A 115,343-nucleotide genomic window follows, 5' to 3' on the forward strand; every position below is an offset into this window, starting at 1 on the left:
ACTTCAAGATGAACCTGTTCTCGGACGAGATTTTCATCTTCACGCCAAAAGGTACGTTGATCCAATTACCAAACGGTGCCACTGCACTTGATTTTGCTTTTGAGATCCATACGGATATTGGGGCCACTTGTATCGGCGCGAAGGTCAATCATAAATTGGTGCCTTTAAGCCATGAGCTCCAGAATGGTGATCAGGTGGAGATCATCACCTCCAGCAAACAGACTCCAAAAGAGGATTGGTTGAATTTCGTGGTGACGGCGAAAGCTAAGTCCAAGATCAAATCATCCTTAAAAGAAGAAAAAAGAAGGGTTGCTGAAGATGGTAAGGAGATTTTAGAGCGTAAGTTAAAGACCTTGAAAATCACTTACAATACGGACAACATCAATAAGATTGCGAATTATTTTAAATTCCCAAGCTCGCAGGAATTATTCTACAATGTGGCCAAGGGAAGTATTGATATCAAAAATCTTCGGGAATTTGTTGCCGCTGAACGTTCGGAGGATGCTAACCAGAATCAGTTCCAAACGCATATCAATGGGTTGGTAGAGAAGATCAATAAGAAAGATGATACCATCTTGATTGGAGATGATTTCCAAAAAGTGGATTATACCTTGGCGCCTTGTTGTAACCCAATTCCTGGGGATGATATTTTTGGATTCTTAACAGTGAATGATGGTATAAAAATCCACCGTACAAGCTGTCCGAATGCATCCAAATTAATGGCTAACTATGGATATCGCATCCTAAAAGCCAGATGGGCATCCATGCAAAACAGACCTTCCTTCTTGACCGGTTTAAAAATTGTGGGTATTGATGATGTAGGTTTAGTGAATAAGATAACAACGGTCATTTCACATGATTTTAATGTGAATATCCGTTCCTTATCCATTTCCAGTAACGAAGGGATTTTTGAGGGAGATATCATGGTTTTTGTGAATGATACGCAACAATTGGACAACCTCATCAAAAATTTAAAACAGATATCGGGCATCACAGGAGTTACCCGTTACGAATCAGAGAATTAAAGACTTACAAGCGTCTGACAGAATTAAATAGTGAATACCATACAAAAGTGGTAAATTTGAACCTTTAACGTTAAGGAATCATATGAGACAGGGCGAAAATTACGAAACTGTTAAAAAGATTTTTGAGGCATACCTTGAAAACAAGAACTTAAGAAAAACACCAGAGCGCTACGCTATCCTGGAAGAGATCTACTCACGTTCAGACCATTTTGATGTGGAATCCTTATATATCCACATGAAGAATAAGAAATACCGCGTGAGCCGCGCCACAGTTTACAATACCTTGGAGCTGTTAGTATCCTGCGATTTGGTTACCAAACACCAGTTTGGCCGTAACATGGCCCAATTTGAAAAATCCTATGGCTACAAGCAGCATGACCACGTTATCTGCATTGAATGCAATAAGGTGGTGGAATTTTGTGACCCTAGGATCCATCAGATCCAATCCATGATCGGTGACCTGTTGAATTTTGATATTAAACACCACTCTCTCAACCTTTATGGCATCTGTGCGGATTGTCGCAAGAGTAAAGGAACGAATGAAACGACCTTAAAGGAGGAAGTAATTTCAAATTAATTTAACATAGAAAGATATAATATATACCTTTGTTCGGCAAAAGGCTAGTAAACTCACTTCCTTCTGCCGAACATTTATTTTTTTCGTGTATCAAACAAATATTTAAACAATAAATTCAATAATAACTATGCAAGTTGATGTGCTTTTGGGTTTGCAGTGGGGTGATGAAGGAAAAGGAAAGATCGTAGATGTTTTTTGTCCTAAATACGATTTAATTGCTCGCTTCCAAGGTGGGCCAAATGCAGGACATACCTTAGAATTCGACAACAAAAAATTCGTACTGAACACCATTCCATCCGGAATCTTCAATGAAGGCACACTTAACCTTATAGGTAATGGTGTGGTTATCGACCCAATAATCCTTAAAAGAGAGTTAGACAACTTAAAGGCCGCTGGATTCGATCCTGTTGGAAAAGGAAATTTAGTGTTGGCCCGTAAGGCACACTTGATCCTTCCGACCCATCAATTATTGGATGCTGCTTCTGAATCCAATATGGGAGCAGGTAAAATTGGATCTACCTTAAAAGGTATTGGTCCAACCTATATGGATAAAACAGGAAGAAACGGATTGCGCGTAGGTGATACTACCCTATCTGACTTCCAAGAACGTTATGAAAAACTAAAACAAAAACACCTATCCATGCTTTCTCATTACGGTGAAATCCCTGATTTCTCTGAAAAAGAAAAAGCATTCTTAGATGCTATTGAATTTATAAAGTCTATTCCGCACGTTGACTCAGAACATTTGGTAAACCAATATCTGAAAGATGGTAAACGCGTATTGGCAGAAGGCGCACAAGGAACATTATTGGATGTGGATTTCGGATCTTATCCTTTCGTAACTTCTTCGAATACCACTACCGCTGGTGCATGTACCGGATTAGGTATTGCTCCCAACAAAATTGGTGAAGTGTATGGTATCTTTAAAGCCTATGCAACACGTGTAGGTGGTGGTCCATTTCCAACGGAATTGGATGATGAAACCGGTGAACAATTACGTCAGTTAGGACATGAGTTCGGTGCAACAACAGGCCGTGCTCGTCGTACAGGTTGGATCGATATTCCTGCGTTAAAATATGCGATCATGATCAATGGAGTAACCCAATTAATCATGATGAAAGCGGATGTATTGGATTCTTTTGATACTATTTACGCTTGTACGCATTATAATTACCTAGGAGAAAAGATTGATTATATGCCATACGAGATCATCACCAACAAGCCAGAGCCAATCTATACGGCTATCGAGGGTTGGAAACAAGATCTTACAGGTATCCAAAGCAAAGGAGAAATCCCAACGGCATTGGAAAATTACATTGCTTTTCTTGAAAAGGAACTGAATGTGCCGATCAAATATCTTTCAGTAGGTCCTGACCGTAAGCAAACGATCGAATTATAAGAAACATGGCAACAGCCAGCTTTCATATTGATCCAGCATCTTTCTTACATCAAGCTTTAAACTGGTCAAAAGGCTTTGAAGTAGTTTGTTTATTTCAATCAAACGAATTTCAGAACCAATATTCAGAAATACAAAGCTTGTTAGCGATTGGAGCCAAGGATGAATTGACAGCCAATGTAGGTCGTGCTTTTTCAGAAATAGAAGAATTTAAATCCCGTTATCCGCATCAGTGGATACCGGGATTTCTTTCTTACGATCTGAAAAACGAATTGGAGGATATTTCCACCAATCATCCAAACCCATTACAATTTCCAGACGCCTATTTTTTTATTCCTGAACTGCTGATCAAGTTTTCCAATGATCAGGTTGAAATTGAATGTGAAGGAAGTCCTGAAGCAATTTTCGAAACCATTCAAAGTTTTAAAATTCCGGATAATAGTAATAGTTATACCGGACATCTTCGCGCCAGAATGAGCAAAGAAGCGTATTTCCACGCTTTTGAGCAGATGATTTCCCACATAAAACGCGGAGATATCTACGAAGCAAATCTGTGTCAGGAATTTTATGATGATGCGGCAGCACTTAATAATTTAGAGGATCTGTATGAGCGTCTGAATGAAATTTCACCTACCCCCTTTTCCTGTTTCTTTAAGTGGAAGAATAAATATATCCTAAGCGCATCTCCTGAACGTTTTCTGGCAAAACGAGGTTCGACGGTTATTTCACAACCTATCAAGGGAACTGCAGCGCGCGGTAAAACGGAAGAAGAAGATGAGATCCTTCGGCATAATCTGGCAAACAATCCAAAAGAGATTTCAGAGAATGTCATGATCGTCGATCTGGTAAGAAATGATCTGACAAGAACTGCGATTCCAGGTACGGTAGAAGTTACGGAGAAACTGGGCGTCTACACCTTTAAGCATGTCCATCAGATGATCTCCACCATTTCGTGCCAGGTAGATAGCCGTGTAAAAGCCACCGATCTAATCAAAAACACCTTTCCTGCAGGATCCATGACCGGAGCTCCAAAACTATCGGCCATGAAATTATGCGATCGTTATGAGCATTCGCGCAGAGGAATCTATTCCGGCGCTATCGGTTATTTTGGACCCAATGGGGATTTCGATTTTAATGTAGTCATTCGTACGCTTCTTTATAATGCCGATAATCAATTCCTATCCTTTCATACTGGCAGTGCCATTACCATTGATGCAACTGCTGAACATGAATATGCCGAATGCCTAACCAAAGCCAGTGCCATTCTTCGCGCATTGGACAGTTTCATTAAATAAATTCATCACGTTTTCAACGTTTTGTAATTATTTTAATAATAAAACACCTAAATCATTAACATTTTACTATTTTTGCTTACGATTATAATTGCTGGTCATCATCTATTAGCTGGCACTATGTTTATTAGTTGAAATTTTTAATGGGAAGACATATTTTAAAAAGAGAACAAGCCATTACGTTTGTTAAGGAAACATTTGCAACTGGATTAAAAAAGGTGTTGAACCTTACGCCGGTTTCTTCACCTATTGTGGTATTGGATGGAACTGGTATCAACGATGACCTGAATGGCATTGAAAGACCCGTATCCTTTCCCATCAAATCGTTGGATGACCAACGCGCTGTTGTGGTCCATTCCCTAGCCAAATGGAAAAGGATCCGATTAAAGGAATTGGAGATGGAACCAGGTGAAGGTATTCTTACCGATATGCGTGCGTTAAGACCAGATGAGGATTATTCGCCGATCCATTCTATTTATGTAGATCAATGGGATTGGGAATGTTGCATTACGCCAGATCACCGGAACCTACCCTTCTTAAAGAAAACGGTAGAAGATATTTATTCGGTCATCTATTCCACCGAGCAAGCTGTTTCGGCACAATACCCACATATAGAAGCCGTATTGCCAGAAAACATACATTTCATTTCTTCCGAAGAGCTGTTATTGACCTATCCGGATCTTACACCGAAGGAAAGGGAAAATGCCATTGCAAAAGAATACGGTGCTGTATTTTTATATGGAATCGGGGGCAACCTGTCCAATGGCTATCCGCATGATGGCCGCGCAGCAGATTACGACGATTGGAGCACCGGAAATGAAAGAGGATATAAAGGATTGAACGGCGATATTCTGGTATGGAATCCGGTTTTAGGAACTGCCTTTGAACTTTCATCCATGGGTATTCGGGTGGATAAAAAAGCTCTGATCACCCAATTGGAAATCAGGAACAGTATGGACAGGCAACAGTTAACCTTTCATCAGATGTTATTGAACGACCTCCTTCCTGAATCCATTGGAGGTGGTATCGGCCAATCAAGAATCTGTATGTTCATGCTGAAACTGAAACATATCGGCGAGGTACAGGTGAGTATCTGGGATCCAAAACGAAAAGAATCCCTATTGGAACAAGGCGTAGAACTCTTATAAAACATCCACACTATTATATATTCTATTATTCAATAAAACATGCAAAAATACTGCTAACATTTTTAGTAAATAAAAATATTAGTAGTATTTTTGTTTTATGAGGGAATCACACTTTGCCATAGTCGATATTGAGACAACGGGATCATACGCCGCTGCCAACCAGATTACGGAAATTGCCATATTCATATTCGATGGCAAAAAAATCATCGATGAGTATGTTACTTTGATCAACCCCATGTCCCCCATCCCCTTCCATATCCAGACCCTCACGGGCATTACCGATGAAATGGTTCAGGATGCGCCCACCTTTAAGGATGTCGCTGAAAACATCTACCAAATGCTTCGAGGAAGGATCTTTGTTGCCCATAATGTTCATTTTGACTATTCCTTCATCCTTGCTGGCCTAAAAAATGAAGGCTATGATTGGAAAGCGCAACGCCTTTGCACCGTAAGACTTGCCCGAAAAATATTTCCAGGCTTCCCTTCCTATAGCCTTGGTAAGATCTGCCAATCCTTAAACATACCTTTATCCGATCGCCACAGGGCATTTGGAGATGCAAAAGCAACCGTGGAGCTCTTTCGCCAAATTTATGAAAGGGATGAGGAACAGTACATCGCCAAAGCAGTTTCAGCAAAAGCGAAGGAACAGCGATTGCCAACACATATCCCATCAGAACTTTTCGAAAGCCTTCCATCAAGCACTGGAATCTACATTTTTCGAAATTCAAGTTCCAAGATTATCTACGTTGGCAAGGCCGTAAACATCAAAAAAAGGGTTATTTCCCATTTCAGTGGCAATAATCAAGGCGAACGGCGGCAGAAGTTCATCAATGAAATTGCCGACATTGAATTTCAGGAATCAGGCACGGAATTGATGGCCTTGATGATGGAATGTAACCTGATCAAAAAACATTGGCCGATCTATAACCGGGCCCTCAAAAAATATGAACCTAAATTCGGGCTTTTAAGCTATGAGGACCAGAATGGATACCTACGCTTATCGATCTGTCAAATCCGTAAAGGGGTCTATCCGGTCTATTATTTTAATACCGTCCATGAGTCTACCCAATTTTTGATGAAACTCATTGATACCTATAACTTGGATTATCGTTTATGTTCCTTTTTTGACAATGGAAAACAACCGAAGGAACGGGTGGAACCTGTGCTGAAGGAAAATCTTCCTGATGTGGAATCCTATAATGAACGTATGAACAATGCGCTGAACCATCTGGATCAGTTTAAAAGAAGCTTCTTAATTGTCGATAAAGGCAGGAACAGGGAAGAGAAAAGTTATGTGTATTTTAAAGATAACAAGGTGCACGCTGTTGGTTTTGTGGCCAACGATTTGGAAATAAGCAATATTGAGGATGTCATCGTTCAAGAAAACTTGGTTCACAGCAATTATTATATGAATAATCTTGCCGATAGTTATGCCTTAAGATATCCCAACCTGGTTTTAACTATCTAATACACCAAGCAGTATTTAAAAGAGTTTTAATTGAGGGTTTGGCAGTTGATCACCTTCAGATGTTTGGAAATTGGAAACCGTAACACCCAATAGTCGGATCTTTATTTCCTGCAGGTCAAGATTTTCCAATAACTCCAAGGCTAAATGCTCTATTTCTTGTTGGCTTCCAAAATAATCCAGCATGGTTTTACTACGGGTTATCTGGGTAAAATCTGCAAACTTCACCTTTAAGGTAATCGTTTTCGCCTTCCGCCCTGATTTATCCAATCGATTAAACACTTTCGCAGACAATTTGATCACTTCCGTTCTAAGATCTTCCAGTTCCCTAAGATCCTTTTCAAAAGTATCCTCCGCGCCAATGGATTTCGAAATGCGGTTGGGTTTTACAGGTCTATTATCTTCCCCTCGAACAATATGGAAGAAAAATTTCCCCGACTTCCCAAAATGAAAGATCATTTCCGATTCCGAAAACCTTTTCAAATCCTTTCCCGTAAAAATACCCAGTTGATGCATTTTCTTGGCTGTAACTTTTCCTACGCCAAAGAATTTATCCACCGGTAACTGCTCCAGAAATTTAACAATTTTGGAAGGTCCAATGAAGGTCAATCCATCCGGTTTTTGCAGGTCCGAAGCAATCTTCGCTACAAATTTGTTTACAGAAACACCTGCTGATGCTGTTAGCTGCAGTTCCTCACGAATGGCTTCTTTGATTTCCCTAGCGATATCCAAAGCGGATCCGATCCCTAATTTATCCTCCGTAACATCCAGAAAAGCCTCATCTAACGACAAAGGCTCAATAATATCGGTATACCTTAAAAATATCGTCCTGATATGATTAGAGACCTGTTTATACACATCAAATCGGGGGTAGGTAAAAAGCAGATCCGGGCATAGTTGAAGCGCCATCCGGGAGGACATTGCCGATTTAACACCAAATTTCCGAGCCTCATAACTCGCTGTTGCTACCACCCCACGGCCATCCGGAGAACCGCCAACAGCTAAAGGTTTCCCCCGAAATTCGGGAAAGTCCCGCTGCTCTACCGAAGCGTAGAAAGCATCCATATCGATATGTATGATTTTTCGCATATTTTGGTCAAAAAATACATCCAGGTATTTTTTCGAGGTAATTTAGCTAATAAATATAGTATCTTTGCAGCAATCAAATATTAAAATTGAAAATGAGCAAAGTTAAAGTTGGATTGGTACAAATGTCCTGTGTAAAAGATAAACAGGCAAATTTGGATAAAGCGATTGTAAAAGTTCGTGAAGCTGCTGCAAAAGGCGCCCAAATAGTTTGTTTACAAGAACTTTTTACCTCCCTATATTTCTGTGATGTAGAAGACTATGACAATTTCGATTTAGCGGAATCTATCCCTGGTCCTTCTACAGATGCCCTCTCTGCAGTTGCAAAAGAATTAGGTGTCGTTATTATTGCTTCTTTATTTGAAAAACGTACAGAAGGATTATACCACAATACCACAGCTGTTTTAGATGCTGATGGTTCATACTTGGGCAAGTACCGCAAAATGCATATCCCTGATGATCCTGCCTTTTACGAGAAATTCTATTTCACACCGGGCGATCTAGGCTATAAGGTTTTCCAAACCAAATTTGGTAAAATTGGGGTATTGATCTGTTGGGATCAATGGTATCCAGAAGCTTCTAGAATCACCGCCCTAATGGGTGCTGAAATCCTTTTCTACCCGACGGCTATCGGATGGGCAACTGATCAGGATGAAGAAACCAATGTCGATCAATATAATGCTTGGCAAACCATCCAACGCTCACATGCTGTTGCCAATGGTGTTCCTGTAGTATCTGTCAACCGTGTGGGATTTGAGCAAGATGGTGCCATGAAATTCTGGGGCGGAAGTTTTGTAACCAACCCGCAAGGAAAATTGCTTTACCTAGCTTCCCATGATCAAGAAGAAGTGGAAGTGGTGGAGTTAGATCTTAAACAATCGGATTACTTCCGCAAGCATTGGCCATTCTTACGTGATAGACGTATTGAAACTTACAGTCCAATCACAAAACGCTTTATTGACGAAGATTAATTAGCATAAATCCATTACACAAAATACCTTCATGTTCATTTCCTGGTTGGAATACCCTTCATGAAGGTATTTTTATGTATCCAAACATATGAACACAAATTCCTCCCTTTATTCCATCGAAGAAACTCCCAAAGCATTAGGTTTCCGATTTCCTGCAGAATGGGAAAAACAAGAAGCCCTTTGGTTGTCTTGGCCGCATAAAGAAGAATCTTGGCCAGGTAAAATTGAAACCATCTATGCACCCTACAGCGAATTTATTAAAGTTGTTGCAGAAGATCAGTTGGTAAGAATCAATGTGGCAGATGAAGACATGAAAGCATTTGCCTCCAAACATATTGAGGCTGCCGGAACGAATATGGAAAATGTAAGTTTCCATTTCAATCCGACAAATGATGCCTGGTGCCGTGATCATGGGCCCGCATTCCTAATCAATACCAATACCGGAGAAAAAGCGGTTGTAGATTGGGGATATAATGCCTGGGGAGGTAAATATCCGCCCTTTGATCTGGATGATGTGGTTCCAACAAGAATCGCAAAGGAATTTAATCTAAAACTTTTCACCCCTCCTATTGTTATGGAAGGAGGATCGGTGGAGTTCAATGGTCAAGGGACTGTGCTAACTACAACGGCCTGTCTGTTGAACGAAAACAGAAATCCTCATTTGACCAAGGAACAAATAGAACAGTATTTATTGGATTATTATGGCCAGGACCAAGTTTTATGGTTGGGCGATGGTATCATTGGAGATGATACCGATGGTCATATAGATGATATTACCCGTTTTGTTTCGGAGGACACCGTTCTTACCGTAATCGAGGAAGATCCATCGGATGAGAATTATCCTATTCTTCAGGAAAACTTAGAGACCTTGAAGAATATGAAATTAAAAGATGGTCGTTCTTTAAAAATCGTGGAATTGCCTATGCCGAAACCGGTTATCTATGAAGACCAACAATTACCTGCCTCCTATGCCAATTTTTATATTGCCAATAAGGTAGTAGTTGTTCCTGTATTCAACGATCCAAACGATCAGAAAGCATTGGATATTATTCAATCCTGCTTTCCAGACCGTAAAGTTATCGGTATCAATTCAGTAGATATTATTTGGGGATTGGGAAGTTTCCATTGTTTAAGTCAACAAGAACCCACAATTTAAGCCAGCACCATACTATGAAAATCACAAACATTACACTAACTACCTTGTTCTTCTTCCTTTGCATCGGATTGTTGAATGCGCAGGAAAGAGATGACAGGGCTACTATTTTAAATTTCAAGGGAATCCAGTATAAATCAAAGGATTCCTTGTTCTATACCAACTTCCGATTCCGTATGCAGAACCGTTTAGGTTTCTCCAACGAAATCAATGGTGAAGACGATGGAAAATTCGATGCCCGAATCAGAAGGCTGAGAATGCGTATGGATGGTTATATCTATACCCCAAAGATTTCCTATTCGGTACAATTGGCATTTACCCGAAGTGACCAGGATGTTGATGATACAGGGATTGCCAATATCGTTCGTGATGCGGTCGTTTTCTACAATTTCTCCGATGACTTCTATATTTCATTTGGACAGAACAAATTACCTGGTAACCGTCAAAGGGTAAACTCTTCCGGACAATTACAATTTGCAGACCGTTCTTTGGTGAACAGTAACTTTACGATCGACCGTGACTTTGGAGTTTCCCTAAACTACAGTAAAGAGGTCGGTTCCGTTGCGTTCTCAGCGAAAGGTGCTGTTTCTACTGGTGAAGGAAGACCAGCCAATTCAACAGATGATGGTTTGGCCTATACCGGACGGGTAGAATTTCTTCCTTTAGGTAAATTCACCAATGAAAATGATTACCAAGAGGGTGACCTTGTCCGTGAGGAAACACCGAAAATCTCCTTTGGTGGAGGTTATTCCTACAATGACCGCACCATTCGCGAAGGTGGTCAAACCGGCCGTTATGTACAAAACCCATTTACCTTGAAAACCAGTTTTGCGGATATGATTTTCAAATACATGGGATTTGCTTATCAAGCAGAATACATGCGCAGGGATGTGGATAATCCTTTAAATATAACGGATGAAGATGAACCAGAACCAACCGTTGCCTATAAAGGATGGGGATTGAACCAACAGATCTCCTACCTCATGAATAAAGGTTATGAAATAGCGGGACGTTATACGTATATCGAACCACACCAGGACATTCAGGATTTTGAACGTCAAACTGAAGTTGTGGAATTAGGCTTGACAAAATACATGAAAGCTCACCGTTTAAAATTCCAACTGAACGGTAGTTATACTTTTAAAGATGGCTACTTCAATAATAATAACCAAAAAGGAACTTGGGGAGGAATTTTCCAAGTAGAATTAGGTATCTAATCCTATTTTTCTTCTTTATATAAGCGAGGTGTAAGTGACTTACACCTTGAGCCTAATTTGAAACAAATATGTATATTTAAAGGAGATAAAAATAGCATGACATATTATATTATTGCAGGAGAAACTTCGGGAGATCTACACGGTGCGAATCTGATTAAGGCGCTGAAAAAAGAAGATCCTGAAGCTGAATTCCATATAGTTGGTGGCGATCAGATGCAGCAAGCATCCGGCGTTAAACCATTAATACATACCTCAGAAATGGCTTTTATGGGATTTGTTGAAGTATTAATGAACCTAAGAAGCATTGCTCGCAACCTGAAGAAAGTAAAAGCCGACATACAGCGAGTGAATCCTGACACCCTTATCCTCATCGATTTTCCTGGTTTTAACCTGAAAGTAGCATCCTTTGCGAAAAAAATTGGCCTTAGGGTTTGTTATTATATTTCCCCTAAAATATGGGCCTGGAATCAAAAGAGAGTATACAAGATCAAGCGATTGGTCGATCATATGTTCTGTATTTTACCATTCGAGGTCAATTTTTATAAACAGTTCCACTATAAAGTGGACTATGTGGGCAACCCGCTTTTGGATGCCATTTCTAGCTATGAATTCAATCCTAATTTCAAAGAAGAGAATGGTCTTTCCGATCTGCCAATCATAGCGCTGTTACCGGGTAGCCGAAAGATGGAACTGGAGTATATTCTTCCAGAGATGGTGAAGCTTCATAATTTTTTCCCGGTACACCAATTGGTCATTGCTGGAGCACCGAATTTTGATTATAACTATTACCAAAGTTATTTTGGCGATTACCCGATCAAGGTGGTATTCAATCAGACCTATGACCTATTGAAACATGCATCTGCCGCTGCTGTGACTTCCGGTACGGCCACCTTAGAAACTGCCCTCCTACGCGTTCCGCAGGTTGTGGTCTATAAAGCAAATCCAATCTCTGTTGCTATAGCAAGAAGGTTGGTAAAAGTGCAATTCATTTCCTTGGTCAACCTGATCAACAACTACCTCTCTGTTATCGAATTGATCCAAGAAGATTGTACAGCCATGGATATGGCCAACGAATTAGGGAAATTAATGAATAACCCGGAACATCGGGCAAGCGTGTTGGAAAACTATGATGTATTGATCGAAAAAATGGGTACTCCGGGTGCATCGGAAAAGACGGCAGCCTTAATAAAAGCATACCTGACCGAAGAAAATTAAACTTTTTTACCAATTCCTTGTCTGTATTATATAGGAGATAGAAAAATGAAATATATACTTAGTATAGGTTTGATGATGTGCAGTCTGATAGGCTTTTCTCAAACCACCGAACATATCACGAAATTAGAACTTGGAAAAAAGGAGAAGAAGACCTTTAGCAAGGGCGATTCCACTATGGTCATTAAGATCGATACCTTGATCATGAAAGATAAAGCCAGATTGGATTTCTTTGCAAAAAAAGACGTGAAATTGGAAATTGGGTATGCGGAGATCGGAAACAATGTAGTGATTACGGGAACCGATAGTAAGAATAATGCGACCAATTTTGACATTAGTTCCAATTTTCAACAATTAGGTTCTTTATTTATCATTGCTCGAGGATTTGATGCGTTCAATGGAACAAGAACTTTCCCGAATGGAAATGGTGGAAAAGTAACCCTTGCCTATAACGACAAAGGTATTGTACCACAAACCAAAGAAAAGAACAAGAAAAACTATGTATTTGTAGATGTTCAACCCGGCGGTTTAAGTGTGAATCCAAGCTCCGAGATCAGACAGATCTATTCTAGGATCGCCATGTCGCCAGGAGGATTAAGAGGATTGCCGCAGGGGCAGATCTACTCTGGATCTCCAGGTATGGAAGGAAAAGTAGAAATCAAACCCATGAATTAATGGGCAAAGCATAAGGATAATGGCGTCAATTTTTTGACGCCTTTTTTATTTTATGTAAATTTAGGATATGAAAATATTAGCATTTGCAGGCAGCAATAGTCGGCATTCCATCAATAAAAAACTGGTGACCTCGGTATCAAAATATTATAAAGAATCAGATGATAGCATTGAAATACTAGATCTCAATGATTATGAGATGCCGATCTTTTCCGTAGATCGGGAAAAAGAGGATGGTATTCCGGAGCTCGCCCATGCATTTGCGGCAAAAATCGACGCTGCGGACCTGTTATTGATTTCTCTTTCTGAAAACAACAGCAGTTATAGTGCGGCCTACAAGAACATTATGGATTGGGTATCCCGGATTAAAGGCAGAAAAGTCTTTGGCGATAAGCCTGTATTCCTAATGGGTACCAGTGATGGTGCGCGCGGAGCACGATCTGTATTGGAGGCGGCCGAGAATCGGATGCCTCGCGATGGAGCCAAATTATTGGATATTTTCTCCCTCCCTACCTTTTATGAAAACTTTGAAGAAGGTAAAGGTGTTACAGATTTAGCACTGCGATCAAAATTGGAAGCAATGGTCAGAAAAACCAAAAGAACAATGAAGGATAAGTTAGCTGCTAAAAAAGATTAAACAAACTGAACGATAAACAATTAAACAATACATATCATGGCAAAAAAAGTTTTATTATTAGTAGGCGATTACGTAGAAGATTATGAAGCAATGGTTCCATTTCAGGCAATGGGATCTGTAGGTATAGAAGTTGATGCTATCGCTCCTGATCGCAAGAAAGGAGATGTTGTTCCTACAGCCGTTCATGATTTTACCGGAGATCAGACCTACAAAGAATTGCGAGGGCATAATTTTGCCATCAATAAGGATTTTGATGCTGTAAATCCAGATGATTATGACGGTTTATATATTGCGGGTGGGCGCTCTGCTGAGTATATCCGTTTAAATAAACGTGTGATCGAGATTACGAAAGCATTCTTTGAAAAAGACAAACCCGTAGCAGCCATCTGCCATGGTATTCAAGTATTGACTACCGCGCAGGTATTAAAAGGCAGAACTTTGACAGCTTATGTAGCGGTAGGTCCGGACATTGAACTTGCTGGTGGTACATGGAAGAACATACCGGCAGATCAAGCCGTAGTTGATGGCAATTTAGTGACTTCTCCAGCTTGGCCAGGTCACCAAGAAATTCTGAAAGAATTCTATAAACTCTTAGGTATCACAATTAAATTATAATGGCCAAACAACGAAGTATTAAAAAGATTTGGTTGTTCGCCATCCCTTTGATATTGATTTTAGGATATTTCATCTATGATGCCTATTCCCAACCCAATATCAAAGACTTGCCGGGCGATTTTGAAGAGGTCGCTTTTGTAAGGAATGAAAACAATAAAGGGGGAATCATCCGTATCTACGCCGTTACGGTGGGCGATCCTTTGAACGCACAATACGACCAATGTGCCGATCTATTTCCGGTAAATGATTATGGAAGTATTACGAAGATTTACTTTTTTGATAAAAGCAAACCCTTCCCTACCAGTTTACAATTGGAAGATCCGCACTATGATGCTGAAAAATATGAAGCAATCAATATTCTCAGCAGAAGGGGCGTAAATAAATAATTAATAGATAATTAGCATAGGGCAATCTTTAATAAAGATTGCCCTATTTTTTATATTATAATTTTTATAACTAATTTTTACTTGTTAAATTTTAATAATATAAATTTTTATTTAATTTTGTTTCAACAAACAAACATTATTAACACTATTCTTTATGAATAAACACGCTTTCCAAAAAGCTAAGAATAAATATGTTGCACCCACTATCGGCGTAATCATCCTGCAGAAAGAGCAATATTCGGCCTTGATCCAAACCAGTCATCCGATAATAAAACATCCAAAAGAAAATTCCAATCCTCAAAAAAACAATCTTTAAAAACGCTTTGTAAGGTTATTTGTTTTAAAAAAAAGGCAGGTTATTTATTTAATAATTTGTTAATATTTAAGTAACTTATTCCAAACAAAGCCCTTTCATATTTGGGCTATCATGAGTATAACAGAAATGGCGAGTAAATTTATTCCAAGAGATATCAGTTGGTTAAGTTTTAATGGGCGAGTATTACAAGAAGCTGCGGATCCGGAAGTTCCTTTAGCCTTAAGAATCAAGTTCTTAGGTATCTTCTCCAATAATTTAGATGAATTCTTTCGTGTTAGGGTCGCTGCTTTAAAGCGGGCTGCAGAAATCAACAACAAAATAACCAATAGTTATTATTACGAAAGTCCGAACATCATCCTGGAAAAAATCAACGAGCTTGTTATCAAACAACAAAAGAAATTCGATAAGATCTGGCTCCAGGTGCAGAAGGAAATGGCCAAACAAAAGGTATTCATCAAAACTGCTGAACAGTTATCCCAGGCCCAATTAAAGTTTGTAAGGGAATATTTTGAAGAAGAGGTCGAAAGCAGTATCATTCCCCTTTTGTTGGATGAAACCCGACCATTACCTTACCTGCGGGACAAAAGTCTATTTCTAGGTGTGTCCATGAATAAGGAAGATTGGCAATATGAAACCAAGTTTGCGATTATTGAATTGCCCTCAAGGCAATTAGGAAGATTCGTGATCCTGCCATCCCCTAAAGGCCAGACCCATATTATACTCATTGAAGATGTGGTAAAGGTAAATCTCCCTTATATTTTCTCCTATTTCGGTTTCGATCATTTTGAAGCCAACACGTTCAAAATCACGAAAGATGCGGAATTTGACCTGGACAATGATGTCAATACCACCTTGGTAGAAAAGATAAGCAAAGGAATCAAGAACCGTAGGAAAGGAAAACCGACGAGGTTTGTGTTCGATCAGGATATGGATCAGAAACTATTGGAGTTTTTGATTCGAAAATTGAGTCTCAGCAAAAGAGACAGTATCATCCCTGGCCAGAAGATCCATAATTTCAAACATTTCATGGATTTTCCGAATGTCTTTAAATCGTATGAAAAGCCAATAGAAAGAACCTCCTTTGAGCATCCTGAATTTACAGGAAAGGAAAGGGTTACCGATATCATCCTTAAGAAGGATGTACTTCTCTCCTTCCCATACCATGAATTCCGCCCGATGATCGATCTTCTACGTGAAGCGGCGATGGATCCTGACGTGAAAACAATCAAGATTACCATCTATCGAATGGCATCCAATTCCAAGATTGCGAATGCTTTGGTCAATGCCGCACGAAATGGCAAAGAAGTTACGGTGATGTTGGAATTAAGGGCAAGATTTGATGAGGAACAGAACCTGGAATGGAAAGAACGTTTTGAAATGGAAGGTGTTAAAGTATTGGTGGGACTTCCGAACAAAAAAATCCATGCTAAGTTATGTATTATTAAGAAAAGGGTTCAGAATAAAACGGTACAATATGGATTCGTGAGCACCGGAAACATCAATGAAAAGACGGCAAAGCTTTATGGTGATTATTGCTTAATGACGAGCAATAAAGGCGTCATGGCAGATATCAATAAAATATTCAATACGCTTCAGAAACCGAAGCTTCCATTGGAACAGACGATAAAGAACAACAAGAACCTGATGGTCTGTCCTACGGATATGCGGATCCAATTGATTGACCTTATAGAAAAGGAAATCGTTGAGGCTAAGGCTGGGAGAAAATCACATATCATCATCAAAATCAACTCTTTAAGTGATAAGGAGTGTATTAAAAAACTATACGATGCAGCAACGGCTGGCGTAAAGATCGACCTGATCGTTAGAGGGATTTATTGTGCGGTCAATCAGAAAAAATTTGTAGAGCCAATACACGCGATCAGCATTGTGGATGAGTACTTGGAACATGCTCGTGTATTTTATTTTTACCATGCGGGTAAGGAACTAACCTATATATCTTCAGCAGATCTCATGACCCGAAACCTGGACCATCGAATCGAGGCAGCTGTTAAAATCCACTCCAAGAAATTAAAGCTTGAACTAAAGGATATGTTGGAGATCCAGTTAAAGGATAATGTAAAGGCAAGGAACCTGAACAAGAAACAGGACAATGAATATGTGAGCAATGATAATTTGCCATTCCGCTCGCAGATAGAGATTTACAAATACCTTGTTGAAAAGAAAATGGCCGTAGAAGAAGAAGGTCAAGAATCTTAGGTATTTTTATTTTGCTAATATTTTTAGTATTTTAGTAAAAATATTGGGCAAATGGAAAAATCATTTATCAACGGAAGAGGCGCGCAGGAGAATGTACATAATGTGTTTTTCAAGGAATCGTATGTTCAGGAGCATGTGGAAGGAATTGATGATTGGGAGCAGGATAAACCAAAAACAAACTTTAGCATTGTCCATCCAAAAAGTATAGTCAATAAAGTCGAAAGCCCTGATGTGGGTATGGAATACTCCCTCAATCCATATCAGGGATGCGAACATGGTTGTATCTATTGTTACGCCCGTAATTCCCATCAATATTGGGGCCTTAGTGCAGGTTTGGACTTTGAAACAAAGATCCTGGTTAAAGCCAATGCTCCGAAATTATTCCGCGAATTTTTGCAGAAAAAATCTTGGGATGGTAAAGTTATTTCGCTGTCGGGCAATACCGATTGTTATCAACCACTGGAAAGGAAATTTAAACTGACCAGGTCCATTCTAAAAATTGCACAAGAATTTGGTCAACCTATCAGCATCATCAGTAAAAACAGTTTGGTACTACGAGATGCAGATATCTTATCGGAAATGGCAAAAAAGAATCAATGTGCTGTTTTCATCTCCATCAATTCCCTGACCGAATCCACCCGGCAACTGTTGGAACCTCGAACCGTAACAGCAAAACAGCGTTTAAAAGTATTGGAGAATTTAAGTGCGCAAGGTATTCCTGTAGGCATCATGTGTGCACCCGTAATTCCTGGATTAACAGATCATGAGATTCCGAACATTTTGAAAAGTGCAGCAGATGCAGGAGCTAAATGGGCAGGTTATACTAATGTGAGATTGAACGGAGAAATAGGAAAGATTTTCGAGAATTGGCTTTTCCAAGCTTATCCAGATCGGGCCAATAAGATCTGGCATAGTATTCAAAGTTGCCATCATGGAAAGGTGAATGATAGTGAATTTGGGAACCGAATGAAAGGAACCGGGAAATTAGCGGAAATCATAAAGGACACTTTTAAGATGCATTGTAAAAGAAATAAATTAAATGAAAGTATACTTGAATTAGATTCTTCGAATTTTCGTAATCGCATTGATAATCAGCTTAATCTATTCAATTTTTAAAGGTTTAAACATGAATATTTTAATGTTAAGTAATGTTAAATTAACATTGTAACAGGTATGTTGCACACATAGTGGCACTTTTCTTGGTTAATAGTTTGAGAGTTTTACAAAACACTAATAACTATTTAAACAAAAAATTATTGTACTATGAAAACAACATGGAAATTACTCAGTCTACTATTTGTCGCATTATTAACATTTTCAGCTTGTTCTAAAGATGATGATCCTGCAGATAATGACTTTTTTGTAGATAATTACAAAGGAACTACAAGTTATGTGAACACGAACGGTGATGATGATGTAGAAAGCGGACAAGGAACAGTTTTTGTAACCAAAGTTGGAGATACTTATAACTTCGGTTTTGACAGAAATATTCCTAACATCAATGGAATTAAAATGGAAAAAGGAGATAATAACAGAATTTTCTTCAACTCTGATGCATTAGGTTCTATTACCATCAATCAGGATGATTTAACCATTCTTTACCATACTGATGGTAAAACTTGGACAGCAAACTGTAAAAGAGACTAAAAAAACTGTAATAGAAAATATTCGAAATACAGATTAATTTAAAAAAAGGCTTTCAATAAATTATTGAAAGCCTTTTTTTCTTTTCTACAGTTTGCTTAAAATCAAGGTCGTTTTAAAAAGGTTTGAATTGCTATTGATAAATAACTGCTGATTCTCTGCGTATCTTATCAATAGTCGATCCTTAAAAGCCATCATTTCAAGATTGTTGGCTTGATCTTCCAAATAATGATTGACGCGATTACTTACCTCCACCTGAAGATGTTGGGAAGAACATTGGAATTTGATTTTAACAGGATGCTCCTTCATACTATTATATCCGTTTACCAAAGCATTGATAATTGGCGGAACGGTGATCAAAGGATAAATCTGCAATTGAGGATCATGAATCAGAAACTGTTTTTTGATTTCCTGGGATTCAGCATTTGCTTGATTCCATAAGGATAATATCCCTTCCACAAATCGGACTTCTTTTTCAACCGACCATTTTATGTTCTCCGATATGGAATAAGCCCCAATTTGTAATTCGAAGAGCGCTTTTATTAATGGTTCTTTCTGCTCATTTGCCTTAATTAGCTTTCGAAGATCCGTTAATTCCCTAGCTTTAATAAAAGAAACTTCCGCTTTTAAGGAAAGTATTTGATCTTGAAGTTCACTGATTGTTGTTTTTTTCTTAGACCAGAGCATCGGACTACTTCCCTCCTTCCAAACCGCTGACTCCACCAGAAACAGCCAACTTCATAGCATCTGTGGCCGACATATTTAATTTCTGGACTTTATCTGAACTGACCACCACGATCTGTCCAGCTACGGAATAGGAATATGGGAAATAAACAATCACTTCACCCGGCAATCCAATAGCGGTTAGATCCTTTTGCGTCAAAAAGCCAACCTTTTTAAGCCCCATATCATTCACTACAACGAGAACAGGTTCATTGAACTTCTTGGCATCTCCAACAAAAGCCTCCGTAAAATCTTTAATGGAAGAATAAAGTGTATTGAATAAAGGGATCTTTTTAATGGTCCTGCTCAACCAGGCCTTGATCGGTTCTGTTACCAAGGTGGTAAATATCAACCCCACCAAAGCCAATAAAAGGATAACAGAAAGGATACCTATTCCAGGGATGTATAATGGATGTCCTTTTTCATCTTCCAGGAAATGCTCTGTAATGTTTAAGGCGCCATCAATACTGGCCACTAACCATACGATAAGGAAAATAGCTCCGGCAACAGGGGCTACTACTAATGTCCCCTTGATCAAATAATAAAAAAATCGTTGAAAAACTTTTCTAATCATTTTATTCGTAATAATAAACGCGTTTAACCCTTCCAGAAATATTCACCAATAATTCATAGGGAATAGTTCCGATATCTTTTGATGCCTGCATCAGGTCTGGGAAAACCAATACCTCATCCCCTTCCTTCACTTCGATATCCGTCACATCCAGCATACACATGTCCATGCAGATACTACCCACTGTAGGAACCAACTTTCCATTGATCTGCATCTTCCCAACCGATTGACCAAATCTGCGATTATAGCCATCCGCATAGCCAATCTTTACAGTTGCAATCTTGCTATCGCGGTGTAAGACACCTTTTCGATCATATCCTATCGTTTCTCCGGCCTTAAGTTCCTTCAATTGGGTCACTGTAGTACGCAAGGTACTCACTTGCTCTAAGTTTTCCAATTTCCGGTCCATATCCACCCCATATAAACCAATTCCCAATCGGACCATATCAAAATGTGCCTCAGGCCATCTGACGATCCCCGATGTATTGGCAACATGGCGGATAAAGTTATAGCCTAGCCCATCTTCCAATAGTTTCGCGCTTTGCGAATAGGTATCAATCTGATATTGCGTAAATTCATCCTGTTTTGGATCGCCTGATGCGACTAAATGGGTGAAAAATGATTGAACGACAACCTGATCTTGTGATTTTAACCGATCAATAACTGCTGGAATTTCTTCTGGAAAGAATCCTAGACGATGCATGCCTGTATCCAATTTCAGATGTATCTTATAGGATTTTATTTGTTGATCTTTTAAAAAGGCGATGAAATCATTCAGAAAGGACATGCTATAGACCTCAGGTTCCAAATCATGTTTGATCAATGCGGAAAAGGTATCCGCATCTGGACTGAGCACCATGATGGGCAATGTAATGCCCGCAGAACGCAATTCTACCCCTTCATCTGCAAATGCGACTGTAAGGTAATCTACTTTCGCAAACTGCAATAGATTGGCAACCTCAAAACTTCCACTACCATACGAGAAAGCCTTCACCATGGTCATTAATTTAACCTGTGGCGGTATCAAAGAACGATAGACCATCAGATTATTGGTCAGAGCATTGAGGTTAATATCCAATACCGTTCCATGCGATCTTAATGCCAATCTTTCCACCACTTTTTCAAATTGGAAGATTCGGGCACCTTTGATCAGCACGCTTTCCTTTTCGATGGAAATATTATGGAGATCTTCCAGCAGGCTGGCCGTTGTTGGGTAGAACAATTTTTCAGGAATATGGAGTGCTGTTAGAAAATCATAATCCTTACCTACCCAGATCAGCCTTTTCAAAGACTGGCCGTTCAATATCTCTGACAGCTTTTTTTGGAACTTCTCGTTCTCTTCCAGACCATCCATTTCAGAGAGAATGATGCTCTTTTTTTGGTATTGGTTCTGCTGCTGCAAAAAGTCCAAGGATATTTTTAAGGATGCAAGATCGTTGGAATAGGAATCATCAATAATAGAACTGTTATTGATCCCTTTTTTCAACTGAAGTCGCATCTCGAGGGGTTTCAATCCATAAACCCGCTGCTGGATATTGGCGATATCATATTGTAAATTTAGCATGATAGCCACGCAGGAAACCACATTTTCAATAGATGCTTTGTCTGTAAAGGGGATTTTTAATTGATGGATACTGCCCTTGTATTGAATATCCAACTGTGTTTCCTGCCCTACTTGCTGTTGTTCTAGCAATTGCAAATCATCTTGTTCCAGATACCCCCAGGAGAATAATGGTTTATTTTCTACCATTTCTTTAGGAACATAGGAAGAACCTGCAATCAATAGGTTGCTTTCTTTGAAAAGCTTAAGCTTTTCCGCAAGTTTTTCTTCTTTGGATTTGAAGTGTTGGGCATGTGCGATCCCTAAATTGGTAAATACACCAATATCGGGTTTAATCATTGCTGCTAATGCATCCATCTCACCGGGCTCACTGATTCCTGCCTCAATAATGGCCAAATCATAATGTCCCTGCAGGTTCCAAAGGGAAAGCGCCACACCGATCTGCGAATTATAGCTCTTGGGACTCTGGTAAACCTTTTTATCTATACTCAGCATCTGTGTCAACCAAGCTTTGACTATGGATTTACCATTACTGCCGGTAATCCCAATTATGGGGAAATGGAATTGTTTTCGATGATATGCCGCCAGATCTTGGAGGGCTTTTAAGGTATCATGTACTTTTAGTACATTCACGTCGGTTTTGTCCATTAAAAATGGAACATCCTTACTGATTATAAAGGAACGGATACCTTGATTATAGGCATCGGCAATAAATTCATGACCATCGCGGGTGGCAGATAGAGCAAAAAACAAACTTTCTTCTGGCAGACTGATTTTTCGGCTGTCGTAGACTAATTCACTGATCTGCTGATCAGAATTAGGAATTCTGATAGCCATCCCCCCTACGATTTCATTAACTTTACCTATCGAATACATTATCTATTAAATATGCAACGAATTTCATCATTTTTTCGTTAAGTTCAGCATTTTTTGAAGATTTGCAATATGGATGAAGCGTCAAAAAAGAAGAAGGTATTAACGCCTTTGGCAGCCTTGAAAAAAGCTGAAAGTTATTGCGCCTACCAAGAGCGTGCTCAACAGGAAGTTAGGGATAAGCTGTACGATTGGGGACTGCATATGGAGGATGTGGAACAGACCATCTCCAAGCTTATAGAAAGCAATTTCCTGAATGAGGAACGGTTTGCTAAAGCGTATGTATTGGGTAAATTTAGGATGCAGGGTTGGGGAAAGATCAAGATAGTTCAACAGCTGAAACTTAAACGCATTTCGAAGCCATTGATCCAGATCGCGCTAAGGGAGATTGATCTGGATGATTATGAAGCGAAATTAACTGGGATTATTGAAAAGAAGATTGATAAGCCAATTGCTAAATTATCATACCAGGAGCGTTCCAAATTAGTGCGGTATTTGATGGGAAAAGGTTATGAAACAGATCTGATTTTTAGGATGCTAGGGAATCGGGATGATTTAGATGGATAAATTTGGTTTCTAATGATAAGTTGTATAATCTCTATCATTTTAGATTATTCATACAATTTGATATCTCATAAAAAACGAGGCAGTTAGAGGTTTAAAGGGGTTAAAACGGTATATTTTTTCAGATAAATACCATATTTTTTTTGGAGGGAATGGGAAAATATCTATATTTGCAACACTTCAAGCGAAAGTAGCTCAGTTGGTAGAGCACAACCTTGCCAAGGTTGGGGTCGCGAGTTCGAATCTCGTCTTTCGCTCAGTTGCCTAGGTGGTGGAACTGGTAGACACGCAGGACTTAAAATCCTGTTCCTGTTAAAGGAGTGCGGGTTCGATTCCCGCCCTAGGTACGGAAAAAAAGCTCGTCGGATGACGAGCTTTTTTAGTTTTATAGTATTTAGTAGTTAGTATTGGATCATACCGAAAGTTTGGGGGGTAAAGATTTTTAAGCATATAATTTCATCACTCTGTACAGGAAGAATGTTGTGTCCCTTACGCCACGAAAGACACTCCTAAAAGCTTTGAGTTTTGCATTGAAAGATTCTGCCGAGGCATTGGTGCTTCTGTTATCGAAGTAGTGTAGTATATATTGGTGATGTGCTGCAATGGATCTTGCCACGCTCTCAAAGGAAGCAATGCCCGCATTCTCAACCTGATTGTGCCACAGACCTAGCTTTGTAAAAGCTATCTTTTTGTCCCTGCATTTGTTGAATATGTCACCCAGGGCAATTCCAAGATCATAAGCCTGTTTTAGCTTGGGAAACCGCAGGAACAACAGTTCAGCTCGGTTTTTCTGGCTTTCCGACCATCTGCTTGGATGTTTGAACAGCAGGTGTCTCGACCTGGCCAATAGCTGTTTGAGCGTATCACCATTGGGCAACAATTCGGGTTCATATGGGATCCCTCTCTTTCGCGACTCCATTATCTTCTTGCTTTCTGCATCCAGGACTTCCCAACGATATTTGATACGGAGTTCCTGTACTGCATCATAGGCCAGTTTTTGGACATGGAACCGATCGACCACACGTCTGGCATTCCTGAAACACCTTCGGATAGCCTTGGCCATGTTGGGGGCCATATCCATGGTCACCTCCTTTACCCTGTTCCGTGAGCGCAAGGGTATCCGATCAAGAACAGCCATGATATCCTCAGCCTTAGTGCCCTTAATAGTTGCCAGGATCGTTCCTTTACGCCCCTTTGCCGATTTACTGCTAACAATGGTATATAACTCACCATTGCTGAAGCTGGTCTCATCTATGCTCAGATGTTCCGAGATGTTTTCAGGAAACAATGTCCAGCTCTCGGCATGAGGTTTTTGGTCCCAATCATGGAAATCACTGAGGTGGTTCTTGTACTGATCCTGGAGTTGCTTGCCGTCCATTTGGAAGAATAATCCTACCAATTGGGTGCTTACAGGATGGTTATCCAAATATCTTCTTTAAAAAAAGCCCGAATTCCGTAGTCATTCGAGCACCCTCACGCACAAGGTTCCAATCTCTTGTAATGATCTGTCCGGTATCCAGGACCGTCCAGCGACGACGACGGATATGTAGCGTAACTTTCTGGCCTCGAATGGGAAAGTCCGAGATCTCGGTGGAAGGCATGAAGCCCTTTGACTCCAACCTGTTGTTCTCATAGCCTGTCGGAGCAATATTAAGTTCATCTAAATAAATATGGAGCTGATTGTCGACCTGATCGACTTCTATGATCTGAAAGTATACCAAAAGCCCTTCGGGCATCAACAAGGATAGTAATTTACGTTCGGCTTCTTGCAAGGGATAACTGTTTTAAAGATGCTAAACTAAGAAATTTTTAGTATTCCCCCCCAAGGATTCAGCTTGATCCTTAGTATTGAGTATTTAGACCTATGGCGGCCTGGGCTTGCAACATCTCCGCGTCATTGCGAGGTACGAAGCAATCTTTATCCATGTCATGGTGAGCGAAGTCGAACCATCTGTTCGTAAATAACCATACTTACAGATCCTTCGACTAAGCTCAGGATGACCAAAAAGAAAGATTGCTTCGTTCCTCGCAATGACGATGTGTCTGCTTCCTCGTGCTTACTCGAGATGAGGGAGGAAGCAAGAATAAACAAAAAAAGTCGATGCTTTCACATCGACTTAAAATTATCAAACCATCTAAATATTATATTCAATCCACTTACGGACAGGCAATCTTTTTTTGTCCATATCCCCTGCCGACAACAAATGTAGTATTTGATACCCTTTGAGTAACAACAACAGTATTAGATGAGGTAGTATTCCAAGGAACTTTATTAAACTGTAAACCCGCTTTAAGAATTAATGGAAATAACGGTCCTCCATCTGTTTTACTACCCAACATCGTTACCTCACCAGTTTTACTGATCATAATCCTTATAATTGGAGCTGTATCAGTACCTGTTAATTTCCAAATATCTGGTACAGCAACCCCATTTACCGTTTTCCCATATTCTGAACCATCTAAGAACCTGATATTCTGAGAAATGATACCTTCACCATTTGCTGTGTTATCATAAGTTTGAAATTGAATCTGTGCGGTATCCAAAGCCGAAGTACCAAATATCCTTGTATTGTTCACCCTCATATTAATGGCATTATCCAATAATTTAATATCAAAAGTGAATCCGTAATCAGATGCAGGCGCAGAAAATGATCTTGTCAACAACTCTCCATTTTTATATTCCTTCCCAGTTACTGGATCTATACAACCTGTATAGGTTGAGTTAACCTCGTATCGCCAGTTCAATGCATCATCAGCCATTTTTACCTCTTGCGTACATGTTCTAAAGTTTAAGTTCAAATTATACTTACAACCTGGTGTTATTTTGATATTCTCAATTTTAAAACCTGTTTTAGTTTCATCATTTATCGTGATTAATCCAAAAGTTAAGGTCTTGGCCGAGTTTTGCGGGTTTATCAATAAAGTCGGATAACTTATTATTTCCCTTATTCCTACTGATAAATCTGGAAAAACAACAATCGCATCTGTACTTTGGTTATTTTTATAAGTAAGTGTTCCGTCTACAAAATTAAAGGTTGCACTAGCATCAACTTTACCTATCGTCGTATTTTTTAAATCCTTAATAGTTCCTGTCATTTTCGGATCCATAGTCAACTTAGTGGTAATCATGCTGTATCGATGTTTCATAATAACCCCTAAGTAATTATCTCCCACGTTTAAAGTCCTATCTTTAATTACCTGAACCATCAAATCCTGACTTACATCTAATAACTGTGCATTTGCAAATGTCTGAACACCGTTTTTATAAGTTACATTAGGTAAATTATTTGTTTTACTATTTATGGAATAAATAACAAAGGTATAAGGTACTTTTGAATCTAAAGCGATAAAATTATTAGCTGGATTAGTTCCATAAACATAATCTTTCGTGGCTTTAAAAGTCCCATTGGAATTATAAACAACCACCCGATAATAAACACCTGGAGTTAATTTATTCCTGACTACAGTTGCTGCGCGAAGACCATTATTTGAGCTCTGAACAGTTCCTCCACCAATAGATTTTTGAATTGGTCCGTTATCCTTTTCCATCACAACATCTACTGAGTAATCGTCAAATACCAAAGTAGTATCTTGTACCACTCCCGAAGGTGATGAACCTGCTCTAGAACTCGATTTCTTCTCAAAATCAATTTGGTCTTCTTCATAAGAAATACCATCAATGGAAATATTGACTAAAGAACCATCTTTTACCACTGCAGGATTATCCTCAGATTTACTACATCCAACAACAAAAAGCATTAAGATTAAGGGTAAACTCAAGCTTAATCTCCTAAAATTATTTTTTAAATTTTTCATTTGATTATCGCTTAAGAATTACCAATCTATGTTTCTATTGTCATCTGCTTCCTGTTCCCATTCCTCATAAATTTCTCCATTATTATTATAAGGATACAATCTTGCAGATCCTACAGCAATATCAGCCTCCATGTGTATCTTCACGACGCTGACCGTTGGTGAACTATACTTTTTTTTCATTTTTGGGTAGATTTCTAATTACAGCCGAAAAATTAAGGGATGGGTAAATCCTTTACATACTTAATAAAATCAACGGTAATTAATTTTTAACTCGTTTTATTTTTCTAATAGATGTGTGGTACAATAGTTGGCTGTGTGATTGACGCTACTATACATCACAAATGTAAAAAGGATTTATGGAGCAAGAAAATTTTGCGTATGTGTTTATACGCCTAATTAAGATTATGTAGTGTTAGTTCTACACTAAGACCAAAAATGGAAAGATATGTATGACATATTGCTATTGATAAACCTTTACCCAATCAATTTCCATGGCAACTGGGAGTTGCTTTTGGTCTACTTTCCCCACCCAATTTCCTCCTAATTGCTGATCAATCAAAATGAAAAATGGCTGATCATAAGGCCATTGGGATTTGTCGACACCTGCTTTTCGAGGATAAATGAAGGTGTCCTTACCATTCAATTGGAACACCAACCGATCAGGATACCAACTTAATCCATATACATTGAATTCCCCTGCATCCACAGGAGCAGTACCCCCATGCGGAGGATTTTGTTTTTGTCCTAAGTTTAGTGTATAATGCGAATGCGTAGTTTGATAGATGATCTTATCAAAGTTCAAATGTTCCATGATATCGATCTCTCCGTTCATAGGGTATTTTCCATATTTATCCAGCTCCGCCAACATCCACATGGCTGGCCAGGCCCCTTGTGCGGACCCTAATTTAGCACGGATTTCGATCCGGCCATACTGAAAAGCAAATTTCCCTTTAGACCAAATACCACCAGTAATGAAAGGCCTTGGGTCCTTTAATGTATCAGGATTGTTGATCCCAAGTAAATGTAAATAGCCATTTTCCAAGTGGAAAACCTCATCTTCCTGACTCATATGCCTATTCCAATCCGAACTCCCAGCTGGAATCCTCGACCATTTTGTGGTATCAATCTCTTTGCCTTCAAAATCATCCTCCCAGACCAATTTCCATTTTTTATCCGAGCGATTTTCTTTTTGGAGATAGATATAGGGCTTGTCAATCATTTTCTGATTTACTTTACAGGCAGAAAATAAGCAAAATGCAGTCCCAACGAGGATAAAAAATCTTTTAAGAATCATGGTTTTTAGGTTGATGTTTTCCGAAACTACCTCTTTTTGACCTAATTTCAAAAGCAGTAGGTAGAAAATTATAATGCAGCATGTAGAAATTAATAATGAAGCAGGTAGTAATTAATAAAGCAACAGTTAGAAATTAATCCTGTATCTTTAAATAATCGAAGATTCAAGCACTTTTTCGTACAGATCCAACAAAAAAATGAAAATAAACACCTTTCATCCAGTAGATTTCAAAAGGCTCTTTATCGGAAATCCAACCGATAAATTGTGGTTTCAAATGGATATTGATCATTTTTTCATTCATTCCTTCCATTCGGAAAAGGTAGATCTTAAACTTCCCCTGCCCTTGCACAAAAAAACAGTGCATGATATTATGTTCATTGTGCATGGAAGTTCCGCGAGATTGGCAGGTCTCCATCGCTATGAACTTAAAAAAGCTGATCTACTTTTTGTACCTAGGCTTACCGCTTCCAATACCGAATTTATGACCGCGGATATCGAAGGGTATTATTGTCATTTTTCGGATGAAATGCTCCAAACCCAGCCGTTATTATTGGATTTTTTTAACCAAATGATCCTACCAACCTACCTTCATTTTCCTGAGCCCAATTTCCAAAGAGTAAATAAGCTCTTACAATCACTATGGGAGGTCAGTAGAGAAAAGAAAAATCAAACAGAGCAATCCAGATTACAAGCCTTTTATTTAGCGTGTATATTGGCTGAGATCAGCCTGCTGATCAAGGAAGAAAACCAGCAAAAGCCAAGTAAAGGAAACAAATTATACAAGGACTTTTTGAGTTTAGCGAAGACCAAAATCATGCACGGTTGGACCTTAAAACAATATGCTGATGCATTAAATATAACACCGAACCACCTCAACAAAACCATTAAAATGCTGAGTAACCGCTCAGCCAACGACTTATTGAATGAGCTAAAAATTCAAGAGGCAAAAGTCCTGTTGTTACAAACCCCTTCTACCCTTGCAGAAATAGCCTACTTACTCGGTTTTACGGACCAAGCACATTTCGGAAAATTCTTTAAAAAACACAACAACCATACTCCTAGCCAATACCGTAAAATGATTGATATGTACTAAATAATGCGTCTTAAATAATATATTCTACATCAAATCCAGCATAATTTTGCCGATGTAAAATATTTATTAATAAGCATGAAATCAGTTCATATCCATTTATTGTTATTCGTTGTTCTTTTAGGGATCAACAAAAGTTTTGCTCAAGGACCTCCAGCAGCTCAAGGCGGAGCACCTGTTATGAATCCACCTGTATCGGTAGAAATGATGGCAGGAAGCCGTGGTCTATCCTACCAAATGATCGTCAACAAAAAGTTCCAGAGTGTACCTCGTTTGGGATTCTTTTCCGTAAGTAATTTTCAGACCGATTGGAAATCATCAGCCATGCGTGATTACATGATGCAAGGTAATCTTACCTTAAGTTTGGTTAAAGGACTGGATATTTCATCTGGATTTATCTGGACTCCTTATACCGGAATCCGTCCTTCAGCAGGTATCATGTACACTTTTGCGAATAGAGATTGGTTGATCGTTGCCAATCCTCGGACCGATTTGACCAAAAACGCCAACATGGAAGTTTTGGCCTTGGCCGAATTCAAACCGATGATCAATGAGAAATTAAAATTCTACAGCAGATTGCAGGGCCTATACACGCAGGATACCGGGATTGGCGAGCACGGTAGAAGTTACATCATGGCTAGAGCAGGGATTACGATCAAAGATGTAACCTTTGGTGCTGGTGCTAATTTTGATTTCTATGGTCCACAAAAAATCAAAGACCATAACATTGGTGGATTTGTAAACATCAATTTGTTCTAATCCAGCTCAAATGACAACTATTTATTAAAGGTAAAATAAACATTTATTCTAAGTAAAAACACCCATCTACCTATTCATGTAGGTGTAAAAGGCAATCCTTTCTGGGTTGCCTTTTTCTTTCTAATCTGTAAAAACATACCTTTAAACACTTATAATATCATTATATTTAGCGAAACGAAGAACCATTTTAACATTATCCATGGAAGAAATAAAAGCATTACCCAACCTATCATCCGAAGAAGTACGCGTATTGGGATCCCTGTTAGAGAAATCCAAGACCACTCCAGAATATTATCCAATGACCTTGAATGCCTTGCAGACGGCCTGTAACCAAAAAACTTCCCGCAAACCTGTGGTCAATTATGATGAAAGCACCATCATCAACACCTTGGATAGTTTGCGAAAAAAAGGATTGATTTCAACGGTTGTTGGTGGAGGTAGTCGCGTGACGAAGTATAAACATAACTTGGCTATACAATTCCCCTTATTACCCCAAGAGTTAGCCGCCTTATGCTTACTATTCCTAAGAGGGCCTTTAACAGGAGGTGAAATCAACAGCAATTCGGGGAGATTGTACGAGTTTGAATCCTTAGAGGAAGTACAGGAACTGCTCCAAAAATTAAGCACAGATGAACCTACCTATGTACAGCAGCTATCAAAGAAGCCAGGACAGAAAGAGGCCCGGTTTGTTCATTTGTTTTCGCCATTTGATGAGGAAGCATATGAAGAAAGCTCCGCGTCGGAAACCGAAGCTAATACAGGAAAATATGCCCAATTAGAAGAACGGGTCCAACAATTGGAACAACAATTGGCTACCCTTCAAGCTTCCTTTGATAAGCTTATGGAAGAATTAAGCTAATAAAAACAAATCCATCATTTGCACATGAAAAAAATCAGTCTTTACCTTTTCTTCTGCCTGCTACCCTACCTAAGCTGGTCACAAGAATTTACCGATCTGGCAACAAACATCCAATCAAGTTTTAGAGGTTTGGACAGCTATAAAAACCAAGCTATCTGGGTAAGTGGCAGCAACGGACAAGTTGGAAGATACTTAATTGCCAGTAAAACCTGGCAATGGACTCAGATAAAAGGCTATGAAAAATTCGATTTTCGTGATATTGTGGCTTTCAGTGCCAAAGAAGCGGTCATGGTTAGCGCTGGAAGTCCTGCTGTCATCCTAAGGACAACGGATGCTGGTAAAAATTGGAAGGAAGTTTACCGTAATGATGACCCTGCCATCTTCTTGGATGACATGGAATTCACGGGTAAGCATGGATATATATTGGGAGATCCTATTGGAGGGCAATTCCAATTATTGGAAAGCAAGAATAAAGGCAAGACCTGGAAGGATGTAACGGATGAAATACCATTGATTGCCGAAGAAGGCGAAGCAGCATTCGCGGCAAGTGGTTCATCGATGCAGATGTTGAACGATTGGTTATATATCGGCACAGGCGGGAAAGTTGCCAGTTTGATGAAACGAAACCTCAAACAGAATCGGTTGGATGTACAGGATGCACCGATCTGGTCTGGGGAAAGTGGAACCGGAATATTTTCCATTGCCTTTCTCAACCAACGGGTTGGTGTGGTAGTCGGCGGAAATTATATGGACGATAAGAACAACAGCAATAACATCCTTTTGACCAAAAACGGAGGATTATCCTGGGAAAAACCCATTACACCTGTTTTCGGTTATCGATCTTGCGTGAAATATATTGATGAAAACACGTTAATAGCAACCGGTACTTCCGGGACGGACCTATCCCTTGATGGCGGAATGAACTGGAAGAAGATTTCTGATGCCAGTTTCAATGTCATTGAAGTAAGTAAGGATGGTCAGATTTATTTGGCAGGAAGTAATGGAAACGTCGTGAAAGTAGATCTTATTCCTTGATCAGCTCGATATTGGGATGTTCGGAAATGATTTCTTCAATGATTTCAAAATAGGTTTGGCCATTACCATTTTTTAGATCATCAATTTTCTGTTGGATGGCAGCGGAATCAAAAGATTCGGGATCCTCCAATTTCTTTTTATAGAAATCAAGGGTAAAATCATAGCCAAGGTCTTTTTTGTTCGATTCGAAGTTCTTCCAGATCAAAAGCACTTCTTCCTTTTCCTTGATTGCTCCAAACCCACCATACAGCAGGTCATCAAAAGCATCCAAGCTTTCTGCCAATAGCCAGCTCTCATTCTCCATGAATTTTCTATTGATTTCTGCGTAAAAACTGGTTTTATCGTGGATCAAGGCTCCTTCTATGACAATTTCCTTCTTCATTCCTATCATTTTCCCCAAAAATAAGGATAATATTTAATGATCAGCAGCAATCAGTTTACGGATCAACACGATCTGTCCCAAATGGTAATAGCCATGTTCTATAACGCCTTCTATGTTACGCCAATAGTTTCCAAACCTTTCTTCAAAGAATGTTTCTTCTAATTTACTTTCGTCAAAGCGCTCAATGGTTTGGGCAAATTTCTCCGCATTATCCAAAAATACATGGACTAATATCTGCCATTCTCGGTCCTCAACGATCTCCGGAACATCGAAACTAAACTTATCTTGAATCGTAAATTGCCCATCTTCCAATCCTTCCAAAATTCCCTGCAGGTAATAATTGATGTGATATACGATGGCAGCAATGGTGTTTAAATCAGCAATCTGGGTACTTGCTATTTGCCAATTGATCTGCTGTAATTGATCCTGATAATTTGTATTTGCAATCCAAGTTCCTGAAAGATATACTTCCCGAAACCTGGAAGCCATAAATTCGCATTTTTCCATGATTTCTTTTTTTTATAGGGTCCCTTGCGCTCAATGCCTAACTCCTATCCCTGCTATATTTTGCCTGAGCGATGTATCCGATTTCGACCTTCGCTTCTACACATTTGAATTTAAGGAGCTTATCCAGGCTTCCAAATAAGGAAGTCCCGCCACCAAGCAGGTAAGGAATGGTGGTGATGATCATATCATCAATCAGATCTTCTTTAAGAAATTGTTGGATCACGACCCCTCCATCTATATATAAACGAAGGTATCCTTGATCATGTACAGTTTTCAAAACATCCTGAATCTCCCCTTTAAGCAAATTCACTTTTCCTTGATATGCAGGAGGAATACTTTCCATGCTATTGCTCAAGACAAATACAGGCTTAGGATAAGGCCAATCCCCACCGAATCCACAAACTACCTCAAAGGTGTTTCTACCCATGAGTATGGCGTCGATTTCGGCTATGAAATCCTGGTAGCCCATATCGTGTTGTTCCGGATTTGGGATGGACAATAACCAATCAATCTTATCGTGGCGATCTGCAATATACCCATCCAAGCTGGTCGCAATAAATACCGAATTCCTTTTATCCATAAATGTTGTTATTCTTCTCCGTTAATTGTTGTTCTCCGTGATTGTAGTTCTCCGTTGATTGTAGTTCTTGTCATCCATTGAATGTAATGATTGAACCTCTGAACTGCTTATTTGTTCTCTCCAAAGGTCAACAAATTCATATCAGGGTCTAGGATAGAAAATTCTTTCATCCCCCAGGGTTTTAATGATAAAGGTCCATTTGGATGAATGGGAACACCATTAGCCTTAAATTCTTCGTATAGCTTTTCTATTTCGTTGGTCCGAATATAGATCATCCCATAATTATCTGTTATGGAAAGATCTTGGAATTCAAAAAAATGGACCTCAATATTATCCCTATAAAGCATTAGGTAATCTGGATACTCATCTCCAAACTGTTGGAATTTAAGTTTATCTAGATAGAAAACTTTGGTAATTTTCAGATTTCTTGATGGAAGCTTGGGGTGAACGGTTGATAACATAACTAAATGAATTGAATTACTGGTTTAGAGACCAAATTAATGCTTTCTCCTTGGTGGCACGGAATATGGTTTGATGTTGTTGTTGAGGTTCGTCTGAATATTTCCAATTCAACGTAGCGGGCGAATTGTTCTTCAGGCTATCTGCAAGTTGTTTCGTGTATTGGTTAATATCTTCGGCATCAGAACCTGCAAACCAAAGGACTTTTTTATTTGCTGGTATTTTTTGAAGGTGTTCTCCAGCTGTCCTCACTAAATAGTGGTCGTTCCACCATATGGAAGGATCAAAAGCGATATAATAATCAAATAATTCCGGTTCTAAGAAGAAGGATTCCATCACGAAATAACCGGATAAGGACTCCCCTAATATTCCTTTTATCGGATTGGTTCTATAATGTTTATTGATCTCAGGGATCAGTTCATCCTTGATAAAGGCACGGAACTTTTCAGATCCACCTATTACCGGAGCAACTTTTTTGTCTTCCTCTACATTTGTGATACCGGTAAGATCCCGCCTTCTCTGGGTGTTTTCTATCCCTACCAAAATAAATGCAGGAATCTGTTTGGTTTTGATCAAGGTATCAAACGTATGGGTGATATGCGGAAAATCCTCCATCAATCCCCCATCAGCCATATACATTACTGGAAGTGAATCCGTTATTTCATCATAATTCTCAGGTTTCCAGATATTGATTCTTCTCGATTCGTTCAATATTTTTGATTCGATCCGAAGGGAGTCATGGGAAGGAATCGGATCAGCATTTTGCTTATTAGATTTACAACTCGAAGTCCAAAGTAAGAGGAATAATAAGAGGTAATTCAATGATTTTATCATGTAATTTTCAATTATTTTTAGATTATAAATATAGCTGAAAATTAATTCCCATTACTTAATTGAGAAGTTTTACTTTCGTTTATTTCTTTGGTGGTATTATTTAACCGGATCTCTACACTATTATTTGGAGCTTGTAGCAGTTTGGTTGGTTCTAAAAATTAATGTGATTTCTTTTTTTTAATAGTTTTTAGTGATGATTAAAATGAAAACAGGTTTTTAGAACTATTGTTGTGTTAAATAATTATGAAATTAAACGAGATTATGAGAGTATTATCCATTTTGATTATCTTGTTTGTAACCGAGTTTATAATTGCTTAAAGAATTTGATTAAAGGTGCAGTATGCGGATAAAATTTTATGAGCCGATCAATGAAAGGATAAAACCTTATATAGAGGGTTATTACGTTCGGCAAAAAGATGATATAGAACCAGATCATTATTTGACGTTTCCAAACAATTACAACATCCTAACTTTAATGAAAAATTCAGGATTTTCTAAAAGTGATCAAGAAATCTCTATTTTTAAAAAATCAGATCAGCATAGTTTAAGTGTTACCTATGATTATGTTCAACCGATGCGGATTCGGTATTTAGATCCAGTTGAAGAAATAACCATATACTTTAAACCATTTGGATTGAACCAATTTTTACCAGAGATATCTTCAATATATAATAATAGTGGAATATGTGTCTTTGAAAACGATCATTATTTATATAAAGACCTGTTGAAATTAATGGATGAAATTGAGGACCAGTATTTTATTCCTGAAATAGAAAGCTACCTGGTATCTAAATTAGTCCCTCAAAGTGATTTATTGATTGAACAATTATTGGATTTATTATCTCAAGATTTATCAATTTCTCAGATTGCAGAAGAGGTAGGATTTAGCCGTCAATATATCAGTAGATACTTCAAAAACATGATCGGCAAGACACCTAATTCATTTCGCAAAATTCAACGATTTAGGAATGCCATACAGCCAATAAAAACTACATCAAGTTTAACTGATTTAGGAAATCAGGTTGGTTTCTTTGATCAATCACATTTTATCAAAGATTTCAAAAGCATTACCTCCATAACACCCAAGGATTTCTTCAAAAAAGTATTTTTAGATGAAAAAAATATCTGGTTGCATATTTAGGTTTCCATTTTTACAATTTCCATAATTTCCCATTCATTAGTTTTGTTTCCATATTTAAGAACAAATAAGTAAAAGAATGAGATCGGGTATTTTCAATTTATTAATTATTGTTTCCCTTTTTACAAGTATTAACTGTCAAGCTCAAACTTCGACATTAGACACATTTATTTCTGTTTTAGAAGAAAATTCGATTTATGGAAAGGAAGTGAATTGGAGTAAATTAAAAAAAGAATTAATGCATGCAGAGCAATTTGCTTCCTTGGATTCCACCACGCGGATTATATCATCGATCCAATTTATATATCAAAAATTAAACGATCGCCATGGATCATTCTTTTATAACGGTAAAACGTACAAAGGGCAATTCAACGATCATTTTTCAAAAGCTGATTCTACAATTCTATCCTATGCGCTTGATGAAAAATATGCTATTCGAACCACTATTTTAGCAGATCGGTATGCTTATATCTGTATCCCATCACCAAGCATTCCTACATCGGTTTTTGACAACGAATTGGAAGCTGTAAAAATATTATCCGCCATGGGGAAACAACTTCAGAATATATACCTTGAAGTATTGAACGAAAATATTGAAGGTGTAATCATTGATTTTCGATTAAGCCTCGGGGGGGCTTACCCTATCCTAATTTCGAGTTTGGCTCCAGTCTTGGGTGATGGAATTATTTTTCAGATGCAGGGTTTAGATGCGCTAAATACCTCTACAGTTAAATTGACCAAAGGCAATCTGTATGAGGACGATAGATTGATAGCTCAAACAGATTATAATGGATCGAAGATAGGTTCAAAAGTCGCTATTCTTCTTGGACCTTTGACCAGTAGTGCAGCTGAGCAATCGGCAATAGCTTTTAAAGGGCGCAAAAATGTTAAATATATTGGCGAAAATTCTGCAGGATATCTTTCTATGACAAGTTTATTTAACTTTTCAAATGGTAATTATTTTACCTATTCCAGTAAGTTGTTAAGAGCAAATGATCAAAAAGTTTATAAAACCTTTTTAAAGCCTGACATTGAAGTTATTGGCGGAGATAATTTTGAAGATTTATACGCGGATAAAAAAGTTATCCGAGCTTTAGAATGGTTTAAAAATTCAAAATAAGCGTTATTTATCGATTCCTATTAATTTATTATTTTAATCTATTTTAATTTTCAACTGAATTTTATCTTATGAAATCCATTTTATTGTCTATTTTTTTCATCGCGATTTCTACATTTTCATATGCACAACATCGTGTTTTGGATAGTTTAGCTAAAACACATTATCAAAAATTCATTTACGAAAATGGCAATTTTAAAGGTGATTATTTAGACTCTCTTATCAACAAAATATCGAAACATCAATATGTTTTAATAGGGGAACAACACCACAGTAATGAAATACCTGCGTTTGTTCAATATTTAATAAAAAAGGTTGATTATGATAATTATATAATGGAAGGTAACCAATCAACTACCGACCTATTGAGGGCAACATATAATCATTCTGTCAAAGAATATAAAAACCTATTAAATAGATTCCAAGATCGTTTCGGATTTTATACTTTTTCGCAAGATCGATCAATATTGGAGTATTTTTTCTCCAAGCAAAAAGAGGTTATTGAACTAGACCAAGTATTTGCAAGTAGCGATGCTCCATTACTGGATTTTCTTTATAAGTCCACAAGGAATGAAAAGGCAAAATTAATTTATCGTCAATTATTTGAAAAGGCTGAACAACAATGGAAGGTTTATTCCAAAAATCCTAATGTTCAACCTCCATTTAAAGATGAACATCTTCCATTACTTTGTGCTGCCTCATTTAAGGATGATATTCAATTATTGCAATCTCTTGATTTGTCAGAACAAGAACAACTGATTATTGAGGATCTTGCAAAAAGTAATGACATTTACCGAACTGCTTTTTCTGGAGAAGGGTATAAATCTCATGAAATGAGAATAGGATTAATGAAGAATAACTTATTGGATAATCTCAACAAAATTAAAGGTCATAAAAACTTATTTAAATTTGGAGCAAACCATGTCACTAAACATAAGAGTTTACTTCAGGACACACCAGATGTGGGAAATTTGGTCCTTAATATTGCAGACTCCGATAATGAAAAATCATTACATATTGCTTTAATGGAAAAAAAAGGATCTGTTGCTGGTTTATTTGGAGAAGCAATTGAAACAAATGGGCTCCCCTACCTAAAGGCTTTCACAGATATTGAAACAGCTAAAAATGAGTGGTTGATATTTGATCTTAATGATTTAAATAAGAAGCTTTCCACCAAAGATTTTCAAGCAGATCATTCTTTAAAGAATTTTATGGAGGGTTATGATTATCTTATTATTATTCCTGAGGTAACCCCTCAAATAAAAGGGAATTAATTCTAATTAAGATAAATATAACCCGTAATCTGATTTAAATGATGTGCCAAATGGGAATTATAATCAGCTGCTAAAAAAGCTAAAGTTTGGTCGTTTGCTCTCCTTTGAAAATCTTCATCAGTGAGATTCGTCCAAAGATGTACTAATTGTTTATTTAATGCACTCCATAAATCGATCAGCTGTTGTGTTGGAGCTACTTGGTAATGGTTGTATTTACACCACTTATCTTGATCATAAAATATAATCGGATTAACCTCAAATTGTGCCAAAAGAAAACGTCTATGATTGTTTGATGCACTATCGATAAGATGGCCTAAAATTTCTTTTTTACTCCATTTTTCTGGTGATTCCTTATGGGTGTAGGTTTGCTCATCGATCAATTTCAAATGAGAGGTTGATAAATCAATAATTTGGGATAATTCTTAGATAGTAGTTGGAATCATATAAAATTGTTTTATTAAAAGTAATTTATTATTGTATACTTAACTAGAGAAATTATTTCTCTAATTCATTTACGATCACCTTTGCAATTTCCTTGGAACTGAAAGGGTTTTGACCAGTGATCAGATTACCATCTACCACTACATTGGAAGTCATGGGTATAAAAGCCTTTTCAAACTTCACTCCTCTTTCTTTAATAGCAGCTTCAAGATTAAAAGGAACTTCTTTTTTCCTCCCAGCGATACTTTCTTCAAACCAATCAAATCCTGTTAGGCTCTTTCCAGAAATTAAATATGTACCATTTGATAATTTAACGTTTAATAATCCACCAACGCCGTGGCATATCGCTGCTACCATTTCACCTTTCTCATATTGTTTTCTGATGATAGATTGCAAAACATCATTATCTGGAAAATCATACATGGTTGCATGCCCTCCGGCTAAATAAACACAGTCGAAAAAATCATTTTCTACTTCAGTAAGGCTTTTGGATTGATGGAGTTCTTCCAAAAAACCGGGTGAAGAATAATATTCTTTCGTGATTTTATCCATTACAAAAGGTTTCAGACTTTCCGGATCAATGGGTACTTTTCCACCTTTAGGACTTGCAATAGTAACCTCCCACCCTTTTTGTTTTGCAGCATGATAGATGTGTGTCAGTTCGCTTAACCATAAACCTGTTGCTAATCCGCTTTCATAATGAGTTACATTTGTAACCACCAATAATAAATTCTTCATATTAAGAGTTATATTTAATAAGAAAACTTAATATTTAGAAATATGTTTTGGTTCTTATTCGTCCATTATAGACCATGCCGGTTTAAATATTCATTTCCCAATGGGGAAATCTCATAACCTACAGGTTGACTAATGGTCAATCCTAAATTTTTCAGTTTCCGGATATTAAGCTTGAGCCATTCCTTTTCAAAACCAGTCAATTTTGCTATACCTATGGCGTGTAAATTGGGGTTTTCTTTTATGGCTAAAAGAATCTTGTTAGTCCAAAATCCTTGTTTACTAAGACGATCTAATTTATCCACTTTATTCTTCAGCTCATTGAATTGATCTTCGGATAGTTCTGTTTGTTCCCTTAATTTAATTCTGGGATCTGCTGAATGATAACTGACGGTTATTTTATAAATATTTCCTCTGTTGTTAGGACCAAATGATTTTAATAACTGGAGCGTCTCATGATAACCCGCCATTACAGCATCTTGATCGGTTATATCAATTTCGTTGACAACTTGAATATCGTCGATTTTGATTAAACCTACTGTCGTATGCACAAGGCTTCCAATTTTAACGGAAGCCTTATGCCACTTACGAAATGCCAATGTGATTTCTCCTGATTTAATACTTTTCAGGTGTATCTCCTTAAATAGCATATTAATTTTTTTATAAGATTAAGCTTCTAATGCAAACAAAGCAATCTTATTCCCTTCATTATCCAATACATGTGCAATGAAACCTGATTTTATCTGCTTGGAATCCATCACTATTTTACCATGGTTTTCTTTTACTCTTTCAAGTGTCGGACTTAATTTTTCACCCGCATTAAAATACAAAATAACTGTTTGATTAGGCTCAGCATTTTGATTTTCTACCAATGCGCCAGAAACATTATCTCCATCGAAAGGAAAAGTTAGCGATTTAAATCCATCAAATTCCATGGGGGTTAATGAAATTTCTAATACATTTTCATAAATTTTTTTGGTTCTGTTAAGGTCATTCACAGGCAATTCAAACCAATTAATTACGTTGTTCATCTTTTTTATTTTTAGTGATACAACAAAAATATGGGGATTGATGACCTTAAAATTGGATAAAACCGACAGGCACTAAACTATCCATTCTGGATAATTTTCTACCTGTTCTATGGTCTGATGAAGGTATTGTTTTGGATTCATTCCTGTAAAAGCCTTAAACTCCCTTATAAAATGAGATTGATCAAAATAATCATTTTGATAGGCAACATCTGTTAATGTTTTGAAATTGTTTTTACGGAAAGCTTCTAGACCCGACTGAAAACGAACAATTCTTGAATAGGCCTTAGGAGATAGTCCTACATATTGCTTTATCAATCTTTCTAAAGATCTTTCGGAAATTTTCATTTCAGATTGAATGTCTTTTAACGCTTTGCCTTGCTGCAAAAGAATAGTAGCAAAATCTGCCCTTTTAAGACTTTGTTCTTCCTGTTGGATTCGTTTTAGAAAAAAAAGGGAAATAATTTCAATTTTCTCTGTAATTGAGGAAGCATGTATAATTTGTTCAAGTATGGGTTCTTTCGTAAGACAGTCTAGTGCAATATGCTGATTAGTCAGTTCCAAAGCATCTATTTTAAAAATGGCATTAAGTGCAGTTGGTTGTAGATATGCGCCAAAAATTCTAAAATTTCCTACTGCTTGTTGTTCACCTGGACAGGTTGTTTGCCCATATAGAAACATCTGCGGCAAAAGTTTGTATTCTTTGTTCAGAAATAGATCAGGCTCTTCTTGAACTATTAATCCTGAGAGGCCATCAGGGATTATTTTAAATGTTTTATCGGCAGTACCTTCTAAAACCCAAAAATATCGGATATAGTTCTGCAATGGCTTAATAGGAAGGATTTTTTGATAAAACATTATAATTTTTAGAACTCGTCTTTATTAATTATAAATATAATCCAAATCTCTGAGATGCCAAGTAAATAAATAGGTGGCCAACTCCAACTACCATTTTTTCTCCAGTCACTACATACTTAATTTCAACCTTAACAATGGGTAGTTTCTTCCTTGATCATCCTGATCTGTTCTTTCAAATATTTCAAATCCAAATTTTTGATAAAATTTCAGTGCTTTTACGTTCTGTTCATTTACATCTACTTTATCGGCATTTAATTCATTAACTGCGAAATTCAATAATTTCTGGCCATGCCCTTTTCCAAAATATTCTGGTGCTATAAAGAGCATTTCCACTTTTTTATCTGCTACGCCGATAAAACCAGCTACTTCATTTCCATCTACTAAACAAAAAACCTGTAAATCATTGAAATTAATTGTACGGACGAGCTCCTTAATTTCTTCAAAATCACTTGGAGTTAGGAAATCGTGTGTTGCAAGAACGGATTTCTCCCAAACTGCCAAAACTTGTGGTCGATAGGTATCAGAATATTTAGTTATTTTAAAGCTTTGGGTCTTCATCATGATAATAAATTCTTCGAATGTTGTTTAAAATTAAATAAAATAAACACGATGTCTTAACCCTTCAATAGAGAATTTGAAAAATTAATTTTCGCCAATAATTGGGTCGATGTAAAGTCCTGAAGATGATGCAAGTTATCTTAACGGAAATTATCCATATTCTGGACCTGCATTCTATGCTATGCCTTCAAAATATGTTTGAAATGGGGTTAGAATCGTGCTTAAAGTAGGTTTAAAGCAGGCTTAAAGTATTTAGAAAGTATGCAAAGCATAGATTTTAGTTACTTTTAATATACTTTCAGTATGCTTTTACAGCGAAGCGAACCAAAACAATAGGAGTCTTTAATGCAATCTGTATTTGGAAAGAAAAAGCTCCTTCATCAATATTTGAATTAACAGTTTAATATATTGTTCTAGATTCCATATGTCTCTCAACAACTTTCCATCTAGATTAAAATTTTATTTGGATTCATGCGCCAAGTATTAAGCATAATATTTACACCTTAAACCGATTGGATCAAAATCATCATCGGCAAATTCAAAATTGGAGAGGTTGTTCAATATGAGTTCTTCATCGTGTGTATAGGGATAACGCTGTTGATGGAGAGAAAGCATGATAGAAAGGTTGTATTTCTGTAGTAATTCATGCAAATCCCAGAAATCTATCTTGCGACCTATTCGCTGTACTACATCAATTTTCATGGCAATGATTTCTTAGGTAGTAGCCATTCTGATTATATCTCTACAGACAAACGATGTCCTAATTGAAGACTTAATGCTGTACCGCCAACCAAACGAAAGGATTCAAACACAGAGGACTCCATTAGCGTAATCAATGTATATTTTAAAAGATCATTGATGGTATTATAGTACATCATGATTAGTCAGTTGTTTTATTGAAACTGTATATAGTATATGGATTTCTGATATTGGATTCCTGTAAAGCTTGATTTACTTTTTCAGTACCATAAAAGCGAATAATCTCGTTTTTGTCATTTTCGTTTCCACGCTCAAAAACGCGTTGAATAACAGCTTTGTATTGTCGTTTCCAATCAATCTGTTGAATATCTGTATCCCAAAACAATCCTTTACTCAGGATATGTAGATTAGGAGTCCTTTTGATTTCTTTTTCTTTGATTTTTTTGATATCATAATAGGCTTGCAATATCACTAAAGTACCTTCTTCCAATCCAAGTTCTCTTTCAATCTTCAATGCTAATGCAGTGCTAATTCCTCTTTTACCTTTAGTAATAGCGTTAAATGTTTGGGGATGTTCTTCTAAAGACAAAGCAAAAGGACGTTGTTTGATAGAACGTTTTTTTAATTCTCTATCAAGTACAATCCCTGGATGGATCCCTTGGTACTTCTCAAATTGCCTATTCATAATAGAAATATAAACATTTTTGCTTACATAAAATTGGCATAAGAAAACATTGGAAGATTATTGCTTTGATGGAAAGGCTATAAATAAACAAAGCCCAACTATCGTCGGGCTTTGTTGCTTCAGCGGGCTAACCTAGATTACAATCGAACACTTAATACCCTTTTTGACGTTTTTGGATACTATAGAAAGGAGCTAATTTTCTATTTTCATCATGTTCAATAAATCATTAGACTCTTCAATTATCCATTGATTGAACTCTATTAACTTTTTCATAATATCCGATTGGTTAGCAGTCAATAGATACTCTATATTTCTATCCTTGATGTTCTCCCATTTACTATTATGTTCTGTTTCCACTATATCTTTTGGAGTACCATTTGGTGTAAGAAGTTGAATATTTGGTATTTTTTCTTTTACCAAAGGATAAATGATGAACAAACCATCATAGTCCCAGTCACAGGAATAATAAATAGGTAGTCCTCTTGTGTCAGAAAAATCCAATTTATTTACATTCTTACCTCCAGCATACCATAATTCTATGTTATTAGCCCGAGCCAATGTAGGACGCTTTAAAAAATCAATATTTTCACAAAGTACGATGCAAGTGGTATCTTTACATTCGAGTACATATTTATATTGTAGATCCTTATCATCAGCTAATTCATCAATATCCAAAAGTAATTTAACAGCATTGATCAAAGCCTCTTTGCCTAATAGATACTTCTCATTCTTGAAAAACATAAGAGATACAATTCTGACGGTTGCTTCATTTTTTATAATCTGTTCCCGCAATGGCTCTAAGTTTCCATTGTCCATATCCTCTTTTATCCCTATTAGGATCTGAATATCAGATTCTTCAAATCGAAGCTGAGGTTTTAATAATACATTACTTAATAAAAAAGCTTCATAGCGATTAAATTTCTCCAAATATTCTTTTTCATACAGCTCTGCAAAACCCTCTAAAACGAAAAGTTTATCGTGCGTTCTGTCAAGTATTCGGAGAGAATTAATAAGGTAATTGATTTCACCACTTTTCGCTAGAGTATCATTTAGCTTTACCTCGCCATTTATATATAGATTATTTAATGCTCTTAACTCAATCCAGTTCATTTTCTATTCTGTTTATATAGATATTCAAATCTTCGTTGTTGTCTTTTGTTTTAAAATAGGAAACTGAAGGGCAATAGTTGATATTATCATCCTCTTTTCCTTTAATCAAATGATGGGCATACCATTCATCAGACAATCCGATATTGAATGTATGAGGAGCCATTGTTATTATCTGATATTGGAATTCTTCTGCTATAGCAGGAAAGGTATTAAAATTGGTATTATCCAAACTTCCTAATTCTTCCAAAATAATAAACCTTAAACCATTACGTTTTTCTTTTTGTACGGCAGACAGCCTTGCGATCCCTAATAATGCGATTGCTGAATAAGTTTCTCCTGTACTTCCGGGAACTTCTGTTCCAAACTGATCCGTGAGCTTAGCTGAAAGTTCAAAGTAAGTTTTGGGGTTTAGTAATTTATCAATCGGAACATTGTTTTTGATTTTTGCTTGTTTCCTAAAAAAATCTTCTATGAAATCTACTATAGATTGTCCAAACTGTAATTCTCCTTTTGTCGCTGTATTCCTAACCTCGTAAGCTATCTGCTTGATATAATCAATCTTTATTTCTTTATTCCCATCAAATTCAAGTTTGAAATTAAACTTATTACTAATCTTTCGATCAACAAAGAATGCGTTTATTCTTTTTACCTGGTCATCATATTTTTCATATCGTTCAGTAGTTTTACTAAATATCTTAATCATATTATCCCTGATACCATTGGCTATGGTTGTTCGGGTTTGATTAGCTTCGTCTAAAGCAGTAGTGATATCATCAGTAGATTTGATTTTGTTGCCCAATAATGCATCTTCCAAAACCCTGAATGAAAAATCCTGGTCTTTAATCGTTAATTGTACGGCCGGATTCTTCTCATCACTCGTTTCTTCAAATGAATTCGAAATACCAATAAATGCTGTTTTATATTCTTCCCATAGCCCATTATAGGTTTGCTCCAATTCCTCAGTATTTCTAGGTGTTAAAGGAAAGTCTGTTATGTTCTCTTGGAAATGTTGGTAATAAGTATTTTTGAGCGTAGTGAATGCTGTTTGCTTCTTAGTCAGATTACTAATAATCATCAGCAAGTCTTGCCTATCATCTTTTATTTTACTTTCCAGCGATTTGAACTTGGTTTGTATAGCTCCTTTTTCTTCATAAAACTTATCTTTCTTATCGCTCCATTCTTTACGAAACTTCAACAACTCCTTTTTTACGATTTCCGGCTCATCATATTCAACCTTAAACTTATTTTTAATTTGCAATAGTTCTTCTTCTTCTCTTTTCTTTTGTGATTGCAATTGAGAGGTCTTTTCATCAATCTGAAAAATGCAGGCTACAGCATTTTTTAATTTTTCAATATTGCTAAAAACAGCAATAGAGACATCAAAGAAATAGTCAAATAGACTTACATCGTAAGGCTTTCCATCTACAATGTTCTCCAATGCTTCCAGTTTGGTATTTATGGAGCTGTTTTCGGTGTTCAATTTTTGAATTAACTGTTGTACAGATTGTTCCAGGTTTGTTCTGTTTCCCAATAGCGTTGCATCTGGATTAAATTGTATAAATTGGTTTAATGCCCCCAGTTTTAACCAAAAACCTTCTTTAGATGGGATTGTATTAAAATTATTAATCAACTCATCAGGATTGATATATTGAAATGAATTGTTCGGATTAGAAATCTCAGAAATAGGTTTGGTCGCGTAATACAAAACCGTTTGTAACTGTTCATTATCTAACGAGGGTAGATTCTTAATATACCAGTGTAAAAGTCCATTTTCATCATTGTCCTGCAATAATGCTAATAGATTTTCTTTGGTTGACTTATCATTTTTTAAGGATAATTTTAATTCATCCAAAATCTCCGATTGTTCTTTTCGGGTTTGGATGACTTTTTGAAGTGTTTTGTACTTTTCCAGATAAGGTTTTGCAAAAGTGATTTCTTTTTTAATACCCTCATTGTTTCTACTTAAAATATCAATTCTTTGTATCTCATTCTTCCAGCTATCATCTACTTCAGGAAGAATAAACATTTTAAGTTCATCGACTTCTTTACCCAACTTTTCTATGCTGTTAGATAAGTCTTGATAACGGTTGAACATATTAAAATTTTCATCCGATTCCTCGTAACTCTTTTTTATTATTGCTTCTTCTACTGGAAGATTTTCGATAGCCGTTTTTAGTTCAGTAAATTCAGTTTCTTGGGTCGTTATCTGTGTTTTTCCTTCCAATTCTCTATCCTGCAATTGTTTTAATTCTATATGGACGTTTTGTAATTCCGCTTCTTTAAGTGATTTGAATTTTGCTTTATGGGATTGCTCCAACTCCCGTAAGTTTGTTAATCTTTTTTGCTTGTTAGATAGATTTTGAATGTCTTTATTCAGACTTTCATATTCTCTCAATATCTTTTCCAGCTCGGATTGCTCTTTTTGAAAGTTGGCAAGAATATCTTCATCGGATTCTTCAAAGAGAAATTCTTTTAAGTTTTTGGAAGCCTGATTGCCACTTAAATTTAGTGTCTTGGCTTTTGAAAATGACTGTATGACCTTAGCAAAGGCTTTTAGATTTTTATCCTGGCTGAGATTTAGAGGGAGTATGTTTTTATCGAAAAGGAATTTATAGTAGGTATTGACACTTTCATTATTACTAAAGAAGTTAAGCCGAAGTCCTTGCTTTTCGTAAAGAAATGTTGCCAAATCCTGTATGTCCACTATTTCTTTCTCTCCAGCTTCCTTTTCCTTTAATAAATCTTTGGCGAAAATAAGCTCTTCTTTTTCAAGAGCCAGTTCATTTATTTTCAGGCTTATATCTGCTTGTTTTGTAATTACAAAAGGAATGATACGTTTTCCCTTCTGGTTATTTATCTGTATTCCGATGGTAATAAATTTACCAGTATTTACCTCAATATTCAAGAAACAGTAGGCACATTTTGTTTTATAGGGAAGGGTATTGATTTGTCGTTCTTCTTTCTTTACCCCATCAGTACCGAATTTGATATGGTCTTTATCATAGACAAAAATCATTTGGAGTAAATCAGCAATAATGGATTTTCCGACACCGTTTGCACCAACAAAATCTGTTCTTGTTGGATGAAAGAGGTAGTCGTGTATATAGTGTTTCAGAATACCGACGGTAGATAGGGAGAAAATTCTTGGATAACTCATAGCACTTCATCATTTTTAAGTTGTTGGCTAAATGACTCAAAATTCTGAAGCTCCTCCTGATACAATTTGGTTAAACGGTGAATAGCAGGTCTTATTTCAAAGACTAATTCTTCATTCCTCCCTGATTGCTTTTCTACCCAGCCTAATTTATCAAAGCTGTCTATCGTTTTGCCAAATTTGTTTTCTACTGTATTCCATTCTTTTTCATCATAAGAATCCCTTATGTCATTGAATAAAATCCTTTTGTATGCTTCTTGATGGTCACTCTCCAGTATTTGTGTTTTTATGTCGTTCCAGCGAATAATCTTTTCCTCGTCAAAATACTTTTGGTAATACATATCCAAAAGTGTCAAACCAATAAGTGTTTGTAATTCAGAAAGCTCTTTATTACGGTTTGTACCGCTTAATTTTCCTTTTCCGTTTTCTGTGAAATCAAGATAATAATATCTACTGCTATCAGAGATGTCAGTAACAAGATTAAGCCTGTATAAGTTACTGTAAAAATTTCTCCACTGTGATTCATAGCTTTCCAGTACAGTATACTCTGCGTAAAACTTGTGGTCAATATGCTTGCCAGACAACAACAGAATATTGATGTCAGCAAAATGCTTTTCAACACTCTCCTCTGTGAGAAAAGAATAATCGCTTATTTCATAATTTTCGTTTTCCATAGGGATATTTTTTGTTGTGACAAGGAAATGATTTTTTGTTCTACATCAATAAATACATCGTTATTCTCTGAAGAATAAGCTGTTAAACGAGATGCTACCTGATAAGCAATAGACAAATCTTTTTCTTCATCAACGATACTATTCATAAGTTCATCTATATGCAATTGCCTTTTGCTTTCCAGAATATCTTTGGCTTTATCAACCCATTGATTGATAATTTGCTGACGGTTAATTTCTTTTGCTATTTTATGCTTTTCATTACGTTCATAGGTTTCATCAACCTCCACATTTACAATGATGTTAGGTTTTGGAAGTTCAAACTCGTAATATCTTGGGTACAAGATTCGGACAGGTTCATATACCACTTGCTTTAGCGGAAAATTGTTACTAAACTTGATACCATCAGCAGTGTATTGAGAACTTTCTAAAACTGTTCGATGTAGCTTTTTTATTAGTAATCTAAAAAATGCTCGTGTTGAAAATTGCTCCTGCAACTCCGTCAATTTTTCACTTGCGTGATTAATTTGTCTACGGATAATGTAAACTTTACGGTCTACCGAATTGAAAAACTCTCTGATATCTGTATATATTTCCTGTGCTTTTTCCCAATCACTTTTACTTTTTTGTACATTGTCTCTATCAAATTTCCCATCGTCTTCCATTTTTCTGTAAAAATGATCCACAACATTTAGTAAATTACCAAGAAATTGGTCTTTGGAAATAATAGCTTCCGTAATATCTTCTGCTCTTTCTCCGAACTTTCTAAAAACAACAGTAAACTCTCGTACTAAAGAAGTTGCACTTTGTTCATCTTCTTTTCGGAGAATATCATTTAATTCTTTATATGCCTCACGCAATTCATCTTCCAACGCCTCTAAATGATCCGTGATGATTTTCTTTGAGCCTTGTATAAATATTCTCCCAAATTTTCGCTCAAACTTTTCAATGATCTTGATCTCACCATGTCGTATGGTAAATGAATCCTGAACACTTTTTTTGAGTGGATGATTTTTGTATGGATTTTCTAGTTTGCTTACCATTAAATCTACTACATTTTTAGCGTAGTCTGTCAGATAATATTTCCACGGCTCATCGGGATGACTTCGCAGGAAGTAATGGAAAAGATTGTCTTTAATGTTATTCCAAGGACGAACGGAATCAAGATTAAACTCCGTTTTTATATCCGTTAGGATTTCATTGATCTCTTTTTGTGTGAAGTATTCTTCAATTTCACGGTTTTTGATTTTTTCATAAAGAGCAATAACCAAATAACCTCCGTCGAAAGCCGAAGGAAGTAGGAGATTGTATTTGGTGTATAGTTGTTTCTCTTTCAAAATATTAATCACTATTCTTTTTTACAAAACAGAATTATTATTTATTCTTTTAAGTACATCTTGTAGTTTAAAATCGGGAGGAAGAGGCTTAAAAGATTTGTCATCTTTAGTACTGATATATAATTGGCGTTGGAATTCCCTTAGTTTTCCCAAATCAATTTTCCCGACCAAGATGGTATCATTTTCTCCTCCCTTTAGTTTCAAAATATCTTTGATTTCAGTTCTAGAAGGCTGTGTAATCCTAGAATCGCCAAATTGGCTGGTATTTACTTGAGCAAAATAGACATGAAGATCTCTTGAGATAGATTCTACAATGTTGGAGAAATAATTGGTATCTCGATTGTATTCAGAAGCAATCAGCAAATCAACTTTTCCCTTAAAAAGACTCCTATGCTTTACATCCGCCAGTTCAAAACAATAATATGGACTAAAGTAAATACCTTTCCAGATAAAAAGATCATATATGTATTGAGTCGGTTTAGGAACTTTAAAATGATTGGTATGAATCATTAACTTTTCACCATGAGTATAATGATTTTTCAATCGGTATACAACCACTGCATCTTTAATGCCATCCTTTACAAATGGAAGAATAGTTACAATGAAATTAAAAGAAACATTGTCTATCGTTACATGCTCCAAACCTGTTATCACCAGTTTCTGTTCATTGGCAGCATACCAAGTAATACGATCCAGTAATTCTATGGGAACAAAACACTCAGGGAATAAAAGAATATCTGCCTTTTCTTCTTTAGTTTGCTCGAAAATTTTATACAAAGTATCAAATCTTTTTCCCTCAAGATTTGGAATATTTCTTAACCCTTGAACCATATTAGATTCAGAAACTTTAGTATTTGCAATAGCTATTGTGGGCGAACTAATACACTCACTATCATTAACACTAATTTGTTGTTTTAGGACAAACGATGATTTGTTTTTCCCTTTGAATGGTCGTACTTTTCTTTGAAACAGTTTCTTTTTGTATTCTTCTTTATCTTCTACTTCATAACTTGACCAATGATATTTATTGGCTCGTAGATAATAATCATAAGCTTTATCTAAATAAATGGACGAGTGGTCTTTATCTTCAATTAACTCATTTATGTTTACAACTGTTTCTTGTTCCGTTGTTGTCTGTCCATTTTTAAAGGAACTTAAATTCTCGTAGAATACGGCAAGACAGCATTCCCAAAACTTTAATGCTCTCGGAGAGTGTTTTATTTTATTATCATTTATTCTGTACATCAGAAAGGGATTTTTAGGTTAGTATAATTTTGATAGTCTCTTTTTCTGACAGTTGTATAGGACAAAAGCGGCTGTGATACGTAGTGATGTCTTATTAGATTGGATTGTCTGTATCTTGTAATGAAATAAGACTCTTCATCTATCGGACTATATTTGGCTTGGTAAAAAGACAAATCATTCTTTAAGGCATTGAAAGAGAACTGATATGTCCTTTTCACTCTTTGAACTTCTGATAAAAATTGGGGGTGAAGTGATAATGCCAATTCATTAGCATTGTCCAGATGTTCTAATACATTGGCTTGATAGTTGTCATTTGAGATAGTCAATAGACTACCTTTGCAGTGTATTCTCTTAATTGCTTCACAACAATTTAAATAAAATTGAACATAAGCTTCAGGTCTCTTATTTACTAGCAGAAACACAAAAACCCGTTCCCATAATGTATAAAGATTAAGCGTATTTTCACCTTGAAAGAATTTGACTATTTTGCTTGCTTCATCTTCTGAAATTTTGTCGGCTCTGCGAAGTGAATTAAATATTCTTTTTGAGAGAAAAACAGATAAGCCAAATTTATCTTCTTTATAGTCTTTAAGCGTTCGGACTTTACCTTCAGTACCATCATATAGTAAGTGATATGCACTTTCTTCAAAATCTTCCATATTCTCTTCATCATTATAGTTTCTAAATTCGCTTGACTTTTCTTCAAGATCTCGTTTCAGCTTGTCTATTACCAAAGACGATTCATCCTTATCAAAATAGTAAAGTAATGTTTTGTCACTTTGACAATATAACCTGGGGAAACTATTTAGCTTGAACACCTTTTCCGTTTCTTTTTTAGAGTTATCTATGCCCAATATTGCGGGCTTATCAATCACCGAAATAATAGGGTGGAAATTCAATAAAACAAATTGCTCTATATCGGATAGATTGTTTTTAAAATCAGTTGTTGTAAGAACTTCGTCTTCTCCAAACAATAGTTGCTCTTTATTATCGTATCTCGGCTTTTCATTATTTACCCAATCTCGATATTGCTCAAAGTTGAAATTTAGTTTTGGGATTGAATCGTCTTCATATTTTTCTGGTAAAATCGGATTTGCTATTACCATTAGTATATCATCTACATATCTGCCATAATACAGAGGTCTTGCATGTTTCAATACTCTGCTATCAAAATCTTTCAGGTAATGATTAGCAAGGATGAAAGAAGATAGAAGCCCTATCGGTAATATATAGTGGGTTAATTCTTTTCGTTCGTTGGATACTTCATGAACAAAATCATAAGGTGTATTATGCTTCGATAGTTTTTGAGTGAAAATTTTATGTGTTTCCTCAAACACAAGATAGAGATTGCTTATTGATTGAAACATATTCTTTCTTCTACCATTAGCATATGGTGATTGTATAGTCTTTGGTTCTAATCTTACAGAATAGAAAAAATCCTTTATGTCCAAGTTGAGAATCAACACATCTTTATTACTATCTAAATGTTCACGTGCAACCTTTACTGATTCATCTCTCCATTTTTGATATTGTTTTGGATAGGGTTTAAATAATCCGGATCCCTGAACTACCTTGTCCTCTTCTTTATTAAGAATTAATCTGTTACCAAAACAATTATCAAATAATGTCCTATCAAGCGTTACTCCTTTCTTTAATATCCACAAAACAGAGATTAGGTGAATTTCTATTGGCGCATCTATGAATACTGTTGACCTTTCAATATTATACTCACTGTTAGTGCGTTTATTTGTAATAATTTGAGATGCTGATCTAGTGCCGATAATTTTTTTTGGAAGAAACTTTGTTTTTATTCGACCTAAAAAACGTTCAAAGAATTTGGGATTCTCATGAAAGGTATTCAGTGCCACTGTAAATATTCTTAGCTTCTTTTCATACAAAGCCATATCTTCATTATCCTCAATTTCAACATCGTATTCTTTTGCAAAGCCATTATACTCTCCTATGACTACAAACAAGTCTTCACTATCGGCAAGATTGGTTTCAAAAATTGCCAATTGCTTCCGCATAAATAAATTAGTTGAATCATAGTAGATGTATGTTTTTAACTTGATGTATGCTTCTAACACCTCTTCGTAAGTGTATTCCATGTTCTCTTATTTACTCGTTATTATTTTAAGATTAATATCTGCAAACTCCTTTATGTAGGTAGCAGTAACACCTAATAATGTTAAAATATCATCAGACGCCTTTGCCTTTGAGAGCCCTGGCTGGACAATCAGAATTTCATATTCTACAGGAATTTCGTTTTTTAATATTCCCAATAATTTTACTAAATCATTTCTATTGCCTTTTTCAAGTCGGGAACAGGATAGACCTTTCTTTGATTTAGTTTCCCGTCTAAGGAGGTGGTTGATAAATTCCTTACCAGATTTATGTTTCCAATGTACGGATTTTTGAGCTTGTCCGCAGACCTCATAAAAATTCTTGATCTGATTACTGACTATACCATCCAAAGCAAACTTTAAGTGATACAACTTAATTTCAATTTTCTCACTATGTGCTTTAATGACAATAACATCGGCAATTTCACCGGAATAATCATCATCGTAGATGATATCAAAATCTTCTTGCTTTAATTGTTCAATAACTTTGTACTGAATAGAATCAATCTTTTTAGGCTGTACACCTTGCGCTTCGTTTCTTAGATTCACACCATCCCAATTCCAAGTTATAAGTTGATCTTTAGGATAGATGCCTATCTGTTGTTTGAGTTCATAGTATTCATTTCCTGTAAGTGCAGAACCGTCCGCATACCAAACAGTGGGGATGAATTTTTCAAAGAATTCTGTACCACTGACTTTAATACGACCAAACTGAACTTCTACAGGTTCTTTTGATTGTTGAGTTATTTTAAAATCCGCAAACGACTCATCACCGTCTTTCTTCTCAAATAGTTCCAGCTTGAAAACAGCTTCTTGTGTTTCTGATTTAAGTGAAAATAACAATTCACCTCCTATAGATGGGTTTACCAAACATAATTCTATATTGGAGAGGTCGTATTTTATTCCGTCTATAATGAAGTTATATTTAGTTTCGACATCGAGGTAAATATCCGTATCCCAATCTATCCATACAGGAAATACTTTTGGAAGGTCTGTTCTGAGGGTTGGAATAAGTGTTTCCCTAAGAATTTGATTAGGGTCAATATTTTCATCCACTAATTTATCTCCTAATGCTATACACCAATTTTTAAACTGTTTTAAATCTCCCTGAAGTTTTGTCCATACTCTTCCTTTGTATGAAGCTCCTATATTAACTGGCTTACCAACTTCAAAACCTGTACCCATAACAAAGGCTTTTTCTCCTCTTTGTTTTTCGGCTAGGCTCAACGCTTCTCCAACATCACTTCCCACCATCATCCTAAAACGGATATTTTTGCCTAAAAACTGTCTTAATCCAACGTTTTGCAGCTTTACTCTTTTGATATTATAGAAAGTCTTAAAAACATCTATTCCTTTAACAAGCTCAGCATTATCGCCTATTATTGCTTGAGCCAATTCGGTGTAAAGGCTTCCATTGTCGGAGCTGTTTATGAACAGAAGATTATTTTTGGTTTCCCAATAAACTATAATTATGTCCCATTGTATATCATAAATTTCCCGTTTATCATGTACCCATTCTACATCAAGCCTTTTACCTATGACTATCACAAGCATATTATGCTCACGATTGACATCATGAAATTTAAATTCAAGATTATCATATCCGGAAATTCCTTTCTGAAAATCACCCGGATTCCAGGCATTAGTCTTATTCTTATAAACAACTGTGCTTAGCTTAGGTCTGATATTTTGAAAAGGAATGTTGGCATTATCTAGTTTCTTAAAACCACTCATGAAATCCTTAAATTCTACCTGTTCGTTCACTTGTCCCGAACTTGCATCTGAAAGAATTTCATTCCAATCTGCATCCGTAGCATACAAATCTGCTAATTCTGCTCTCACATCGAGATCAGCTATATTGGCAACGAAAGAGGCATCACCAAGTTCTTCATCATATTTAGTTCTTGTAAAACGACCTGCTAACTGTAATGTAATGGGAAGACTTTTTCTAATATCATGAAATGCTGCTATTTTCAATTCCGGCAAATCGAAACCTTCACCAAGCATATCAACACAAACAATTATTCTCGTTTGCTTTTGAAGTATCTTATCATAAGTTTCCTTAAAATTAGGCACTCCCGAATAAATTACAACCGGATTGAGATCTTTATGAACTTTGTATAATTTAAAAATTTCCTTTGCCCGCTCTTTAGTAGCACAACGAGCCATAAGAATGTGATTGTGAGGGTTTGGATTAGCTAAATCTGAACGTAAACGTTCAACAGCCACCTTTGCAATTTCTTGATCCGCTTTTTCTTTCTCATATTCACGGATAGAAATAAACTCTATCTTTTTATAATAACCTTGTTCCTGTGCTTTCTTTAAAGGGAAGTTGGAAATAATTTTTCCATCGAGTCTCTTTCCATCATTTCTAAATGGTGTCGCTGTAAATTGAATAACCTTTTCTTTATCGAATTTATTCCGGAACTCATTCCACGAAGACGCTTTCACATGATGAGCTTCATCAATAAATATATGGCTGAATGTTTTGGAGAAAAGTTCTTGAGTCTCATTATTTTGATTGGTAAGCCAACTCATTGTACTTACTACTACATTGCATCTCTCTAAAAATTCAGTAACCTCTTCAGTACTTTCAAATTTATTCTTAATAACTCCAACAATTGGATATAGAGACTTTTCGCCTACAACACCGAATTGTTTTAATAAACCTAAATTGAAAAACTTTCCGGCTATCTGGTTTCGTAAAGAATCAGAAGGCACCGTAACCAAAAGCTTTTCACACCTGTTAGCTACCAGCGTAGCCAACATAGTTTCTGTCTTACCGGTACCTGTAGGCATTACTACTGTTGCTGCATCTAACGGAAGTTTCAGATGTCCCATTATCATATGCAATGCAGCGATCTGAGGTTGTCTTAACCCTGGCTCGTTTTTATCTTCTTCCTTATATAGAAAATCATTTTTCCACGACTGTGCAATCTCATTAGATGAGTACTCTTTTAGAAGAGGGTGTTTCGCCCATCCCTTAATAACTATTTTACTTTCTTCAAACCGTTGTTTTCTAGGAAGCACATTAGTAAAAAGAGCATATTCAATTTCTTCGGGAATATATTCTTCTTTGGTAGTGAGACAGATTTTATTTCCATTGTTTTCTACCACTAAGTAAAAGCGATTTTCCTGCAATATATTAAGAGGTATTGATCGCTTTGAGGCTAATAGTTGTCTTATAATATTTTTGCTTCCAGTTTTTTGATAAAGAGTTGACTCAAGAGAGGGTAAAGTTATTTTCATATGTTACATCAAATTCGTTCTCAAGGTTATTATTAATGGTGATTGAATCACAATTTACTAAGTAACAAATTGCAATTCACACAAATATAACCAAATAAAAGCTCTCTCAATTACGGAGAACCGTAATTTGATACAAATTCAAAATCTAATTATTATGGAAAAGGAAATAGAGAAAATTCCTCTTGATGAAGCAATGGAAATGCTAAAAGAAGTAGGGGTAAATGTCAATCCAGAAGATGCTGAACTGATTATGGAGTTTTTATATAATCTTGTTGAAATAATCATTAGGGAATGTTTTTCGGAATATATGGATTAGGGTTTATATGCTTTTACCTTATCAACAATATCCTCCTTTATAAATTCCCAATATTTCCCTCTTAAACATATTGGGTCGAAATCATCATCCGAAAGCTTAAAATTGATGAGGTTATTCAGTATTAGTTCTTGATCGTGTGTGTAAGGACAACGTTCTAGATGCAGAGAAAGCATAGTAAAAAGGTTGCATTTCTATAGTAATTCATGCAAATCCCAGAAATCTTTCTTGCGACATATACGTTGTACTACATCTATTTTCATAGCAATGATTTCTTCGGTAGTAGCCATTCTGATTTCATCCGCAATCAAAGGAGGTTGTATAAAAGTATCCGTATAAAACACATCTAATTTTACCACATTGTCCTTATCTGTACCCACACTATAAGATTTACCCATAGCTGGATCAAGATTTGAAAAATGATGGTGGTTGGGAAATGTTTTCTCTATAAATTCATCAATATTTTTAAAATTAATAGAACCATATGGGCAGTCACTAAACAAATCTATATCTACAGACAAACGATGTCCTAATTGAAGACTTAATGCTGTACCGCCTACCAAACGAAAGGTTTCAAACACAGAGGATTCCATTAGAGTAATCAATGTATTTTTTAAAAGATCATTGACAATGGTATAGTACATCATGATTATTCTGTAGTTTTATTGAATCTGTATATAGTATACGGATCTCTGATATTGGACTCCTGTAAAGCTTGGTTTACTTTTTCAGTACCATAAAAGCGAATAATCTCCCTTTTGCCATTTTCGTTTCCACGCTCAAAAACGCGTTGAATAACAGCTCTGTACTGTCGTTCCCAATCAATCTGTTGAATATCTGTATCCCAAAACAATCCTTTACTAAGAATATGTAGATTAGGAGTACATTTGATTTCTTTTTCTTTGATTTTTTGGATATCATAATAGGCCTGCAATATCACTAAAGTACCTTCATCCAATCCAAGTTCTCTTTCAATCTTCATTGCTAATGCAGTGCTAATTCCTCTTTTACCTTTAGTAATAGCGTTAAATGTTTGGGGATGTTCCTCGAAAGACAAAGCAAAAGGACGTTGTTTGAAAGAACGTTTTTTTAATTCTCTATCAAGTACAATCCCTGGATGAATCCCTTTGTACTTCTCAAATTGCCTATTCATAATAGAAATATAAACATTTTTGCTTACATAAAATTGACAAAAAAAACATTGGAAGATTATTGCTTTGATGGAAAGGCTATAAATAAACAAAGCCCAACTATCGTCGGGCTTTGTTTCTTCAGCGGAGAGGGAGGGATTCGAACCCTCGATACAGTCATCCCGTATACAGACTTTCCAGGTCTGCTCATTCGACCACTCTGACACCTCTCCGTGTCAATCGTGGCGCAAATATATAAATTTATCCCATTAAAAACATATTAATCCAAAATAATTCGTTTTTCGTTTTGCTTTCCCTAAATTAGGGCTGAGCGAATATGAAGCGAATCCTATCAATCGACGGCGGTGGAATTCGGGGAATCATCCCCGGCATGGTATTGGTTTCCCTAGAGCAAAAGCTTAAGAAACAAAGCAATAACCCAGATGCCCACCTTTCTGAATATTTTGATTTCTTTGCAGGCACCAGCACCGGTGGAATCTTGGTCAGTATTCTCCTCTGCCCCCATCCCAATGATCCTACAAAACCACGGTTCTCTGCTCAAGAGGCACTGGACATTTACCTGGAACATGGCACAGAAATATTTACCACCAGCAGTTGGCGCAGATTCTTGAACCAATTTGGACTGCTAACGGAACTATACGATGAGCATGTGCTCGAAAAAGTATTGGAAAGCTATTTCGGAGATATGAAGCTCAGTCAGCTCATAAAACCCTGTATCATCACCGCCTACAACATCGAATTGCGGAAAAACCATATCTTCCGGCAACAGAAGGCGATTTCTCATGGCGAATCTCGTAATTTCTTATTGAAGGATGTTTGTCGTGCTACTTCCGCAGCACCAACCTATTTTTCGGTGGCAGAAATTTATTCATTGGCAGGCACGCGATATCCCTTGGTGGATGGTGGCGTATTTGCACATAGCCCAGCCATTTCAGCTCTTCTGGAAGTGCTCAAAACCTTTAAGACCTTCAAGATAGACGATGTACATATCCTCTCCCTCGGAACAGGGATTGCCAAGAATGCCTATAACTACGAGGATTTCAAAAAGAAAAAGGCCATATCCATCGGGCCGGCTTTGGTGGATATCATGACTTCCAGTTCTTCGGAAAGCAACGATTATTTCCTACATCAACTGTTCCGATCTGTACAGCAGAGTTCCAACTATATCCGCTTGGAGCCATCCAACCTCTCCTCTATCGAACCTTCCTTGGATGCGGCATCAAAAGGAAATATCCAGAAGATCGTTTCATTGGCCGATAAGATGATCAGTGACAACGAATACTTATTGGATGCCTTAGTGATCGACCTTATCCGCGAAAAAGAAAAAGGGAAAGAGAAAAAAGAATTAACCGTTTGGCAATACCTTAAGGATAAATTTTAATAATTTTACTATCTTAATAAAATTCCAAAAAGAACATTATTCCATGGCAAAAACAATTGCATTAATAGCCCATGACGGCAAAAAAGCAGAAATGGTCGGTTTTGTAAAAGACCATCAGGAAGAACTTTCAAAAGCCCACCTGGTAGCCACCGGAACTACCGGCTCCTACATCCAACAAACGGGTTTGGAGGTAGAACTTAAATTAAGCGGTCCGAAAGGTGGCGATGCCCAAATTGCAGCAATGGCCGCAGAAGGAAAAATCGATGGCATCATTTTTTTTAGGGATCCCCTGGGAAAACATGCACACGAACCCGATATTCAGATGTTGATGCGCATTTGTGACCTTTGGAATGTGCCTTTAGCAACCAATCTGGCAACAGGAACCCTGATCATTAAAGGATTACTGGAATAAATCCAGATGCATTTTCATGCATTAATGGTTATCAATTTCAACAACAGATTAAACATAGAAAGATTACATATTATAAATGGAAAACGATAAAGTGAATAAGGACGAAACTACTCTTGATAAGAATAAAGCAGAAGCGAACAAAACAGAAGATACCATTGGTTTAAACGAGGTTTTGGTGAGTATTGGCGAAGAAAATTACACCACCAACATCCAATATGGTGACCTTTCTTTGATTGCAGATGAGCCTTTGGAGCTCGGCGGACAGAACAAAGGGATGGCCCCATCCCAATTGTTGCTATCGTCCGTAGGAGCTTGTAAAGCCATCACCATGCGTATGTATGCCAACAGAAAGAAATGGAAAGTAAACCGTATCGATATCAAGATCAGCAGTGAGGTTCAGAAGAGTGAACAACAGCAAACCACCTTTATTCGCTGCAATATCTTTATAGATGGCGATCTGGATGAGGAACAAAAACGCAGGATCTACATGATCGGCGAAAAATGTCCGGTTCAGAAAATGCTGCAGAATCCAATTGTTGTAGAAAGTAATCTAATTGATACAAATAGTTAAGAAAATAAAAGAGGATTGTATATTTGCGGCCTAGATTAATTATTAATCATGCATACCATGAGTGAGCACACCTTTACGAGTCCCTTCCGTAATTTTACACGTGAGGAATGGAAAAGATTGAACGGTCAATTAAGTCATGCGATCCGCGAGGAAGACCTCAGCCAATTGCATGCCTTGAACGAACCCTTGACCATGCAGGAGATCGAAGAGGTGTATATTCCCTTGGCCCACTTATTGGAATTGCATATCAATAAATTCCAGGAGCTCCATGCGATAAGCAATGACTTCTTTAAAAGGAACCATCAAAAATTGCCTTTCATCATTGGGATTGCAGGATCTGTTGCGGTGGGTAAATCCACCACAGCAAGGGTGTTGAAAAAGGTTTTGGCCCTATTGCCGCATCGGCCAAAGGTGGAACTTGTGACAACAGATGGTTTCCTCTACCCGAACAAGGAACTTATCAAACGGGATATCCTAAACAGAAAAGGATTTCCGGAAAGCTATGATAGTAAGAAGATCATTCAGTTCCTGGCGGATATCAAGTCAGGAAAATCTTCGGTTTCTGTACCCTTATACTCCCATTTGGCGTATGATGTTCTGCCTAATGAAAAACTGGTGATTTCCCAACCAGATGTGTTGATCGTGGAAGGGATCAATGTTCTTCAGGTCAACTCTCGTAGAAATGGTGTCTTCGTATCGGATTTCTTTGATTATTCCATCTATGTGGATGCGGATGAGAAGAACATTGTGGATTGGTATATCGACCGTTTTGAATCCCTGAGAGCAACAGCATTCCAGAATGAAGCCTCTTATTTCCATAAATATGCAAACCTGAGTACGGAGGAAAGCATTGCCATGGCGAATAACATCTGGAATGAGATCAATCGCCCGAATCTACATCAGAATATACTTCCAACGCGTTATCGTGCTGATCTGATCCTTAAAAAAGGATCACACCATTTTGTGAAGAGGATCAAGGTCAGAAAGATCTAATTAGCTTTTTGCTTATCAGCTTTGATTCTTTGTCCTTTTCGGCTTTTTATCAGGAAATGTAAATAGACTCAAATTTGAGGACCTCTTTCAGGATTTCATTTTCCAACTGTCGATGCATGCGGTTGCTATTGCTGATGGCATACAGATCAATCTTATACTTCACATAATCCTTACCGATTTCCGTAACTTTTAGTTCAATCGTGCCATTCTTAATCTTTAGGTTTGGGTGGGTGATCAAGCTCATTTTCAATGCTTCTTCCAATTCTTTGATATGGATGGATACGGATAAGGGCAGCTCAAACCTAACGGAAAACAGACTGGATTGGTGTGCGGAAAGGTTCATGAATGTCGAGGTGAACACCATATTGTTCGGAACCATCACAATATCATCCTCTTCGTCCTGTAATACCAGGTTGGCAAAGGTAATATCAATAATACGGCCCTTATGCTCTCCCACTCTAATTCTATCCCCTACGGAGAGCTGTTCTGAAAACATCACGATCAAACCTGAAATCATATTGGTGATGTAATCCCTGAAGATCACAGCTATCGCCATCGCCACAATGGTCATGCTGGTGATGAATTTCCCAGGATCGATTCCAAAGGCCAACATCAAACAGATGATTCCAAATACCACATTCAATATGGCGGTTAAGCGGTTAATTCCCAACACGAAGTTCCCACGAACAGGCCGATGGGAATGCCGGGTATTATATAGGAATATGATCAGAAACCTTAAGATGGATAAAATAACGCTGACGATTAAGAATGCTGATAGCCCATCGATAAATTGGACCAATCGTTTATCCAATTTCAGTTCCGACTGGAAATAGAAATAATATATGGTCACCAGACCCAATAAAAAGACTTTTAACAGAAAAGACCAGGGTATCCTTTGTTTATTTTCTTCCAAGCTTGCGTTCATGGTTTTGAAGATATTGTTTTTTTGGTTTCGGAGCAAAACAAGTTCATGGAATATACCGTTATATCCTTAATAATCAACCATTAAATTAAAAAACAATTCATTTAGGTTATGGATTCACTTAAATAACGTTTTATAATTCTTAAAAAACAAGTAACTTAGCAGTCGCTTTTTATAGCAGCAAACACGAAAATATGGAAACAACATTTGATTTTGAGAAGCCAATTGCAGATTTGCAAACCCAGATCGAAAAAGTAAAGCAGGTTGAAGAAAAGACCAAGGTGGATATGGGTGCAACTGTTCGTGAGTTGGAAGAAAAATTAGAACAAACAAAGGTTGACGTATATAGCAATATGACTGGATGGCAGAAAGTGCAGATGTCCAGACACGCAGACAGACCACAAACCTTCGATTATATTGACCTGATCTGTAATGATTTCGTAGAACTTCATGGAGACCGCACGGTAAAAGATGATAAAGCCATTGTTGGTGGTTTTGCGTCTATTGGTGATGAGTCGGTGATGATCATTGGCCATCAGAAAGGTAAAAATACCAAAGAACGTCAGTTCCGTAATTTCGGGATGGCAAATCCGGAAGGATACCGTAAAGCACTTCGCTTGATGAAGATGGCGGAGAAATTCAATAAGCCTGTTATTACCTTGATCGATACGATGGGTGCTTATCCTGGTTTGGAAGCGGAAGAACGCGGACAGGGTGAGGCGATTGCAAGAAATTTATTGGAGATGTCGGTATTGAAAGTGCCTATTATCTGTATCGTGATCGGTGAAGGTGCTTCAGGTGGTGCTTTGGGAATTGGTATTGGTGATAAGGTGTATATGTTGCAGAATACCTGGTATTCGGTGATTTCTCCAGAATCATGTTCTTCTATCCTTTGGAGAAGTTGGGACCATAAAGAAAGAGCAGCTGAAGCTTTAAAACTTACTGCAGAAGATATGTTGGGCAATGGATTGATCGATGGGATTATTCCAGAGCCATTGGGCGGAGCTCATCAGGATCCTGAGACTACAGCGTTGAATGTGAAGGACAGGATCTTGAAAGATTTAGCGATTTTAAAAGCAAAAGATACAGATACCCTAGTGCAGGAAAGAATTGATAAATTCAGCAATATGGGTGTGGTGAATGAATAAATAATCGTCATTGCGAGGCTTTATACCGTCATTGAGTGGAACTCTGTCGTCATTGCGAGGAATTCTTTCGTCATTGCGAGGAAACGAAGCAATCTTTGGACTATGTCATCCTGAGCAGCGTCGAAGGATCTGTTCGTGTACCAAATGTAGATGCTTCGACTTCGCTCAGCATGACAAGCGGGAAGATTGCTTCGTCGTACCTCCTCGCAATGACGGTAAAGACTCCTCGCAATGACGTAAAAACGCTGTTATCCCCCCTGCAGTCATTTCCCATACTGTTATCCCCCCTTCCTAAACGGAATGGGATCCTTCAAAACAAATCGAAAACTCATTTCCTTATCCAATCTCCTTACCAACAAATGAATAGGTTTTCCATCTTTTTCCTGAAACCTCCCCATCACCTCCTTCAACTTCATATCCCCTACCTTTTTACCATCAATCTTCAACAGCACATCATCCTTTAACAATCCAGCCAAATCCGCAGGCGAATCTTTTCTAATATTCGAAATCACATATATCGGCAATAGCCTAAACTCATATTTAAAACTCTGGGAAATATTAACCTTAAATCCAGGTTCGTTATTATCCGTACTACTGCTATTAATATTCGCCGGAACCCTTCGTTGCGTCCAAACCATGCCATCATGCTTAACCTCAATCCCACTCATATTAATAGGAAATGGCTTTCCAAATTTCCTGTTCGGCTTTAAATAAACATGAAGGTTCGAATAATCAAACACAACATGGAAATGCTGCAATACCTGATTCCCTACCGATCCCACCCTATTCTCCGCTAATTTTGCCGCATGCACCGCATTGGAATCTGGATAGGAAACAATGGGTTGATCAATATGGAATCCAGCGAAATCAAACCCTTCGATCCGATTCCTCATTCCGAATATTTCGCCATTGAAACCCCGACCTATATAATCATAAATATGCGGTTCTTTGATCTTTAAATCAGGTATAAGAAAAGGAAAGATCAGCATTCCATCCGAATTCCCCATATCGATCAGCATCTTGGCATCATTTAATTGCCTATCCCCTAAGTTTACATCTGCCATGGCGTAAGGCCTACTTCTTTCCAAGCTAATGTCAATTTTTTTATACCCTTTGGTCTCTTTACTGATATCGGAAAAGAAATCAAAAAGGTAAATTTTCGATTTTTGATAATCTAATTTCACCTGGAAGCTCTCAAAGAATTTACTTCCTAAAATTCCATGCACAGGAAGTCCAACATGACTCGACACATCCAATTCACTGGAATTGATGACATAGATGTCATGTCCAAAGTCTGCCGCTACATCTCCAATGATCAATTCATTGTTCAGTGCCATTATCCCTTCTACGCCATCTTCAATCCCAATTCCACTGAATTTCATTTTATGCACATTTTCCAAGGGAATACTATCCTTTTCAGAAACGAAAAGCATGGTTTCCTTTACTCCGGTGTCCAAAAGAAAGGAAAGGCTAACCCCGTTTAGGGTTACTGGAATGATAACCAGGTTACTGGAAAGATCAAATTTGAAGGAATTCTTTTTCGGAGAAATTAAATGAAAAGATTCTTGCGCCTGCGCAAATACACTCATCATCCCGAACAACATCATGACCAATATTCTCATCAAAAAAGGTTTATATCCCTAATGTAATTAAAAAATTAATCGAATTATAGCGATAATAGTAATAATTAAAAAACATTCGTTAAATTTGTTGTAGCAGAGTTGAACTTTCCAACGTTCAATTAACTTAACCAACCAAAAAAATGAGAAGGATATACACATATCTCAGTCTGTTAATCGGAATTACCTTACTTTTTACTGCTTGTGAGAAGTCTGAGCTTCATTCTGAGTTGGAAAACAGCGAAATCCTTTGGTCTCAATTCAAAATCAACAATAAGAATAGCTATCAATACACCCATACCACCCTCTCTTGGACAGGATGGCGAACTTCCACAACCATCGAGGTTAATGATGGTAAGATCACCAAAAGGGAATTTAATGGCTACATGATAAGTTATTACAATAACGTTCCGGATACCACCAAAAAGATAGAAATCATTGAGCTGAATGAAGATGTAAATAAACATCCCGAACTGATGAAGGACAAGACCCTGGATGAAATTTACCAGTTGGCAAGATCGCATGCAGATAACCAACAGTTAAACGGTAGATTCGTTTTCGAATCCAAGAACAACGGCCTGATTTCAAGATCTGGAATTTTTGATGACGATTGTGTAGATGATTGTTTTGATGGGATTAACATTACAGAAATCAAACCCTTAAATCCATAAGCCTAAGATCACCTCTTCAAAATATACGAATTAAAAAACCCGACCTAATGATTTTAGGTCGGGTTTCTTTTTACAGGTCCCTACATTAACGTATAGGTCCTTTTATTTTTTTCCTGCTATTATAATGCAGCCAACGCAGCATTTAATGTTTCGGAAGGACGCATTGCTTTTCCAGCTAGATCATCATTCGGGAAATAATAACCCTCGATATTTTCTGCTTTTCCTTGAGCTGCGATCAATTCTTCATTGATCTTATTTTCTTGCTCTGTCAAAGATTTAGCAAGTCCTTCAAATTTAGCGGCCAATTCTGCATCTTCTTTTTGAGCAGCTAGCGCTTCAGCCCAATAAGTAGCCAAATAGTAATGAGAACCACGGTTATCGATTTCACCAACCTTACGTGCTGGAGATTTATCATTTGCCAAGAACTTCGCATTCGCTTCGTCCAATGCATCCGCTAAAACCTGCGCTTTAGGGTTGTTCTGGGTTTGAGCTAAATGCTCCAAAGAAGCTTGTAGTGCTAGGAACTCACCTAGAGAATCCCAACGTAAATAGCCTTCTTCCAAAAACTGCTCCACGTGTTTAGGGGCAGAACCTCCAGCTCCAGTTTCAAATAGACCACCGCCATTCATCAATGGAACGATAGATAACATTTTTGCTGAAGTACCTAATTCTAAAATCGGGAATAAGTCAGTTAGGTAATCGCGTAAAACATTACCTGTTACTGAAATAGTATCCTCTCCTTTACGGATTCTATCAATAGAGAATTTAGTAGCTTCAATTGGAGATAGAATACGGATATCTAATCCTTCTGTATCGTAGTTTGGCAAATATGCTTTTACTTTTTTGATGATCTCTCTATCATGCGCACGGTTTTCATCTAACCAGAACACTGCAGGCGTATTGGATAGACGAGCACGGTTTACCGCCAATTTTACCCAATCCTGGATTGGCGCATCCTTCGTTTGACACATACGGAAGATATCTCCCTCTTCTACGGATTGCTCCATCAATACATTTCCTGAACCATCAACTACACGAATAACACCGCTACCTGTTGCTTGGAACGTTTTATCATGGGATCCATATTCTTCTGCTTTTTGAGCCATTAATCCAACGTTAGGAACAGATCCCATTGTTTTTGGATCGTAGGCACCATTTACTTTACAGTCCTCAATAACCGCTTCGTAAATACCCGCATAAGAACGATCTGGAATAATCGCTAAAGTATCACGTTCAGCACCGGCCTTATCCCACATCTTACCTCCAATACGAATCATAGCTGGCATAGATGCATCAACGATTACGTCTGAAGGGACATGTAGGTTGGTAATGCCTTTATCTGAATTTACCATAGCCAGGTCTGGTCCATTGGCAATAGCAGCATCAATAGCAGCTTTTACCTCAGCTTCTTTTTCGTGACCAGCAATCTTAGCATAAACCTCGCCTAGACCGTTGTTTTTGTTGATGCCTAATTCTTTGAATAATTCGCCGTATTTAGCGAAAACATCTTTAAAATATACTTCTACAATAGCTCCAAAAATGATAGGATCAGAAACCTTCATCATGGTTGCTTTTAGGTGTGCAGATAACAAAACGCCAGAAGCTTTTGCTTCTTCGATCGCTTGCGCAACAAAATCTTTCAGTTTTGCAATATGCAATACAGAAGAATCAATTACTTCGCCTGCTTTCAGGTTTCCTAAACCTTTTAATTCTTGAACTGCCCCATCAGCTGCAACAAATTCGATTTTAAATTGAGAATCCTTTTCAACGGTTACTGATTTTTCAGAACTGTAGAAATCACCATCCTGCATAGATGCTACCTTGGTTTTACTATCTGATGCCCAAGCGCCCATACGATGTGGGTTTGCTTTTGCATAATTCTTAACCGCTTTAGGTGCTCTACGATCAGAGTTACCTTCTCTTAATACCGGATTTACGGCAGACCCTAAAACCTTAGCATATGAAGCTTTGATTTTCTCTTCTTCTGCATTTGCAGGAGCGTCTGGATAATTAGGAATGGCATAACCCGCTTTTTGCAATTCAGCAATAGCAGCTTTCAACTGAGGGATAGATGCAGAGATGTTAGGCAATTTGATGATGTTTGCATCAGGCGTAGTGGCCAATTGACCAAGTTCAGCCAATGCATCAGCAGTTTTCTGTTCTGCTGTTAAATATTCATTAAAATTAGCTAGGATACGTCCTGCTAAAGAAATATCTCTTAATTCAACTTCAATATTTGCGGTTTTCGCAAATGCTTGTACAATAGGTAGAAATGAATAAGTTGCCAATAAAGGCGCTTCATCTGTTTTTGTGTAAATGATTTTAGATGACATAATTTTCTATTGAAATGATATTGTTTTGCAATTTAATTTGAGAAACCATGCAATTAAATGCCTGTTTTTTTAAAATTCGCCTAAAGATAAGAAAATGAAACTTAAATAGCCATAAAAGGATAAATAATGACAGCAATTCAAAAATCATTGTCAATATTGAATATATTTTAATTTTTTAAATGGTTTTTAAGGTAAATTTAAGATAGGATTTCCTTGGGTTCCAGGATAGTGATATCATCCTCTGAATTATCAAAAGATCTATCTACAATTACTTTAGCTAGGTCGACGGTAGATATTGGTTTATAATTCTTTAGAATTCCTAAGGCATTGAAAACCTTAATGACTTTTAAAGCTATTTTTTCGCCTCTCCGATCAGTTTTAGGCCGATCAATCAATCCTGAACGTAGAATGATCAATTTGGGGAAATCCAATTGTTTGATCTTTTCTTCGAGCATACCTTTCATCCGGCTATAGAAGAATTTTGATTTTGGACTTGCTTGGGCAGAAGACAGCAACACAAACGTGAAAACATGGTTCATTCTTGCCAGTTGGGCAAATTTTAATTGGTATTCATAATCCACTCGCCACTGTTTTTTCTTACTCCCTGCCTGCTTGAGTGTTGTTCCTAATGTAGAAAAGGCTACATCAGCATCTATGAAAGCAGCATATTGCTCTAGATGGTCAAAATCGACTATCACTTCTTTGAGCTTGGGATCGGGCATAAAGAATGGTTTTCTAACCAAGGCAACGACCGATTCTACTCGATAATCTGCCAAGAGCTGAAGTACCAATTCCCTACCGGTTGCACCGGATCCCCCAATTACCACTGCTTTCATAGATAGATGTTGCTGGATGATACTAAAGACTAAAACAGTACGTCACGGATATTTACATCCCGATCAAAAGAAGCCTTTGCAAAAGGACATAAAGGCATGATTTTCACATTGTTTTCCCTTGCGTATTCAACTGCTTTGTTAAGCAATAAATGGCCAATGCCTTTGCCTTTCTCTTCTTCATCCACTTCTGTATGATCGATAATGATCTTTCCAGGACCAGCCTGGGAATAGGTCATCTCTCCGATTTGCTTTCCGTCTTCTTCCGCAATAAAACCTCCTTTATTGCCATTCTCAACATGTTTAATTAGCATACTATTTGTTTTTTGATGTTAAACTATCAATTATTTTATTCTCTGCCGGAGTTTTTAATGGGACCAAGGTATCGACTAAATCATTTGGAACAGTCATGGACAAAACATAATGTTTGATCAACCATTTTCCATTCTTCTTTTCCAAGACGCCTGATCCCCGACAGATCTTCATCTGTGTATTTAACAATTCATCTAGCCATGCTGTTTTACCATCGGCAGAAAAAGTGATATGTCTTTCCAAAGAAGTGAAGGACCAAGCTTTCCCTTTATCAAAATAAGGTTTGGCCCAGATCATGAAATCCTGCTTGTTCCAGCGTTCTGTAGCATCCGTGCCTATAAAGATGGACTCTTTGTCCATCAGGTCAAAATACGCTTTTAAATCGGCCTTGGAGGCCGCCAGATGCCATGCATCCATCACTTTGTTAATGGCTGCCTTTTGTGTTTGGTTTTGTGCGAAGGCCAGATTTATCCCCATAAATAGGACAATAAATAATCTTATCTTTTTCATATGTTGGTATTGGTTTATAAAAATTAAAATTTATCCAAAATGCTTCACATTTTTGGTGACATTATCGACATTCCACTCAATTTCCTTGCGGAAATCCTCCGAACGTATTGGGCAATTCTCTACATGGCAATAATGGCAACATTCCGGCATACAAGGATCTGCATGTATAAAGAATTCCGTTTTTGATTCCAGGTTAGCATTTAAAACTTGATCAAATTCGGATATAACATCATGAACCTTTGTCAAGGTATAATATTTTGGCAATGTTAAATGGCAATCAATATGCATTTCTTGACCATAACGCTGCACCCGGAGATTATGGACATCGATCCAATTTTCCTGTCTATTCTTGTTCAATACATCAACCACTTCCTGAACAATTTCGGTATCTGATTCATCCATCAGGCCTGATATAGATTTTCTAAGTAGCTTATACCCATTGAATAAAATAAAACTACCTAAACACATGGATAAGGCAATATCGATCCAAGCCTGGTTGGTAAATTTCATGATCAATAAGCCGGCTATCAATCCAAATGAGCTGATCGCATCCACCTGCAGGTGCTTACCATCGGCTTCAATCGTCAGCGAGCGTAGTGCCTTCCCTCTTTTCATGAGGTAGAATCCAACTCCTAAGTTGATAAAGGAAGTGGCCAAGATCAGGTAGATCCCTTCCTCCACATTGCTGACAGACTCTGGAAAGAAAATATTATAGATAGATTTGATGAGGATAACACTACCGGCAATAAAAATCATCCCTCCTTCCACGAAAACAGAGAAGAACTCCACTTTTCCGTGTCCGTAAGGATGGTTCTGGTCTTTAGGCTGAGATGCTAAATAGATACTATAATATGCAAAACCAGATGCTACCACGTTGACAATACTTTCCGCAGCATCTGAAAAGATCGCATTAGACCCTGTGATAAAATAAGCTACAAATTTTATCAGCATCAACAGGATGCCTGTTGCCAAAGAAAGCGACACTAACCTCATTTGTCTTGACATAGCTCTTATTTTTTAGAGGGGCAAATGTAATTATTAAATATACGTTTAATATCCTTTTTCTTCATGTTGTTTTCCTAATCGTTGGGCAATGATGGATACAACGAATATCTGGAAAGCATGATAGACCATCAACGGCAAAAAATACAATCCCAATTTGGGATTATTTGCGAAGATAAATTTGGCAAAAACACTACCATGGGTCAAGGACTTTTTAGATCCGCAGAACAATCCGGTAATCCGATCTTCACGATTAAATTTTAGCACAAACTTAAGGATCAAAAATATGAGCCCATAGGAAATGAAAAACAGTAGGATTACTCCAGCAAATAAACTTAACAAGTAGGAAGTCCCTATCGCATGAAATACATCGGAGATAAAGGATTCAGAAAAACTATTATAAACGATCAACAACACAACGGCCTTATCAAACTTGGTTAAGGATTTTCCATATTTATGCGCCCAATTTCCCCAATATTTTTGCAAAAATAAGCCCAAAATAACTGGAAGTATCACTTCAAGTAATAAACCTAAGTACAATTCAGCAAACATATTGACTTCGGTTACTTCTAGAAAGAAGTGCATAAGTAATGGTGTCATCAATACCCCAATCAATCCGGAAATGCTCGCATTAAAAATAGCCGCTGGAATATTACCTTTAGCAATAGCAACCATTACTACGGAAGAAGTAACCGTAGAGGGCAAAGCAGCTAAAAAATAAAAGGATAACCAAAATTGTTCTTGCGTTTCTGTCTGGACAAAAGGGCGAAACAAAAGCACCAAGACCGGAAATAAGATAAAAGTAAACAGCTGTACCGAAATATGGAGTTTCCAATTCTTCATACCAGCCTTTATTTCCGAAAAGCTAAGTTTCAATCCGTAAAAGAAAAAGACCAATGCGATACCTACGCTGCTTAGCACGGAAATGAATCGCCCATTCCCTATTTCCACTAGATCTGGGTATATATACGCAAGGATGATCATGGCTATTAAAGCAACAATAAACCCATCCAATTTCCATTTCAGTCGATTTCGCATATCAGATACAAAGCTATCATAAATTTCAGCAAAGGCTTATTTCCGCTGATTTTTTAAAATGTTACAGCAGAGAACTGAAATTCTTACATTTTTCGTATCATTAATAAATTGTATATAATATATTTGCAATATCATGAGTACAACATCCTATTTATCGGAAAGAATAAACAACCTTTCTGAATCAGCAACTTTAAAAATGACGAAATTAGGTCGTGAATTAGCGGCCAAAGGTATCAACGTTATCAGTCTTAGTGTCGGTGAACCGGATTTCAACACGCCAGAGCATGTAAAAGATGCTGCTAAGAAGGCGTTGGACGAAAACTATACCCGCTATTCACCTGTACCAGGTTATCCTGATTTACGTCAGGCTATCGTCAATAAGCTAAAGACCGAAAATGGTTTAGATTATGACATTTCCCAGATTGTGGTTTCAACTGGTGCTAAGCAGTCTCTTTCCAATGTATTGTTGACCTTGGTAAATCCCGGAGACGAAGTGATCATCCCTACACCTTATTGGGTTTCCTACTCTGAAATGGTGACTTTGGCAGAGGGTAAATCCGTTTTCATCGATACTGAAATCGATGCAGATTTTAAGATCACTCCGGAACAATTAGAAGCTGCCATTACTCCAAAAAGTAAGGTGTTCATGTTCTCCTCTCCTTGTAATCCTACTGGATCCGTTTATTCAAAGGATGAATTGGCGGCATTGGTAAAAGTATTTGAAAAACATCCACAGATCTTCATCATCTCTGATGAGATCTATGAGCATATCAATTTTGTGGACCAGCATGAGTCCATCGCGCAATTTCCTTCTGTAAAAGACAGGGTGATCATTGTAAATGGTTTTTCGAAAGCATTTGCGATGACCGGCTGGCGCTTGGGCTATATCGCTGCAAACAAAGAAATCGCAGCAGCCAATGATAAGATGCAAGGACAGACTACTTCAGGAACTTGCTCTATCTCACAACGCGCAGGAATCGCAGCTTACGAACAAGGATTGGATTCGGTAAATCAGATGAAAGAGGCTTTTGCACGTCGTCGTCAATTGGTTTATGATTTGTTGAATGATATCCCAGGTGTGAAAACGAACCTTCCTGATGGCGCGTTCTATTTCTTCCCGGAAATCAGTTCTTTTTTCGGAAAGCATGATCCTGATGGAAATGTGATTAAGGATTCTGCGGATCTTGCCTTGTATCTTTTGAACTATGGTCATGTGGCTACTGTAGGTGGAGATTCTTTTGGGAATAATAATTATATCCGTCTTTCTTATGCGGCATCCGATGAGAATTTAATTGAAGCGTTAAAGAGGATTAAGGAAGCTTTAGGGAAGTTGGTGTAAAGGAAGATTGCTTCGTCGTACCTCCTCGCAATGACGTGGAAAGTTCCTCGCAATGACGAGATAGTCGTAATGACGAGATAGTCACATTGACGAGGATACTTTGAAAATATAAAAGCTCGACTGCAAAGTCGAGCTTTATACTAACCAACTAAAATAAATATAAGATAATAAAAAACTATAATTAATAAACATGTTGACCATGTTTAGATTATGCTATTATAGTAAGGATTGGTAAATAACTTCTCCGATCAAACATCCTAATACAATCCCCGCTCCTACAGAAAATGAAATCTTTGCCCACCAAGGCAACTTTTTTATCAAACTCAATTCAACCACTATTTTAATGTCCGAAATATTATTACTAATTATCTATGGCAAAAGTGCGAAAGTATTGGTCTTGTGCCAAGGAATTGAAATTGGTTTAATTAGAATTGTAACCGAACAACTACATAGCTGTTTACAACATCTATTTTTAACATAAATATCATAAAAAAGAAATCTTTACTTGCCTATTTACAAACATTTACCTATTTTTGCACGTCCGTTAAAATAACTACGGCAAGAATTCATTAACATAATTATTTAAACAATGCAACAGTACGAATCTGTAATCATTCTTACCCCGTTGCTTTCAGAAGATGCTGCGAAAGAAGTAATCACTAAATTCAAAGACATCTTAGTAGAAGGCGGAGCCGAAATTATCGCTGAAGATAATTGGGGTTTGAGAAAATTAGCGTATCCGATCCAGAAAAAAACAACTGGGTTCTATCACTTAACTGAATTCAAGGCTCCAGGTGAATTAATCAAAAAATTAGAGGTTGACTACAAACGTGATGAGCGTGTGATGCGTTTCTTAACTATCTCTCTTGACAAGCATGCAGTTGCTTACAACGAGAAAAAACGTAGCGGAGCATTCAACAAGAAAGTAGAAACTAAAACTGAGGAGGCAGCAAACTAATGGCAAACGAAAATATCCAGTACGTAACAGCCCCTAAAGTAGAGGACAACCGTAAAAAATACTGTCGTTTCAGAAAGAACGGTATTAAATACATCGATTACAAAGACGCTAACTTCTTATTGAAGTTCGTTAATGATCAAGGTAAAATCTTACCTCGTCGATTAACAGGTACATCATTGAAATTTCAACGTAAAGTAGCTCAAGCGGTGAAACGTGCGCGTATCATCGGACTATTACCTTACGTAACTGATTCATTAAAATAAGGAGGATACGATAATGGAAGTTATATTAAGACAAGATGTTAAACACCTTGGAGAGAAAGACGATATCGTAGTAGTAAAACCAGGTTTCGGCCGTAACTACTTAATTCCTCAAGGATTTGCAGTATTGGCAACATCATCTGCAAAAAAAGTATTAGCTGAGAACATTAAACAAGCTCAGTTCAAACAAGATAAAATCAAGAAAGATGCTACGGAATTAGCTGGTAAATTAGAATCGGTAAAATTATCTATCGGTGCTAAAGCTGGTGAAACTGGTAAAATCTTTGGTAAAGTGAACAGCATCCAAATCGCTGACGCTCTTAAAGCGCAAGGTTACGATGTTGACCGTCGTCGCATCACTTTCGAAACTGAACCTAAAACTTTAGGCGAATACATCGCTAACTTAAACCTTCACAAAGAGGTTAAAGTTCAAGTTCCTTTCGAAGTAGTAGCAGAATAAGCTTTACGGATAAAAAAATAAAAGTCGCTTCAAATGAAGCGACTTTTTTTATGTTCGAATACCAACCTTAATTCGGCCAGTACACATCATGACGTTTGTAAGGTTTATTATTACCCTTATTGTTTTTGTATTTCTTCTTTTGCTGTCCAGGGGCATAACGTTTAGCAGATTTACCACCATAACGTTTCTTCGCTTGTCCTGGAGGAACATGACCACGGCGATGATCACTCACATAACAAGAGCTTACACTGAAGGCCATCACCGCTATTAGAATTAATCCCATTAATCTCTTCATATCTTATTATTTCTTGTTTCTATAGGTGTTAGACCAAATACTAAGCCAAAAGTCAATTCTATTTAAAAATTAATGAGTTGAAAGAAGCTATTCAGATCTTGATTCTTAAAATGAATTCGCCCAATCAAATTGATTTCAGTGGGTTGTGAGGATTTTCCGTTTATCTCCAGGTAATCCAGTTTTTCATAACTCGGCACGAAAGCAAAGTATTTTCCGATCAATGGACTGTTCTTATAATAAAAATGGAAAACCCGGTCAGATGGCACTAATGTTTCCTCCTGGCCTTGCTGCTGTCCAGCTGTAGTTAAATTTAAAAGACCAGCATGTTCCGATTTATGGAATTTATAGAATATCTTTTCAGGAACTAAGGATAGTAAATGTGGTGATCCCATGATGTTTAAATGGATATCCGGAACCTGAGTTTCATTTAAGGTCTTCTTTTCGATCATTTCAAAATTATCATCATAATCATAGCTGACTATCGAATCTACCTGTGTGATTTCCTTGTTGGATATCCGTAAGCTCAAATAATTCCCTAGATAGTTTGAAATGCTATCCAACGGTGTACTGCTGGTTGAATCGCTCAATAAGTTATTCAAATTAACCATGGCACCTAAATCATTATTGATTTCCAAATGCACCAATAAGGAATCGTGCGAATCAGTCTTCAACTTTTTGGTAGCCTTCGGAAACCGATAGGAATCGGAAGCTAATGTTCCGGTCAAGGTTGCTGTACCAGCAGAGAATTTGAGGCTAAGGTAATTCTTCCCCTCTCCTTGCCAGGTCATATCGCCCAGGTTACTGTTTCTCTTTGCATCAAATCGTTCCTTTGCATTTACCCAATCCTGTTGATCATCTTGCAGTAAAGCTTTCATAGGTTCCAGATTTCCTTGATTTTCTTTCCCTAACCCTACGACTAGCTTGGTATCCGACAATAAAATACGCAGATCGCCTTTGGTGAAAAACAATTCATTGGAAGCAGACAATCCTTGCTGTGCCTCCATGCCTAATTTATCTGTTAAAAACTGTTTTGCCTTGGCAAAATTAGAAACCCTTAAAATGGTGTAATACGTTGATTCTCTCTCAGGCAAGGAAAAGAAGTAGAGATGCCCAGGAACATCAATCCCCATACCCCATATTTTCACTTTATCAGCAGAAGTGCTATCTTTTCCTTTCGAACCATAATAAGCATTCCAATTCATCAAAGAGTTACTTCCCATCTTTAGCAAAAGGTTATCCACTTTGATATGGAGCATGGCCTGAGAATCTTTCGGAATCCTGATCTTATCCGCCTGATTGGCCCTAATGGTTCTTAATACAAAAAGACTTATGGCGATAACCACCATAAGTCCTAAAATAACATAAAGTATCTTTTTTAAAATTCGCATGGAATTAGTCTTTAAACTTCAAGGTTAATTTATTGATGGCATCCACCATAAAACTCACCGCATTTGGTTTGGTTTTCGGGAAATCAACCCCAATTTCAAAACCTGCATTATTACCTTTCACTTTTTTAGAAACAAAATAAAGGTTGCCATATTGCGACAATTCATTGATCGTTTCTTCTATATTCCGGTGAATAGGAATGTCCAACTCCTTCACCAATGAAGGAACTTGTTTTGCATTGAACACCAGGGAAACTGGGTTATTCTTCACAAAGGAAACAAAACTTGCATCGCCTTTCCCGCGGAAAGTTTTGGATTTGATATCCTTCAATTTCTGTAAATCATTGGATAAAAATACTATTCCTTTATCAATTAATAAATAGGGTTTTATGCCCGATCTGTCGTTTATTTTTAATTCAAAAATACCACCATGGTCTTCAATGGAATTTTCCGATTTACCTACATTGATAATCTTTTCAAAAATACGGGTATCATCCGAAGAGAACATCCATATAAATTGAGGCAAAGTTTCCATTTTCGTGCGCTCTACCTCGGTATAATTATAATCATCATCGTATTGGTAATCCTTATATTTCACCTCTTGTTTGGTTACACCATTCACAACGAATAGATTATCGCCTTTGATTACTTTACCAAGAGCTTTTTCATCCAAGGTCACATCAGCGATGGTCGCAAACAGATCGATGATATTACCTACCTTATCGCCTGCCATATTACCATATACTTTTTTAACCAGACTTGGCATATGCTTGATGTAAGCCTCCGAGTTCATGTTCAATGAAATAAAACCCAACGCATTTGGATCTAAAAATTCAAAAAACTTAGGATTGAACTTGTTTTTATAGATATCCTTAAAATATTTCGTCATTTCCTTGTCCAGGCCAAGGTCTCCTACGAATTTCAACTGAGGACCATCAACGATCAAACTTCCTGCTAAAGATTCATAGCCATAATCGAAAATTGGCTTAGCACCAAATGTTCCGTAAAATAGATCCATTGGATAATATAGACTATAGAATTCATTAAAGTTCTTCATTTCTAAACGCATCAATTCATTATCCTTCATTCTGGAGAAAGTTTTTGACTTGCTATAACCTATCTTACCGTCCAATATTTGCGTAAATCTTTGGTTGACCCATTGAGCCATCAAGACATTCTTTACGGAATCATTATGCTGAGATACTTCGGCATACACCTTATAATAATCATCCTGATATTCATCACGTTCCAAAACCGAATCTACATAAGCATATTCATCCTCTTCTATTTCAGTTCCTTTAGCTGGAGGAGAAGCCGGCGGAACTATAAATTCTTCTCCTTCTTCGAATTCAACCTCTTTGATTTCACCTTGCTTAACCGGTGGAACTTCGACCGCAGTAATAGTCGTATCTACATAAACCGTATCTGGGTAAGCTTCCACGGTAGTTGCTGCTGCTGCATCATCATAATTATATTTAGGATCTTCCTTTAGGCCGTATCTTGTTCTGATCTCCTCCTTATTAAAATAATTGAACATAGGGACAGCACCCAGAAAATAAAGGGTATTGTCATCCCAGGACATCCTTAATGTACCGTCTGAGGTATACATGGTTTTCAGGCCATCTACCGTCTGTATTTTTTTATCTTTAGGCAGGACCTCTTCTAATTGCGCTACATTGGCTATTGGAAACAATGCCCCGATGTATTGAACACTATCCGTGATCTGGGCATGGATATAGGCCTTGGAATTCAGGTCAAGACCCAATTCTTGGATGTTCTCCTTACTTATCTTATTCTTTTTTCCGAAAACATTATCAAAGAACCCTATATTCTGGAAGATCTTATTCACTTCAGCTGCATCCACGTGCTTAAAAAAAGCCTTTCCATTCATCGCCATGACTACTTGAGCTTCCTCAGGAACCTTTTTCAATAAGTCTTGGGCATGAATCATGTTGCTCCATCCAACCGTCGCAAGAACAGCGACTAGTCTAATCATTTTCATATTATATGTATTAGGGTTAATGTTTCTATTTTAAAACGATGGTATTCGTCAGGTCCACCTTTCCATTGATCAAATCAGGAATATTGACCTTTAACATCACCGCCTTCTTATTTGGTGATACCTTCGCTAGATTATTCTGTTGTTTTGCTACCAAATTCTCAAAACGATAGATACTTGTATAAAAGGCCTGTCCGAAAGATTGCCTATTTTCTGGTCTTAATTTTTCGAATTCCTTCTTTCCTTCCGTACTGTGTTTATAATTTCTTTTCAGCGTTTTAGATCCGGCATCATAACTATAGCTGGAATAACTGTTTATCTTCGCTTTAAAGTGCTTGGATAAAGTGTTGGTATAAGCATTCAAGGCTTGCACATTCTGGAAATCACAGCTGATGCTGGCAATATAATTGTCAAAATCCAAACGCTGCTTAACATTGCTGATTCCAGGGGTGTTTTTTAATAGATTGACGATGACTGCCATTTCCTTCCTTATTTCCGCCTGATTTGGGATCTGGATACCATCAATTTTATCCAATTTCATTAAGGAAGCCACTTTGGTTTTACTTTTACTGAGGTTCAAAGTTCCTTGGATAGTGCCGGAACCATTGGATTTCATGTTGATTTCTTCCACTACATCAAAACAGGATGTTAAGCAAAAAATGCTCAACAGACAGATCATAAAATGAATAATACGCTTCATATTTTCTTTAAAAAAATAGCAATAATAAACTGGAGTAAACCTAAAGAATTTTATTGACTAGACTAATTAATAGTTTGTTCAAATTATATAATAAATACAATATCCTGCTTAATACAAGCAATATGCCACAATTCTGTGAATAATTAGTTATTTATTTACAAATCTTTAAAGGCAATAAATGAAAATAGGCAGTACCCTAATAATCAAGGTACTGCCTATCCATTAAATAATTATTATTTAATAATTATATTTCTCAACTGATTTAATTTGGTTATTACCTTCCGTAAAGACCAATGTAGGTTGATAAGTTTCTGCTTCTTCCGGACTAAGGTTTATGAACGATAAAATATGTACCGTATCTCCTACCTTAGCATGCAACGCCGCCCCACCGTTCATACATACCTCTCCACTACCCCGTTTTCCAGGCAATACGTAAGTCATGATACGACTTCCATTTACTGCGTTATTGATGTAAACCTGCTCGTATTTCACAATACCTGCTGCATCCAATAAATCAGCATCAATGGTAATCGAACCATTATAGGCCACGTTTGCCTCTGTAACTTTAACTGTATGAATTTTCGCTTTTAATAATTTTAATTCCATAGATTGTTTACTTCCTAAATAGATTGTTTGATGGCCTGATCGGCCAAATGAATTGTTAAAAATATAATTTCTTTCTGATTTTGCTTAATGATATGTTTGTGATAATGCACATGGTAAGAAAATTCAAAAGGCTTTTCCATATCCAAGTCTTCATCCGCCTGTGCCATTACCTGATATTCCGTTTCTCCTTTCGCATTGTATTTCCTGATCTCATACCCAAAACTCTTTTCTTGGAGATAAAACCAACTGCCTTCACCTAATCCACCTAACCAAGTAGCCTGTTCAGGGACATGCATGGGCTTGTAAGGCTCATCAATATACCCTAAAATATTATCATCTGGCAAGGATTTCGCATGGGAAGAGAAAAAATTAGGCTTCAATAAACCGATCTGGAATTTTAAGGATTCCCAGCGGTTCAGCTTCCATTTCTCGATTACATTCCTTTCCAAAATAACTATTTCATTATCCTCCACCGCATTAACCACATTACTCGTCGGGCTTGCCTTGATGTTTTCCGGATACAGGATCTTCTGGATTCGCTTATCCTTTGGCTTCATACCTTCTACTAAGATCTGTGCCACATACCTCGAACAGGAATTGTTTTTTGCAGCCAATGCTCCATATAATATAGGCCCTTGATCCACCAGATCTTCCGCAAATTTTACGGCCTTTTCAAATGAAATATGATAGGAAACAGAACATAACAGTTTTCCACCACCATGGGTCGCAGCTTCTTTCGCCCTTAATTCCAATAAGATAGCATTCAGATTTTGCAATTCGCCATTTTCATCAAACTGGGCTTTTGTGTCTATTTTTAATCGCGGATCGAACTCGGCAGATCTTGCTCTACCATAGCCCCTAGGTACAATATACCGACCGAAATCGTAGTATTTGATCAAGCCGGATTTCCGTTCAACCAATACGATAGCTGCATGCCCAACTTTAAAATTCAGGTTCTTTACCACCCCTAATTTCTTAAAGAAAGACATCCATAATTCATCACCCCTGGCCGTTTGATCTGGCCAGGCAAGTGGTATGGCTATATCATTGTATCGTTGCATCTTTCCGCGCTACCTTTGCTTTTGAAATCCAATAAAAATCTTTGTATAGTTTTTCCAGATACCGATCGCCGTAATCCGGAAACAAGAGCACCAGATTATCCGTTGGCTTTAAATCCATGGCTCCTATATGCTTATCCAAGGCAGCCAATACGGCAGCACTCGAATAGCCTAAAAGCTGGTTGAATTCCAGTGCAAATTCATGTGCCATTTCTTTACTGGCCTCCAAAGAGACCTGAAATACACGGTCAACTGTGTTCACATCGAACGACCCAGGAATAAAAGTCCTTCCGATACCTTCAATGGAATCAAATTTAACCTCCATCTCTGGCAGTTTCTGTTGGATCAGGAAATGCTGATACACCGAATTATTAGGCTCTACGCCAAAAACCTTGATGCTTGGGTTCATTTCTTTAAGGTATCTTCCAACCCCGGATATGGTCCCTCCAGTTCCCATCCCGATCAGCACATGGCTAACTTTACCTGCTGTCTGATTCCAGATTTCAGGTCCCGTAGTTTTATAATGTGCTCTGATGTTGGATGAATTATAATACTGGTTTGTAAAATAGGCATCTTCGGTATTTGCAGCATATGCTTGGGCGAGGTATTGGGTTGATTGAAAATCATGCAATCCATTCGAATTCTCACAAACAACCACCTCTGCACCATAGCTCTCCAAAACCTCTATCTTCTCCTGGGAACAGGACTGGGAAACAAAAATCTTACTTTTATAACCCATCTCTTTGGCGATCATCGCCACACTGATCCCTGTATTGCCACTGCTTGCCTCAACGAATGTGCCCCCTTTGGGAAGCCTATTTTGTTTGATCGCTTCTTCCATCATGAATAATGCAACCCGGTCTTTGGCTGATTTCCCTGGATTATGGTATTCCTCTTTTATAAAAATATTGACGCCATAACGCGCTGATAGTTCAGTGTGTTTATGGAGTGCTGTATTTCCAATCTTTTCTCTTAGCAAAGTCTCTCCGAATTGAATGATGTTTCCTGTTATTTTTTGGTTTCTTGTTATTATTTATAACGATAAGATACCCGTTTTTATTTCTAAATAAAACAACTACCAAGCCAAATTGTTGAAGGAAATGGCTGAAATGGTGTTAATAGGCTAATTCTTATCAGAAAAGTTACAATTAAATATTTAAATTTGTTGGAAACCGTAACAATATGAAACCAAAATCAATCATCATAGCTGTACTATTAGCGTTGCTATTGCTTATTTTATTCAATAATAAGGAAGAAGCGACTTTTTGGTTATTTACAGAGATCAGGACTTCTAAATTGATCATTCTTGGGATATTCTTTTTGATGGGGGTAGCCGTTGGCGGGATATTATTCCGCAGGAAGGCAAAACACCCGAAAGAGTATGGAGTTTCGAATCCGAATGTGGGGTATTTGGCGCCTGAGGATGAAGAGTTTTTGAAGGATGAGAGAGATGGGTTATCTGATGATGATAGGGAGTATATCCGTAGGGATTAGGTGGTTTAATTGCACAGCCCCCGTCATTGCGAGGTACGAAGCAATCCTAAGCGTCATTGCGAGGAACTTCCCCCGTCATTGCCATTTAATCGTCATTGCGAGGAACTTTCCCCGTCTTTGCGAGGAACGAAACAATCTTCCCGCATGTCATGCTGAGCGTAGTCGAAGCATCTGTGCGTAGACCAATGTACAGATCCTTGGAATCCGCTCAGCATGACAAAGGTCAAAGATTGCTTCGTCGTACCTCCTCGCAATGACGCGGAAAAATCATTTCCATTCCCATATTTTTTCAGGAGAATCCGTAAATATTCCCCTACTATTCCCTCAAAAATTAATGCTTTCAAAATGAGGAAGTTTAGAAATTATTTAAAAATAACTTTACAATAAGTTTGCAATTTCAGGTGAAAAGTCTACCTTTGCATCACTTCAAACAACGAAGTGGTTCTTTTAAACAAAGAATTCCGATTCCGTAGCTCAGCTGGTAGAGCAATACACTTTTAATGTATGGGTCCTGGGTTCGAGTCCCAGCGGGATCACAGAAAAAAGCAACTCTTTTGGAGTTGCTTTTTTTTGTATTTAGTAGTTAGACCAAAGGCGCCATGCCTAAACTATTTTTAAATATTATTTCGAAGAAGATTCCATTTAATTGGATATTTTAAGCATAAGTATCTATTTCGCATACTGGTAAAGAAAATACCTTCCATAAGAACTCAATTTTCTTATAGTTAGCTTCGAAGTAAAACCATAGTGAAAGTATACTAAAAGTATGTAAAATGTATGCTTTACATACTTCCCGCCCACTTCCACCCTGCTTTAACCCTACTTAAACCACGATTCTAACCCAAATTCAAACATATTTTGAAGACATATCATAGAAGCCACTGGGAGAAAATGGATAATATCCGTCAAGATTTCCTGCTTAATCCACAAGTTTTGCAAAAAACAAAGCTATCATAAAGATTACCAATAGAAAATGTAGATAATTTGTATATACCATTGTAAGTAAATTGCAGGATTTGTTGACTCATCCATCATATAGATTCGGTTCTTTCTTCATATTCTTGTAAAAACAAGTAATCATGAAAATAGGAAGGAAATCAATTTCAAATTTTGGCGGCATTTTATGGCTCGTTTTAATCTCCTTAAGCACTATCGCATTCCAATCTTGTAAAAAAGATAAAGACGATATTGAAGATGAAGATCTAGACCAAGTTTGGGGAGGATCTGAACGACCGTTTCCTATTTATACCATTGATGATGCCACCTATATTGTTAAAGAAGATGGGACGCTTTGGGCAAGAGGACGAATATTTAGTACTTCCCCTGGTGTAAATGAAGCCGGATATATACAATTAGAAAGCAATGTAAAGAAAATTGCAAATGCTCATAATGCGGAGCGGCTATATGTACTCAGAAAAGACAATTCCGTATGGAGATCACCTGTTTTACCAAGTGATGAAAAACCCGAATTTGTTAATCAAAAAGCTACGGAAAAAGTAGCAGACAACGTAAAAGATGTAGTGGAGGGCCAGTATTTCGCGGCACTATTGAAATATGATGGTACGGTTTGGGCACTTGGGAAAAATTCAAATGGTCAATTCGGATTAGGAACTGCTAGTGATCAAGAATTACCGCTTACCCAAATTGCCAGTGGTGTAAAGCAAATTGCTGTAGGATTTAATACTATTTATCTTTTAAAAAATGATAACTCGCTATGGTCTGCTGGAGATGATAATTATGGCAAACTAGGCTATCCTACCGACGGAGACCAACGCACTTTCGGGAAGGTAATGGAAGATGTGAGAATTGTGCGTGCAAACGGAAATAATGTTATGGTCATTAAAAAAGACCGCTCAGCCTGGTCTTTCGGCACCAATGCCAATGGTACCCAAGGCATTGGCGTTAGTCCGAGTGGCAGTATTGAACCCATCTACCCCCACCGAATTGCTGATCAAGTAAAAGAGGTCTTCCCTATGGGATATACCTGTTTTTTTCTTAAAGAAAATGGAACGCTTTGGGCATCCGGCACTAATAATTATGGGCAAATGGGTATGGCTACACCAGATCGTAGCCTTATTTTTATCCAGATAGCGGAGAATGTAACTTACATGTCGGCACACAATTATAATCGCCATATTGTAATACTGCAAAACGATAAATACATGATGACCGGTCGCAATGCTTTTAAAGAAATTCAACAGTCAGCCATCCAAAAATTCACTACTTTTACAGAATTCGAAATGCCGTAGAACTAATCGATTAATACCAACAAATTGAAATGAATAATTTTACCAAAGCAGAAAATATCTTGAGTCAAATTAGTGACAAAACTAAACTTGGCGACTTAAGAAAAATTGCAAATGACATTAAAAGAGACCATGAATTAGCTTTGGAGCTGTGGTCATCAAAGGTGTTTTTAGCACGTCAATTGGCAATTTTAATCATGGATAAGAAGCAACTATCTCCAGAATTTATTGATAAGTTGGACAAAGATATAATGCAACATAATGAAAATGAAAGGATTCAATTAATTGACTGGTTAATGGCCAACCAATTATCAAAGGACAAAAATACAATTGCATTAATGAATACTTGGGAGAATAGTCCATCTTCACTTCAGAGAAGGGTTTATTGGTATTATCAAGGTCGCTTACGTTGGGTTGGGCAAAAACCGACTAATAGTCAAGAATTATTATCAAAAATTGAATCACGTATAGATAAGGAGGTATTAGAAGTGCAATGGGCCATGAATTTCACGGCAGGTTGGATAGGTGTTTATGAAAAAGAACTCCGAAATCGATGTATTGCACTTGGTGAAAAAACTGGCCTTTTCAAAGAAAAAACAGTATCCAAAGGATGTACTCCGGAATATTTGCCAGAGTTTATAAGAATAGAAAGTAACAAGCGGAATTTATAATTCGCACATGATAAATACTACATCAATCCCAAATCCTTAACCTTTTGCAATAGGTTCACCGTTTTATTCACATTAAATTTCTGAAGAAGATTTCTTCGGTGCGTATCCACCGTAGCTGGGCTCACAAACAACAGTTCTGCCATTTGTACAGAACTTAAACCTTGTGCTAAATAATTAATTACCTCCTTTTCCCTGCGGGTAAGGGCAGGAATTTCCTCCTTCGGATTTACCTTGCTTATCGCCATAACTTTTTGAGCGGCTTCGCCAATATAAATCCCACCAGCGGCTATATGCGTAATAGCCCGCACAATCTCCTCCATGGCTGCACTTTTTAACAGGTAGCCCGATGCACCATGCTGCAACATCTGAAGCATCATATTCCGATCATCCAGATTACTCAAACCTAAAATGAGTAAATCGGGATAGGCTTGTTTTATTTCCGAACAAACCACCAACCCATTACCATCAGGCAATTGAATATCCAAAAGCAATACATCAGCCTCCAAAACCTTAAGCAAATTCCGGAGTTCAGTTAAACTGGCTGCAGCCGCAAGCACTTCAATTTCCTTATGTGGTAACAAATAGCTACTCAAACCCTGTGTAATCAACGGATGATCATCACAAATAATCGTACGAATCATATTTTAAATTTGGCATGTAATCATAAAATTGGAACCTTCTCCTATTTGGGAATCAATATTCAATTTTCCACCCAAGGCAATAACCCGATCTTCTAAATTATGAAGACCCATATTTCTTCTTATTTGGTTTGGATCGAAACCCTTGCCATCATCTTCCACCTCAATTAGCACAAAATTATCCTCCACTCCTACTTGAACAAGGATCTTAGAAGCATCCGCATGTTTCACCGCATTGGTTATCAGTTCCTGTATAATACGCAATAAGGGCAACTCTATATTGCTGTCCTTTAAGGATTCCAATCCTCGAGCATAAAAATTGATCTTAGTTGAAGTGGATTCCATCTGCTGACAAAAATGTCGAATGGCTTCCTCAAAACCATCATTCTTCAAAACGATTGGTTCAAGGTTATGTGCAGTTTGTCGAAGTTCTAAAATCACTGCCCCCAACTGTTCGGTCACTACCGCTAAATCCATTTGATGATGGGTATGTCCATCCTGATGATGTTTACCTTGATGGTCCCGAGCAATACGTTCCACATTCATTTTTAATCCCGTAACCTGTCCGATCAATCCATCGTGCAAATCCCGAGCAAGCCGTTTTCTTTCCTGCTCCTCTCCTTCAATTAATGCTTTTGCCACATCGATTTCCCGCTGTTGTTTTAACAATAGGGTTTCCTGTATCGTTCTTTTCTTTCTAGCGTTCAAGGCATACCAAATCCAAAGTCCAATCAAGCCGGCAAGCACAAGACCCGAAATCATGAAGGTTCGGTTTAATAGATTTCTACTTTCCAATAAGTTGATCGCTTGTTCTTTTTCAGCCGTACGATATTTTGTTTCCAGCACAGCCATCTGTTTTTTGAAGTCTAATGCCCCAAGGCTATCACTCAAGACTTTATATTCACGAGTCCAGCGATATGCCTGTTCAAAATTCCCCAAACTAGCCTCCATTCCCGCAATCTCATTGATCATCACCATCCGGCTTTTGCTCATCGTACCACGGGGATCTGCTAATAGCTCCGAAAGTTCCTTTTTTGCTGAAACCATATCTCCTGCTTCCTTATAAGCCTGTGCTTTCTCGTATTTTAAGGCAAATTTGTCCCAATACAGATTATATTGATCTGCTAATTTCATGCCTGCAGAAATTGCCTGTTGCGCCTCATCAAATTTCTTCTCTTTGATAAGAATCCTGGCCTTATTCTTATAGAATAGGGCTGCTAATTTTTTACTCGGCAATTTGTTCAATAAGATTTCCGATTTCTCCAAGACTTCTTTACACTTATCCAATTTGTTCTGCATATAATAGGTGTCGAACATATTATGATAAGCCCAAAGCAGGTTTTCGGTTTCCTGTTCAGGAGATTTTACCAAACTTATGGCCTTAAAATAATATTCTAATGCTTTTTCGTATTCCTTGTGGTTATAAAAAAGCATTCCGACATCAGTAAAATAACTCATCAATAAATCTGAATCCCCAGATTTTAAGGCATAAGGAATACAATGTTTGATGGTGATGTCTAAAAATGCTTTATCATCATCTTTTTGTTGTTCCAATGCCCCATAATTATGCCATAACTTTGCCCTGTACCGATAGGATTCCTTAGTATCTATTTTCTTAAAGTATTTTTCGGCTTGCATGTAAATGGCTTGGCTCTTTGGGTTATTATTGCCATAATAAAATCCTGCCTCGTAAAATAAATAGATGCCCTGCAACAAATCCTTTCCACGGATCAGCGGCTTAGCCTGAAGAAGATATTTTTTAGCTTGTAAGGTATCCTGATAAGACCAATAATCCGATAGTTCCAACAAAGCCTTAAAACGCTGTTCTTCCGTTGTCGCATCCTTCAAGGACTTATCAAGTTGCTCAATTTCCTGTCCCCAAATGATAAAATGGACCAAAGAGAAGCATAGCATCAAAAGATAATTTCGAATCATTTATTTGCAGAAGATGTATAATTAGTGCTTATAAAGATAACCAAAAAGCATCTACCAGAAAACAGGTAGTAAGAAATACGCCTTTTTAAGGATTGACCTAGGTTATGGATACCGTTATTTTTGTTTTAACACAAAAAATATACAGCTATGAAAACACACAAAAGAATATTCGTTGCCCTCTTCGCCTTTGCTTTATGCCTATTTTACAGCTCCTGTAGCAAGGACGAAACTACGGATCCCATTGATAAGGACTACAAACAGATTTACGAAGAGAATTTTAACGGTGGTAAATCTGATTGGTTTACCGGAACCTATAACAACAATACGTATAACGTATCTATGGCCAATGGTAAATATATCCATAAGCTAACTGCCTTTTATTCTAATTATGCCTTTATGCAGCATAATTATTTTACCGACCAGGAGAAGAAACAGTTGATGGAGACATCACTCCAATTAACAAGTGGAAACGGCGCGGCTTGCATTGTTCTAAATGGAAAGCAAAGTGCGGTAGCTGGTCAGATTGACCAAATCTACCTGTACATTTCTAAGAACCAATACTTCTCCATTGCTAAAATTAAGGATGGAAAATCAGAGGTAATCTTAAATTGGACAGCTCATGAGGCAGTTGATATCACTAAACCGGCTACCTTTACAGCTGAATTGGAAGGTGGAAATCTTAAACTTGCGATTAATGGTACGGTAATTCATACTTGGAATAACAGCGGGATAAATACGTTAAATGCAATAGGATTAGGACTTGCCCAATGGGAAGAGAATTCAGGATCTAGCAGTACAACCATTGAGTATGATTATTTAAGGTTGTATGTTGTTAATTAAGTAAACATTTCCTTTTAGAAAGGGATTATGGATATAAAATTTCATAATCCCTTTTTTTATAGAACATTCTCAGCAATACGCTGGATTACAAGCATTTTTGTAATTTTAAGAAAAGAAATAAATGAAAGTTTATTCCATAAGCGATATCCTACCGCATTTAAATCCATCTATTGGTTATTACATCGGCGTATTTGAAGATACCCCCGACCCTATTTTAGAATGGCCACACAGACACGATTTTTATTCCTTGGTCTGGTTCACAAATGGTGAAGGATTTAATGTAATCGATTTTAAGGAATATGAAATTTACCCAGACAGAATTTTTTCTATTAACCCTAAACAGATCCATAATTGGAATTATTCCATTGACAGCTGTGGATACTTTATTCTTATTGATGCCCCAAATGCAAAACAATTAAATGTTGATTTTAATTACCCCTTCCTTGATCTATTGCAAGAAGACATTCCTTTTATAAAGGAGATTTTTGATCGCATGCTCTCGGGAAAAAATCAATTATCAGGTATTTCTTATTTACTATCCCTTTTACGACCTAATATAGCTTTCAGCCCAACTTCAAACTCTGTTATTTCAGATTTTAAAGAACTTATTTCCGAAAATCTTGATAAAAACCACAGTATAGATCAATATGCAAATGAACTTGGCATTACTTCAGGACTATTGAACCAAACCTGCAAAGATGAAACTGGCCTTTCAGCAAAGCAATTACAACTGGAATTGAAAATTACCGAAGCCAAAAGATTGATGTTATATTCGTCTTTAAACACCAGTGAGATTGCTTTTAAGTTGGGATTTGAGGATAGTTCCTATTTTGCTAGAATCTTTAAAAAGAAAGCTGGTCATACTCCTACCGGATTCCGAGAAAAGTACCTAAAAAATAATATAAAGTCCTAACCCTGTGGCCAATTCATAGCCTAATTTTACTTCTAAAAAAGATGAAATTAGTAGCCATCCTTTCGCTTTTAATATGGAGTATAAATGCAAGCGGACAAACAGATAAAATTATGATTCAGTCTGAAAGGTATAAAATGGGTTTGGAAAAACTCAAAGAAATAGACGGTGAAGCCGGAGAACATGTTATCAATAGTTTGGCCGATATATCGCCTGATTTGGGTAAGTATATTGTTGAATATGCCTTTGGCGACATCTATTCAAGAGAAACATTGGATCTGAAATCAAAGGAAATTGCTGTAGTGGCTGCATTGACTGCCATGGGTAATGTCCAACCACAATTAAAGGTACATATAAATGGGGCTTTGAATACGGGAAGTACAATCAATGAATTGAAAGAAGTGATCTTACAGATGTCCGTTTATTCGGGTTTTCCAAGTAGTATTAATGGGATGAATGCCCTTAAAGAAGTACTATCAGAAAGACAAGGAAAAGGGATAAAAGATAATTTAGGAAAAACTGCAAATGTGAATAAGGTATCAGATCGTAAGAGTTTAGGCGAAAAGGAATTATCGGCTTTAGATAGTCTGCAAGTAGAAAAACTTAAAAACACGTATGATGATTTTTCACCCGAACTGGTTCAGTTTACTCTTGAATATGCCTATGCTGATATTTTTTCAAGAGATAATTTAAGTAAAAGACACCGGCAGATAGTTACCATTTCAGCCTTAACAGCCTTGGGAACAGCCCAACAGCAGTTAAAATTCCATATAAATGCAGGGTTAAATATCGGATTAAAAGAGGATGAAATAAAAGAAATTATGCTGTTGATGACTGTTTACTCGGGTTTTCCATCAGCCATCAACGGCCCAAATGCTTTGAGGGAAGTTTTAGCAGGAAGATAATGACTTTCTTTTATAACCATTTGATTCATTTCAAATTTTTCAAATGCTTATTACTCTACAATTTTGTCTGTCCTCGTATTTTGTGTAGCTTTTATCAACCAATTGTCAATTGTTTTTACTAAAACCATAGTTAATCGACCAGAACGATTCTCAGTTCTTTGGTTCGTTTTAAAATTTGGCCAGACCCATGTAGCATGTACTATTGCAATATAAGGGCTCAACATTTTTATCTTAATATCTCTCAATTCATAAGTCATATTTTGTTGTTGCTCTTGTAATATTTGATGAGCCTTCTGATGATTTTTTTGATTATCGTTTTTAGATTTATACCATGTCCCAGACCATGTTATAAAGTCTGTATCTTCTGTAAAAAGTGAACCCCACATTTCCATATCATGGTTATTCCAATAATCCACATATCTATCAAAAAAAATCTTGATTTCGTTTTCTGTTGTCATCATTATATTGTTTTTTAAAGTACTTGATCTTTGAAGGAGCTTTTGCTGTGCATCATATTCATTATTAAAACATAACAGTAATAAGCAAGTTAAAGCCGTTAAGAAATTGAAGCTATTTATTTTCATATTTGATTATTTTACATTCACAAAATTAGACTGAATTCCAGGGGTTATCTGTGATTTGAATCACAAAAAATTACTAGGCCAATAAATAATAGTTTATTTTTATAAAGGTTTTAAAATCTATTTTAATAGTAAGGAAGTGGAAAAACAACAGACGATAGCATCATTTTATGAAATTCTTCAGTTAAAGTATCCTTATGTTTTATCTGAAAACTGGGAAAAACTCAAAGAAATATCTGAAATAAGGCATTTACATAAAAATGAGCTGTTTATAAGTATGGGGGAGCGTCTTCGATATGGTATCTTTGTGGTAAATGGATGTCTTAAACTTTCATTTATGGACGAAAATGGCCAGGAACGGATTGCGGCTTTTAATACAGAAACCGAATATGTAGATAACTGGAATGATATTCACCAACAAACAACTTTGCCATATTCTATTTACGCTAATATTCCTTCAACCATTTTACTATGTCCATTGGAAAAAATGACTAAGATTTTTAAAAAAGAATCTGATTTATTACAGCTCTGTATTGATTTATCCCAATCAATGATTAAAAAGAAGGAGGAACATTATTCAATTTTAACCCTAAAAACTCCAATTGAACGTTATAAGTACATTTTAAAAAATAGAAAAGAATTAGTCAACAACCTATCAATCACAGATTTAGCAAAATATTTACATCTATCTAGGGAAACTTTGAGTAGAGTAAGAAAGAATTTTTTAAGAATGTAAAGATTAATGACTTAAATCCAAACTCCCCTTCCACCACTGCCCACCCTTACTTATTATGCAATATTAAACACCATCTATTTATTAAAAATTTTTGTTAATTAATTTTTTAAAGCATAAATTAGAATTAACACAAAACAAACCAATTACCCATATTAATGGATATTTTCAATTTACAAATGCATGGCATTTCTAAAGGCCTTAAGGTTGGGGACCTTCAAATCGCAGATGTAGGCGAAATTGTTCCTGCTTCCTTGATGGTTCATGATCTGGATGGGCTACAACCCATCGGGTGCACCTATATGAACAATTGGGGTTGTGAACGTTTGGGTACTTCGGTGGATGAAATCAATCATCTTGGCGAGTCATATTACGATCAATACTTTGTAAAAGAAGAGTCTAAGCACATATTTGTGGGGATGGACAATTACCTGAAGATCGGCGATTTCGACAAGCAGTATAATTTTTTTCAACGGGTAAAACTTCATAAAGATGATTTTTACACTTGGTTTTACACCGTCCTCAAGGTTGTTTCCTTTGATCTAGGTATTCGAATGGATCATAAAATCATCATTCTATCCTCGCCAATCATCGGAATGGACCATCTCATTTCCCGAGTGAATAAAACGCTGGAACAAAATAGCTTTATCCAAAATAATTATAAGAAATTTGCTTTATTGACCAAGAGAGAAAAAGAAATCATTAAACTGGTAGCTAATGGTAAATCCACTAAGGAGATTGTTGAATTGCTATTCTTATCCCCACTAACCGTTTCAACCCATCGAAAAAACCTGATCAGAAAGATTGAATGCGAGAATTTTGCGGATCTCTTAAAATTTGCCGTTATTTTCGATTTGATTTAATCTTTCACACAAAACTACTTCCTGCCCAAATAATTAATTCGCCTTCTTCCTAAAATAATAAGGATCATCAAAATTCTTATTCTTCTGTATATAGGCAAATCCGCCTTTGATATCTATAATCCAATTGAATCGATGGATCATGTCCGCTCCTAAATAATTGGAGCGTTGTTGAAAACCATCGCCTAAAAAGAAATTTACAGGAACTTCATTAAATTGAAAAGCACCTAACTGAAAATTCGGTAAAACGGAAACCATATTATGAACTTCCTGACCTGAAGAATTTTTCATTATCTTTTTCTCTATAACCGGAAGCTCTTCCAACTTAAGATCTTCTGAAATTTTTTGCTTATAAAGGACAGCTCCAGAAAATCCAGATTGAAGTAAAAATTCGTCGGTTTGCATCTTCTCCCCGCTACTACTTGATGCTTCTACAAAAAGTTGACCCCTATTTAGTTTAAGCGGTAATTTGCTGTATGCCGAAATATCCGGCAACCCTTCGTAAAGCACAAATTTAGAGGCATCAAAATCCATCTTAAACACCTTATTTTGGAACATTTTTAACCCAATTTTACCTTCCGCACCATAGCCTGTAAGTTCATTATCCCAGATCCAGATACTATCTACCGTAACTCCAGCTACCTGAATGCGATTAACCTTGCTCAAACCTTCAGGAAACTCTGTCGTATCAAACTTCACCGAACTCATTTTCCGCTCCCGATTAGGTGCCAATGAAGCTTCCTGCATAGAAATCTGAAACATGAGATCAGCAGAGTCCTTTTCATTGATCAAAGCTTTAACCAAAATATTATAATGATCATTAAGCTTAAATGGAATTGTATCTTGACCATTTGCAAAACCTACAACAGATATACAAAGAAGGAAAATTAAAAAATATCGGTTCATTTGGAAAATATCTTAATATTATTTCAAAAAATGAAACTTTATAAAAGATTAAAAAAAGGTACTAAGGTATACCAAAGGATATACATAAGTGCAATGCCCATTATACCATCAATCCGAGCAGGTTTATCGGCTTTATTGATGTATTGGTAAAGTAAATATAACAACCAACCGCCGTGCAAAAAGGCTACATAGATAATATCCGAATAAACCCAATCCAACAGCACATCCTTCTTCAAAAGAAGTACAGAACTCATGGACAACAAAACGGAAAGCCCCGCCAAATAAGTCGCCCTCACTTTACCAAGCCTAACCACCAAGGTCCCTTTTCCAGCAGCTCGGTCGGCATCATGATCAGGTATTCCCGCCATGATAATCGCCGGAACAATGGAAAAGAACAAGGGTATACCAACCACCCAAGAATAAATATTATTCAACGCTCCACCCTGATAAACAAAACCACAGATAATAACGGCAAAACTATGCGTAAACCCCACCACAATCTCGCCCCAACCATTGTAGGAAAACCGTAAAGGCGCGGCAGTATAAGATACCGCGATCAAAAACAAAAGGACAGTAACCAACAAAACTTGCATAGCAGAGGCAATGGCGAATATGCCCATGAACACACAGAGAACCGCCAATACTACCAACAGATATTTCAAGGAATTGGTATAAGCTTTTTCACTCAACACACCATCGACCAATACCCTTGATCCCCCAGAAAATGTACTGAAATGCTTATTCAACCGATCGGTTTCCCGATCTAGATAATCGTTACTGAAAACCGTGATCACCTCGATCACAAAAAGAACCAGATATCCCAATACGAAAATCCAAGGGTTAAAAGACCCTGCTAGTTCTGCATACAAAAAGGCACCGATAGCATAGGCAAAGAAGGTCATGGGATAGAATTGCAATCTGATCGCCTTGATCCAGGGCATGATCTGGTCCATCAACTTCTCCCAAGGAGTAAGAATGCCATTTTCTAGGGCTTTTCCTTTATGGTAGGCTTTGGTCAGCCACTCCTCCTTTTTTTCATCAGAAGAATGTTTGACCGGACTGATCAGCATGCTCCTAACAGGACTCACCCCACAGAATTTTAAGGTAGCATTTTGCAAAGATCTTCTTGAAGGTGCTCCATTGATCAAACGGTCTATCAATACAGGCGTATCCATGGTAATGATCAGCTGGGCAGTTTTTGGGCTGAGCAATTTTTTAAAGGCATCCGGCTGAATCTCGTAAAAGGCAAATCCAGGAACAAATACCCGATCGATAAATCCCTTTAATAAGGCCGGCATATTTCCCCACCAGGTCGGATAGACAAAAACAAGATGATCCGCCCATTTGACCAACCGTTTGGCCTCTTTGAGGTCTTCCTCTTCAAATTGATCCTGCGGGGAAGGGATCTGAACATGCAGATCGAAATGAAGGTCAGCGACATGCAGGAATTCCACATGCGCCCCAGCTGCCCTTGCCCCTGCTACATAGGATTCGGCTAAGGCCGCATTATAGCTGTCTTTACGGGGATGCCCCAAAATAACCAAAACCTTAATGCTTGTTTCCTTCATACCTGCTCTTTTAGAAAGAACAATAAAGCGAAGCAACTGTTTAATCGAAATACAATTCTTCCGCCAATCGTTTGATTTTAGGTATGATATTGGAGATATAGGTCCTGGAACTTTCCAATCGCTCAGGAATATGTTGATCAGTCGGGTCCAGGTCTGCAGCCAAAGTTAAATTTACCCCTATTATATTCTCCCTCAACGTATAGATATAATCTACATTGTTTTCAATATCCCAATGCACGATGCATTTTTTCGCTGCATCCACCTGCAGCTCCTTAAAAATTTCAAAGCCCTGCTCCCATGCTTGAATATATCGATGTTGAACCAATAATTTCTCCAGCAATTCTACATCTGCTTGGATGGCAATTTCTTCTTGATACATGATCATCTAATTTTGTGTTAATCCATTAACTATCAAGATCAAAATTAGGGGCTACATGTCGTATATAGGTTTCAACTTATAGAACTGAACCAATTCCACCAACCGCAGTCAATAATCAGGTTTACAGACGCTTAGAAGTTCGGATTTATAAATCCGATCAAGTTAACTGTGCTGTTGCCGATATGCAGTAGGTGTCAATCCGGTGCTGTTCTTAAAAACCGTATTGAAGGCCGTCTTGGAATTGAATCCAGAAGAGAATCCAATAGAAACAATATTATAAGGCATCATCTTTGGATCTAACAATAGTTCTTTGGCTCGCTCTACTCGGAATGAATTGATGAACTGGAAAAAGTTTTGCTGAAAACCGTTATTGATGATGTAGGACAATTGATGGCTACTGAGTTCCATTTGATTAGCCAATTTCAACAGGTTTAATTCCGTGTCCAGAAAAGCCTCCTGCTGTTCCATCAATAGCATCAGTCTTTCTTTGCCAGCCAAAAGATCCTCATCACTCATCAATTTGATCTTTTGTTGGTTGGGATTGGATTCCTCTTCCTCCGATTTTTCAAGCTCTTCAACAATGTCCAAACCTTTAGGGAATATCTCCTTCTGTCGGATGGAGTAAAATGCCACCAAGTAAAGGATAAACAAGAAGAAAAGATTCGCGAAAATATTTAGGTTCCTAGTGGGTAAGAGCAGGTTATAAGCAAGGATCAATAAGGATGATGCTATAAAAGAATAGATAATATATTTTATCCATCGCAGATCCACATCTTGGGTATGGGATGAAAACGATTGGATAAGCTTTTGATGCCGGTGTACCTTAAAATACGCCAAAACCACACAGGTAATGGCATGGCTAAAGAACAGGACCAAAATCAGGATATGATAAGTCTTTTCAGATAAAACTTCTTTTAAGGACAGGGCAATCAGTATCAGGAGTGGAACCAAGAAAAGAATAATTCGATATTTCCCGAATTTATAATCTGGATTGGTATAATAATAAACACTGATCAAAAAGGTAAGCGGCACCAGGAATTGAATGAATACCACGCCGACTTGATAGATAACATGATGTTTTAATGATCCAAGATAAAGCATTTCATCCAACCAAAATGTGGACCAGAAAATAGCAAACACCCCGAACCAAATATTCGCTTTCCGATTGACTTGGACAGCATGGCTGAAATTAAGAAATGCAAGGAGGAACATTCCTCCAATTAGAAAAGCTTTGATTAGGACTTCGAAAGTAAACATCTGTACGTATTAAAGAGGCAATATACACAAAGTTTAAAGCGCCAATTTACACAAAGTCGTACAAACCATTCTTCCAACCTAAAATTTTATTGGAATCTGCCTGGAGCCAATTCTTCAGCACAGTAGCATACACCTTCCGAAAGTCTTCTGTATATATCAAATCTCCTTCATGGAGGTTTCTCAGATCCGGAAGCGCATTGAGCATCCCTTGTTTCTTCAATCCTCCACTGATAAAGAAAAGTTGATTGGCCGTTCCATGATCAGTACCATTGCTGGCATTCTGTGCCACCCTCCTTCCAAATTCCGAAAAGGTCATCAATAAGACATTCTTGAAAAGATCATGTTTTTTCAAATCGGCAACAAAAGCTTTTACCGCTTCATTGATTTCCTGGAATAACTTCCCTTGTCTATCATTCTGGTTCACATGGGTATCGAAACTTCCGATAGATAGGTAATATACCCGGGTATTGATATCCGATTTGATAAGCGAGGAAATGGTCTTGAATTCCTTTCCTAATCCTGAGTTTGGATAGGAATCAGCAGTTGCTTTGGTCTTGCTCTTATCAAAGATATAATCGGCATTATTGATGGTTGAACCTAAGGTGCTGTACAGATAGGAAACCGTTTCTTCCTCATGATCATGTTGCTGGGCTAGGGTTTTAAGATAATTTTCCTGGCTCAACTGGTATAGTTTCCGTGGCTCCTTGAACGCAAAAGCCTTATTATTCTTTCCTTTTAGGGCCAAGCTCAACATATCATCCACCTCCAATGCCTGTGTGGGATGCGGACAATCGTAACAGGCTTCATCCAAATACCTTCCTAACCAACCTGTTTCCAGGTATTCGTCCGATCGGCTGGCCGAATGCCAAATATCCATGCTTCGAAAATGGGATTTATCCGGATTTGGATACCCCACATTATTTAAAACCGCCAGTTCGCCCTGTTCATATAATTTCTTGAAAAAGCCAAGGTTAGGATTGATGCCGGCCTCATCATTCAGGCGCAGGGAATTTTTGATTCCAATTTGGCTTCTTTCCCGAAAATAAATATCATTTCGGGTCGGGATGATGGTATTCAACCCATCATTTCCGCCTGTAAATTGCAGTACTACCAATATATTCGGCCTATTTTGGAGTGAATTATCTATTTCCAAGGCCTTCAGAAAGTTTGGTAGCATCATAGATGCGGAAACCAAACTGCCCATCTTTAAAAACTCTCTTCTCTTGATATACATATTCTCAGGATTACATCAGCTGATATTCCGGTGTGGACATCAAGTTGATCATATTCATTTTTATTCCCTCATCTGCAAAACGTGTAGCAACTTTTTGAACGCTTTTATTTGGTGATTGCAGGATATAGTCCACTAATTTCTTGCCTTTGAATGTATCATTGACTTGATTCCAGTCGATTTCGATCTGGGGGTTCTTGAATTGTCTTAAATTGCTGTTCTTATTCTTGGTCCCCATGTCCAGATCATCATCCAGCGGAGCATCGTAGTCCATTGGCCTTAAACCAGTCCAGATTTGTGGCATCTGAAGCCGGAGCATCAAGGTTGAACTATCTATCCAGGCTTTTCCATTCGGCCATCCGGCCACATTGGGTGGATATAACAACATTTGCCCCAATAAGCGTTGATAATCTATTAGATTTTCGGGATGTGCCACTTGCATGGGCATAATACGCATCATGCCTACCATCAATTCAATGGGTGATTTTATACGGTTGCCAATATGTTGTGCTTCGTAGAACCAATCGCTCAGAAAGATGCTATCCAATAATTTTTGGATAGCATAATTAGCTTGATAAAAGATGGAGCTTAACTCTTGAACCCTCGCTTCATCTACTTTTTCATTCACGAAGAACTTATAGATCTTTTCGGTTATAAACCGTGCCGTTTCCTTCTTTTCCAAGATAATATGCAGAACATCCTCCCCTGAAAAATTACCCTTCTTCCCTAAGAACGTCTTTTCGCCAGTATCATGTTGATTTTTACGTTCAATAAATTCTCCTTGTTTATTATATGCCCAACCTGTAAATGCCCTCGCCCCTTCCCTTACATCTGTTTCCGTATAATTCCCCCTTCCCAAGGTGAATAATTCCATGACCTCCCTTGCAAAGTTCTCATTGGGATGGCCTTTTTTATTCTGTTGGTTGTTCAGGAAATTCAACATGGAGGGCGATTGGCTGACGGCAAACAAGAGATCCTTGAAATTACCTAAGGCATGCCGACGGATGCTGTTCAGCAATTGTTTGCTAAACCTGGGATTAACAGATCGACTCGCAAAATGGCCGTGCCAGAAAAAAGCCATCTTTTCGTTCAGTTGGGCCTCGGAAAGAATCATCTGGTTCATGAAGTCGATATTTAGATCCAGGTTCTGGGAACGGTTTAATTTTTGGGTCTGTTTCCGCTTCTCTGCATTGTCCATAGGGTTATAAGCATCTTCCGTTGGCTGCTCTGGCTTTTGGAAATTCACTGGCTGGAACTTCTGGGGCTTAGTTAAGCTGCGGTAGAGGTCTTTGATACTGCTTTTATCTATGGTCGGAATCTGTTCCAGCGCTGGCCCAAAACCTGCGCGCCATAATAAATGCAATTTTTGGGTTAAGGTTTCCCCTTTCATAAGACGGTTTTCTAATTATATACCAATTTACGTAAAAATTATAACAAGTGATTTATGAATTTATTGTAAATTGTCGGGTATTTTTTACCTACTGAATTCAACATTATGCATCCAAAAAATATAGAACGCGTTTATAAAATGTCTTTCGCAGGGGTTTATCCGATGTATATCCAAAAAGCGGAGAAAAAGAACAGAACAAAAGCGGAAGTTGATGAGATTATCTATTGGCTTACGGGTTATGATGAAAAGACCTTACAGAAAGCCATAGATGAGAAAATAAACTTGGAGGATTTTTTCGGGAAAGCACCAAAGATGAATCCGAATGCTGTAAAAATCACCGGGGTAATCTGTGGCGATCGAATTGAAGAAATTGAAGATAAGCTGATTCAACAGGTTAGATATTTGGATAAGTTGATAGACGAGCTGGCCAAAGGTAAGGCAATGGAGAAGATTTTAAGGTCATAATTTTATGGAAATATGATCAAAGGATCTATTACTCTGTAATATTTCCATTATGCAAACGATTGAATGATTAAGGCTGGTTTTCCAGCGTCATTTATTCATTATCTTGGAATAAATGAATGAAATGATGAAGAAACTAGCCATAATCAGTTTTTTGATCTGTGCCAGCAACCTATCCTTTGCACAATCAGAAAATGACCTTTCTTTTTTTAACAAGAAAAATCTGACGAGTCTAACCAAAAAGGCGAATCAACAAGCTATCCAAGAAATCCAGCATCCGGTTTTGCGTGAAGTTGCAATACAGATGAAAAATGGAAACTACCCTTTAGCGGAAAGATTCAAAACGTATGAAAGCTTCTTAGACCCTAAAATTCTAGCTAAAGAATTAAAAACCAGCCCTTACTCCCAATTTGAAAATCCTACCGGAATTTATTTTTCAGCAAATGAAGAAGTTCTTGTCTGGGTTGAAGAAAATGAAAACCAAAAACTAAACTTATTGGTCACCAATTGGGATGATGAACATTTTAGGATGCACTCCTATCCTTTAAAAGCTGGATTAAATAAATTCCAAGTAAAGGATAAGGGCAATTCTTATATCCAACATTTCTATGATGAAGGAAAACCCTTTAAAAAATTAAAGATCCATATCCTTTCTGGTAAAATAAACGGTGTGTTTGATGCCCGAAAAGATGATAATCACAAGTACCAAAAGATACTGAGTTCAGCCCATGGCCCTGTTATCGATTTAGTAGGTAAAAAAGTACACCTTGCCTATTCCAAAGAATCGTTAAAAAAAGGAACCCCAGAAAATGGTAAAGGATTAGTAGCACTATATGATTCGATAATTCATATTCAACATGAGATCATGGGTTTGGTAAAATATAAAAAAGAACCTAAGAACCATATGTTTGGCCGCGTAATTTGGAAAGGATTTATGCATGCAGATGGATTGGGTGCTGCTTTTCATGATAATACCATGAAAGATCTAGCGGACATCAATCGGCTACGGAAAAATTCTTGGGGTGTTGCCCATGAGTTTGGTCATGTCAACCAAGTTAGGCCAAATATGAAATGGACGGGTACAACGGAAGTAACCAATAACATATATTCCGTTTGGACACAATATGTTTACAATTCCCATTCCCCTAAATTGGAACATGAAAAACTGAAGGATTATGATGAGCCTAAAATTGGAGGAAGGATAACTGCCTATATGGAATCTGCATTTGTGCATGGTCAGCCTTGGTTAACCCAAGCGGGTCCAGACCGTTGGGATAGAGAGCGTAAAAGAGATTGGGGTGGTGATCATTTCGTCAAATTGGTTCCGCTATGGCAATTACAATTGTACTTCCATGAGGTTGGTGCTGGTAAGAAATGGGGAAATAAGGACTTCTATGGTGACATATTTTATAAAGCTATCCAAGAACCTGTTTCAGATCAGGAATCCGAAAGCTACTATCAATTACAGTTCGTCAAGAATGCTTGTAAAGTGAGTGGATTAGACTTAACCGATTTTTTTAAAAAATCTGGGATCCTTGCTCCGATTGATCTTATTGTAGACGATTATACGGTTGGGCGTATGTTGATTACCGATCAAGACATACAAGAAGTAGAAAAATATGCTTCCCAATTTCCGAAACCAAGCAGTCCTGTTATCCATTACCTTACGGCGAACAGTATTTCAATTTTTAAGAATCAAGAAGTATTAAAGGGTAAAATTAACGAAGGATTTTCGAAGGAAAAGGATCGTTTGATCATCGATAATCTAGCTTGGCCAGGTGCAGTTGCATTTGAGACGTATCAGGGCGATAAATTAGTCAAAGTCGCATTCCGTGGTGCTGGTTTCACCAATAACCAACACACCATTGTACATCTTCCAATTGGTTCCACCAAAGTAAAGGCAATTGGTTGGAATGGGGAGAAAATTGATGTAATTTAAGCTTGTAGATACTTTGTATATAGGTATTAATAGCCTTTAAACAAGGTTGGCATATTTTTTATCCTGATATGAGTACACCAATTCATATCAGGATGAAAATAGCACAATCACTAATTTTAGGCGTTTTAGCCATTTCTCTTACTGTCGGATGTTCAGGTTCGGGAGATAAATCCAAGTCTGGAGAAACAGAAAACGAATCAGGAGGATTATTTTCTTCCGGTTCTAAAAATGAGGCGCAAGAAATCATAGATTTCAATAACAAGATGGTTCAAACGGAAAATAACCACAATAGTTTTATCCGTAATTACATTCGCGCAGTCGATAACCTGGATTACTTCATCAAACAAAAGATGGCCAATCCAGAGGCCATAGCTATACCTCCCATTTTGGTAAAACCTGTAATGGTCAATCAATTAAAAGATTTAAAAGCCCCAAGCTCTTTAAAAGGTGATTATGCAGTATGGATAGACAGCATGCAAACCAGTTTCACTGCCCTGCAAAGCCTATATAAGGAAATGGAAAACTATAAATCTGCCGAAGATTGGAAAGAAGACAGTGGAAAAAAAATGGAGCATTTTAGAGCCAAGGGTTTAGCAGAGATAGATAAGAATGAAAAGGCATCTAAAGCAATTTTTACTGCATTACGTCCTGAAGCGGATAAAGCAGAATCGGAAATATTGAAGGATCATCCTTTTAAGGATCAGATTATTTCTTCTAGGAAAATCATGGAATACTGTAAAGAAATAACCATGGGTACTTATGATGATGTGAGTAACCAGGCTTTCAAAGCCAATTTTGAAAAACAGTACAATGAATTGGAGACTTTATTGAATAAAAATAAGGAGAACCCGATTAAAGGGGATCAATACGAAAGTAACAACCGAAGATTCAACACTTTCAATGAAGCAGTGGATACCTATCTTGGTAAAATGCGCATTATTCAACGTGAAATGAATTCGTCAAGCGAGATTTCGGAAGGAGCATTTACAGATTTAGACAATGCTGCCCAAACGGTGGTGAGCACCTATAATAATTTTGTAAACTAATTTTTTACCGGTGGAATTTGGAGATCACTTGGATGATCGGAAAAGCCACCGTTTCTGATGGGGCGAGGGGTAGATATCGTCTGAAACTGTAGAATAGTCTTGGTATTCTATTCATTCGTCCCATTGGATTATTGATATCCGGAAAACGTGGATCATGGAAAGCAAAATTTCCTGCAAAAAGGATATCCTTGATCATCCAATCGTTGACCGATTTCTTTTCTAATGGAAAAGGTAAATTCTCCTCTCTTAATCCCATATACTTGACCAAGGTATAATGGAGTTTATTCATCCATGCCAATACCCCCAATTTCTTGTAAACAAATTTCAATCTGTCCCCATCCAATTTTTGGTATTGGGTATGGTATAAACGGGCAACATCACATAGTTGCCTCAAACCAATGCCATAGCCCACTTGATGGCTAAGGATATGTACATTGAGCATGATGGAATTTAAAAATGGATTGGGCATATGGGTCTGAAAACCTTGACTTGAAATGGGCTCAAATGCCTCTTTTTCTTCAGTCAGTAGCTTATTAAGAAATTTTAGGTTCCAGGGATTTCTTGCTTGTATCAGTCGTTGATGATGTTCTACATGAAGACCTTTCCAGTCGTATCCACAGCTATATCCAGAATGGAAATGGATGTTCGTTTTCAGATCTACCATGAGCTTGAAGGCTTTATTATAGGGAAAGCCCCGTTCAAAATACCAATCGATATCTCCGCAAACACGCAAGAAAGGATCCGGATAATATTGGGCAACGGCCTGCCCCTTTTGAAGAATTGGCCGAATACCTTCCGCATTATACAATCCATCCAATTCGGAAATGATCGTATTCATTTTCTCGTTTTTTTCCCTGATCTGCTGTTCGCGGAGGATCATTTTATATAACATAGGCTGCTCGGGCATAAAGTAAGAAGGAAGTTGTTGGGCTGCATGAGCAATTAACCCATCGAGCGTCTGAAAGTAGGCTAGTCTATATACATTTTCCCAATCTGGGTTTTTTAGCTCCTGAAATTTATCCAATGCGAGGGGTTTTCCCCATAAGGCAAATTTCAGGAGATCTAAAAAAACCACAACGGATTTTTGATATAGGATATCCTGCTTTATCATCGTGCAACAAATAATCCTTCTCGGAAGAAATGCGTCAGGATCTGCCGAACATCCGTTTGTGCCCTTTGGGCTTCCACTTCGAAAGTCCGCAGAACAAAGTCCACGGCATCCTGCTCTTCAAAATCCCTCCCTTTAAACTCCTCAATGATCATGGCGGCCGACTCGGAAAGGGTAAAAACACGGGCCATATCGAGCATTTCCAATCCAGGTTGCAACATGATGTAATCATTGCCAACCTTTCTGACCGATAAGTGGGTTAAAAATTTCATAGGTAGATGATTTTTAATTAGCTCGCACGCATCTTACGTTCTTGAACGGTGATTCGATGACATCAACACCAAGCGTCTGTACATTCAGCAGTTCCGCCTCCATCATATCCCCCAAAGTATTAGTCATCAACAAACTGTAGCCCCCTAACCCAACTAAACCCAATATATTGGTTCCATTGGTCGAACTCCAGTATTCGCCGGTAATACCAAGATTACCAAAGGTTACCTGCAATAAACCTTCAAATATCCCTACAGAAAGACTTCCGCCATTATAATTAAAATGGAGATCATTGCTTGGATAAGGCGCTGCGGTCCCTGTAGCGTTGGTATATTCGAGATAACCAAGGCCACCTGTGGCACCCGTGGTATTGGCCTGTCCGTTAAGATATAATGGTGGTGTTCCGGTCAATGCCATAAGGTCATTATTGGTTGGCATGCGCCATTTACCTGCTGGATATACTTCTGCACAAGGATCACCATTCACCCCAAAACTTTGCGGAACAAGGCCTTTGAAGGAAAAGAAGGTGTTTCTTTCAGAAGAATGGGCATAGGTATGGTGAAAGCGATAAGGATTGTGTCCACCTGCATAATACAGGTTTGCACGACCCCAACGCACTCCTCCCACAGTCAATGGTGATTCGATCAGATTGACCAATAACCGGTGATCATTGGCTACTACCGGGGTTACATTAAAAGTAAACACCGATGGTGTAGCGGCTAATAAAGCACTGAAAGATCGCACAGTATTATCGTCAATATTTAAAGAAAGATCGGTCATGGTCACTGTCAGGTTATTAATTGCTGCTGTACTTGGTGTATATACATAGGCGATTTTCCGATCGGCATAGGGAGGTTCAATATCCACAAAATCTGCCCAATCAATACCGTTGGCTGCAGCTGTAAGAGTTCCCCAAGTACCCGATGCCAAGTCAAATGTCCCTGAGTAGGCCGATAAGCCTGTAACTGAAACTACCGCAGAGGCCATGTCTGCAAACATCCCCATGGTATTCAATTCGATTCCTATCCTGGATACCATATGATCAAATACGATACTGACAGGAACATCAATTGGGGTTGGTCCTGTTGGAACGGAAAATGTACCTGCATCATACAGAATATCTTTGTTGGCAGGTAATGAAAGGGAAGTCACGGTAGGTGTTGCTGGGTTGACATCTACAGGTGATTCACTATTGTTATAGGATAAAGCATACCATTTATAATCCACACCTTGATCCACTTCGATCTCGGCAGGGACATCTGATGTCAGTTCTGTTGAACTGACGAAGCTATTATCCGCCTTATAGAGGTAAAGCCTATATTTTACCCCGGGATCCATTGCTGCTCCCATTACCTGTTTAGAAGCTCCTTTTCGGGAACTCGATTTGATCATTTTTCTACCTCCTGCGGTCCCTAATTCGTGGTCTACAGAAAGGGAAGCATCGAAACCGGCGAAATGCAATTCTGCGACTTCCTTAGCACTAACTTCCTTGGAAGATGCCGAAGCCTTCGCTTCGCCTTGGGCGTTCTTTATACTTTCATCGATCCCATCTACTCGTACCGAAATCTTAGTTTTTTTTGGAATGGCATCATCCGCGTTCATTTGTTTGGAACATCCTACTAGAAGAAAATACGCGGTACCAAGGAAAATAACACCTGCTAATTTCCAATTGAAGTGATTTGTCAACTTTTCCATAATGTGTGTAATTAGCTAGGTTTATAAATCGTTATCATCCATACCGCCTGTTCCCTCATTCCAATCGCCTACGGATGGATTTGGTGAGGCAGTTACTGATTCGGCAGCAATTCCTTGCTCGAGCTCCACGTGCGTAACAGACATGCTAGGCACGATATAATCTTTTCTTTCATCATTTTTCATAATATTGTCTGTTTTGGGTTATTTTGTTATAATAGGATTTATAATTACCTATCAGTTAATTACACTTTTATGAACATTCCATCAATAAAAATTGAACCTTATCGTAATCTTGAAACTCAAAAATAATTTTAGCGGTACTCTTGGAAATAATATTTACAGCAGGTAGATAATCGTAGTTATTTATGCTTCTTTCTGGGTATCTAGCATTTATAGGAACAATGTTAAAACAAATATTTCATTAATACAAGCTTAATATTGTCTTAACATTAATTTTTTATACTATTAAGCTTTTTTAGCAATATTTTGTAGATATACAGCTACTTTATAATCTACAATATTATCTATTTAAGATATTTTTGTCTTATTAGATTAATTAAAAACCTAAATTTCCTCATCCAGCCTTTTTTTACTGGTTCTTCGCCATATCCATATCCGTAGCCATAACCATAGCCTAAAGAAAAATCTACGTCATTCAGTAAAAAAGCCATTTTCTTCAGTTTCCCTTCTTCAAAACAGCTTTTGGAAACCTCTAAAAGTCTCTTGTCCAAAAATTGTGCTCGAACGACATAAATGGTCAAATCGGCAAGTTCAGAAATCAAAAATGTATCGGTCACTAATCCCACCGGAGCCGTATCTACAATGACAAAATCATAATTGTCCCTGCCGTATTGGATAATCTCCTCAAACCGTCCATTCATGAGCAATTCTGCTGGATTAGGGGCGATATATCCCGAATAAATTAAGTCAAACCCAAAACCCTTCGCTTGCGGAATGATAAGGTCTTTAACCTGGTAATTTTCGTCTACCAGGAAATTGCTGATGCCTGGTTGGGTATGCCGAAGGTAGGTCAGGTTGAGATAAGCGAGGATTTTTGGGGACCGGATATCCGCCCCGATCAATAATACCCGTTTATTAGCAAAGGAAAGTACTTTTGCCAGGTTAGTGGCAATAAACGACTTCCCTTCACCAGCTATAGTGGAAGTAACAAAATACACCGAAGCTCCTTTGACGTTCTTGCCCATCAGGAACCGAAGGTTGGTGCGTAAGATCCTGATAGCTTCTGCAAGCGCGGTCCGATCACTTTCTGCTTTAATGTCCTGATGAGACCGGGGTACTTCGCCTAAGACCGACACATCCCCTATCTTCAGTAAATCGGCCTTGCCCTGCACCTTGATATCCAAAGAAAACTTAAGGTAAAGCAGGGATAATGGCAATAGAAAGCCTATAGCCATGGAAATTGGCAAAACCAACATTTTACGCGGGGAAACCGGTCTCCAAGTAGCATAAGCGAGATCAACCACCTTTAAGGTAGAAGGAGTTGCCGACAGGTTTATCTCATTTTCCTCCAATTTTTGAAGTAGGAATAGGTACAAGGTTTCGATCGTTTTTTGTTGCCGAACAATATCCTTGTACTTTCGCTCATTCAATGGCATACTGGCTTTTTTTCCTTCAAACTGCATGCGTCGGCGTTGGTGCATATTCACTTTGGAGGTCAATACCTGCCTGGAATTGGCCAAAGAACGCGTGATATTAGCATGGGAAATGGATACAGCTTGCTCTAAATTCTGCAGGACAGGATTCTGGGGACTCGCTGATTTCTGAAGTTCGTTTCGTTCCAGGAGCAGTTCATTATGGGTTTTGATTTCCGATTGGATGGTCAGATCCGATAGCCCGATATTGACCGGGAGAAGGTCCAAATTACTGTTTTGAAGGAGTTCATCCATCATATTGACCAGCTCTAATTGCATCTTGGCATCCATGAGTTCCTTTTCGCTCTCCACAGCTCCCTCCGCCCTGATGCTCCCCTCCAGATCCAAATCCAACACCTGATGCTGCTGTTTAAAAACTTCCAATCTGCCATCTGCAGCCTTCAGATTCTCCGATATGATGGACAATCGATTATTAATGAAATTACTGGTGGATTTAAACACCCTGGCCTTATCCGCCAAGGCATCTTGATTATATTGCTGGATCAAGGAATTGACCACTTCAATCCCTTTTTCTCTCGATGCATAACGAAATACAAAATCGACCGCAAAGGATAACACATCTTTGGTTGGAGAAATCTGCATTTTACCCCGTAAGATATCCACCGTGATTTCCTTTGGCATATAATTGATCTTTACAGGAGTTCGCCAAGATATTTTGGGGTTCGGAACGAACATGATCTTTCCGATCGGAGATGGGATCGCCTTACCCAACTTGATGGGCACTTCCTCTTCTTCGTCATTTGTGAGTATATACACCCCACTCTCCTGCCTAATTTCGACCGAGTAAGCTTTCCTTTCCAAGAGCGGAGAGTTTGGCTCCAACAAAATCATTTTCAAAGGGGATTCCTGGGCAGGGATCTCCTTTTCCCTGATCAGACCCTTCTGGAAATAAGTGATCTCATAGCCATTGGCATCCACCACCTTCCGCATGATCCTTCGGGATTGCAAAACCTGGATCTGATCATTTACAAATGCGGCTGAGGAAGTGCCTCGGCCCGCTAAATTGGCCAACTCGGCAAGACCAGCCATTTCTCCACTTGCTTTCTTTTCATCTTGCAATAATATCTTAGCGTAGACCTCGTAAATCCTAACAGAATATCGCAGATATAAGAAGCCGATCAGGAAACAGACCCCCATGGATACCACAAACCACTTCCAATAATGGGCATACCTTTCCAATTGGGAACGGATATCCATCAATCGTTTTTCATGATCAAATTCCTTTGATTCTCCGGTTTTCATATTGGCAGGTTTATAAGTTAAATTTAAACTATAAATTTTATTTTTTCTTATAAGATAATTATAAAATTTGTTTTAAAAATTTAAACAGCTATAATACAGTCGTTTAATTTAAATTATTTTATTTCCTCAATCCCTCATGATATTTAAATAATAATCGTATTTTAGGGAAACCTATTTGAATAGCTAGCGCTATTGATTAGATCAATTTAAACTTAACAGACCAACATGATGAAAAGAACCGTTGCCATAGCATGTTTGCTAACCGCTTCGCTTTCTACAGGATTCGCACAGACGTGGAAACCTGTAGCCGACAAGATCCTGAGCCCTTGGGCAGAACAAGTAACCCCTCAAAATGCACATCGCGAGTACCCCAGACCACAATTGGTTCGGCAGAACAATTGGCAGAACCTCAATGGACTCTGGAAATACAAGGTTAGTCCAAAAGATCAAAAAACCGCCCCGACTTCTTGGGATGGCGATATCTTGGTGCCTTTTGCCATAGAGTCTGCGCTGTCAGGGGTCGGAAAAAGAGTTAGTAAGGATGATGCGATATGGTACCACAACCAGATCACTATCGACAAGAAAGTGAACAAGGGCAAGGTGCTCCTGCATTTTGGCGCGGTGGATTGGCAATGTGACGTGTATTTGAATGGCCAACATGTCGGAAGCCATGAAGGTGGATTTGATGCCTTTTCCTTTGACATCAGTAAGGCGATCAAAAAATCGGGCAAACAGGATTTAACGATCCGTGTATGGGATCCTACGAGTGAAGGACCTCAACCTAGAGGGAAACAGATCATCAATCCGCATGGGATATGGTACACGCCAGTTTCAGGCATCTGGCAAACGGTATGGTTGGAAAGTGTTCCTCAAACCTACATTGTATCTACTAAACAGACTCCTGATATAGACCAAAAATCCTTAGCCATTCAGGCTGCAATCGAAGGCGCCCAGGCTTCGGATGAAATTCTAATTGAAGCTTTTGATGGCGGTCAAAAAGTAGCGGAGGTAAAGGGTAGTCCAGCAGATCTGCATCAATTGAAATTGAATGACCTGAAACTATGGAGCCCATCTAGGCCTCACCTTTATGACCTACAGATTAAAGTGCTTCGAAAGGGTAAAGTGGTAGATGAGGCGAAGAGCTACTTTGCGATGAGAAAGATCAGCAAAAAGAAAGACGCTCAAGGTATTGAGCGTATGTACTTAAATGATGAGTTCATCTTCCATTATGGTCCTTTGGACCAAGGGTGGTGGCCTGATGGGCTGCACACCGCTCCATCTGATGAGGCATTGAAATTCGATATCGTCAAAACCAAGGAAATGGGTTTCAACATGATCCGGAAGCATATCAAAGTGGAACCGGCTCGTTGGTACAGACACTGCGACAGCCTAGGCATTTTGGTTTGGCAAGATATGCCAAGTGGTGACCTAGGTGGCAATTTTTGGGATATGCAGCCCGGAAAGATCAGTAGTGCAAAACACGATAAGGATAGATCGCCTGAATCGGAAGCTATTTACAGAAAGGAATGGAAAAGTATTATGGCGCAATTGCATAATTACCCAAGTATCGTGATCTGGGTTCCTTTCAATGAGGCTTGGGGACAGTTCAAGACCAAGGAGATTGTGGATTGGACGATACAGAACGATCCATCAAGATTGGTGAATGGGGCATCGGGCGGTAACTTCAATGCACCTGGCCATATTTTGGATATCCATAATTACCCGGATGCGGCCATGCCTAGCCCAGAATTGTTCGGCGATAAATATATTTTGGCACTAGGAGAATTCGGAGGGTTGGGCCTTCCGGTTGAAAACCATACTTGGCAACAGAAGGATAACTGGGGATACCAATCTTTTAAGAATGCTGATGAACTGAAAAAGCGGTACAGTGGATTGGTAGATCATTTAACCAGGTTGATACCATTGGGATTGTCGGCAGCGGTATATACACAGACTACTGATGTGGAAATTGAAACAAATGGTTTGATGACCTATGATAGGAAAGTGATCAAGATCCCTGTAACAGAATTGAATGGTATTCATCAAAAACTTTATAGTAAGGAATTGGTGAAATAAGCAGGTTGATTTATTAATGGAATTATAATGTTAACAATAATGTCATGCTGAGCGCAGTCGAAGCATCTGTACGGTTGTTTACGAACAGATGCTTCGACTACGCTCAGCATGACAAAAAAAATCAAATCATCAAAATACAATCATACCATCAATAAAAAACCAAATCATCAACTACAATTACAGTCTCCCCATTGCTTTCCCATCACAAAACACTACATCATTACCTCAGCACAGCCAATGTGTAATATCTACACCATAAGCAAAATTTATTAACCTCAAACACCACTACATCCACCTAACTACCAACAACATACCCCCTCCCAACCTCTCAAAAACATCCCCAAATAAATCTGTAGTAGTGATGTATAAACATAAAATTTTAAAACAAAAGCCTTACATCACATCTTTGTATTAAATCAGATAACCATTTTTAGTTTCATATCTTTAGCCATGAAGAATCGCATACTAACTATAGCATTACTATTTTCGGGTTTGGGTAGTTTTTCCTGCCACAACCAAGTTCAGGAAAAACCTGTTTCAAAAGCAGATACCACAACCCAATCGATTCCAAAAGAAGACAGCCTACTCAACAAAATACAATCACAGACCCTGCAATATTTTTGGGAAGGTGCAGAACCGAATTCCGGATTGGCCAGAGAACGAATCCATATTGATGGCGTCTATCCGCAGAACGACCCGCAGGTTGTTACTATCGGCGGAAGCGGATTCGGCATCATGGGATTGGTAGTAGGCATGGAACGTGGATTCATCAATAAAGAAGAAGGAACCCAAAGGCTGGATAAAATCATGGATTTCCTAGGAAAGATCGAGCGTTTTCATGGCGCATGGTCACACTGGTACCATGGTGACACAGGCAAGGTCAAAGCATTTAGTGAAAAAGATAATGGTGGAGATATTGTAGAGACCGCTTTTTTGACCCAAGCCCTTATCGTGGTTCGGGAATATTTCAAAAATGGAAATGATCTACAAAAATCCATCGCCAAAAAGGCTGATGCCCTATGGAAGGAAATCAACTGGAAACATTATACCAATGGTCAGCATGTAATCTATTGGCATTGGAGCAAAACCCATGAATTTGGGATGAACCATGCTGTACAGGGATACGATGAATGTTTGATCACCTATATTCTTGCAGCCTCCTCACCTACACACCCTATTGATACTGCTGTTTATAACCAAGGTTGGGCTAGGAATGGGGCGATTAAAAGTGACCTTAAGAAATTTGACATCCCTATCAGCATCAAGCATAATGCTAAGCCTGGAGAAGTGGGGCCTCTATTTTGGGCACATTATTCCTTTATGGGACTAAACCCTAGCGATCTTCAAGATGCCTATGTGAACTACGGCGATGTGGTGAAGAACCATACTAAGATCAATATTGCGTATAGTGAGGCCAATCCGAAAGGTTATAAAGGTTATGGTGCGGACAAAGGCTGGGGATGGACCGCAAGCTATTCGATTGCAGGTTATGATGCCCATCATCCCGATAATGATAAATCGGTGATCAGCCCAACAGCAGCCCTATCGTCCATGCCTTATGCTCCTAAAGAATCAATTGCCTTCGCCAAATACCTATTCGATCAGCTTGGCAATAAGGTCTGGGGGAAATATGGCTTTTATGATGCCTATAGCGAAACAGAAAACTGGTATCCACAACGCTATCTGGCCATTGACCAAGGACCAATCGTAGTCATGATCGAAAATTACAGGACAGGATTGATCTGGGACCTATTCATGCAGGCGCCAGAAATTCAAAAAGGATTAAAAAAATTAGGCTTCAAAAGCCCGAACATAAAATAGCTTCACATAGCGTTCAATTAATAGCTTGACCCATGAACATATTGAAATCAACAAGTCTTGCCGTATTGATTTTTAGCACTTTAAATCTTTTCGGACAGGAAAAATCGAAAATGGATGCCTTTATCAACGAATTGATGGGTAAAATGACCGTGGAAGAGAAAATCGGGCAGCTCAATCTGGTTACCGGTGGTGAGGCGACTACCGGATCGGTGGTTTCCAGCAATGTAGAGAACAATATCAAAGCTGGAAAAATTGGCGGGATCTTTAGCATGTCCAGCCCGGAAAAGATCCGTAAGGCGCAGGAGTTAGCTATCAAGCATTCCCGCTTAAAAATCCCTATTATCTTCGGGATGGATGTTATTCACGGCTATAAAACGGTATTTCCGATCCCTTTGGGATTGGCCGCCACATGGGATATGCCCTTAATCCAACAGACTGCGCGCGTAGCGGCTGTCGAAGCAGCAGCGGATGGGATAAATTGGACATTCTCGCCCATGGTCGATATTTCGAGGGATGCCCGTTGGGGTAGGATTTCGGAGGGAAGCGGTGAAGATACCTACCTAAGCTCCAGAATCGCACGGGAAATGGTCATTGGTTATCAAGGTGATGATTTGGGTAAATACAATACGCTCATGGCCTGTGTAAAGCATTTTGCACTATATGGGGCAGCCGAAGCTGGAAGAGATTACCATACCACCGATATGAGCCTACATCGCATGTACAACGAATATCTCCCGCCTTATAAAGCAGCCTTAGATGCGGGTGCCATGTCTGTCATGACTTCCTTTAACGACATCAATGGTGTGCCAGCTACCGCAAACAAATGGTTATTGACTGATCTTTTGCGGAAGGATTGGAAATTCGATGGTCTGGTGGTTACCGATTATACGGCCGTAAATGAGCTTATTGAGCATGGATTGGGTGATCTTCAACAGGTTTCTGCCCTATCCCTTAAGGCCGGGGTGGATATGGACATGGTTGGTGAGGGTTTTCTGACCACCTTGAAAAAATCCATGGATGAAGGGAAAGTTTCCCTAACTGAAATCGATCGGGCATGCCGTTATGTGTTGGAAGCCAAATACAGGTTGGGATTATTTGAAGACCCATTCCGATATTGTAATGAAGACAGGGCAAAGAAAGAGATCGGAAAGGCAGAACATCTGCGCTTGGCGCGTGAGGCCGCTGGAAAATCCTTTGTTCTATTGAAAAATGAAGGGCAGGTCTTACCGCTTAAAAAACAGGGAACGGTGGCTGTTATAGGTCCATTGGCAAATACTGGTGCGAATATGCCCGGAACTTGGAGTGTAAGTGCGGATCTGCAAAAAACGCTTTCATTGGTTGATGGAATGAAGGCCGCATTAGGCAATAAGGTTAAAATTGTAAGTCATTTAGGAGCTAATCTTACTTCAGATGCTAAATTACAGGAACGATCAACGATGTTTGGAAGGACGATCCCTCGGGATGAACGGCCAGCGGAAACTGTTATCCAGGAAGCTTTGGAAGTAAGTAAGGGGGCAGATGTTATTGTTGCTGCATTGGGAGAAAGTTCGGAGATGAGTGGTGAAAGCTCTAGCAGGACGGATTTGAATATCCCTGATTCGCAGAGGAAATTATTGGAAGCTTTATTGAAAACCGGGAAACCTGTTGTTTTGGTATTGTTTGCAGGGAGACCATTGACTTTAACATGGGAGGATGAACATGTTCCAGCGATATTGAATGTTTGGTTTGGAGGAACAGAGACGGGTAAGGCAGTGGCGGATGTTTTGTTTGGAGATGTGAATCCTTCGGGAAAATTACCGGCAACATTTCCGAGGAATGTTGGTCAGTTACCGATTTATTATAGCCAAAAGAATACGGGTAGACCTTTGGGAGAAGGGCAATGGTTCCAGAAGTTCAGAAGTAATTATTTGGATGTGGCTAATGATCCTTTATATCCTTTTGGGTATGGATTGAGCTATAGTAAATTTGATTATGGAAAACTTCAATTGGATAAGGATAAGTTTGCTAAGGGTGAGGAGATTAGGGTGTCTGTGGAACTGAGTAATTCGGGGAATTTTGATGGGGAGGAAGTGGTGCAATTGTATGTTAGGGATATGGTTGGATCTGTGACAAGACCTATTAAGGAATTGAAGAATTTCCAGAAGGTTTTCTTGAAGAAGGGTGAGAAGAAAAAGATTGAGTTTGTGATTACGGAAGAGGATTTGAGATTTTATAATCAAAGTTTGGAGTTTGTTTCTGAGCCTGGAGCATTTAAGGTTTTTGTTGGTGGTAATGTTAGGGATGTGCAGGAAGCAGATTTTGAGTTGATGGAAAGATAACAGCGTCATTGCAAATCCTCGTCATTGCGAGGAGGCACGACGAAGCAATCTTTCTCCCCGTCATTGCGAGGAGGCACGACGAAGCAATCTTTAGCCATGTCATGGTGAGCGCAGTCGAACCATCTGTTCGTTTACCAGCGTACAGATCCTTCGACTACGCTCAGGATGACAAAGGGAAAGTTCAGGATGACCTAGAAAAAGATTGCTTCGTTCCTCGCAATGACGCAAGTTTCCTCGCAATGACGCAAGTTTCCTCGCAATGACGAGAAATCTACTCCGCGAAATAACTTACCTCAACAAATTTCTGCGTACTACTTCCCTCCGATTCTTCCAACTGAAACTCCTTAACCACCCCAGCAACAGTCAAAACTCCTTCCGGCAATTCCATCTCCGATTTCTCATGTGCCAATAAAACACCTGTCCCATTCCCCTCTTCCATCAATTCATAAACCGTATAAGTCTCCGAAATCGGGATCAACGTAAAAGTATCCACCACCGGAATCTGAATAAAACCAGTCACAT

Annotated in this window: 113 protein-coding genes and 4 tRNA genes (2 of these 117 running past the window's edge); 54 read left to right on the plus strand and 63 right to left on the minus strand. The window is 37.9% G+C overall.

The features are described 5' to 3' along the window. The 6 genes from E3D81_RS03880 to E3D81_RS03905 form a co-directional block, all read left to right on the plus strand. Positions 1 to 1,025: the 3' end of a RelA/SpoT family protein gene (locus tag E3D81_RS03880; protein ID WP_099366300.1), read on the plus strand. 1,180 nt of this gene lie to the left of the window's left edge; the window shows 1,025 of its 2,205 coding nt (coding positions 1,181-2,205); the start codon falls outside the window, past its left edge; it ends in the stop codon at positions 1,023 to 1,025. An 82-nt stretch (positions 1,026 to 1,107) separates the two neighbouring features. Beyond that, positions 1,108 to 1,602, plus strand: a complete 495-nt coding sequence (locus E3D81_RS03885; protein ID WP_134776479.1) for a Fur family transcriptional regulator — start codon at positions 1,108 to 1,110, stop codon at positions 1,600 to 1,602. A gap of 127 nt (positions 1,603 to 1,729) precedes the next feature. Beyond that, a complete protein-coding gene (locus E3D81_RS03890; RefSeq protein WP_134776480.1) occupies positions 1,730 to 3,001 on the plus strand; it encodes an adenylosuccinate synthase in 1,272 nt (423 codons plus the stop codon). Between the two features lie 5 nt (positions 3,002 to 3,006). After that, positions 3,007 to 4,293, plus strand: a complete 1,287-nt coding sequence (locus E3D81_RS03895) for an anthranilate synthase component I family protein (RefSeq protein WP_134776481.1) — start codon at positions 3,007 to 3,009, stop codon at positions 4,291 to 4,293. Between the two features lie 140 nt (positions 4,294 to 4,433). After that, positions 4,434 to 5,438, plus strand: a complete 1,005-nt coding sequence (asnA, locus tag E3D81_RS03900; RefSeq protein WP_134776482.1) for an aspartate--ammonia ligase — start codon at positions 4,434 to 4,436, stop codon at positions 5,436 to 5,438. A 97-nt stretch (positions 5,439 to 5,535) separates the two neighbouring features. After that, the gene (locus E3D81_RS03905) at positions 5,536 to 6,906 is read left to right on the plus strand and encodes an exonuclease domain-containing protein (RefSeq protein ID WP_134776483.1); all 1,371 of its coding nucleotides are present in this window, start codon (positions 5,536 to 5,538) and stop codon (positions 6,904 to 6,906) included. A 15-nt stretch (positions 6,907 to 6,921) separates the two neighbouring features. Here the strand turns inward: E3D81_RS03905 and dinB are convergent, their stop codons facing one another. Next, on the minus strand, positions 6,922 to 7,992 hold the full coding sequence (dinB, locus tag E3D81_RS03910; protein ID WP_134776484.1) for a DNA polymerase IV: 1,071 nt from the start codon (positions 7,990 to 7,992) through the stop codon (positions 6,922 to 6,924). Between the two features lie 92 nt (positions 7,993 to 8,084). Between dinB and E3D81_RS03915 the strand changes: the two genes are divergently transcribed. The 12 genes from E3D81_RS03915 to E3D81_RS03965 all read left to right on the plus strand — a co-directional run bounded on the left by E3D81_RS03915 (position 8,085) and on the right by E3D81_RS03965 (position 19,032). After that, positions 8,085 to 8,960, plus strand: coding sequence for a carbon-nitrogen hydrolase (locus E3D81_RS03915; protein ID WP_134776485.1), 876 nt, complete (start codon positions 8,085 to 8,087; stop codon positions 8,958 to 8,960). 88 nt (positions 8,961 to 9,048) lie between these two features. After that, entirely contained in the window at positions 9,049 to 10,116 is a 1,068-nt protein-coding gene (locus E3D81_RS03920) for an agmatine/peptidylarginine deiminase (protein ID WP_134776486.1), read from the plus strand. A gap of 14 nt (positions 10,117 to 10,130) precedes the next feature. Beyond that, complete coding sequence (locus E3D81_RS03925) at positions 10,131 to 11,330, plus strand: porin (protein ID WP_134776487.1); 1,200 nt, start codon at positions 10,131 to 10,133, stop codon at positions 11,328 to 11,330. A 96-nt stretch (positions 11,331 to 11,426) separates the two neighbouring features. Next, positions 11,427 to 12,545: a lipid-A-disaccharide synthase gene (gene lpxB, locus E3D81_RS03930; RefSeq protein ID WP_134776488.1), complete on the plus strand. Its 1,119-nt coding sequence runs from the start codon at positions 11,427 to 11,429 to the stop codon at positions 12,543 to 12,545. Positions 12,546 to 12,590: 45 nt separating this feature from the next. Beyond that, entirely contained in the window at positions 12,591 to 13,217 is a 627-nt protein-coding gene (locus E3D81_RS03935; protein WP_134776489.1) for a hypothetical protein, read from the plus strand. 67 nt (positions 13,218 to 13,284) lie between these two features. After that, positions 13,285 to 13,851 carry an NADPH-dependent FMN reductase gene (locus E3D81_RS03940; RefSeq protein ID WP_134776490.1) on the plus strand — a complete coding sequence of 189 codons (567 nt, stop codon included), beginning with the start codon at positions 13,285 to 13,287 and terminating at the stop codon, positions 13,849 to 13,851. A 36-nt stretch (positions 13,852 to 13,887) separates the two neighbouring features. Next, positions 13,888 to 14,466, plus strand: coding sequence for a DJ-1/PfpI family protein (locus tag E3D81_RS03945; RefSeq protein ID WP_099367846.1), 579 nt, complete (start codon positions 13,888 to 13,890; stop codon positions 14,464 to 14,466). Further along, positions 14,466 to 14,852 (plus strand): hypothetical protein, encoded by a 387-nt coding sequence (locus E3D81_RS03950; protein WP_134776491.1) that lies wholly within the window; start codon positions 14,466 to 14,468, stop codon positions 14,850 to 14,852. The genes E3D81_RS03945 and E3D81_RS03950 overlap by 1 nt, the downstream gene beginning before the upstream one ends. Before the next feature lie 154 nt (positions 14,853 to 15,006). Beyond that, positions 15,007 to 15,168 (plus strand): hypothetical protein, encoded by a 162-nt coding sequence (locus E3D81_RS17180; RefSeq protein WP_167554224.1) that lies wholly within the window; start codon positions 15,007 to 15,009, stop codon positions 15,166 to 15,168. A gap of 111 nt (positions 15,169 to 15,279) precedes the next feature. Next, entirely contained in the window at positions 15,280 to 17,385 is a 2,106-nt protein-coding gene (gene ppk1 / locus E3D81_RS03955; RefSeq protein ID WP_209023099.1) for a polyphosphate kinase 1, read from the plus strand. A gap of 51 nt (positions 17,386 to 17,436) precedes the next feature. Beyond that, the gene (locus tag E3D81_RS03960; RefSeq protein ID WP_134776492.1) at positions 17,437 to 18,501 is read left to right on the plus strand and encodes a PA0069 family radical SAM protein; all 1,065 of its coding nucleotides are present in this window, start codon (positions 17,437 to 17,439) and stop codon (positions 18,499 to 18,501) included. 147 nt (positions 18,502 to 18,648) lie between these two features. Next, positions 18,649 to 19,032, plus strand: coding sequence for a hypothetical protein (locus E3D81_RS03965; protein ID WP_134776493.1), 384 nt, complete (start codon positions 18,649 to 18,651; stop codon positions 19,030 to 19,032). Between the two features lie 84 nt (positions 19,033 to 19,116). Here the strand turns inward: E3D81_RS03965 and E3D81_RS03970 are convergent, their stop codons facing one another. The 3 genes from E3D81_RS03970 to E3D81_RS03980 are packed head-to-tail and all read right to left on the minus strand — an operon-like array spanning position 19,117 to position 22,760. After that, positions 19,117 to 19,752: a hypothetical protein gene (locus E3D81_RS03970; RefSeq protein WP_134776494.1), complete on the minus strand. Its 636-nt coding sequence runs from the start codon at positions 19,750 to 19,752 to the stop codon at positions 19,117 to 19,119. Further along, the gene (locus E3D81_RS03975; protein WP_099367874.1) at positions 19,721 to 20,326 is read right to left on the minus strand and encodes a DUF502 domain-containing protein; all 606 of its coding nucleotides are present in this window, start codon (positions 20,324 to 20,326) and stop codon (positions 19,721 to 19,723) included. The genes E3D81_RS03970 and E3D81_RS03975 overlap by 32 nt, the downstream gene beginning before the upstream one ends. A 1-nt stretch (position 20,327) precedes the next feature. Beyond that, a complete protein-coding gene (locus tag E3D81_RS03980) occupies positions 20,328 to 22,760 on the minus strand; it encodes a bifunctional UDP-N-acetylmuramoyl-tripeptide:D-alanyl-D-alanine ligase/alanine racemase (protein ID WP_134776495.1) in 2,433 nt (810 codons plus the stop codon). Between the two features lie 69 nt (positions 22,761 to 22,829). Here E3D81_RS03980 and E3D81_RS03985 point away from each other — a divergent pair, with 69 nt between their 5' ends. The 3 genes from E3D81_RS03985 to E3D81_RS03995 all read left to right on the plus strand — a co-directional run bounded on the left by E3D81_RS03985 (position 22,830) and on the right by E3D81_RS03995 (position 23,668). After that, positions 22,830 to 23,324 (plus strand): regulatory protein RecX, encoded by a 495-nt coding sequence (locus tag E3D81_RS03985; protein ID WP_134776496.1) that lies wholly within the window; start codon positions 22,830 to 22,832, stop codon positions 23,322 to 23,324. A gap of 181 nt (positions 23,325 to 23,505) precedes the next feature. After that, positions 23,506 to 23,578, plus strand: a tRNA-Gly gene (locus E3D81_RS03990). Positions 23,579 to 23,583: 5 nt separating this feature from the next. Continuing rightward, positions 23,584 to 23,668 (plus strand) — tRNA-Leu (locus E3D81_RS03995). Positions 23,669 to 23,763: 95 nt separating this feature from the next. Here the strand turns inward: E3D81_RS03995 and E3D81_RS04000 are convergent. The 5 genes from E3D81_RS04000 to E3D81_RS04015 all read right to left on the minus strand — a co-directional run bounded on the left by E3D81_RS04000 (position 23,764) and on the right by E3D81_RS04015 (position 28,356). Then, complete coding sequence (locus tag E3D81_RS04000; protein WP_245153279.1) at positions 23,764 to 24,747, minus strand: transposase; 984 nt, start codon at positions 24,745 to 24,747, stop codon at positions 23,764 to 23,766. Beyond that, positions 24,740 to 25,093 carry a transposase gene (locus E3D81_RS04005; protein ID WP_134776497.1) on the minus strand — a complete coding sequence of 118 codons (354 nt, stop codon included), beginning with the start codon at positions 25,091 to 25,093 and terminating at the stop codon, positions 24,740 to 24,742. The genes E3D81_RS04000 and E3D81_RS04005 overlap by 8 nt, the downstream gene beginning before the upstream one ends. A 385-nt stretch (positions 25,094 to 25,478) precedes the next feature. After that, positions 25,479 to 27,137 (minus strand): fimbrillin family protein, encoded by a 1,659-nt coding sequence (locus tag E3D81_RS04010; RefSeq protein WP_134776498.1) that lies wholly within the window; start codon positions 27,135 to 27,137, stop codon positions 25,479 to 25,481. 18 nt (positions 27,138 to 27,155) lie between these two features. Beyond that, positions 27,156 to 27,281 (minus strand): hypothetical protein, encoded by a 126-nt coding sequence (locus E3D81_RS17560; protein WP_262708800.1) that lies wholly within the window; start codon positions 27,279 to 27,281, stop codon positions 27,156 to 27,158. A 316-nt stretch (positions 27,282 to 27,597) separates the two neighbouring features. Beyond that, a complete protein-coding gene (locus tag E3D81_RS04015; RefSeq protein WP_134776499.1) occupies positions 27,598 to 28,356 on the minus strand; it encodes a glycoside hydrolase family 16 protein in 759 nt (252 codons plus the stop codon). Between the two features lie 271 nt (positions 28,357 to 28,627). Here E3D81_RS04015 and E3D81_RS04020 point away from each other — a divergent pair, with 271 nt between their 5' ends. The 4 genes from E3D81_RS04020 (at position 28,628) to E3D81_RS04035 (ending at position 32,174) form a co-directional block, all read left to right on the plus strand. Beyond that, a complete protein-coding gene (locus E3D81_RS04020) occupies positions 28,628 to 29,524 on the plus strand; it encodes an AraC family transcriptional regulator (RefSeq protein WP_134776500.1) in 897 nt (298 codons plus the stop codon). A 75-nt stretch (positions 29,525 to 29,599) separates the two neighbouring features. Next, entirely contained in the window at positions 29,600 to 30,280 is a 681-nt protein-coding gene (locus E3D81_RS17340; protein WP_180268504.1) for a hypothetical protein, read from the plus strand. A gap of 199 nt (positions 30,281 to 30,479) precedes the next feature. Continuing rightward, complete coding sequence (locus tag E3D81_RS04030; protein ID WP_134776501.1) at positions 30,480 to 31,139, plus strand: YceH family protein; 660 nt, start codon at positions 30,480 to 30,482, stop codon at positions 31,137 to 31,139. Between the two features lie 24 nt (positions 31,140 to 31,163). After that, complete coding sequence (locus E3D81_RS04035) at positions 31,164 to 32,174, plus strand: WD40/YVTN/BNR-like repeat-containing protein (protein ID WP_134776502.1); 1,011 nt, start codon at positions 31,164 to 31,166, stop codon at positions 32,172 to 32,174. Here the strand turns inward: E3D81_RS04035 and E3D81_RS04040 are convergent. From E3D81_RS04040 to E3D81_RS04060, 5 genes are all read right to left on the minus strand, one after another. Next, positions 32,164 to 32,556, minus strand: a complete 393-nt coding sequence (locus E3D81_RS04040; protein WP_134776503.1) for a barstar family protein — start codon at positions 32,554 to 32,556, stop codon at positions 32,164 to 32,166. The genes E3D81_RS04035 and E3D81_RS04040 overlap by 11 nt on opposite strands. A gap of 33 nt (positions 32,557 to 32,589) precedes the next feature. Further along, entirely contained in the window at positions 32,590 to 33,063 is a 474-nt protein-coding gene (locus E3D81_RS04045) for a DinB family protein (RefSeq protein ID WP_134776504.1), read from the minus strand. Positions 33,064 to 33,100: 37 nt separating this feature from the next. After that, the gene (locus E3D81_RS04050; RefSeq protein WP_134776505.1) at positions 33,101 to 33,643 is read right to left on the minus strand and encodes a dihydrofolate reductase family protein; all 543 of its coding nucleotides are present in this window, start codon (positions 33,641 to 33,643) and stop codon (positions 33,101 to 33,103) included. A 107-nt stretch (positions 33,644 to 33,750) separates the two neighbouring features. After that, on the minus strand, positions 33,751 to 34,104 hold the full coding sequence (locus E3D81_RS04055) for a bleomycin resistance protein (protein ID WP_134776506.1): 354 nt from the start codon (positions 34,102 to 34,104) through the stop codon (positions 33,751 to 33,753). A gap of 16 nt (positions 34,105 to 34,120) precedes the next feature. Continuing rightward, positions 34,121 to 34,936 carry an alpha/beta hydrolase gene (locus E3D81_RS04060; RefSeq protein ID WP_167554225.1) on the minus strand — a complete coding sequence of 272 codons (816 nt, stop codon included), beginning with the start codon at positions 34,934 to 34,936 and terminating at the stop codon, positions 34,121 to 34,123. 475 nt (positions 34,937 to 35,411) lie between these two features. Here E3D81_RS04060 and E3D81_RS04065 point away from each other — a divergent pair, with 475 nt between their 5' ends. The 3 genes from E3D81_RS04065 (at position 35,412) to E3D81_RS04075 (ending at position 38,465) form a co-directional block, all read left to right on the plus strand. Further along, positions 35,412 to 36,077, plus strand: coding sequence for a helix-turn-helix domain-containing protein (locus tag E3D81_RS04065; protein WP_167554226.1), 666 nt, complete (start codon positions 35,412 to 35,414; stop codon positions 36,075 to 36,077). A 76-nt stretch (positions 36,078 to 36,153) separates the two neighbouring features. Continuing rightward, positions 36,154 to 37,194, plus strand: coding sequence for a S41 family peptidase (locus tag E3D81_RS04070; RefSeq protein ID WP_134776508.1), 1,041 nt, complete (start codon positions 36,154 to 36,156; stop codon positions 37,192 to 37,194). A 68-nt stretch (positions 37,195 to 37,262) separates the two neighbouring features. Further along, entirely contained in the window at positions 37,263 to 38,465 is a 1,203-nt protein-coding gene (locus tag E3D81_RS04075; RefSeq protein WP_134776509.1) for a hypothetical protein, read from the plus strand. A 2-nt stretch (positions 38,466 to 38,467) separates the two neighbouring features. Here E3D81_RS04075 and E3D81_RS04080 read toward each other — a convergent pair whose 3' ends face one another. The 16 genes from E3D81_RS04080 to E3D81_RS04150 all read right to left on the minus strand — a co-directional run bounded on the left by E3D81_RS04080 (position 38,468) and on the right by E3D81_RS04150 (position 56,358). Then, entirely contained in the window at positions 38,468 to 38,875 is a 408-nt protein-coding gene (locus E3D81_RS04080; RefSeq protein ID WP_134776510.1) for a DinB family protein, read from the minus strand. 85 nt (positions 38,876 to 38,960) lie between these two features. Then, positions 38,961 to 39,644 carry a type 1 glutamine amidotransferase domain-containing protein gene (locus tag E3D81_RS04085; protein WP_134776511.1) on the minus strand — a complete coding sequence of 228 codons (684 nt, stop codon included), beginning with the start codon at positions 39,642 to 39,644 and terminating at the stop codon, positions 38,961 to 38,963. A 65-nt stretch (positions 39,645 to 39,709) separates the two neighbouring features. Next, a complete protein-coding gene (locus tag E3D81_RS04090) occupies positions 39,710 to 40,291 on the minus strand; it encodes a hypothetical protein (protein ID WP_134776512.1) in 582 nt (193 codons plus the stop codon). Positions 40,292 to 40,309: 18 nt separating this feature from the next. Beyond that, positions 40,310 to 40,672 carry a VOC family protein gene (locus E3D81_RS04095; protein WP_134776513.1) on the minus strand — a complete coding sequence of 121 codons (363 nt, stop codon included), beginning with the start codon at positions 40,670 to 40,672 and terminating at the stop codon, positions 40,310 to 40,312. Between the two features lie 72 nt (positions 40,673 to 40,744). Then, entirely contained in the window at positions 40,745 to 41,527 is a 783-nt protein-coding gene (locus E3D81_RS04100; protein WP_134776514.1) for a helix-turn-helix domain-containing protein, read from the minus strand. 108 nt (positions 41,528 to 41,635) lie between these two features. Next, on the minus strand, positions 41,636 to 42,088 hold the full coding sequence (locus tag E3D81_RS04105; RefSeq protein ID WP_209023101.1) for a GNAT family N-acetyltransferase: 453 nt from the start codon (positions 42,086 to 42,088) through the stop codon (positions 41,636 to 41,638). Positions 42,089 to 42,568: 480 nt separating this feature from the next. Beyond that, positions 42,569 to 42,787 carry a hypothetical protein gene (locus E3D81_RS17455; protein WP_245153280.1) on the minus strand — a complete coding sequence of 73 codons (219 nt, stop codon included), beginning with the start codon at positions 42,785 to 42,787 and terminating at the stop codon, positions 42,569 to 42,571. Between the two features lie 32 nt (positions 42,788 to 42,819). Beyond that, positions 42,820 to 42,963 (minus strand): nucleotidyl transferase AbiEii/AbiGii toxin family protein, encoded by a 144-nt coding sequence (locus tag E3D81_RS17460; RefSeq protein WP_245153281.1) that lies wholly within the window; start codon positions 42,961 to 42,963, stop codon positions 42,820 to 42,822. Positions 42,964 to 42,965: 2 nt separating this feature from the next. Then, entirely contained in the window at positions 42,966 to 43,469 is a 504-nt protein-coding gene (locus tag E3D81_RS04115; protein WP_134776515.1) for a transcriptional regulator, read from the minus strand. Between the two features lie 192 nt (positions 43,470 to 43,661). Beyond that, the gene (locus tag E3D81_RS04120; protein WP_134776516.1) at positions 43,662 to 44,579 is read right to left on the minus strand and encodes a hypothetical protein; all 918 of its coding nucleotides are present in this window, start codon (positions 44,577 to 44,579) and stop codon (positions 43,662 to 43,664) included. Next, positions 44,566 to 47,736, minus strand: a complete 3,171-nt coding sequence (locus E3D81_RS04125; protein WP_134776517.1) for a hypothetical protein — start codon at positions 47,734 to 47,736, stop codon at positions 44,566 to 44,568. The genes E3D81_RS04120 and E3D81_RS04125 overlap by 14 nt, the downstream gene beginning before the upstream one ends. Continuing rightward, on the minus strand, positions 47,733 to 48,407 hold the full coding sequence (locus E3D81_RS04130; RefSeq protein ID WP_134776518.1) for a condensin complex protein MksE: 675 nt from the start codon (positions 48,405 to 48,407) through the stop codon (positions 47,733 to 47,735). Before E3D81_RS04130 ends, E3D81_RS04125 begins: the two co-directional genes overlap by 4 nt. Then, complete coding sequence (locus E3D81_RS04135) at positions 48,383 to 49,741, minus strand: hypothetical protein (RefSeq protein WP_134776519.1); 1,359 nt, start codon at positions 49,739 to 49,741, stop codon at positions 48,383 to 48,385. Before E3D81_RS04135 ends, E3D81_RS04130 begins: the two co-directional genes overlap by 25 nt. 21 nt (positions 49,742 to 49,762) lie before the next feature. Further along, entirely contained in the window at positions 49,763 to 50,986 is a 1,224-nt protein-coding gene (locus tag E3D81_RS04140) for a hypothetical protein (RefSeq protein ID WP_134776520.1), read from the minus strand. Continuing rightward, positions 50,986 to 53,094, minus strand: a complete 2,109-nt coding sequence (locus E3D81_RS04145; protein ID WP_134776521.1) for a reverse transcriptase domain-containing protein — start codon at positions 53,092 to 53,094, stop codon at positions 50,986 to 50,988. Before E3D81_RS04145 ends, E3D81_RS04140 begins: the two co-directional genes overlap by 1 nt. 6 nt (positions 53,095 to 53,100) lie before the next feature. Continuing rightward, positions 53,101 to 56,358 (minus strand): DEAD/DEAH box helicase, encoded by a 3,258-nt coding sequence (locus E3D81_RS04150; protein ID WP_134776522.1) that lies wholly within the window; start codon positions 56,356 to 56,358, stop codon positions 53,101 to 53,103. Positions 56,359 to 56,512: 154 nt separating this feature from the next. Between E3D81_RS04150 and E3D81_RS04155 the strand changes: the two genes are divergently transcribed. Continuing rightward, positions 56,513 to 56,674, plus strand: a complete 162-nt coding sequence (locus tag E3D81_RS04155) for a hypothetical protein (protein WP_167554202.1) — start codon at positions 56,513 to 56,515, stop codon at positions 56,672 to 56,674. Positions 56,675 to 56,865: 191 nt separating this feature from the next. Here E3D81_RS04155 and E3D81_RS04160 read toward each other — a convergent pair whose 3' ends face one another. The 3 genes from E3D81_RS04160 to E3D81_RS04170 all read right to left on the minus strand — a co-directional run bounded on the left by E3D81_RS04160 (position 56,866) and on the right by E3D81_RS04170 (position 58,034). Continuing rightward, complete coding sequence (locus E3D81_RS04160) at positions 56,866 to 57,318, minus strand: nucleotidyl transferase AbiEii/AbiGii toxin family protein (protein WP_245153282.1); 453 nt, start codon at positions 57,316 to 57,318, stop codon at positions 56,866 to 56,868. Between the two features lie 2 nt (positions 57,319 to 57,320). Next, positions 57,321 to 57,824: a transcriptional regulator gene (locus E3D81_RS04165; RefSeq protein ID WP_134776524.1), complete on the minus strand. Its 504-nt coding sequence runs from the start codon at positions 57,822 to 57,824 to the stop codon at positions 57,321 to 57,323. A gap of 122 nt (positions 57,825 to 57,946) precedes the next feature. Further along, positions 57,947 to 58,034, minus strand: a tRNA-Ser gene (locus tag E3D81_RS04170). 104 nt (positions 58,035 to 58,138) lie between these two features. Here E3D81_RS04170 and E3D81_RS04175 point away from each other — a divergent pair. The 4 genes from E3D81_RS04175 to coaA all read left to right on the plus strand — a co-directional run bounded on the left by E3D81_RS04175 (position 58,139) and on the right by coaA (position 61,179). Then, positions 58,139 to 59,203, plus strand: a complete 1,065-nt coding sequence (locus E3D81_RS04175; protein ID WP_134776525.1) for a patatin-like phospholipase family protein — start codon at positions 58,139 to 58,141, stop codon at positions 59,201 to 59,203. Between the two features lie 43 nt (positions 59,204 to 59,246). After that, positions 59,247 to 59,615 (plus strand): methylglyoxal synthase, encoded by a 369-nt coding sequence (locus E3D81_RS04180; protein WP_099367531.1) that lies wholly within the window; start codon positions 59,247 to 59,249, stop codon positions 59,613 to 59,615. A gap of 76 nt (positions 59,616 to 59,691) precedes the next feature. Continuing rightward, positions 59,692 to 60,186: an OsmC family protein gene (locus E3D81_RS04185; protein ID WP_099367530.1), complete on the plus strand. Its 495-nt coding sequence runs from the start codon at positions 59,692 to 59,694 to the stop codon at positions 60,184 to 60,186. Between the two features lie 57 nt (positions 60,187 to 60,243). After that, positions 60,244 to 61,179 carry a type I pantothenate kinase gene (gene coaA / locus E3D81_RS04190; RefSeq protein ID WP_134776526.1) on the plus strand — a complete coding sequence of 312 codons (936 nt, stop codon included), beginning with the start codon at positions 60,244 to 60,246 and terminating at the stop codon, positions 61,177 to 61,179. Positions 61,180 to 61,228: 49 nt separating this feature from the next. Here coaA and E3D81_RS04195 read toward each other — a convergent pair whose 3' ends face one another. Further along, complete coding sequence (locus E3D81_RS04195) at positions 61,229 to 62,104, minus strand: mechanosensitive ion channel family protein (protein WP_209023102.1); 876 nt, start codon at positions 62,102 to 62,104, stop codon at positions 61,229 to 61,231. A 191-nt stretch (positions 62,105 to 62,295) separates the two neighbouring features. Between E3D81_RS04195 and E3D81_RS04200 the strand changes: the two genes are divergently transcribed. Next, entirely contained in the window at positions 62,296 to 63,249 is a 954-nt protein-coding gene (locus E3D81_RS04200) for an acetyl-CoA carboxylase carboxyltransferase subunit alpha (protein WP_134776527.1), read from the plus strand. Between the two features lie 278 nt (positions 63,250 to 63,527). Here E3D81_RS04200 and E3D81_RS04205 read toward each other — a convergent pair whose 3' ends face one another. Beyond that, positions 63,528 to 64,871 carry a PDZ domain-containing protein gene (locus E3D81_RS04205; protein WP_134776528.1) on the minus strand — a complete coding sequence of 448 codons (1,344 nt, stop codon included), beginning with the start codon at positions 64,869 to 64,871 and terminating at the stop codon, positions 63,528 to 63,530. A gap of 140 nt (positions 64,872 to 65,011) precedes the next feature. On the opposite strand from E3D81_RS04205, the gene E3D81_RS04210 reads away from it, so the two are divergent. Beyond that, positions 65,012 to 65,539, plus strand: a complete 528-nt coding sequence (locus E3D81_RS04210; protein WP_134776529.1) for a hypothetical protein — start codon at positions 65,012 to 65,014, stop codon at positions 65,537 to 65,539. Between the two features lie 119 nt (positions 65,540 to 65,658). On the opposite strand, the gene E3D81_RS04215 is transcribed toward E3D81_RS04210, so the two are convergent. The 6 genes from E3D81_RS04215 to E3D81_RS04240 form a co-directional block, all read right to left on the minus strand. After that, positions 65,659 to 67,872 (minus strand): NADP-dependent isocitrate dehydrogenase, encoded by a 2,214-nt coding sequence (locus E3D81_RS04215; RefSeq protein WP_134776530.1) that lies wholly within the window; start codon positions 67,870 to 67,872, stop codon positions 65,659 to 65,661. Between the two features lie 197 nt (positions 67,873 to 68,069). After that, positions 68,070 to 68,708 carry an NAD(P)H-binding protein gene (locus E3D81_RS04220; protein ID WP_134776531.1) on the minus strand — a complete coding sequence of 213 codons (639 nt, stop codon included), beginning with the start codon at positions 68,706 to 68,708 and terminating at the stop codon, positions 68,070 to 68,072. A 29-nt stretch (positions 68,709 to 68,737) separates the two neighbouring features. After that, positions 68,738 to 69,019 (minus strand): GNAT family N-acetyltransferase, encoded by a 282-nt coding sequence (locus E3D81_RS04225; protein WP_099367524.1) that lies wholly within the window; start codon positions 69,017 to 69,019, stop codon positions 68,738 to 68,740. Between the two features lies 1 nt (position 69,020). Beyond that, the gene (locus E3D81_RS04230; protein ID WP_134776532.1) at positions 69,021 to 69,527 is read right to left on the minus strand and encodes a nuclear transport factor 2 family protein; all 507 of its coding nucleotides are present in this window, start codon (positions 69,525 to 69,527) and stop codon (positions 69,021 to 69,023) included. Between the two features lie 30 nt (positions 69,528 to 69,557). Continuing rightward, entirely contained in the window at positions 69,558 to 70,532 is a 975-nt protein-coding gene (locus tag E3D81_RS04235) for a cation diffusion facilitator family transporter (RefSeq protein ID WP_099367522.1), read from the minus strand. 45 nt (positions 70,533 to 70,577) lie between these two features. Further along, positions 70,578 to 71,567 (minus strand): bile acid:sodium symporter family protein, encoded by a 990-nt coding sequence (locus E3D81_RS04240; protein WP_134776533.1) that lies wholly within the window; start codon positions 71,565 to 71,567, stop codon positions 70,578 to 70,580. A gap of 133 nt (positions 71,568 to 71,700) precedes the next feature. Here E3D81_RS04240 and E3D81_RS04245 point away from each other — a divergent pair, with 133 nt between their 5' ends. The 4 genes from E3D81_RS04245 (at position 71,701) to rplI (ending at position 74,584) form a co-directional block, all read left to right on the plus strand. After that, positions 71,701 to 72,906, plus strand: coding sequence for a pyridoxal phosphate-dependent aminotransferase (locus E3D81_RS04245; RefSeq protein ID WP_245153283.1), 1,206 nt, complete (start codon positions 71,701 to 71,703; stop codon positions 72,904 to 72,906). Between the two features lie 589 nt (positions 72,907 to 73,495). Beyond that, a complete protein-coding gene (gene rpsF / locus E3D81_RS04250; RefSeq protein ID WP_099367520.1) occupies positions 73,496 to 73,864 on the plus strand; it encodes a 30S ribosomal protein S6 in 369 nt (122 codons plus the stop codon). Then, on the plus strand, positions 73,864 to 74,127 hold the full coding sequence (gene rpsR, locus E3D81_RS04255; RefSeq protein WP_099367519.1) for a 30S ribosomal protein S18: 264 nt from the start codon (positions 73,864 to 73,866) through the stop codon (positions 74,125 to 74,127). The genes rpsF and rpsR overlap by 1 nt, the downstream gene beginning before the upstream one ends. A 13-nt stretch (positions 74,128 to 74,140) precedes the next feature. Then, positions 74,141 to 74,584, plus strand: a complete 444-nt coding sequence (gene rplI, locus E3D81_RS04260; protein WP_099367518.1) for a 50S ribosomal protein L9 — start codon at positions 74,141 to 74,143, stop codon at positions 74,582 to 74,584. A 67-nt stretch (positions 74,585 to 74,651) separates the two neighbouring features. Here rplI and E3D81_RS04265 read toward each other — a convergent pair whose 3' ends face one another. The 7 genes from E3D81_RS04265 to E3D81_RS04295 form a co-directional block, all read right to left on the minus strand. Next, positions 74,652 to 74,879, minus strand: a complete 228-nt coding sequence (locus E3D81_RS04265; RefSeq protein WP_099367517.1) for a hypothetical protein — start codon at positions 74,877 to 74,879, stop codon at positions 74,652 to 74,654. 62 nt (positions 74,880 to 74,941) lie between these two features. After that, on the minus strand, positions 74,942 to 76,267 hold the full coding sequence (locus tag E3D81_RS04270; protein WP_134776534.1) for a hypothetical protein: 1,326 nt from the start codon (positions 76,265 to 76,267) through the stop codon (positions 74,942 to 74,944). A gap of 4 nt (positions 76,268 to 76,271) precedes the next feature. Further along, a complete protein-coding gene (locus tag E3D81_RS04275) occupies positions 76,272 to 78,266 on the minus strand; it encodes a hypothetical protein (RefSeq protein ID WP_134776535.1) in 1,995 nt (664 codons plus the stop codon). 25 nt (positions 78,267 to 78,291) lie between these two features. Next, on the minus strand, positions 78,292 to 78,963 hold the full coding sequence (locus E3D81_RS04280) for a hypothetical protein (protein WP_134776536.1): 672 nt from the start codon (positions 78,961 to 78,963) through the stop codon (positions 78,292 to 78,294). A 237-nt stretch (positions 78,964 to 79,200) separates the two neighbouring features. Next, positions 79,201 to 79,569, minus strand: coding sequence for an aspartate 1-decarboxylase (gene panD / locus E3D81_RS04285; RefSeq protein WP_099367513.1), 369 nt, complete (start codon positions 79,567 to 79,569; stop codon positions 79,201 to 79,203). 14 nt (positions 79,570 to 79,583) lie between these two features. Next, on the minus strand, positions 79,584 to 80,630 hold the full coding sequence (locus E3D81_RS04290) for a DUF6695 family protein (protein WP_099367512.1): 1,047 nt from the start codon (positions 80,628 to 80,630) through the stop codon (positions 79,584 to 79,586). Continuing rightward, a complete protein-coding gene (locus tag E3D81_RS04295) occupies positions 80,614 to 81,606 on the minus strand; it encodes a PLP-dependent cysteine synthase family protein (protein WP_167554227.1) in 993 nt (330 codons plus the stop codon). Before E3D81_RS04295 ends, E3D81_RS04290 begins: the two co-directional genes overlap by 17 nt. A gap of 203 nt (positions 81,607 to 81,809) precedes the next feature. On the opposite strand from E3D81_RS04295, the gene E3D81_RS04300 reads away from it, so the two are divergent. From E3D81_RS04300 to E3D81_RS04315, 4 genes are all read left to right on the plus strand, one after another. Beyond that, complete coding sequence (locus E3D81_RS04300; protein ID WP_099367510.1) at positions 81,810 to 82,121, plus strand: hypothetical protein; 312 nt, start codon at positions 81,810 to 81,812, stop codon at positions 82,119 to 82,121. 463 nt (positions 82,122 to 82,584) lie between these two features. Further along, positions 82,585 to 82,657 (plus strand) — tRNA-Lys (locus tag E3D81_RS04305). Between the two features lie 543 nt (positions 82,658 to 83,200). Next, positions 83,201 to 84,370 (plus strand): RCC1 domain-containing protein, encoded by a 1,170-nt coding sequence (locus E3D81_RS04310; RefSeq protein ID WP_134776538.1) that lies wholly within the window; start codon positions 83,201 to 83,203, stop codon positions 84,368 to 84,370. A 29-nt stretch (positions 84,371 to 84,399) separates the two neighbouring features. Further along, the gene (locus E3D81_RS04315; RefSeq protein WP_134776539.1) at positions 84,400 to 85,038 is read left to right on the plus strand and encodes a DNA alkylation repair protein; all 639 of its coding nucleotides are present in this window, start codon (positions 84,400 to 84,402) and stop codon (positions 85,036 to 85,038) included. 17 nt (positions 85,039 to 85,055) lie between these two features. Here the strand turns inward: E3D81_RS04315 and E3D81_RS04320 are convergent, their stop codons facing one another. Together E3D81_RS04320 and E3D81_RS04325 are read right to left on the minus strand one after the other, a co-directional pair. After that, positions 85,056 to 85,679 carry a response regulator gene (locus E3D81_RS04320; protein ID WP_134776540.1) on the minus strand — a complete coding sequence of 208 codons (624 nt, stop codon included), beginning with the start codon at positions 85,677 to 85,679 and terminating at the stop codon, positions 85,056 to 85,058. A gap of 3 nt (positions 85,680 to 85,682) precedes the next feature. Then, on the minus strand, positions 85,683 to 87,611 hold the full coding sequence (locus E3D81_RS04325) for a sensor histidine kinase (protein ID WP_134776541.1): 1,929 nt from the start codon (positions 87,609 to 87,611) through the stop codon (positions 85,683 to 85,685). Between the two features lie 147 nt (positions 87,612 to 87,758). On the opposite strand from E3D81_RS04325, the gene E3D81_RS04330 reads away from it, so the two are divergent. The 3 genes from E3D81_RS04330 (at position 87,759) to E3D81_RS04340 (ending at position 90,266) form a co-directional block, all read left to right on the plus strand. After that, a complete protein-coding gene (locus E3D81_RS04330) occupies positions 87,759 to 88,451 on the plus strand; it encodes a hypothetical protein (protein ID WP_134776542.1) in 693 nt (230 codons plus the stop codon). 121 nt (positions 88,452 to 88,572) lie between these two features. Next, a complete protein-coding gene (locus tag E3D81_RS04335; protein WP_134776543.1) occupies positions 88,573 to 89,364 on the plus strand; it encodes a helix-turn-helix domain-containing protein in 792 nt (263 codons plus the stop codon). Between the two features lie 41 nt (positions 89,365 to 89,405). Further along, positions 89,406 to 90,266: a carboxymuconolactone decarboxylase family protein gene (locus E3D81_RS04340; RefSeq protein ID WP_134776544.1), complete on the plus strand. Its 861-nt coding sequence runs from the start codon at positions 89,406 to 89,408 to the stop codon at positions 90,264 to 90,266. Positions 90,267 to 90,316: 50 nt separating this feature from the next. Here the strand turns inward: E3D81_RS04340 and E3D81_RS04345 are convergent, their stop codons facing one another. Beyond that, positions 90,317 to 90,850 (minus strand): YybH family protein, encoded by a 534-nt coding sequence (locus E3D81_RS04345; RefSeq protein WP_134776545.1) that lies wholly within the window; start codon positions 90,848 to 90,850, stop codon positions 90,317 to 90,319. A gap of 136 nt (positions 90,851 to 90,986) precedes the next feature. Here E3D81_RS04345 and E3D81_RS04350 point away from each other — a divergent pair, with 136 nt between their 5' ends. Together E3D81_RS04350 and E3D81_RS04355 are read left to right on the plus strand one after the other, a co-directional pair. After that, entirely contained in the window at positions 90,987 to 91,583 is a 597-nt protein-coding gene (locus tag E3D81_RS04350) for a Crp/Fnr family transcriptional regulator (protein WP_134776546.1), read from the plus strand. Positions 91,584 to 91,738: 155 nt separating this feature from the next. Further along, the gene (locus E3D81_RS04355; RefSeq protein WP_134776547.1) at positions 91,739 to 92,443 is read left to right on the plus strand and encodes a LuxR C-terminal-related transcriptional regulator; all 705 of its coding nucleotides are present in this window, start codon (positions 91,739 to 91,741) and stop codon (positions 92,441 to 92,443) included. A gap of 33 nt (positions 92,444 to 92,476) precedes the next feature. On the opposite strand, the gene E3D81_RS04360 is transcribed toward E3D81_RS04355, so the two are convergent. From E3D81_RS04360 to E3D81_RS04385, 6 genes are all read right to left on the minus strand, one after another. Beyond that, positions 92,477 to 93,346, minus strand: coding sequence for a hypothetical protein (locus E3D81_RS04360; protein ID WP_134776548.1), 870 nt, complete (start codon positions 93,344 to 93,346; stop codon positions 92,477 to 92,479). A gap of 38 nt (positions 93,347 to 93,384) precedes the next feature. Continuing rightward, positions 93,385 to 94,914 (minus strand): NAD(P)H-dependent oxidoreductase, encoded by a 1,530-nt coding sequence (locus E3D81_RS04365; protein WP_134776549.1) that lies wholly within the window; start codon positions 94,912 to 94,914, stop codon positions 93,385 to 93,387. Positions 94,915 to 94,954: 40 nt separating this feature from the next. Further along, positions 94,955 to 95,293, minus strand: coding sequence for a hypothetical protein (locus E3D81_RS04370; RefSeq protein WP_134776550.1), 339 nt, complete (start codon positions 95,291 to 95,293; stop codon positions 94,955 to 94,957). A 162-nt stretch (positions 95,294 to 95,455) separates the two neighbouring features. Continuing rightward, positions 95,456 to 96,550, minus strand: a complete 1,095-nt coding sequence (locus E3D81_RS04375; RefSeq protein ID WP_134776551.1) for a helix-turn-helix domain-containing protein — start codon at positions 96,548 to 96,550, stop codon at positions 95,456 to 95,458. A gap of 46 nt (positions 96,551 to 96,596) precedes the next feature. Then, positions 96,597 to 97,784 (minus strand): DUF1501 domain-containing protein, encoded by a 1,188-nt coding sequence (locus E3D81_RS04380; RefSeq protein ID WP_134776552.1) that lies wholly within the window; start codon positions 97,782 to 97,784, stop codon positions 96,597 to 96,599. 10 nt (positions 97,785 to 97,794) lie between these two features. Beyond that, entirely contained in the window at positions 97,795 to 99,171 is a 1,377-nt protein-coding gene (locus E3D81_RS04385) for a DUF1800 family protein (protein WP_134776553.1), read from the minus strand. A gap of 105 nt (positions 99,172 to 99,276) precedes the next feature. Here E3D81_RS04385 and E3D81_RS04390 point away from each other — a divergent pair, with 105 nt between their 5' ends. The 3 genes from E3D81_RS04390 (at position 99,277) to E3D81_RS04400 (ending at position 102,618) form a co-directional block, all read left to right on the plus strand. Further along, entirely contained in the window at positions 99,277 to 99,636 is a 360-nt protein-coding gene (locus E3D81_RS04390) for a DUF2200 domain-containing protein (protein ID WP_134776554.1), read from the plus strand. Positions 99,637 to 99,757: 121 nt separating this feature from the next. Continuing rightward, entirely contained in the window at positions 99,758 to 101,572 is a 1,815-nt protein-coding gene (locus tag E3D81_RS04395) for a M60 family metallopeptidase (protein ID WP_134776555.1), read from the plus strand. Between the two features lie 68 nt (positions 101,573 to 101,640). Continuing rightward, complete coding sequence (locus tag E3D81_RS04400; RefSeq protein WP_134776556.1) at positions 101,641 to 102,618, plus strand: DUF3829 domain-containing protein; 978 nt, start codon at positions 101,641 to 101,643, stop codon at positions 102,616 to 102,618. 4 nt (positions 102,619 to 102,622) lie between these two features. Here the strand turns inward: E3D81_RS04400 and E3D81_RS04405 are convergent, their stop codons facing one another. The 5 genes from E3D81_RS04405 to E3D81_RS04420 all read right to left on the minus strand — a co-directional run bounded on the left by E3D81_RS04405 (position 102,623) and on the right by E3D81_RS04420 (position 108,606). Further along, positions 102,623 to 103,729, minus strand: coding sequence for a nucleotidyltransferase family protein (locus tag E3D81_RS04405; RefSeq protein WP_134776557.1), 1,107 nt, complete (start codon positions 103,727 to 103,729; stop codon positions 102,623 to 102,625). Then, entirely contained in the window at positions 103,726 to 103,998 is a 273-nt protein-coding gene (locus tag E3D81_RS04410; protein WP_099367492.1) for a PqqD family protein, read from the minus strand. The genes E3D81_RS04405 and E3D81_RS04410 overlap by 4 nt, the downstream gene beginning before the upstream one ends. 13 nt (positions 103,999 to 104,011) lie before the next feature. Continuing rightward, on the minus strand, positions 104,012 to 105,691 hold the full coding sequence (locus tag E3D81_RS04415) for a fimbrillin family protein (RefSeq protein ID WP_134776558.1): 1,680 nt from the start codon (positions 105,689 to 105,691) through the stop codon (positions 104,012 to 104,014). Positions 105,692 to 105,712: 21 nt separating this feature from the next. Continuing rightward, on the minus strand, positions 105,713 to 105,874 hold the full coding sequence (locus E3D81_RS17185) for a hypothetical protein (protein ID WP_167554228.1): 162 nt from the start codon (positions 105,872 to 105,874) through the stop codon (positions 105,713 to 105,715). Positions 105,875 to 106,215: 341 nt separating this feature from the next. After that, on the minus strand, positions 106,216 to 108,606 hold the full coding sequence (locus E3D81_RS04420; RefSeq protein ID WP_134776559.1) for a GumC family protein: 2,391 nt from the start codon (positions 108,604 to 108,606) through the stop codon (positions 106,216 to 106,218). A gap of 225 nt (positions 108,607 to 108,831) precedes the next feature. Between E3D81_RS04420 and E3D81_RS04425 the strand changes: the two genes are divergently transcribed. From E3D81_RS04425 to bglX, 3 genes are all read left to right on the plus strand, one after another. After that, positions 108,832 to 110,682: a glycoside hydrolase family 2 protein gene (locus tag E3D81_RS04425; RefSeq protein ID WP_317128170.1), complete on the plus strand. Its 1,851-nt coding sequence runs from the start codon at positions 108,832 to 108,834 to the stop codon at positions 110,680 to 110,682. Between the two features lie 450 nt (positions 110,683 to 111,132). After that, positions 111,133 to 112,503: a glucoamylase family protein gene (locus E3D81_RS04430; RefSeq protein WP_134776560.1), complete on the plus strand. Its 1,371-nt coding sequence runs from the start codon at positions 111,133 to 111,135 to the stop codon at positions 112,501 to 112,503. A 32-nt stretch (positions 112,504 to 112,535) separates the two neighbouring features. Further along, on the plus strand, positions 112,536 to 114,821 hold the full coding sequence (gene bglX / locus E3D81_RS04435; protein ID WP_134776561.1) for a beta-glucosidase BglX: 2,286 nt from the start codon (positions 112,536 to 112,538) through the stop codon (positions 114,819 to 114,821). Between the two features lie 271 nt (positions 114,822 to 115,092). Here bglX and E3D81_RS04440 read toward each other — a convergent pair whose 3' ends face one another. Beyond that, positions 115,093 to 115,343 carry the 3' portion of a hypothetical protein gene (locus E3D81_RS04440; RefSeq protein WP_134776562.1) on the minus strand. The gene runs 361 nt beyond the window's last position, so only the last 251 of its 612 coding nucleotides appear in the window; the start codon falls outside the window, past its right edge; it ends in the stop codon at positions 115,093 to 115,095.

Source organism: Sphingobacterium sp. CZ-2 (assembly GCF_004526235.1).
GTDB lineage: Bacteria > Bacteroidota > Bacteroidia > Sphingobacteriales > Sphingobacteriaceae > Sphingobacterium > Sphingobacterium tenebrionis.

Coding starts and splice junctions, on each gene's coding strand:
- dinB (WP_134776484.1), bottom strand. CDS start 7,992: ATGCGAAAAATCATACATATCGATATGGATGCTTTCTACGCTTCGGTA.
- E3D81_RS04320 (WP_134776540.1), bottom strand. CDS start 85,679: ATGATTCGTACGATTATTTGTGATGATCATCCGTTGATTACACAGGGT.
- E3D81_RS04090 (WP_134776512.1), bottom strand. CDS start 40,291: ATGCTATTTAAGGAGATACACCTGAAAAGTATTAAATCAGGAGAAATC.
- E3D81_RS04400 (WP_134776556.1), top strand. CDS start 101,641: ATGAGTACACCAATTCATATCAGGATGAAAATAGCACAATCACTAATT.
- E3D81_RS04220 (WP_134776531.1), bottom strand. CDS start 68,708: ATGAAAGCAGTGGTAATTGGGGGATCCGGTGCAACCGGTAGGGAATTG.
- E3D81_RS04115 (WP_134776515.1), bottom strand. CDS start 43,469: ATGAATAGGCAATTTGAGAAGTACCAAGGGATCCATCCAGGGATTGTA.
- E3D81_RS03940 (WP_134776490.1), top strand. CDS start 13,285: ATGAAAATATTAGCATTTGCAGGCAGCAATAGTCGGCATTCCATCAAT.
- E3D81_RS03950 (WP_134776491.1), top strand. CDS start 14,466: ATGGCCAAACAACGAAGTATTAAAAAGATTTGGTTGTTCGCCATCCCT.
- E3D81_RS04055 (WP_134776506.1), bottom strand. CDS start 34,104: ATGTTATCAACCGTTCACCCCAAGCTTCCATCAAGAAATCTGAAAATT.
- panD (WP_099367513.1), bottom strand. CDS start 79,569: ATGGAATTAAAATTATTAAAAGCGAAAATTCATACAGTTAAAGTTACA.
- E3D81_RS17455 (WP_245153280.1), bottom strand. CDS start 42,787: ATGAAAATTGATGTAGTACAGCGAATAGGTCGCAAGATAGATTTCTGG.
- E3D81_RS03975 (WP_099367874.1), bottom strand. CDS start 20,326: ATGATTAGAAAAGTTTTTCAACGATTTTTTTATTATTTGATCAAGGGG.
- E3D81_RS04215 (WP_134776530.1), bottom strand. CDS start 67,872: ATGTCATCTAAAATCATTTACACAAAAACAGATGAAGCGCCTTTATTG.
- rpsR (WP_099367519.1), top strand. CDS start 73,864: ATGGCAAACGAAAATATCCAGTACGTAACAGCCCCTAAAGTAGAGGAC.
- E3D81_RS04075 (WP_134776509.1), top strand. CDS start 37,263: ATGAAATCCATTTTATTGTCTATTTTTTTCATCGCGATTTCTACATTT.
- E3D81_RS04120 (WP_134776516.1), bottom strand. CDS start 44,579: ATGAACTGGATTGAGTTAAGAGCATTAAATAATCTATATATAAATGGC.
- E3D81_RS04235 (WP_099367522.1), bottom strand. CDS start 70,532: ATGTCAAGACAAATGAGGTTAGTGTCGCTTTCTTTGGCAACAGGCATC.
- E3D81_RS04355 (WP_134776547.1), top strand. CDS start 91,739: ATGGATATTTTCAATTTACAAATGCATGGCATTTCTAAAGGCCTTAAG.
- E3D81_RS04200 (WP_134776527.1), top strand. CDS start 62,296: ATGGAAACAACATTTGATTTTGAGAAGCCAATTGCAGATTTGCAAACC.
- E3D81_RS04155 (WP_167554202.1), top strand. CDS start 56,513: ATGGAAAAGGAAATAGAGAAAATTCCTCTTGATGAAGCAATGGAAATG.
- E3D81_RS04405 (WP_134776557.1), bottom strand. CDS start 103,729: ATGATAAAGCAGGATATCCTATATCAAAAATCCGTTGTGGTTTTTTTA.
- E3D81_RS04180 (WP_099367531.1), top strand. CDS start 59,247: ATGGCAAAAACAATTGCATTAATAGCCCATGACGGCAAAAAAGCAGAA.
- E3D81_RS03895 (WP_134776481.1), top strand. CDS start 3,007: ATGGCAACAGCCAGCTTTCATATTGATCCAGCATCTTTCTTACATCAA.
- E3D81_RS04420 (WP_134776559.1), bottom strand. CDS start 108,606: ATGAAAACCGGAGAATCAAAGGAATTTGATCATGAAAAACGATTGATG.
- E3D81_RS04415 (WP_134776558.1), bottom strand. CDS start 105,691: ATGGAAAAGTTGACAAATCACTTCAATTGGAAATTAGCAGGTGTTATT.
- E3D81_RS03965 (WP_134776493.1), top strand. CDS start 18,649: ATGAAAACAACATGGAAATTACTCAGTCTACTATTTGTCGCATTATTA.
- E3D81_RS17340 (WP_180268504.1), top strand. CDS start 29,600: ATGAAATCAGTTCATATCCATTTATTGTTATTCGTTGTTCTTTTAGGG.
- E3D81_RS03985 (WP_134776496.1), top strand. CDS start 22,830: ATGGATGAAGCGTCAAAAAAGAAGAAGGTATTAACGCCTTTGGCAGCC.
- E3D81_RS04070 (WP_134776508.1), top strand. CDS start 36,154: ATGAGATCGGGTATTTTCAATTTATTAATTATTGTTTCCCTTTTTACA.
- E3D81_RS04410 (WP_099367492.1), bottom strand. CDS start 103,998: ATGAAATTTTTAACCCACTTATCGGTCAGAAAGGTTGGCAATGATTAC.
- bglX (WP_134776561.1), top strand. CDS start 112,536: ATGAACATATTGAAATCAACAAGTCTTGCCGTATTGATTTTTAGCACT.
- E3D81_RS04240 (WP_134776533.1), bottom strand. CDS start 71,567: ATGCGAAATCGACTGAAATGGAAATTGGATGGGTTTATTGTTGCTTTA.
- E3D81_RS04360 (WP_134776548.1), bottom strand. CDS start 93,346: ATGAACCGATATTTTTTAATTTTCCTTCTTTGTATATCTGTTGTAGGT.
- E3D81_RS04020 (WP_134776500.1), top strand. CDS start 28,628: ATGAAAATAAACACCTTTCATCCAGTAGATTTCAAAAGGCTCTTTATC.
- rplI (WP_099367518.1), top strand. CDS start 74,141: ATGGAAGTTATATTAAGACAAGATGTTAAACACCTTGGAGAGAAAGAC.
- E3D81_RS17180 (WP_167554224.1), top strand. CDS start 15,007: ATGAATAAACACGCTTTCCAAAAAGCTAAGAATAAATATGTTGCACCC.
- E3D81_RS04165 (WP_134776524.1), bottom strand. CDS start 57,824: ATGAATAGGCAATTTGAGAAGTACAAAGGGATTCATCCAGGGATTGTA.
- E3D81_RS04345 (WP_134776545.1), bottom strand. CDS start 90,850: ATGAAAATAAATAGCTTCAATTTCTTAACGGCTTTAACTTGCTTATTA.
- E3D81_RS03980 (WP_134776495.1), bottom strand. CDS start 22,760: ATGTATTCGATAGGTAAAGTTAATGAAATCGTAGGGGGGATGGCTATC.
- E3D81_RS04330 (WP_134776542.1), top strand. CDS start 87,759: ATGAAAACACACAAAAGAATATTCGTTGCCCTCTTCGCCTTTGCTTTA.
- E3D81_RS04095 (WP_134776513.1), bottom strand. CDS start 40,672: ATGAACAACGTAATTAATTGGTTTGAATTGCCTGTGAATGACCTTAAC.
- E3D81_RS04290 (WP_099367512.1), bottom strand. CDS start 80,630: ATGCAACGATACAATGATATAGCCATACCACTTGCCTGGCCAGATCAA.
- E3D81_RS04380 (WP_134776552.1), bottom strand. CDS start 97,784: ATGTATATCAAGAGAAGAGAGTTTTTAAAGATGGGCAGTTTGGTTTCC.
- E3D81_RS04340 (WP_134776544.1), top strand. CDS start 89,406: ATGAAATTAGTAGCCATCCTTTCGCTTTTAATATGGAGTATAAATGCA.
- E3D81_RS03885 (WP_134776479.1), top strand. CDS start 1,108: ATGAGACAGGGCGAAAATTACGAAACTGTTAAAAAGATTTTTGAGGCA.
- rpsF (WP_099367520.1), top strand. CDS start 73,496: ATGCAACAGTACGAATCTGTAATCATTCTTACCCCGTTGCTTTCAGAA.
- E3D81_RS04210 (WP_134776529.1), top strand. CDS start 65,012: ATGAGAAGGATATACACATATCTCAGTCTGTTAATCGGAATTACCTTA.
- E3D81_RS03925 (WP_134776487.1), top strand. CDS start 10,131: ATGAAAATCACAAACATTACACTAACTACCTTGTTCTTCTTCCTTTGC.
- E3D81_RS04160 (WP_245153282.1), bottom strand. CDS start 57,318: ATGATGTACTATACCATTGTCAATGATCTTTTAAAAAATACATTGATT.
- E3D81_RS03915 (WP_134776485.1), top strand. CDS start 8,085: ATGAGCAAAGTTAAAGTTGGATTGGTACAAATGTCCTGTGTAAAAGAT.
- E3D81_RS04325 (WP_134776541.1), bottom strand. CDS start 87,611: ATGATTCGAAATTATCTTTTGATGCTATGCTTCTCTTTGGTCCATTTT.
- E3D81_RS04430 (WP_134776560.1), top strand. CDS start 111,133: ATGAAGAATCGCATACTAACTATAGCATTACTATTTTCGGGTTTGGGT.
- E3D81_RS17460 (WP_245153281.1), bottom strand. CDS start 42,963: ATGATGTACTATAATACCATCAATGATCTTTTAAAATATACATTGATT.
- E3D81_RS04185 (WP_099367530.1), top strand. CDS start 59,692: ATGGAAAACGATAAAGTGAATAAGGACGAAACTACTCTTGATAAGAAT.
- E3D81_RS04270 (WP_134776534.1), bottom strand. CDS start 76,267: ATGCGAATTTTAAAAAAGATACTTTATGTTATTTTAGGACTTATGGTG.
- E3D81_RS04300 (WP_099367510.1), top strand. CDS start 81,810: ATGAAACCAAAATCAATCATCATAGCTGTACTATTAGCGTTGCTATTG.
- E3D81_RS04315 (WP_134776539.1), top strand. CDS start 84,400: ATGAATAATTTTACCAAAGCAGAAAATATCTTGAGTCAAATTAGTGAC.
- E3D81_RS04015 (WP_134776499.1), bottom strand. CDS start 28,356: ATGATTGACAAGCCCTATATCTATCTCCAAAAAGAAAATCGCTCGGAT.
- lpxB (WP_134776488.1), top strand. CDS start 11,427: ATGACATATTATATTATTGCAGGAGAAACTTCGGGAGATCTACACGGT.
- E3D81_RS04385 (WP_134776553.1), bottom strand. CDS start 99,171: ATGAAAGGGGAAACCTTAACCCAAAAATTGCATTTATTATGGCGCGCA.
- E3D81_RS03945 (WP_099367846.1), top strand. CDS start 13,888: ATGGCAAAAAAAGTTTTATTATTAGTAGGCGATTACGTAGAAGATTAT.
- E3D81_RS04140 (WP_134776520.1), bottom strand. CDS start 50,986: ATGTACAGAATAAATGATAATAAAATAAAACACTCTCCGAGAGCATTA.
- E3D81_RS04370 (WP_134776550.1), bottom strand. CDS start 95,293: ATGTATCAAGAAGAAATTGCCATCCAAGCAGATGTAGAATTGCTGGAG.
- E3D81_RS04230 (WP_134776532.1), bottom strand. CDS start 69,527: ATGAAAAAGATAAGATTATTTATTGTCCTATTTATGGGGATAAATCTG.
- E3D81_RS04150 (WP_134776522.1), bottom strand. CDS start 56,358: ATGAAAATAACTTTACCCTCTCTTGAGTCAACTCTTTATCAAAAAACT.
- E3D81_RS03960 (WP_134776492.1), top strand. CDS start 17,437: ATGGAAAAATCATTTATCAACGGAAGAGGCGCGCAGGAGAATGTACAT.
- asnA (WP_134776482.1), top strand. CDS start 4,434: ATGGGAAGACATATTTTAAAAAGAGAACAAGCCATTACGTTTGTTAAG.
- E3D81_RS04010 (WP_134776498.1), bottom strand. CDS start 27,137: ATGAAAAATTTAAAAAATAATTTTAGGAGATTAAGCTTGAGTTTACCC.
- E3D81_RS04275 (WP_134776535.1), bottom strand. CDS start 78,266: ATGAAAATGATTAGACTAGTCGCTGTTCTTGCGACGGTTGGATGGAGC.
- E3D81_RS04280 (WP_134776536.1), bottom strand. CDS start 78,963: ATGAAGCGTATTATTCATTTTATGATCTGTCTGTTGAGCATTTTTTGC.
- E3D81_RS04375 (WP_134776551.1), bottom strand. CDS start 96,550: ATGTTTACTTTCGAAGTCCTAATCAAAGCTTTTCTAATTGGAGGAATG.
- E3D81_RS04130 (WP_134776518.1), bottom strand. CDS start 48,407: ATGGAAAACGAAAATTATGAAATAAGCGATTATTCTTTTCTCACAGAG.
- E3D81_RS04045 (WP_134776504.1), bottom strand. CDS start 33,063: ATGGAAAAATGCGAATTTATGGCTTCCAGGTTTCGGGAAGTATATCTT.
- E3D81_RS04195 (WP_209023102.1), bottom strand. CDS start 62,104: ATGAACGCAAGCTTGGAAGAAAATAAACAAAGGATACCCTGGTCTTTT.
- E3D81_RS04125 (WP_134776517.1), bottom strand. CDS start 47,736: ATGAGTTATCCAAGAATTTTCTCCCTATCTACCGTCGGTATTCTGAAA.
- E3D81_RS04035 (WP_134776502.1), top strand. CDS start 31,164: ATGAAAAAAATCAGTCTTTACCTTTTCTTCTGCCTGCTACCCTACCTA.
- E3D81_RS03935 (WP_134776489.1), top strand. CDS start 12,591: ATGAAATATATACTTAGTATAGGTTTGATGATGTGCAGTCTGATAGGC.
- E3D81_RS03890 (WP_134776480.1), top strand. CDS start 1,730: ATGCAAGTTGATGTGCTTTTGGGTTTGCAGTGGGGTGATGAAGGAAAA.
- E3D81_RS17185 (WP_167554228.1), bottom strand. CDS start 105,874: ATGAAAAATGATGAAAGAAAAGATTATATCGTGCCTAGCATGTCTGTT.
- E3D81_RS04060 (WP_167554225.1), bottom strand. CDS start 34,936: ATGATAAAATCATTGAATTACCTCTTATTATTCCTCTTACTTTGGACT.
- E3D81_RS04100 (WP_134776514.1), bottom strand. CDS start 41,527: ATGTTTTATCAAAAAATCCTTCCTATTAAGCCATTGCAGAACTATATC.
- E3D81_RS04145 (WP_134776521.1), bottom strand. CDS start 53,094: ATGGAATACACTTACGAAGAGGTGTTAGAAGCATACATCAAGTTAAAA.
- E3D81_RS03905 (WP_134776483.1), top strand. CDS start 5,536: ATGAGGGAATCACACTTTGCCATAGTCGATATTGAGACAACGGGATCA.
- E3D81_RS04040 (WP_134776503.1), bottom strand. CDS start 32,556: ATGAAGAAGGAAATTGTCATAGAAGGAGCCTTGATCCACGATAAAACC.
- E3D81_RS04050 (WP_134776505.1), bottom strand. CDS start 33,643: ATGGATAAAAGGAATTCGGTATTTATTGCGACCAGCTTGGATGGGTAT.
- E3D81_RS04065 (WP_167554226.1), top strand. CDS start 35,412: ATGAAAAATTCAGGATTTTCTAAAAGTGATCAAGAAATCTCTATTTTT.
- ppk1 (WP_209023099.1), top strand. CDS start 15,280: ATGAGTATAACAGAAATGGCGAGTAAATTTATTCCAAGAGATATCAGT.
- E3D81_RS04310 (WP_134776538.1), top strand. CDS start 83,201: ATGAAAATAGGAAGGAAATCAATTTCAAATTTTGGCGGCATTTTATGG.
- E3D81_RS04225 (WP_099367524.1), bottom strand. CDS start 69,019: ATGCTAATTAAACATGTTGAGAATGGCAATAAAGGAGGTTTTATTGCG.
- E3D81_RS04335 (WP_134776543.1), top strand. CDS start 88,573: ATGAAAGTTTATTCCATAAGCGATATCCTACCGCATTTAAATCCATCT.
- E3D81_RS04085 (WP_134776511.1), bottom strand. CDS start 39,644: ATGAAGAATTTATTATTGGTGGTTACAAATGTAACTCATTATGAAAGC.
- E3D81_RS04425 (WP_317128170.1), top strand. CDS start 108,832: ATGATGAAAAGAACCGTTGCCATAGCATGTTTGCTAACCGCTTCGCTT.
- E3D81_RS04105 (WP_209023101.1), bottom strand. CDS start 42,088: ATGATGAAGACCCAAAGCTTTAAAATAACTAAATATTCTGATACCTAT.
- coaA (WP_134776526.1), top strand. CDS start 60,244: ATGAGTGAGCACACCTTTACGAGTCCCTTCCGTAATTTTACACGTGAG.
- E3D81_RS03920 (WP_134776486.1), top strand. CDS start 9,049: ATGAACACAAATTCCTCCCTTTATTCCATCGAAGAAACTCCCAAAGCA.
- E3D81_RS04175 (WP_134776525.1), top strand. CDS start 58,139: ATGAAGCGAATCCTATCAATCGACGGCGGTGGAATTCGGGGAATCATC.
- E3D81_RS04030 (WP_134776501.1), top strand. CDS start 30,480: ATGGAAGAAATAAAAGCATTACCCAACCTATCATCCGAAGAAGTACGC.
- E3D81_RS04395 (WP_134776555.1), top strand. CDS start 99,758: ATGATGAAGAAACTAGCCATAATCAGTTTTTTGATCTGTGCCAGCAAC.
- E3D81_RS04390 (WP_134776554.1), top strand. CDS start 99,277: ATGCATCCAAAAAATATAGAACGCGTTTATAAAATGTCTTTCGCAGGG.
- E3D81_RS04265 (WP_099367517.1), bottom strand. CDS start 74,879: ATGAAGAGATTAATGGGATTAATTCTAATAGCGGTGATGGCCTTCAGT.
- E3D81_RS04245 (WP_245153283.1), top strand. CDS start 71,701: ATGAGTACAACATCCTATTTATCGGAAAGAATAAACAACCTTTCTGAA.
- E3D81_RS04365 (WP_134776549.1), bottom strand. CDS start 94,914: ATGAAGGAAACAAGCATTAAGGTTTTGGTTATTTTGGGGCATCCCCGT.
- E3D81_RS04205 (WP_134776528.1), bottom strand. CDS start 64,871: ATGAGAATATTGGTCATGATGTTGTTCGGGATGATGAGTGTATTTGCG.